This is a genomic window from Microcoleus vaginatus HSN003, from assembly GCF_022701255.1.
Taxonomy (GTDB): Bacteria; Cyanobacteriota; Cyanobacteriia; order Cyanobacteriales; family Microcoleaceae; genus Microcoleus; species Microcoleus vaginatus_B.
Genome location: NZ_CP031705.1, coordinates 2,528,535 through 2,643,877 on the forward strand (window position 1 = coordinate 2,528,535; position 115,343 = coordinate 2,643,877).

Sequence of the window (115,343 nt, forward strand, 5' to 3'; positions counted from 1 at the left end):
ACCCGAATGCCTCGTGCTTCCTGAAAGTGAGCCGGAAAAGTTTCAGGAAAGGAATCGAACAAATCAGCGAAAGGCTCCCCTGACCTAGGAAAACAATCAAATGAGCCATCTTCGCCAGCAATAAATCCGTCAACCGTGCCAGCAACGTAATATTTTAGTTTTCTCATATTTAACCTTTCTTTTGATAAACTGAAAAGACTACAAATGGAGAGGACGGGACTCGAACCCGCATCGATCGACAGCAACTTTCAGGAAACGCGCTTCCTTACTGCCTGCAAGCAGATGAGAACTACCCCCATCTCGGACTGTTAATTCCTTTCAGTGCCTCCGCCACCCGCTGCCAGTTTGCGTTTTCAGGGAACGTCGCGAAGCAACTTTTTACCCTACTCAACAAACCAGATCGTCTTTTTGAGAGCCGCTTTTCCAAATTTTTTACGGTGCCATTCCATTTAGGCGACCTCCCCGCACTTTTTATCACTATATGATAGCAAACCTAGGGAAAAACTTTAACCATAATCCTCCATTATTTATATATAAAATCCTAAGCAATCCACCGGAGAGGTACTGCCCCTCCTATCGCCGCGTTATCAGCACGGTGTCTCGCTTTTCGACTTCCGGTGGGTTAAAAGGAAGATGAAGGAATCGAACCCTTACAGTTACCTGTACCCCAGTTTTCAAGACTGGTTGCCAACCATTTAGCGGCATCTTCCAAAGGGTGTCTGACGGGAATTGAACCCGCTATTACTGGTTCCACAAACCAGCGCCGCTACCGCTTTGGCTTCAGACACCGTAAATGGAATCAAGGAGGATCGAACTCCTGGCCTCTTGCGTGCAAAGCAAGCGCTCTACCAATTGAGCTATGACCCCGCGTAAAAAATTCACCTGTCGAGTAAATCTAAAATCTAAAATTGGTGTGGTGGATTGCGATCGGATTTGAACCGATATCTTTCTAACAGCCAGTTAGATGCTTTACCAATTAAGCTACGAACCCATTCAGCAGGAGTGGTAGGACTTGAACCCACAACATTCGAGGTAGAAGCTCGACACTCTATCCAGTTGAGTTACACTCCCATGTTTTTTGTTAAGGCGCGATTCCCTACGGGATAGCTGCGCTTCACGCACTTTCCGTGCAATTTATCAGAGCATTGCGTTTTCTCAGTTACTAGAGGGACTCCGCCGATGAGTTTTTACACACTCTTTAAAGGATGGCTACCTTTAAGCCAACCTGCCGGGTTCATCGCACTCCCCGTTCTCAAACGCCCGCTGATTTTGACAGCGTTACCTTTCCTCTCGTACTAAAGTATGTAGGCTCCAAAGATTGGGACACGCAAAGGGCGATCGCTCTTAATATAAAAAATTATCCATTCAATGGAATTAACCTCCTTAAATTAAAGCAAAAACAACGAGAGTGGCAGGACTTGAACCCACAACATCCGCGTCCGAAGCGCGGCGCTCTATCCATTGAGCTACACTCCCATAAATTGGTAGTCCTGACAGGAGATTACCCCGCGTCTGCTTGTAAGGCAAACGCTCTACCATCGAAGCTCAGGACTACAAAAGCGGATGATGGGACTCGAACCCATGCGCTGAGAATGGCATACTCAGATGCTAGCCGCTACATGACATCCGCAAACCGATTTAAAATTTGAGATTTTGGATTTAACTGAGATGTTGCACCAGTGTCAATAAGCTTTTTATGAACAGGCAAGATGCCTGTTCCACAAGAAAATCTACTCTTTGTGGAACAGGCATCTTGCCTGTTCTGGAGAATGGTGCAAAATGTGAGATTTAACGAACTTCTCGTTTAGCCAAGCGGATAACGAGGCTCGAACTCGTGCCTAGAGTTTGGAAGACTCGAATGCTACCGTTACACCATATCCGCAATTGTGGGGCTGGTGATAGGAATTGAACCTACAACCGACTGATTACAAATTAGTTGCTCTGCCTAATTGAGCTACACCAGCACGCCAAGCAGATGGCGAGATTTGAACTCGCAAGAAAGCTTTACAAGAGCCTCATCTTGCCAGTTAAATCACACCTGCCTTTTTCAAAGCAGACGGCGGGAATTGAACTCACATCAAGAACTTACCACGTTTTTGTGTTGTCAGTTACACCGCATCTGCATTTATTGATATTTCAGGAATTTAGTTTAGTTATACTTCATGTCTAATCTCACAACTGACCATCTATTTTCCGTGTAAAGGAAGAGTCTAGATCCTCGACCAAAAGCTTGGAAAGATTTAATTACTTGACGACTTTGATCGATAGGTATTAACTCTTCAAATTCCATCTTGTCTAAGTTTACAAGAAACAATGAATCTCGCTTAGCGTAGTTACCAGCAAATAGGGCACTATCGCCATAGTCACCATCGAATAAAGCATGATAACCAAGATTGACTGCAAAGGCATAAGAACCTTTAATAGGAACAGGAGGCCATTGTTTCTGAACCTTAAAGTCTGCTATATGGGCTAAAGGAAAGTCCGTATAATAGTAAACCCAAATATCATCTGGCGAGGCGACGTTCATTGCGTAGCAGTCGAATATGTGCAAACCACGATCGTAGTCATTTTTGAAAATTACCTTCCCGTTTTCGTCTAGACAAACAAGTCCCGCTCCTGCACCAATATGTTCATCTCTATGACATTCATCGAAGAAGCTAATCCAAATGCACCCGTTTTCACTTACTTGTACATCTTCAATTGCATCACCTGCATGAAATGAACTTAGCTGTTCGCCTGTAGATGAATAGATGTGGGCATTCCGGTCTGAGTAGCTATTGGCACGAGAACGAACCAGAAGCCACCTATCTGTTCCTAAACGTTGAACAAAATGGTAGTTTTCGTATGTTGGTGTCAGTATAATTGTTTGGCAAACTCCTTGTGCCAAATAGTGAAGTCGGTAGCGATTAAGATGATTGGATCTATTTTTGGCCCAGGAAGAACCTTTTTGTTGACGTTGGTATCGATAATCGGGTCGTTCTTCTAGTGATAGGATGATAGGCATTCCTGAAGAATCGACGCTGACAGCGATTAAGTATTCTCCTAAAGCAGGAACATCCATTGGAAGACAAGGTGGAAAAGGAGAAAACAGTGACTTTGAATGTAACAAAGCCGATGTCTGGAGGTTCAAGGTAGATCCGTCCAGGGTGACTAAATGTTCGACTTGTAGTTCTCTGACCATACATTTACTCCCAAGCAGGTGGCGAGATTTGAACTCGCATCAGAAGGTTACGACGATCCTATGCTAGCCATTACATCACACCTGCTTTCTTGGTGGCGGGAGCAGGAGTTGAACCTGCTATGAAGAGGCTTATGAGACCTCCAAGCCTACCGTGGCTACTTCACCCGCGAAGTCACCAAATACCCCTGACTGGCCTCGAACCAGTAACCTTCTCGTTCTAAGCGAGGCACCTCTTCCAATTGGGCTACAGGGGCAAAATCGATCGCATTTTTGGGTTTTGATACCCAATACCCCTAGTTGGATTTGCACCAACATAACTCTTGCACTCAACAAGAGATGTCTACTAATTGCATCACAGGGGTAAATCGGGATGGTTGGATTTGAACCAACGACTCCATGCTCCCAAAGCATGGCTTCTGGCCGCTGAATTACATCCCGTTGATGCTCCTGGCTGGATTTGAACCCGCATCATCCGATTTTTAAGATCGGCGCCTCTTTCCAGTTGGGCTACAGGAGCATTATGATTACTGCTTTTTTTTTAAGCAGAACTGGGAAGGCAGGGATCGAACCTGCATTTTTCCGCTTTCAAAGAGCGGTGCCATACTGATTAGGCGACTTCCCAATTATTGGGTGCCGGGGTAGGCTTTGAACCTACAGAAACTCCTATTTCAGAGATAGGCGACTTTACCAATTTGTCTACCCGGCAATTAAAAAAATGGCTGCCCCAGTAGGACTCGAACCTACAACCTAGCGGTTAACAACCGCTTGCTCTACCATTGAGCTATAAGGCAACGCAATCCCCCAAGTCAGTATCGAACTGACGACCTCTTGTTCTTCACACAAGCACTCTACCAACTGAGCTATCGGGGGAAAACGGAGAAGGAGGGATTTGAACCCTCGACGGCTGTTAAACCGCTCTTTCTTAGCAGGAAAGCGCCTTAAGCCACTCGGCCACCTCTCCACAGCGAGCGAGAACGGAGGGATTTGAACCCTCAATCTTCAGTTTTATTAACTGAGATGTTATCCGGCTACACCACGTTCTCAAAATTGCAACTGCGGGTTAAATACAGTTACAAATGGGTCGGGCTGGAATTGAACCAGCAACGCTTTAAGCTACTGTTTTACAGACAGCTACCCACGCCAATAGGAGGGCCGACCCAAGATAGAAATTTTGGTAGGTCGTCGAGGAATTGAACCTCGATCCATCCGCTTAAAAGGCGGCTGCAAAACCATTCTGCCAACGACCCACGAGAAGTGCTGACGGGAGTTGAACCCGCAATCACTTGGGTGAAAACCAAGCGGCTTAAACCATTTGCCTACAGCACTATAAATTGGCACAGGAACTGAGATTTGAACTCAGAATGCTGGTTTTGGAGACCAGAGTGTTGCCAGTTACACCATCCCTGCTTGTGGTCGCAGCGGCGGGATTTGTAGCTTGCTTCCGCGAAGCGGTACCCGCATTGACCAAGGTATGAACTTGGCGCTTTACGATTAAGCTACGCTGCAATGTCACTTTCGCTTCGTTCCTTTTGAAAGTTAAAAATTTCAATTAAAAGACTGTTAGTTTAATCTTTTAATTTCTAATTTTTAATTTCTGATTGGGAACAGAGGTTAGGGCGGGATTTGAACCCGCGAAAATCGGTTTTGCAGACCGACGCCTTCAACCACTCGACCACCTAACCTGGGAGTCCCGACGAGGTTTGCACTCGCAATCTTCTCGCCAGAGGGGGAGACGGCTTGACTTTTGCCTACGGGACTTTGACGGGAGTAACGAGACTTGAACTCGCAACCTTTCGCTCGACAGGCGACTGCTCTGACCGGTTGAGCTATACCCCCGCGAAAATGAACAATATTCTGTCCTTGAATTACTCAAGTTGGGACGGGGTGGCGGTTGATTCCGCGTACTACAACCCGATCGGGCTTTTGTTGCCGGAGTCTACACCGCCAATGTCCACAATTATGTGACATGATTAACTTCATATTCAGTTTTCAAGGTTCATATTGCTCGTGGGGTAAGGCTTTGAAGCTCTTTCCCCTTCGCCATACATTTATACTACATTATGTATTACAAGACTGTCAAGGGGGTAATACAACTTTTTTTTTAAAGTTGCTGCGAAGCGGGAAAACTGAGGCGCTGCTTTTTGCTAAACCCCTTATAAATCAAAGGTTTGGCTGCTGAACTGGTAGTGTTGCGTTAGTTTAATCCGATGCTGAAGTTGTACTACACTCGAATTTCTCTAAATTCTCGCCGTCGCGCGAGGTGGCACTTCTGGAAAAGCAGATTGCGTTTGAGCCGATCGCACTTAACCTCGACGGCGACCACTTTGCACCGGATTTTCTGGTAATTAATCTGTTCCACCGCATACCAGTTTTAGTGAAGGAAGACTTGACTGTGGTGGAGTCGCTGGCAATTCTTGATGATCGGGAGGCGAAATACCGCACGCCTGCACTGTCCATCCCCGCTGAGACATATCTATAGAAGACTTCGATCGCAACGGCAAGAATTAACACTGACGAAAATGCCGTAGCTTGCGGGGCGGGACGCCATCGCCCAAACTCGCACAAAAGATTAATCGCCCTGCGATAATCAGCTTTTAGATATCCAATACTACAAATCAAACCTTGTCTGAATTGCCCTTAATTCCCGTGCCCGCATTGCCAGAAGCCGATCGCCCAAACCTCCCTCACTGGCTACACTCCTTAGATACCTGTCCGAGTACCAACAGTTGGGCGATCGCCCGCGCGGGCCAACTCCACCACGGAGATGCAGTATTTACCAAGCGACAAACCAGCGGGCGCGGCCAACACGGGCGCACCTGGCACGCCCCAACCGGTGTCTTGACTGTTAGTTATGTACTCGACAACCTCAACCCCAATCTGTTGCCCGGGCTCAGTTTAGCAGCGGGTTTAGCCGTGATTTACGCGATCGAAGATTTGGTTCCCGACTGTCGCGATATGCTGCGCCTGAAATGGCCAAACGATGTCTGGATCGATCGCCACAAATTAGCCGGAATTCTCTGCGAAGCCACCAACGGCAATGTTTCTGGCAAAACTCGCGCCGTTGTCGGAATTGGACTCAACCGCTGCGTAGATTTCGCGGCTGCGGGATTGGATGAAAGGGATCTCGGCAATGCGGTAAGCTTGCATTCTCTTGCTAGTACAGTACCAGATGAACTGTGTTTGGTCGATCGACTGCGGCACTATTTACTCGAACTAGCCGATATGTTTTCCACCACAGACAAGCCAGCCTCCAAGTCCGGTTTAGCGCTACTTTTGCCGGAATTGCGCCGCCGCGATGCGTTGATTGGCTGCCCGGTGGCGATCGAACTTGCGTCGGAAACCATCTGCGGAGAAGCAGCGGGCATGGATGGATGCGGCCGCTTGCTAATATGCTTGGCGGGCGATCGAATACAAGCCTTTACCTCTGGGCGAGTTCGATTAATTTAAGAGGAAGAAGGAAGTTCGGCAACGGATTCTGTAACGGATGTAACGGATGTAACGGATGTCAGGAAGTTCGGCAACGGATTCTGTAACGGATGTAACGGATGTAACGGATGTAACGGATGTCAGTCCGATGGAAGAAGGAAGAAGAAAGAAGGGAAATGCAGTCAGAGCAATATTTTTAGCCTTCAAAAATGTCCTAACCTTCTTGCCAGTTACTATAAATTAAGAGAAAGAAGTCATTAGTCATGAGTCATTAGGGAAAATTCCCAATTCCCTATGCCCAATTCCCGATGCCCGATTCCCTATCCCCAATTCCCGATTCCCTATTCCCTATTCCCTATTCCGAATTTTAATTTATCACCTCAAATACTACCAATCTGCTCAGCCACAGCGGTTGACTGGCCTCCACCCCTTCGGGACGACCCTTAGTAGAAGCAACTTGTATTCTGTTGCCATTTATCCCTTGCCTAACCAAAATATTTTTCACATTTGTCGCCCTTTCCAGTGCCAACTTTTGATTTTCTACCGGAGTGCTTTTAAAATCGCTGTAGCCAACTATCCTTAAATTCTTCGTGCGATTTTTATCCATATATTCCTTGACTTTGCTAAGCTTTTGTGCTACATCTTTCGCCTGCAAACTTGCCGAGCCTGCACCGAAATACACGCGAACAGGCATTATTATCTTTGGCGGCGGTGGAGTTCCTATTATCACTGTATTTGTTACTGACTTCACCCCCGGAATTTTCTCAAAAGCTTGAGTTATTTTCTGAGCATCTGGCACTTTGCTTACGCTGCCTGCAACGGCGACTTTTCCCTCTGCATAGCGAGCTGAGATATTAATGCTTTCTACTTTATTCAAAAGAGCTGCCGTCCGCTTGACATCGGCTTCGACTAAAACCGGATCAGGAGGTACTTCAACGGCTATAATTTTATTTGCAATTCTTGATTGTGGAGCCACTTGCTGAGCGATTTTTTCCGCTTTCAGTCGCAGATTTTGATTCGGCACTCGTCCCGAAATCTCCAATAATTTATCTTTAACATCTGCCGCGATACGATAAACCGATAACTCGGGAGCAGATTGTAAGGCTAAATTCGTATCTGCTTCTAAGCTCGCTTCAACTCCGCTGCGGTATTGATGAATTCCCCAAGGGATGCCAATTAAACCTAACGCTGCTAAACCGATAATTGGTAAAATGGGAAGTTTAGGAGATTTGACTTTTACCTCTGTATCGATTAATTTTTGCAAGTTCGAGTTTACTTCTGGTGGCACAGTGGCTGGATCGCCGTTAAATGACTGGATTTGCTCTCCGTATTCTTGAACAATATTGTTGAATATCGCTCGCATTTTGTACTTAAACCACTGGCGGGTTTCTCCTTGCATCACTACCGCTAGATAACACGAGCCCGCAACTTCCAGTACGATCGTAGATGTGCCGTATTCTATTGCATCAATCTCTGCACTATTTCCCGATTGAGATATGAAATCGTTGACACAAGCCCGAATAGCAGTCAGCATCCCCGCTACCATTTCTGATTCTAGCTGTTCGCGTTCAGAAGGCTGCACTGCTGAAATTACTAAGCCGGATTTTGCTTGAATTAAAAAAACAGCTTTAACACTCAGCGGTGTTGTTTCTTTCATCAGCAATTCTGCTTCAGAAACGCCCTGTAATTTGGCTTTAATTTTGCGACTAATTCTCTCTGGACTTAAAGATGCTTCGAGTTTTTCATTAATCTCCCGCATCCTCTCGGCGATGTATTTTAAAATCGTGCTGCCGATGATCGGGTAAAGTGCATCCGACATTGCTTCTCGCTTGAGATGAATTTGCTGTTTGATAGCGGTGGCCATTTCCGGCGCGATCGCCATTGCAATTTCATCGGGCGATTCACTGATTCTGTGGCTGATTCCTACAGAAAGAGCTGGGGATATGGCTACTCCCATCGATTGCCTGTTTTCTCGGGTTTTGGTATTAATTACGTCATCAATTATGGGAGCTATGGTTTCGGCAAATGATGTTCTCGACTCATTAATTGTTTGGATCATCATTTCGGGAAACATGATTTTAATTCGGGCGAGTAATTCTTCCCGATTGCCTCCCCATTCAGCATCAGTAATTTTGCGATCGAGTTCCCCTACTTTATCGTTGAGTCTGTAATTATAACTTACAACTTCATCTAACAATGGTAAAATAGATTCGATGACCGACTTTTCTAGTTGGGCGTGATGGCTAACCATCAGCTCGTCAATCAAAGGTTTCAGTAAATCGGTAAACAAGTCTGTCGATTCATAAATCCGGTGTTCGATCGCCACAATTTTTTGTTCGATCTTCCCGAGTCTTTGATCAATCCTTTTATTCTGAATGATGGCATCGACAGCAGGGGCGATCGCAGATTCTATCTCTAGCTTTGCTTCCCCGATGTTTCGAGACAGCATTTCTGCAATCACTGGCATTATTCTTGCCATCAACCCTTCTATCTCGGCTAAAACTTGCTGCTGAACTTCGACAATCTTACTTTCATTATTTAATATTTGTGCTGCAATACCGCTGTTTTGAATAGCTGTGTTGACACCAGGTGCGATCGCCTCTCTCACCTCTAACTTTGTTTCCTCGATTTTTCTGTTCAGCGACTCAATCATTAACGGCATTAACCTTGCCATTATATCTTCCGGCTGAGATTTTTGCTGTCGCTGAAGATTATTTAGTCTACTTTCTACGTCGCTCAATTTTCCTTGAACTTCTCTTTGAAGAATTGCTGATTCTATCAAAGGTTCAATCGTCGCTGCTACTTGTAATTTTGATTCATCGATTTTCTGATTCAGCAAATCAGTTATTGCGGGCATTAGCATCGCCATTATCTCTTCAGGCTTCTGAGTTGGCGACTGTTGCGTAGCCAGCCGACGCTCGATGATGCTCAATACTTTTTCTTCTATTTCTACCCAAGCTATTCTTACCTGTACTGAGGGGGTAACAGCTTCTACAATCTCTGATTTTACTTCACTAATTTTGCGGGTTAGCAATTCGCTAACTACTGGTACTAGCTGCTTGATTAAATCTTCCGGTTGCTGCTGGTAACGCTGCTGAATATTCGCAACTCTCTCTTCAATTCTTACTACGTGTTCTTCAAGTCCGTTGTGATTGTGAATTACTTGATTGACTTTTGGTGCGATCGCCGAAGCTACCTCTAACTTAGACTCCTCTACCTTACGCTTGAGCAGCTCGCCCACCACCAACATCACCCGTTGCATTAACTGTTCTGCATTCGGCAGTTGCTGCGGGTTGAAGTTAGCAATTTTATTTTCCAAATCCGCTATTTTTGTCTGCACTTCGAGCCGATTAATTTGATCACTGCTAGCGAGTTCGATCGCCTTTTTTAATTCCGACTTCAACCGCTCTAATTCATCTCTCACTAACTCAGGAATTAACGGTTTCAGTAAACTCATCAACTCTTGGGGTTCAGACATCAACTTCTCAAAATTTTCTAACCTTTGTTCCACGCTCAAAACATTACTGTAAAATTCCGGTAAGTCTCTTTCAAATAGCAATTGTTGCAACCGCTTAAACTCCTCTACTACTTGTTCTAATTCTTCCTCCGACGGCGGATTTTTTTTTGCTATCTTCCCGGCTATCGATAAATCGGGTTCCTCATTATTGTTTTCTCGTCTTTGAGATGGGATCTCTTCCTCGTTAGTTAATACTTCGGGTACAATACTCGGTGATTCGATCCGAAAAGACAATTGTTTGCGCCGATTTTCCTCATTCTCCAACCGCTGCACAGACTTTTCAGAAAGCGGTAACTTCAGCTCGCTTGGTTCTTTTTTTGATTTCTTTAATAACTGGAATTCAGTCAGTATGGTTAGCAATTCCTGAAGTTGCTCTCCAGCTTTAGAACTTGCCAGATTTGCCTCCGAAACCTCTTTTTCTGACTGATATATTTTGCCTGAATTATCATTAAATGCTGCCATACTGAGCTACCAAAAGTTGATTTTTATCGACCGAAGGAAATTACCAGCTTGCTTGCCGCCTCACCCCAGCGAAAATCAATAGGAATGACACAATTTTTTCAAGCGTCAGGCGTACTAAAGCTATCGCCTTATTTTAACTGCTGTTCTGCGACTAGCCAACTGAGCCGCTAACTGCAATGCTGCCTTCATGCTGGAGGCATCTGCAATCCCTTTACCTACAATATCAAAAGCTGTGCCGTGATCCGGAGAGGTGCGGACAAAAGGCAAGCCAATTGTAGTGTTGACTGCTTTATCGAAAGCCATCAATTTTACTGGAATCAACCCCTGGTCGTGGTACATTGCCAAGTAACCGTCGTGAGCTTCCTTGGCTAAACCGTACCAAACTTTAGCCGGTTTTACCCACAGGGTATCAGGGGGGACTGGCCCGTCTAACTGCACTTGAGGAAAGCGATCGCGCTGCGTTTCCAACCAAGGTATCATCCAGTCTTGCTCTTCATTTCCCAGTTTGCCATTTTCGCCGCTGTGAGGATTTAAGCCAGAAATCGCTATTTTCGGTCTTTCCAGCCCAAAATCTTCCCGCAAACAGTCTATCAGTAATTCTAGTTTTTCACTCAGTAATTCGGGACTCAAAGCATCGGGTACTTGACGGAGCGAAATATGTGTGGTAGCGAGTAAAGTTACCAGAGTCCAGCCACTGTGGGGAGATGTGGCGGCAAACAGCATTCCGAACCGCTGCGATTTCGCCCTTTCTGCGAGGAGTTCTGTTTGTCCGGGATAATTGTAACCCGCCGCCTGCCAGCAAGTTTTGGAAATCGGGCCGGTCACTATGGCGGAGAATTCGCCGGCGATGGTACGGGCGATCGCACTTTCCATGTAAGCAAAGCTAGCCGCCCCGCTAGCTGCACTCCCGACACCGGGGACAATTTCGCCCCACTTGCTGTCTGGTTCAATATCAATAATATTTAATGTTTCGGGATTTGCCGCTTCTGCTGCTGGATTGCTCGATCGCAACTTATCGTAAGTTTGCTGCAAGACTCTCCTAGAACCTATAACAGTTACCCTCAAACCAGCAGCGGAATCTGCCAAGGCCTTGAGAATCACTTCCGGGCCTATTCCCGCCGGATCTCCCAGAGTTACAGCTAGTTTTGATTCCCGATCGAGACTCAAGGCAGTTCTCTCCAACAAAATACAGCAATTTCGGCACTGAAATTTTAGCATTCATGTACCTGGTTGCCCCAAATTATATTATCTTTATTTAATGCGATCGCCCAATTGGACATATAAAATCATGAATCCTGAAATTTTCACTGCAGCCTTTTTGTCCTTTTCCCTAATTTTCGTGGGTATAGGTGGAGGCTTCCTCCTGCTCAAATTGCAAGGCGGCAAAGAATAAGTTTTTTTCGACAAATCCTTCACAAGCCTTCTACCTTCTGCCTTCTAGAGTCTACTTTCTGCCGGAAGCAAGCCTTCTGCCGAATATCTCAAGCCTAAAATGAGAAAAATTCAGGTTTTTGTTAAGTTTTTTATAAAAACTTAACAAAAACCTGATACCATCTTATTGAAAGTTTAAGATTCATAAATTAATCCCTAGATGACTTTATTGATTTTAGGTGCCACCGGCACTCTCGGTCGCCAAATAGCCCGTCGCGCCCTAGACGAGGGCTACCAGGTGCGCTGTTTAGTCAGAAGTTACAGAAAAGCTGCCTTTTTGAAAGAATGGGGCGCTGAACTCGTACCGGGGAACCTTTGCCAGCCAGACAGTCTGCCTCCGGCCCTAGAAGGCGTCAGTGCTATTATCGATGCAGCAACAGCCAGTGCAGCGGATTCTGTCAGCATCAAAAGAGTAGACTGGGACGGAAAAGTATCGCTGATCCAAGCAGCAGCAGCAGCAGGCATCAAGCGTTACATATTCTTTTCCTTTCTCGACGCCGAGAAATATCCCCAAGTCCCGTTGTTGGAAATCAAGCGCTGTACCGAACTGTTCTTAGCAGAATCCGGTCTAGACTACACAATCTTGAGACCTTGCGGCTTTTTGCAAGGACTGCTGAGCCTGTATGCAATGCCGATTTTGGACAATCAGGCAGTCTGGCTGCCCAACAAGCCATCCGCCCTTGCCTACATGAACACTCAGGACGTTGCTAAATTTGCCGTCCGGGCCCTTTCCGTTCCCGAAACCGAGAAAAAAAGCTTTCCGGTGGTGGGAAATCGTGCTTGGGATGGTGAAGAAATCGTGCGGTTGTGCGAACGGCTGTCAGGGAAGCAAGCCAAAATTACGCGCACCCCAGACGCCTTGTTGAAGGCTACTCGTCAATTTGCTAAGTTCTTTCAGTGGAGTTGGAACGTAGCTGACAGATTGGCTTTTTCAGAAGTTTTGGCAGCCGGAAAACCCTTGAAAGCTCCGATGGATGAGGTTTACAGTGTCTTCGGACTTGACCCCAAAGAAACTACTACTTTGGAGTCTTATCTCGAAGAATACTTTAATCTGATTATGAAGAAGCTCAAGGAAATAGAGTACGAGCAGCTTAAGACTAAAAAACGGAGTAAACAAAAAATGCCCTTTACATTTTAAAGTGCCGAAAGCTGGGATTATATACAACGACGTTAAACCTGTGGCTTGTCGCATCGCCGCAGAGTTGGAAGACAAGCTGACTGCCCGCGGCTGGGAGGTTTGCTCGGTTTCTGGTTCCGGAGGAATTCTGGGCTATTCTAGCCCCGATCGCCCCCTGTGCCACAATCCGATCGAACAACTCGTCCCCCCCGGTTTTGACAGCGACATGGAGTTTGCAGTGGTTTTGGGCGGCGACGGTACGGTGCTGTCGGCATTTCGCCAAGTCGCTCCGATTGGAGTGCCGCTGCTGACTGTCAATACCGGTCACATGGGCTTTTTAACAGAAACTTACCTTAACTTGCTGCCGCAAGCTTTGGAAAAGGTGATCGCCGGAGAATACGACATCGAAGAAAGGTCAATGCTGGCCGTGCGACTGTTTCGAGAAAACGACTGCCTCTGGGAAGCCCTTTGTCTCAATGAAATGGTGCTGCACCGGGAACCGCTGACTTGTATGTGTCATTTTGAAGTGGCGATCGGTCAGCACGCCTCTATTGACATTGCTGCGGATGGAGTTATCATCGCGACTCCTACAGGATCGACAGCTTACGCCCTGTCTGCCGGCGGCCCTGTCATCATTCCCGGAGTGCCGGTGCTGCAATTGCTGCCTATTTGCCCGCATTCAATGGCTTCGCGGGCTTTGGTGTTTTCCAACACTGAGCCGGTCAAGATTTTGCCAGCGAGTCCGAACCGCCTGGTAATGGTGGTAGACGGTAACGGCGGATGTTATGTTCTGCCCGAAGATTGGGTGCAAGTCGAGCGAGCTCCGTACCAAGCCCGGTTTATTCGGGTGCAATCTTTTGAGTTTTTCCACATTTTGCGGGAAAAATTGGGCTGGGGCTTGCCTCACATTGCTAAACCGAGTTCGGTTGAGTTGCCTTGATAGTTGTTGTTGACACTCCCCGACCTAAATGTACGGGGATTGTTGGCTCAACCAGTTGGCTTGCTCGTAGATGTCATATCAAGTCCTAGCTGTAGGAGACCACAATTCCCGTTCCCGTTTTTCACCGATTGAAGGGATTTTGATTTTTTTATCTGTTGATAAATCGTAGAATAAAGCAGCAATTAGTGTTGGTAATGTAGGGCGACATTTATCCACCGGAATCCTTAATTCTCGATCGAGCTTCCGAATCATCTCCAAAGTCAGGCAGCGTTTACGAGATAACGTTCCCAATCAGTGGCGGTAGGCAGACTCGAACTCAGAACCAGCGACTTTCAAACGTCCGCTGCAAGGGGGTTGTTAGACCGTTTATGGATGATTTTTGTCTAACAACCAAGATAATTAAACTCTGCTATTACAAATCTCGACGGAAAAACAATGCAATAAATACTTCTTTACTCCATATTCCACCCCAACCGAAAACCCAGCTTGCAGGTAAATGCCCTCTTGGAGCTTCCTTAGTAAACGTAAGTTCTGATCTTGTCTTCCAAGCAAGCGGTCCGAACCATAATCCTTCTCGATGCCATCCTAATAATTTTCCACAAATCATCCAGAGGGCATTTTCATTGATACCAGAATCCCTGTCCCATAACGACCATTTTTCATGAAGTCTTTGCTTCTGTATACTAAATCCAAAATGGTCAGAGCTATATTTTCTCCAAAAGTAGTCAATTCTCTGTAAGTCTTTTGAAGATAGGTTTTGAACAGTTTCTACCTCAAGATAATTTTTTGAACAGTTACTTAGCCTCAGCATAAGATCTGCTGTTAGCTGATCAGCCTCTTTCCATCGTTCTAACTTCAAAAGCTCTTCTAATTCTTGATAAAAAATATCGCTCGTAGCCTTTTGTGCTTTTGGTTCTAATCTTAGTTCTTCTATAAGGTCAAGTATCAGTTCTCTCCAACGAGTATCTTGAGAATGAAAATTACTATGTTTGCTTTCGATATCATGACACCAATCAAAGATAACTTGTGTTGGAATCGCCTGACCTCCCAGTGCTCTTAGTATATTTTGTGCAGGTGCTATATTCCGCTCGCTTTTGATTAACCCACATACTTTCCATGTACGTAAATTTAGGAGTGGTGCGCCACTCAAACCAGGTTGGATATTCTCATCTCTAATAGTGATTAGGCGACCCCTATCAGTAGGCCCAACGCAAAGAGGATTAACTGAGAAACCTCCTTCGTATTTGGGAGGATAGCCATAGCTATAGAGTGAATCATTCGGCTGTGACTCTTTGTCTAAGTAGACACAGGGATGCTCAACATGAGCGGTTCTTAAAATTGCGAGGTCTGGATTTTCTCCTTCACTTCGGATAACATCTTCAATATCAATCGCTACCTCTTTCCAAATCACCTCTATCTCATCGTCTTTGGCACTTTTTACCACATGATTGCAGGTAAGAATGTGACCTGGAGCCACAAAGAAGCCGGTGCCTATATTTTGGGGAGTCTTTATTCGGACAGTGCAATCACGAAATAAGTTCAAAATTGATTGATTAACCATGTCGGGATCTCTCCATCTACTACTCTTTGGTCCACTCCATCGTTATCTTGAGATTTGCTTTGGCAGTTCCTTTAACTATTAAGGCAGTTAATTGCCCAGATTCATATCCAAACTCAACTCCAAATTCAATCGTTGATTTACTAGGATTGAACTTTTTGAGGCTCTCAACTACTGACCCAGCAATCCCCTCAATTGCATCAGTTACTTCCTTAAGAGATTGAATTTTTGCTCCCACATCTGATTCTATTTCTTCGCCAGGAATTCCAGCATGGATGCTGGGGCTAATCCGAGTGGCTTCAACTCTAATTAGCACTCCGTTCTCTAGTTGAACGGGGATATTCTCAATTCGAGATTCTGTAGAATTCTCCATGTCTCTGAACTATCACTTAAGTATTAATTGAGCAAAACTGTAGGAAATTTGCCTAAATGCCTAAGCAGAATGGATGGCATAGGTGTTCAATAAGTGCTGTGAAGCGGTCTAACTTATAATTGTATCGCAGTTGCGGTACAATACTGGATATAATCGAATAATAACGCAGCTTGATGATGTATGTCAACCCGTTCTTACTCCCCATCGGAATCTCCTTTCCGCGATCGAGTTCGCCGCACGATTCGACTCAATCACTTAAGCCGTCGCACTGAAAAAAGCTATCTTTATTATATTTTAGATTAGAGAGCATTTAGAATCGATCGCACACCCTCGGCGATCGCCCGAACCAAAACATTTATCAGAACTTCTTCACGCACGAATAACTGTAACGGTTCGCCCCATTGGTGTCAGATGAATTTCAGTATTCAGTCGTTCTTCTAATTCGAGCGCATTCTCACGCCGATCGAATATCACCAACCACCCTTCATCTTGTCCCAATCGAGCCAAATACCCATCTAACTGTTCCAAACCTTTACTCAACGGATCGACTTTCCGAGTTCGCCAAACCTTCAGTTCAATTCCCAATGTTACCTCACCATAACGCAAACATAAATCCATTCTGTCGCGCCCGATCGCATATTCCCGTTCCAACGTTCCCCCACCATTAATCACCCGATGCAGAAACGCCATCAATACTAAATGCGGGGCAATTTCGGGATAAGAAGCACTTTTGAGTAACGGGTCACCATGTTGCAGCCAAAACGCGAGAAACGCTTGCAGGAGTGCATCTGGTAGTAGTTCGCCGCGATCGTTCAACCAACTCGGACGGATAATCGGTAAACTATCTTGCGGCCCTTGCGCCAAAACTCGCGGCAACACTTCTCGATAAATTGGATTGGCGATGACTAAACCCCCGGCTGGATCTCGTTTGAGCAAGCCCAAATCTACGAGGTATTGGCGATCGTCATTAGAAGATTCTGGCAATTCTCGTCCGGCTAGCATCGGCTCGATAATGGCTTTGACTCGGTTTTCTCGCAGTCGTTCTGCCAAACTATCTAAATGCGTATCTTGTCGTTTTATGATAATTTCTTTGGCTTCAAAAATATGTTGTGGTGTAATTTCTATAGATTCATCGGTAACTAATTCTTCTACAATTTCCTTAGCTAAAGCATTCACCAACCAAGGTTGTCCCTGAGTCAGTTCAAAAGCTAACGCTACGGCTTCAGGTGTAAAAACTTGTCCGGTATCTTGGGTATGTTGCGCGTAGAGTTCCGCGACTTCTGAGGCATTAAAATCTCTGAGAGTAATCGATCGCACTTTAATATTAAACGGACTGGATGTATTGAGTCGATCGCTTCCCCCCGCCGCCACTTTGTAATCGCGAACATCCCGCAAACCAATTAAACCCACCGATTGCGGAAACGCTTTCGGGCGATTGGGATAACCATCGCGTAACTGGCGCAGAATAGAAATCAAAGCTTGGTCTTGTAGTGCGTCAATTTCATCGATGAAAACCACCAAAGGACGAGATGAAACTTGTGCCCAAGCTTGTAAAGCAGCCCGAATTTTCTGTCCCGATTGCATCGCTGTCCAGTCAGGCGGTTGCAGTTCGAGTGGGAGACGGACGGAACTGTTATCTCGCCAAGCCCCCAAAATAGCCTCTTCTGCACCCGCAATGTCTTGACTGAAGGGTGCGCCCACTTCAACTGACAGCATCACGGCGGTGTATTGTCCGCTTTCAGTGAGTTGTTTGGCTAACGCCAGCATAGCGGTGGTTTTTCCCACTTGCCGGGGTGCATGGATGACGAAATAGTTGCGTTGAGCGATTAACCGTTCTAAGCTTGGTAAGCGTACCGTGGGCGACAGTGCGTAATGAATGTCTTCTTGGCAGGGGCCAGCAGTATTGAACCAACGCGGCATAGGTCAACTGGGGCGAATGGGGCTGCTCTCAGTTTAGTGTACTGTTGTTGGAAAGGCGTTCTAGTTGTTAAGCGGGGGTTTGTATCGACTCTCGGGCCCCGATGAAACTCTCTCAGAGCGAAAGTCGTGCTCGATTCTTGATTGCATAGAACGGAAGAACCCCAACTGCCAACTGCCAAAGTTTTACTCTTCTACCCGATAGCCCAATTCCGCCAAACGAGTGCGCGACTGCCGCCACTTCGGCTGCACCTTAACAAATAATTCCAAATACACTTTGCCTTCAATTAACTTTTGAATCTGTTCCCGGGCCGCACTGCCGATCGACTTGAGCATACTGCCACTTTTACCGATTAAAATGCCTTTTTGGGAATCTCGTTCGACGTGAATTGTCGCTAGAATCCTAGTAATTTTCGCTTCTTCTTGAACTATGTCGATCGCGATTGCTACGGAATGCGGCACTTCTTCCCGCGTCAGCAGCAAAATCTGTTCCCGAATCAACTCGCCCATAATAAAACGTTCCGGCTGGTCAGTCACCAAATCTGGCGGATAATAATAAGGCCCAACGTCCAAATGTTCGATTAACAATTGTTGCAGTGGCTCGACACCCTCGCCCGTGAGAGCCGAAAACTTCACTACAGGCCACTCAGGATTGACAATTTGCTCGTAAGTTCGATCGATCAACACGGAATCCTCCGGTTGTTCGTCCAACTTATTCATCCCCAAAATCACCGGAACTTTGCAATTGCTGAGAATTTCGACAATATATCGATCGCCCCCTCCCGATTCCACCGAACCATCCACCACAAACAGCACCACATCCACCGACTGAATCGCTGTGCGGGCATTCTGCACCAAAACCTTGCCCAATTGGTGATGTGGCTTGTGAATTCCGGGAGTATCTACAAAAATAATTTGTGCTTCAGGTGTCGTCAGGATGCCCCGTAGCCTGTTGCGCGTCGTCTGAGACACCGGCGAAGTAATTGCAATTTTCTGCCCCACCAACTGATTCATCAGCGTTGATTTTCCGACATTCGGGCGTCCGACAATACCCACAAAGCCCGATTTGTAACCCGCCGGAGCCACGGGAACACCCATGATGTCCGATACGTCGATAAATTTACTATCTTCCACTAAAATCACCTATTTTCAAGCCCCTTCTCTGTCTATTGTCGCCTGAAAATACTCAAACGCCCATTGGTGCACTCTAGCATCTTTCTCGCTTTGGTATACCTTGCAACAGTCAAAGCTCGATCGAGCCGCAAACCAGTGTTAAAACGTGATACGCGATCGGCAAAACTTGATATCTGAGACAAAATTTGATAAAGTTCCAATGACATCGCTCAAAAATGAATCATTCTGGTAAAACCGACTCCCAAATGCTGTAACAACTTCAGATGTGTAAATGTCTAACTCAACTGAAACTATTCTACAGTTTGTCAGGCAAACCAGTTATAACATTTTTGAGAATGTTTGGTAATAAATTAGGTAGGTTAAACTCAAACTCAAAAGCTCAATTTCATGAGGCGCTTTTTTCATAAAAGCTACTGTTTTTAGAGCCTACCTAATTAGTGCTAATCGTCATAAAGTTGAGGAGATGAATCAGATGAAATCGAAATTATTTTGGAGTTTTTGCACCGTTTTGGTAGCTAGCCTGCCTGTTCCTGCGTTGGCTCAAACAAGCCCTACTACAAGCCCTCAAGCAGAGTTTGACTACAAGGGTGGCTCCATGAACTACCAGTTGCTACCAGGCAGAATACAGGACAGAACCTTGCCCAGAGCCTTTGACCTTCCCATTATTACCAATGTTGGTACTGACACTAGCATCACCTCGGATTTCCTAATTACCGATCAGTTTACCGCCCCAGCGGGTCGTACAGAATACACCGGAGCTCTCACCGCCTGGGCAGCATCAATCAGAGAATGTCTCGCCAAACAGCCTCTCTTGATTCGAGCCAGCACTAAGAACCCGGTTCGGATTAATGGCAGAGTAGGCACGATTGTTAGAAACGTAAATAACCGTGCAGTTTGCAAATAAACCAGCAATATCATGACGGCTAAATTGACCGTAATTGCTGTAACGGCGGGTTCACCAATATCTCCAATGCAAGCATCGGTACAGTAAACCCCTCACCGCAGCGATATTGGGGTCAATCGACACCACTTGATATAAGTTCCGCTATCTACAGATAAAAACTAGAGAGTGTTTTTGAACAAAAAGAGCAATAGGTTTTCTATTGCTCTTTTTGTTGGCGAAATTTCAATTAATATCTATTAGGACTTATATGAGAGCGGCTGGAACAAGCTCATATAAGAGGTTTGTAGTGAGGAATGCAAGTCCTTATCAAAGTGTGAGGACTTGCATTCCTCACTGCAAACGACATAATTACGCAGAAACCAGCTTTTTTCCAAAAAATCTCGTGGAACCCGAGGGATATAGATTTTAACACCTGGTTTATGAAAGTTTGTCTGCGTAATTCACGATTTAGTAGCGCAAAATTCATGGGTATTCAGTAAAATTTCCCCGTAATCAGGAATCCAAGCTAGCCACTGTTCTTCCGAAAGTTCACACAACAACCACGCTTCGTCAAAGCTGAATGCGGTTGGCGGATTGAACAATTTAACCCACATAGAGGGAGCCAATTTTGGGGCAGGTACGGCGCAGCCAAATTTTTCCCAGTCGCAGACACTGGCGAAGCTTCCTGGCGTTGGTTGGGATGACCAACTACGAATATCTGTTTGCAGTTGCATAACTACTCCTGTCTAGCTAAGAGTCTGCACCAGGGCGCGGCTGAAACAACGCAGACCGAAGGCGCAGATAAACTTTGATTATGTAGTCTATGTTACGGAATTATCTAGGCGAATGTGTAAGGTTGTAGCAAAAATTTACAATCGAGAGGAAAAAACTGGCTCAAAGCTGAAAAGGTCGAGACTTTATTGTTGAGTTCGGCAACCATCGCCTACCATAGCAAACAACATCTGATTTATTTCAAAAATTCCGACATGAACCCAACTCCAAAATCCCACTGGAAAACTCTAGACCGCTTTGTAGAAATCAACTCTCATTGGGTAAAACTAATCGCCGAACATCTCGAAACAACCGAAGGAAAAACAGTAGAATATTGGCGAGTAGAAAGAGCAGATTCAGTTGTAATCTTGACCATTCAAGCTGACAAATTGCTGTTTCCCCCACCGATGTACCGCCCCGGCGTAGCAGAAGCAACCCTGGATTTTCCCGGCGGTCGTGTACCAGCCCAAGCCACGGCAGCAGCGGCAGTTCCAGCTATAATCAAGAGGGAACTAGGCGTGATAGAAAGTGCGATCGCCCGCATCGAACCGATCAACACCATTGGCTGGGCAATAAACAGCTCATTCTCCAATCAAAAACTCTACGGTTTTGTTGCAGAATTGCAGCCTACAGCAACAGTAAACCCCCAACTTATCGGTGCTGAATATCCTGTCACCCCCGATGGAATTCGCGACTTGCTTAAAAAATTAACTTGCCTCCAATGTCGAGCATTACTGCTAGAATGGCAAAATCAAGTCGATTTTAGAGTTTAGATTTGAGATTTTAGAATTGGGAATTGTCCCCCGATGCTCGCTGATTTGAATTTTAGGACTTACGCTCATCAACCTGGTTTCTATGACAAATCTTGGGTTAGGCAGCAAATTATATAGGAAAGAACCTGGTTTATAGCCCCTTGTGTGTAAGTTCTAAAATTTCTGAAAACCAACATCACCGACACTAATCATGCCTGTCAATAATGAAGTTGCTGTCGAATGCCTCGACGTTACATATCGCCTCAACCGCAGGCATTTAGTAGACAAACTCAATTTCAAAGTGCTGCAAGGAGAAGTTTTAGTATTGCTGGGACGCAGCGGTAGTGGCAAAACTACTACCATGAAACTGATTAACAATTTACTAACGCCAAGCAGCGGCGAAGTTCTGGTCATGGGAAAACCGACAACTCAGTGGAACCCAATTCAACTGCGCCGAAAAATTGGCTATGTGATTCAAGAAATCGGTTTGTTTCCCCATTTTACCGTCGAGCAAAACATCGGTTTAGTGCCGAAATTGGAAGGTTGGGAGGGCGATCGCATTCAATCTCGCGTCCGCCAACTGTTAGAATTAGTCAACCTCGACCCCCAGCACTTCGCCAAACGCTATCCCCATCAGTTATCCGGCGGACAGCGGCAGCGGGTAGGCGTCGCTAGAGCACTGGCGGCTGACCCTCCGATATTGTTAATGGACGAACCGTTTGGTGCTTTAGACCCCATTACTCGTCTGGAATTGCAGCGAGAATTCGGTCAATTGCAGCAGCAACTCGGCAAAACTGTGATTTTTGTGACTCACGGCATTCAAGAAGCTTTTTTGTTAGCTTCTAGAATAGGTTTGATGCAAGATGGACGGTTGATTGAATTGGCATCGCCCGATGATTTTATGAAATCTCAGCATCCAGAAGCTCGCGCATTTCTTGAATGTTTGCAAGTAGCTAAATTTGAATAATTTAGCAAAAATTTGATAATATAGTTTTAGTAACTAAGCTGATAATCAAACGATGCACAGTCTTTACGAGACCGACTTCTATGCTTGGACGCAAGAACAAGCCAAGTTACTTCGCAAGTGTGAGTGGAGCCAACTTGACTTGCCAAATTTAATTGAGGAGATTGAATCTTTGGGCAAACAGGAACGTCAAGAACTTAGAAATCGTTTGAGTATTTTGCTGGGACATTTGCTGAAGTGGCAATATCAGCCCCAGCAGCGCAGTCGTAGCTGGCTGTCTACAATTCGAGTGCAGCGACGGGACACTCAGAGACTCATACAGGAGAACCCAAGTCTGAAACCTTACTTGCAAGAAGCTTTCCAAGAAGCTTATCAAAACGGTAGAGATTTGGCAGTAGGAGAAACCGATTTACCTCTCAAAACATTTCCTCAAAATTGCCTTTATAGCTTTGAGGAAATTCTGGACTCTCGCTTCTATCCTGGTGAACCAAGTCCTGAAATAGAAAATGATTTATAAGGTTGACAGCAATCAGCAATAACCAATTACCCAATGATAATTTTTATCAACCGCTATGGCGCCCAGATAGTTCAGCGCGCAAGTGAACACTTATATTTAGTAACTGTTGCAATTTTTATCGCTATTAGTGTGGGGATTCCCCTCGGAATTTTAGTCACCAGAAAACCAAAATTGAAAATGCCAATTTTGGGATTTGCTAATATTATGCAAACAATTCCCAGTTTAGCTTTGTTTGGCTTGCTAATCCCGGTGCCGGTATTGGGTGGAATAGGCGATCGCACGGCAATTATCGCCCTCACTCTGTATTCTTTACTGCCAATTATCCGCAATACTTATACTGGTATTGTCGGGGTCGATCCAGCGATTACAGAAGCCGGAAGAGGTATGGGAATGACTGATATGCAACTGTTATGGCAAGTGGAAATTCCCCTGGCACTGGGCGTGATTCTGGCGGGCGTGCGAGTTGCCGCAGTAATTGCGATCGGACTTGCTACAATCGCCGCTGCAATTGGCGCGGGGGGCTTGGGGGTGTTTATTTTTCGTGGCGTTGCTACCGTCAACAATCAGTTACTTTTGGCTGGGGCAATTCCGGCGGCTTTAATGGCCTTAGCTGCGGATTTTGGGCTGGGTTGGGTAGAAGCGCGCCTCTCGAAAAGTACCTTAAAAACTCTTAATGAGGAGTAAAATCCTGGCTACTTTCCGTCAGCGTTGTCACTCTCTGCGAACCAGAAGCATTCGCAGGATGCGCTATCAGATTGCGGATTTCATTTGAGCGTTCAATGTACTCGCGATCGCTCAAAACAGCTTGGCTCCCCTCCAGCGAAATAGCATCCGCCAAATCGATCCAAGAACGGCAGCCACCGTATGCAGGAGTGTAGGGGATTTCGCGGATTTCTGCAAGGCGATAAGCCCGCAGCAATAAAATATAAATTGGCTGAGTTTGTTTCCATTTTAGGCGATCGCTGACAAAACTTTCATTCCAAATATGGTACGAAAATAGCGCAGTAATTGCCGGTTCCCAAGCTACCAAAAAAACATCAGTAATCTCCGCCCAACTGCTAATTCTAATAACTTCAGGATGCCAACCAGATTCGACAGTCTTGACGTGATGTGCAAACTCCGGCTTTAATAAACCCGGCTGTTGGTGTTCAAAAGTTGGATACAGCAAAACCTGTTTGTCAGTGACATTGAACTGTCCTGCTTGCTCGCGAATTCCCCCCTTCCGCAACAGCACAATCGTTTGACCTTGTTCCAAAGCCTTAACTGCTACATTCCATTCTTTCAGCGCCCTAGTAGTTGATTTCATCGGAAAATTGGGTTTGAAACCCCGTCCTTTTAGGACGGCTTTACATTAATTTGAATCCCCTTCCGGGGCGGAGAGGTATGGTTGCCCCTCCGTCGGGATATGGTTGTCCCGTTCTCCTTTCGGAGTAAAGTTAGCTTCGCCAATGTTTAGTGAGCTTGTTAGGCTGAAAGCACTATTTCAGTGACCTTAAGATTGTTTAACTCTAAGCGACAGAGCAGGGGACTAGCTACGCATCCCAAGGTGTCGTGACTCAAAAAACGTAGTCCGCGAAGGACTTAGGCTGGTCAGGATGGCTTTCTAGATTTCTCTTTCAAGCCTTATGCCTTTAGGCTAAGGTTCCTGACAGGAATTTAGTTGAGTTTTAACAAGAATAACAAAAATCGGTACTTTCAAGCAAGTACAGCCATTTTTTCATCTTAAAATAAGGTAGTCCTGTATAGTCAGGAGTACCTTCTTTTGATAAAGAAAATAATTGCTTGAACTACATCGTGGGCAAACTGCTGTGTTCTTTATTACTATAACTATAAAATAATCCTCTCTTCTGTGTCCCAGCTATCTTCTACTATCACACCGATATATTCAGCAATTTTGCCGTTAATTTTTTCAAGAGTTTACTTAAATACTTAATAAAATTTAAAGATTCTCGCCTATTAAGTACCAAACAAGCATATTTAGATTTGTTAAAATTTAAATATTCTTCAAAAAGCTTAAATTATACTTATTTATAGTGCATTGAAAATTGTTTTTTAATTCGGTTCTGTCACAAATATCAGTATCCCTACTGAAATACCGCCTGCTCTTCAATTTCTTATTAGTGAAATTACGCACATGAGCATTACTATTTTCGGTTACAACCTGAGCGAAGCTATTTACGAAAGTGTCAATACTATTATTTATCGCGGCACCAAAGATATTGATAGAACCTCAGCAATTATCAAAACCTTCAAAGCTGAGCATCCCACAATAGAAGAAATTTCCAGATTAAGACACGAACATAAAATACTCCGATATTTAGACAGTCAAGGAATAGTCAAACCCATAGCTTTAGAAAACTATCATAACGGCTTAGCGCTGATAGTAGAAAATTTTAGCGGTCAATCTTTGAAAGATTTTCTTAAGAATCAACCCTTGGCCATAAACGCCTTTCTAAAAATCGGAATTCAGTTGGCAAAAACTCTAGGAGAAATTCATCACAGTAAGGTTATCCATAAAGACATTAAACCCCAAAATATCCTAATTGACCCAGAGACAAAGGAAGTAAAAATTATTGACTTTAGCATTGCTTCTCTCTTAGAGCGAGAAAATCAAACTGTCACAAATCCCAACTTGTTAGAAGGAACTCTTGCTTATATCTCGCCGGAACAAACCGGCCGAATGAACCGCTCCGTGGACTACCGCACCGACTTTTACTCACTCGGTATTACCTTTTATGAAATGCTGACGGGTAAGCTACCTTTTTCCGCAAAAGACCCCCTGGAGTTTGTTCATTGCCATATAGCTAAAGCACCAATACCACCTAAAAAGCTGAATCCAGAAATCCCGGATACAGTTTCGGAAATTGTAATGAAATTATTATCTAAAACCGCTGAAGAGAGATATCAAAGTGCTTTCGGACTAAAAGCTGACCTGGAAACCTGCCAGGAGATGCTTTCTTCCGGAGAGATTTCCCACTTTATTATCGGTCAACTAGATTCCTACAGCCAATTTCTGATTCCGCAAAAACTCTATGGACGGGAAATAGAAGTTGCTAGTTTGCTAGAAGCCTTCACTCGCGTCAGTGGTGGGACAACGGAAATGATGCTAGTTTCTGGTTATTCAGGTATCGGCAAATCTTCCTTAGTTAACGAGGTTGATAAACCTATAGTCGGAGCACGAGGGTATTTTATTTCCGGTAAATTTGACCAATTTAAGCGGAATATTCCTTATGCTGCTTTAATTCAAGCATTTCAAGGATTGATGCGGCAACTGCTCACTGAAAATTCGGCTCAAATAGCAATTTGGAAAGCTAAAATTCTCGAAGCACTTGGTGCCAATGGGTCAATTATTATTGAGGTTATTCCCGAAGTAGAAAAGATTATTGATCCACAGCCGGCGGTTCCGACTTTGGGGCCCACTGAATCTCAAAACCGATTTAATCGAGTGTTTCAAAAATTTATACAGGTGTTTAGTAAACCCGAACACCCCCTAGTGATATTTTTGGATGACTTGCAGTGGGCAGATTCGGCTTCCCTCAAGCTTATCCAGCTAATTATGACTGATCCAGATAGTAAATATCTGCTATTAATTGGGGCTTATCGAGATAATGAAGTCAGTGCCACTCATCCCTTAATTTATACCTTAGAGCAAATTCAAAATACCAGGGCAACAGTAAATAATATTATCCTCCAATCTTTAGAGCTCTCTCATGTTAACCAATTAGTGAGCGAAACTCTTCGTAGTCACATTTCCGAAGTTTTACCCCTAGCTGAGTTAGTTTTTAATAAAACCCAGGGAAATCCCTTCTTCTTAACTCAACTGCTCAAATCCCTTTATCACGACCAACTTTTATCCTTTGATTTCAATCAAGTTTGTTGGCAGTGGGATATCCAACTGCTTGAAGGCATAGATATCAGCGATAATGTCGTCGAATTGATGGTCAGCCAAATTCAAAAGCTATCGTCCCAGACGCAGAATGTCTTAAAATTAGCTGCCTGTATAGGAGATAAATTTAGTTTAGACGTTTTGGCAATTGCTAATAAAAAATCTCAGTCAGAGACGGCAAGGGATTTATGGGAAGCGCTACAAGCTGGTTTCGTTCTGCCACTAAATAATTCCTACAAAATCCCCCTGCTATTTGACTCGGAAATATCTACAGAAAACTCAACGGAGCAGTTTAATGTCACCTACAAGTTTTTGCATGACCGAGTGCAACAGGCGTCTTATTCTCTGATACCCGACGATCAGAAAAAAGAAACTCACCGAAAAATTGGTCAACTACTGCTGAATTCCACCACCCCTGAAGAACGAAAAGAAAATATATTTGCACTGGTTAACCAACTAAATTATGGAACGGATTTAATCACTTTGGAGTGGGAAAGATATGAGTTGGCAGAACTGAATCTGATCGCCGGACAGAAAGCCAAAGCTGCCACAGCTTATGAGTCGGCTGTCAAATATTTGAATGTGGGTTTAGGACTACTGCCGGAGGATTGTTGGGAGAGTCAATATGATTTGACATTAAACCTCCATCTGGAAGCAGCAGAAACTGAATATATAAACACTAACTTTGAGCGATCGCAACAGTTGTCTGAGACGAGCTTGAAACAAGCGAAAACTCTTCTGGAAAAAGGCAAGGTTTACGAACTTAGAATTCAATTAGAGATGTCTCAAAATCGGAGAATATCAGCTATAGATAATGGACTCGCCGTTCTGGAAATGTTCGGAATTAGCTTAGAGCAAGAACCACCTCAAGAACTGATAGTGGATGATTTAGCTAACTTGCCGACAATGACAGCTCCCGATAAACTCGCAGCTATGCGAATATTAAATCTTATTATAACACCAGCTTTTATTGTAAATCCTGCGATGTTTCCGCGAATTCTTTATACAAAAATAGCCTTGTCTATTAAGTATGGGAATTCGCCTGAATCTGCTTTTGCTTATGTTTGGTATGGAGTGTTACTCTGTGGAGGATTAGGAGACATAGATTCTGGATATCGATTTGGCAAGTTAGCTATTGATTTACTAGAAAAATTCAACGCAGTTACCCTTAAATCAAAAATAATTTGTATATTTAATTGTCTGGCAAGGTTTTGGAAAGATCCGCTTAAGGCAACCCTAGAATCTTTGGTTGAGGCCATTCAAAGTGGTATAGAAACTGGAGATATAGAATATGCTTGTCACAGTATAGCAAATTATTGCAATCACTTATTTTTTAGCGGAGGAGATCTACAAAAACTTGAACAAGAACAGGCAAAATATGTTGCTATGACCATTCAGCTCAAACAAGAATATGATACTTTATTTGTGAAAGTTCACCAGCAAATAGTTGACAATTTACTGGACAAAAACTCAGACAAATCCCATTTACTAGGTGCAAGCTTTAATGAAGAAGAACTACTGCCAGGAATTATAGCTTCTAACAATGGGACTTTGCTCTATGCCTATTATGCCGGCAAAATGATGCTATCTTATTTATTTAAAGAGTTTAATCAAACACTGATGATTGCTGATTTAGCATTAAAATACGCCAGCATGGGTGCAGGATTAATCCACATGAGTATCGACAACTTCTACCATTCTCTTTCCCTCCTAGCACTGTATCCAAAAGCCTCGCCCAAAAAGAAAGAAAAATATCTAAGTGTAGTAGCAGCTAACCAAGAAAGAATGAAGACTTGGGCGTTCCATGCGCCGTGCAATTTTCAGCACAAGTATGAGTTAGTAGAAGCAGAAAAAGCGCGGATTTTGGGACAACCTTTAGAAGCGAGCGATTATTACGATCGCGCTATAGCGGGAGCCAAAGAACAGGGATATATCCAAGAAGAAGCATTAGCCAACGAATTAGCAGGAGAATTTTATTTTTCGTTTGGGAAACATAAAATTGCTCGGATTTATTTAACAGATGCTCACTACGGATATATTCGCTGGGGAGCTAAAGCTATAGTCAAAGATTTGGAAGCCAGATATCCTCAAATATTTTCCCGGATAGCCAAGCCAGAAAGTCAAGGTAGCCCGGTTCCGATGCTCACTACCTCGACGAGTGGAGGAAGTGCAGGATCTCTAGATTTAGCTACTGTGATCAAAGCATCCCAAGCTCTTTCTGGTGAAATTGTACTGAGTAAGCTGTTGGCGAAATTGATGAAAATTGCGATCGAGAATGCGGGCGCTCAAAGTGGCATTTTCATTTTAGAGAAAGCTGGAAATCTACTAATAGAAGCCTATGGAACCGTAGATAGCGATGTAGAAGTGCTGCAAACAATACCAGTTGAAAACAGTCAGCAACTACCCATATCTTTGATTAACTATGTTGCCAGAACTCAGGAAAATGTTGTATTAAACGATGCGAGTTGTGAGGGAACCTTCACGGCGGATACTTATATCGTCAACCAAAAACCGAAGTCAGTATTATGTACTCCCATCGTCCATCAAGGAAAACTTACTGGGATTCTTTACTTAGAAAATAATCTCACAACTGGTGCTTTTACTCCCGATCGTTTAGCAGTTTTACAAGTTTTATCTTCTCAAGCAGCTATTTCGATTGAAAATGCCCGTCTTTATAACGATTTGGAAGCAGCAAACGCTACTTTAGAAGCGAAGGTGGTAGAAAGAACGCAACAGTTACAAGAAAAAAATATCCATTTACAAAAAGCAGAAGAATTAGCGAAAGCTGCCAACTCTGCCAAGAGTGAGTTTCTTGCTAATATGAGCCACGAGCTCCGAACGCCACTCAATGGCATTTTGGGTTACACGCAAATCCTCAAACGACAAAAAAACTTGGCTGAGCAGCAAAAAGATAGTCTGAACGTCATTAGTCAGTGCGGCGATCACCTCTTAACCCTGATTAACGATATTTTAGACCTCTCTAAAATCGAAGCCAGAAAAATGGAAATCCACCGGAGTAATTTCCATTTTTCTGAATTTTTGGAAGGTATCGCTGAAATTTGCAATATTCGGGCAGAACAAAAGGGAATCTCCCTCATTTACGAGCCAATTACCCAACTACCTATTGCCGTCCAGGGTGATGAAAAACGGTTGAGGCAAGTTTTAATCAACTTACTAGGCAATGCGATTAAGTTTACCGAAAAAGGCGGAGTGGCATTCAAAGTAGGATATCAGGATGGCAAGATTCGGTTTCAAGTGGAAGATACCGGAGTTGGGATGGCACCAGAGCAATTGCAAGATATATTTTTGCCTTTTCACCAAGTAGGGGATGCCAACCGCAAGGTTGAAGGAACCGGGTTGGGACTGGCAATTAGCCGCCAATTAGTCCAGATGATGGGCGGTGAAATAAAGGTGAAGAGTACATTAGGACAAGGGAGCATTTTCTTCTTCGATTTAGATTTGCCAGAGGTATCGGAATGGGCGACTAATGCAGCCAAAGCGAATGCCCACACAATCGTTGGTTTCAAAGGCGAAAAGCGAAAAGTTCTCATAGCTGACGATAAGTGGCAGAATCGCTCGATCATCGTAGGAATACTTCAGCCGTTAGGATTTGAAATTCTGGAAGCAACGGAGGGTCAGGACTGTTTAAACAAGGTGGTCGAGTTTAAACCAGACTGTATTTTAATGGACTTGATGATGCCAGTAATGAGTGGCTTAGAAGCAACGCGCCGGCTTCGCAAATCATTAGGTCAGACTAAGTTAGTGGTGATTGCTACTTCTGCTAGCGTTTTTGATTTTGATCGACAACAAAGTGCCGAGGCAGGTTGCAATGATTTTATTCCGAAACCCATACGAATCGAGGAGCTTTTAGAAAAATTACGTACTCATTTAGGGTTAGAATGGATTTATGAAGAAAATTTGGAAGACGTTAGGAAAGGAGAAGGAGAAAAAAAATCTCTAAGTTCGGAAATGGTAGCTCCCCCCGCTCACGAAATCGCGGTTCTATTCGATCTAGCGCTGATGGGCGATCTCCGAGGTATTGCGGAGCAAGCTGCAAAACTTGAACAACTTAATGAGCAATGGGTACCCTTTGCTACCCATCTGCGCCAGTTAGCGAAAGGATTTGAAGAACAACAAATCCTAGAGTTTATTAAACAATATAGGACGACAACAAATGAAGAGTGAACTTCCCGAACAAAGCACCATTTTAATTGTAGATGACACCCCCACTAATTTAGGTGTCCTGTTCGATTTCTTGGCGGATTTTGGCTTTAAAGTATTGGTAGCTAGAGATGGGCAAAGTGCTATCCAGAAGGTCGAATATGCTGCGCCCGATCTGATCCTGTTGGATGTGCTTATGCCGGGAATAGATGGGTTTGAAACTTGCCGTCGTTTGAAAGCAAATGATTTAACGAGAGACCTTCCGGTAATTTTTATGACGGCTCTGGCTGATACCGTGGATAAGGTTAAAGGTTTGAGTCTTGGTGCAGTGGATTATATCACTAAGCCTCTTCAGCATGAAGAAGTTTTAGCTCGCGTTAATGTCCACATGAAGCTCCGCAACCTGTCGAAGAAACTCTTAGAAAAAAATGTGTGCTTGGAAGCAGAAATTGAACAGCGTGTCAATGCTGAATCCTTGCTCTTGAAGCTGGCATCGGAGTTGGAAAGGCGAGTTGAGGAAAGGACGGCTGAACTTTTCAAATCCAATCAATTGCTCAAACAGGAGATTCAAGAGCGTCTGCAAGCAGAGGCGGGATTGCAACAATCGGAAGCTCTCTTGCGAGCCCAAGCTCAATCTTTAGAAAAGGCTTTTCGAGAACTGCAAATCACGCAGACTAAACTTGTGCAGAGCGAAAAAATGTCTTCTCTAGGTCAGCTTGTGGCAGGTGTAGCCCATGAAATCAATAATCCCGTTAATTTCATTTATGGGAATCTTTCTTATGCCCATGATTATACCAAAAATCTGATTGAGCTAGTCAATATTTATCACCAAGAATTCCCTGCTGCTGGGCAAAAAATTGAAAATAAAATAGACGAAATAGAACTAGATTTTTTGGTTGAAGACTTACCTAAATTGCTGAGTTCAATGAAGGTAGGTGTAGACCGGATTCGGGAAATTGTTCAGTCGCTGCGAATCTTCTCGCGATTGGATGAATCTGAGATGAAACCAGTGGATATTCACCAGGGTATTGATAGCACTCTGTTAATTTTGCATAACCGTGTTAAAGGAAGGGGCGATCGACTTGCGATTGAGGTGGTCAAAGAATTCGGCAATCTGCCTCTAGTAGAGTGTTATGCGGGTCAGCTTAACCAGGTGTTTATGAATCTTGTTGCTAATGCTATTGATGCCCTAGATGATTATAATACGACGCGATCGTTAAGTGAAATGAAAGCTAATCCTTCTAAAATTTTCATTCGCACGGAAGTCACGGAATCTAATCGGGTGTTAATCCAGATTAAGGATAATGGGCCTGGGATGACGGAAGACATTAGCCAACGCCTATTTGAGCCATTTTTTACTACTAAACCTATCGGGAAGGGCACTGGTATTGGGCTGTCAATTTCCCATCAGATTGTAGTGGATAAACACGGGGGCCAGCTCAATTGTATTTCAGCTCCTAATCAGGGGGCAATCTTTATTATTGATATTCCCATTCACCAGAAAAATTTTGCTAATAATTTAATTACGAGGTCGGAAACAGCTTTGGGTATTTCTTAGTTGATTTTAACTTAACGAGACTTAAACAAATTTTAAGCCCAAATAAATCCCAAACGGGCTTGATACCCAATAAATACGTCCATATTTTCTTGCAGCCCGTGCACAAATCTATAAAATATCGCTATTCTCAAAGCTGACCAAGCAGAGGGTAGGTGTGCGTAAATTTAGGAGACTGCAATCCTAATCACTTAAGACCGTCATCAGGATTTTTTAGCTACCCAATTAAATACAACTGAACCAAAACTTCAGATCTGTCAAATTATTTAATTGGGGAACTAAAACGTCGAGATGTTCCGATGTTTATCGTCTCGTGGGTGGATACTCCTGTGCGGTGTAGCCACACAGGAGAGCTTATGACCAGGGGTTTAGTGCTTACCAACTTTATTGCTAAATTCTCACTGCAAAAGATGCTGCTAATTCCCGTTCTGGTTCCATACCAACTGTAGGGGGCATGGAACGATTTGCTACTTGCTCGATCAGTTGTAAATGTTGTGGCAGCATTTTAGCTAAACTGTAGCGTTCTAGGGCAGTTTGACGGGCTTTGATGCGAATTTCTGCCATGCGGGTAGGATGGTCTAAAACTTCATCAATGCGATCGGCTACTTGTTTCGGTGAGAAGTAATCGACTAGCAAACCGTTTTCTCCGTCGCGGATAACTTCTCTGACTGGCCCGGTGTCGGAACCGATTACTAAACATCCGGTTGAGAGAGATTCAATCATCGACCAAGATAACACGAAAGGTCTGGTCAAATAAACGTGTACGTCGGATGCTTGAATTACTTTTAAATACAGTCCGTAAGGTAGGGGCCCGACAAAGTGAACTCGCGACAAATCTAGGGGGACTTTTTTGAGCATATAGTCTTTGTAAGACTCGCCGTTGGGTAAAGAACGCCCGTAACAAACTCTTTCGGAACCAACGATTACGACGTGACAGTTGGGGCGGCGTTCTTGCACATAGGCGATCGACTCAATGAATTCGGGAAAACCTCGGTAAGGTTCCATTCCCCGCGATACGTAGGTGACAATTTCATCAACGCCAGACAAGTCTAAGTTAGGCAAAACCAGCTTAGCACCGGGGTCGGGTTTGAAGTAATCGGTATCTACGCCGTCGTGGAGTGTTGATAATTTTTGTTGTAATTCTGGCGGAAATTGCGATCGCTGCCAATAAGTGGGCGACAAACCCCAATCGCAAGAGTATAAATCAATCAAAATCGGCGCATTTTTAACTCTAATTCGAGCCATGTCATCCACTGTTAAAGGTTCCGCTGGGTCAAAATCTGCGTCGGAACCAACAGCATGATAAAACCACTCGAAATAACACAAAAGCGGCGTATTTGGAAAAGCTTCTTTGACAAATAATGTTGGCCCCCAACCGGAATGTCCGCAGATAATATCGGGTACGAAACCGTCTGCTTTGAGTTGTTCTGCCATTCTAAATACGGCTTGTCCGTAGATAACGGCACTTTCTAAAGGGCGGACGTATTGGTGAGTCTGCGCGTGGGGTTCTCGGCTGGGGGTAAATGCTGCTTTGCGAACGCCGGGAATGTTCCACTCTGGGCGCTCGTTTTTAGTGCCGAAAACAATTTGATTTTTGGGATCTGCGCCTAAAGCCGTGATAATGTGGCGGTATTGGGCGGGGAAGTTGGGATGGAGAAATAATGCTTTCATTGTCTGTTGTCTGTTGTCTGTTGACTGTTGACTGTTGACTGTTGACTGTTGTTAGTTGGATAAAATATTTAGGTTCGGCTAAAAAGCTTTGGTTTTATTCATTGGGGGTTGGTGCTTTGCATATCCACACGCAATCTCGCGGTACTGAAGATGTATTTTTCAGGAGGATTTCATAGTTTAAATGAGTGAGAAATTTTTCCATAATTGTATCAGTCATAACTGAAAATGCTGTGCCGTCTCTGCGTCCCAGCAGGTTTTTGTCCCACTCGCTGGCGAATTTTTGCCACCCTAATTCGCTGAGAATATTGCCGTGGTGAAAGACGCAAATTCGATCGCCGCGCAGTAGTTTGGGGATTTGAGTTAGGTAGTTGAATATGTCTACCGGCTCTATGTGTACCATTGTATCGTAACAAAAGCAGGCATCGGCTGAGGACGGGGCGATGCTGTCTAATGTTAAACCGTCGAGTTTGACGTAAGAAACGCGATCGCTCCCCAAGCGCGATCGGGCGGCTTGCAGCATTTGACTGGAAATGTCGGCACAAATTAGTTGATCGCAATATTTCAGCAACAGCGAACCTGTTTTTCCGCCGCCGATACCAATTTCTAAAACCCTATGTTCTTTTTTGATGTACGGTGCAATAAATTGCTGTTCTATCAAGGATTCATATTCTGATAGCGAGTTAGCCGCACCGGCACCTTTCCCTATCCATTCATCCCCCAAATAAGCGAGTTCAGGATTATTGTCTTTCCATTCTTGGGCGTAGCTATCCCAAGCTTCTTCGTAGTCTATTTTAGGCGGTATTATTTCCATTGTTTTTGGTTTTTTTTGTCTCAGAATACACAAACAAAAATCGCTTGATAGTCCTCCGGGTACAGCCATTAAGATTTTTTCAATCTCAAGCAATAACTTGACGATCGTTTCACTCTTGGGCTCTCCGTCTGAAAGTTGATAGTGATCTAACAAAGGGTAAAGTTCGTGAAGCAACCCCCCACCGGCTGGATTCAAGACTTCCACATCAAAGTAGAATTCTAAAAACGGAAGTATCAGCTTTGACCGGACTGCTTCTGAAGGGTCTTTCGCCAATACTCTCTCAATACTTGGACTCGTAAATATTTCACTTGTTCCCGATCTTAGCGTGTAGTGAAAACATTTGTAAATGCCATTAATCAAATTCATTTGATTTTGATTGTATATATTGTAGCAATCTCCTATGTATTCATTTACAATAAAATATCCATCTGGTTTTAAACATTTCCGAACACTTGATAAACATCGTTCTAGTTCTCTGACGTGGTGCAGCGAACCCGAGCAAAAAACGAGATCGTATTTTTTATTATCATCAATCGTAAACAAATTAAAGTCATCTTGATAAAAATTAATCTCTACTCCCGCTGCTGCGGCATCTTTTCTAGCAATTTCTAAAGAACTTTCAGAAAAGTCAAACGCATCAATCTGAGTGACTAATCCTAATTTAGCCATCGCGATCTCGTGATTCCCCACACCGCAACCAATAGACAAAAGACGATCGAACCGTCGATCTTTGAAATAATTTTTGACTAACCACTGTAGCCAGTAATCATGAGCCTGACCACCTGACAACCGCTGGTTTATAGCTTTTTCAATAATTGGATTAGACAACCAGTAACCTTGCTTCCCAATGGCGGCTGTTGGGTTAGTCTCCCAGTAATTTTTAGCTGTTAATTCATTGGAGCTGTTCTCTTCCCTAGGCTCAGAATTGGACTCCATACTTTTCCCCATTGAATCTTGAAAGGTTACTTTTTAGTAAAATAAGCTTCTCGAAAAATTTGACCGTAAGTTTGAGTCATTTCTGCAAAAGTATTCAACGACTCTAACACATATTTAGCATTTTCTGCTAACCGCTGGCGCAAAGATTTATCGTCCAATAAAGTATGCAGTGATGCCGCTAGTTCTTCGGGACGATCGGGCGTATAAAATAAACCATTAATTCCTGGGCGCACTTGTTCTCTAATTCCAAAAACAGGCGTTGTAATAATTGGCAAATCGCAAGCCATCGCCTCCAAAATCACTCTCGGAAAACTTTCGACGCGAGAAGTGCAAACAAAAACATCAGCCGCTTTGTAATATTTCCCTGTCTCCCCAGTTTCCGGGACTACTGTCACCCTTTGCCGCAACTCTTCGGGCAATTCTTCCACCAACTCGGCTAATTTATTGCTGTAAATACTCGGGCGATCGCCCACAATAAAACACCTAATTTTATTGTGCCATTTGTCAGGCAAAACTGAAAGTGCTTTAACTAAATCCTGCTGTCCTTTGCGTTCGCATACCGTTCCCAGCAGCAAAATTACCACATCTTCCGCTGCAACACCTAAACTTTTTCTAGCCAATTCAGAATCCTCCGAATTTTCCAGTTTGCTCAAATCTAAGCCGTTGTGAATCACGGTAAAATTGTGGTGGCTGTTGAGAGACAAATACCTATCCCGCGTTGCGTCCGCTACAAAAATTACCTTGTAAGGAAAGCGAAAACACTCTAAAGCTCTCGACGCAATCTCAGAACCAAACCTGTTAAAATAAGTTTGCCAAGGTTCGCTTTCGTGCACGTTCCACACCACAGGAATTCCGATTTCGCGCGCCGCATCAACTACAAAAAAGTTTTCTAAAGTATTGGCATAAATGGTATCTACTTTTAAACTTGCAATTTCTGTGCTAAAACTGCGAATGGCTTGATCATAAGCATCGCGCTGATAGATGTGTTCGAGAGGATTATCGCGCACAATTACTTCAATTCCCTGCTGTTCGTAAGCTTGACGCAGAGGCCCCTCTGTTGTGCAAAGTACGATCGGCTTAATCACACCCTCAGCCGCCAATTTCACCGCGATTTCGTACTGATGCAGCGGCGCCCCAGTGAAATCCAGCGAATTGCTGCACATCAAAACTTTGATAGGATGGATAGAACTGTTTGCTACTGATAACAAACCACACTCAGCCAATTCTAATTCTTCCTTATTCCTGACATCCGTTACATCTATATCAGTTACATCTTGTACAGTGTTCGTTGCCGAACTTCCTTCTTCCTTCATAAAAACCCGTCGAGGTTGAATATGAAAATACTCATCTTCTAAAGACAAGTGAGGACTGTAAAAACTGTCATTTTTCCCCGCATACTTGCGTCTAAAAGCCGCCACTTCTTGAGGATTGTCGGTAAAACCCCTAGAAGTTCCCTCTTTGTGCAACAACTCCGCATCAGGACAATATACGCACCGATAACCCCGTTCTAACAGTCGGTATCCGTAATCTGCATCATTGTAAGCAACCGCAAAATTCTCTTCATCAAAACCGCCTAATTCTAAGAACAATTGACGCGGAGTAATCGTGCAAGCGGCTGTTACCGCAGAGTAATTTCGCGTTACCATCGCTTGAGAAAGATAGCCTCGATTGTCGCTGTTCATCAGCTTAAAAGCGTGACCCGCCAAACCATGATGCAGCCCGTGAATTACGCCCGCGTGCTGAATTCGGCCGTCGGGATATAACAGCCTCGCACCGACGGCACCCACGCCAGGGATTTGAGCGTATCCCACCATCTGACTCAGCCAGCGCGGGTTAATTACTTCAGTATCGTTGTTCAAAAACAACACATATTCGCTATCAACTTGTTCGGCAGCGCGGTTGTTAATTGCTGCAAAACTAAATTTGCCACCAGGATTTTTTATATGCAAAACTTGGCAAGTTAATTGCTTTAAATATTCCAGAGTTTTAGGGTCGTCGCTTTCGTTGTCGATGACGGCAACTTGATAATTTTTATATGTTGTAGTTTCTAGAGAATCCAGACAGGCTTTCAGCAATTGAAGCTGATTTTTAGTAGGAATAATTACCGTTACTGATGGGCCATTATCCGGGAAATCCTGGGAAAATATGCCCAAATTTTCTTTAGTTGCCCATGCGTGCTGAGCGACATTGCCGTTAATTTGGCGGCGGTTGAGTGCGTCTTGAATGGCTTTTTGACCTGCGGCAAAACTGGCGGGTTTCGCGGCCCCAGATATGGCTGTAGAACCGGGTGCGGTTCGCCAGTGATACAGCACTAATGGCAGGTGCGCGACGTGGCGAGAAATTTCGGTAGCTCTCAATGCAAAATCGTAATCTTGCGAACCTTCAAGACCTATCCGCAAACCGCCTATTTGTTCAAAAATGTGTCTTCTCACGGCGCACAAATGACCGAGATACATATAGGAAAGCAGCAGTTCCGGCGACCATTCCGGTTTGAATTGCGGGGCGAAGCGGCGACCTTTAGTGTCGATTTTGTCGTCGTCGGAATAGAGAAAATCGGTGTCGGGATGCGAGGCAAAATATAGGGCGACTTCGCCTAATGCGTCGGGAGTGAGTTCGTCGTCGTTGTCTAAAAACAGGATGATGTCGCCTGTTGCGAGGGCGGCGGCGCTGTTAGTTGCTGCGCTGATGTTGCCGTTTTCTGTACGAAATGTGATGCGGATACGATCGTCCTTTTGAACCCAGTTTTTCAAAGTGTCAGCAACAGTGACATCGGTGCTACAATCGTCGGCAATGCAGAGTTCCCAGTTGAAATAAACTTGATTGATTACGCTGTCGATCGCACTTTTGAGAAAATCTATCTGCGGATTGTAAACTGGCATCACCACCGAAATTTTTGGTAGCGGTTCCCCGCAGGACTTTAAGCGAGAAATCAAGTAATCGCGCGCGCGATCGTTCCATTGATTCACCTCCAGCCAAGCGTCATATCTATCAATAGGTTTAGGCACGACAAAACCCGCAGGTGGCAGCAAATCTCCCGGCGCAGTAAACTGTTTTTGCTGCCGGTAAATCTTCCCCAACTGGCGGAGCACTTTCACAATTTCCCAAGGCATCGGCACAATCCTGCCCAGACGCTGTTTTCTTTCCCTCGCCCGCTGCTGGATTGCGACTGTAAACCTTGATAACTCCTCAAATTTATCAGCACTTCGCTGCCAAATATGGTAGCGCCGCACAGTCAATTTTTTCGGCGCTTGAAAAGACAAAATTTCCCCGGTTTCTAACTCAGCTTGCAGAGAAACGTGCCATTCGCCCGGAGGCAAATCGACAAGGGCCTCAAAACCGCTTTCCGAACTGTTAACCCAGTCGGGAAACACTTCGCCGACATCTTTTCGCCGCAAACCGTAGGCGCATTCTACAGAAGTATCGCCACACAACAAGCTTAATTTAGCAATTTTGCGATCGTGGTGGCAGCACCAACCTGCAAACAAAATTTGACCCTGACGCTGTTCCCACAGCACCGGTACATCTAACGATGCTTGAATCGTTGAAACTAACAACGGATAAGCTGCCAAAAGATGCCATTTACCTTGATCATCTTGCGCTTCCAGTAGCACTTCGTGCCGTCCGGCAGGCGCTTCCAATTGAATTGTAAAACCTGATTTCTTCGCAGCCGGAATATTAGAGTGTGCTAGCGCTATATCACTTCTATCTATGCCGTAAACGCCTGCGAAACTCTGGTCTTTAATTCTGGCCCGGACTGCTGTAGTCTCTCTTTTTTTGTGAAAAACCCAGCCCACAATTAGCAGGTGGGAATCGGAAACTTGCCAAGTAGTGGGTTGGTCTAACGAAAAAATAAATTTAGGGAACAAGTCGCGGATTTTGCGCTGAACTTCCCACAATTTTTCTCTCACTTGCCACCATCTAGAAGACTTGATTGTAGCAAGTTCTGCCCGAAAAATTTCATTTTCCTGGCGGGCTTGTTCTAAATTTTCCTGAGTATCCTTTAATTTTTCCTGAGTTTGACTTTGGGCTGTTTCTAACTGAAGTAACTCAGCTAACTTTTGCTGCAATACAAATTCTGTTTCTTCAAATTGTACCTGAGTTTGCCCTAATTCGGCTTCTAATTCTAATACTTTCGCTAAAGCTTCTTGAAATTGCGATTCTTTGCCTGCAAGCTGTACCTGAGTTTGTCCTAATTCTGTTTCTAATCCCAGGAGTTTCGCTAACGCTTCTTGAAAATTTGATTCTTTACCTGCAAGCTGTACCTGAGTTTGCCCTAATTCTGCTTCTAATTCTAATACTTTTTTTAAAGCTTCTTGAAATTGTGATTCTTTGCCTGCAAGCTGTACCTGAGTTTGTCCTAATTCTGTTTCTAATCCGAGGAGTTTTGCTAAAGCTTCTTGAAAATTTGATTCTTTACCTGCAAGCTGTACTTGAGTTGCTCCTAATTCTGTTTCCAAGCCCAACACTTTCGCCTGGGCCTCGTGAAATTGTTCTTGCCACTGTTTGAGTTCGGAAGACCTAGTTTTTTGCTGTTTTTCCAGCAAGCGGATTTTTAGCCAATCTTCAAATGGCCAGACTGGAGAGGCTGGGAAATGAATAGCTTGATCGATCGCATCTTTCGATTCGCTGCTCAGATTGCCAGCTTGGGTTTCCAAAAGTTCATATAGTTCTAATGCTTCGGGAAAATATTTTTCTATTAAACTTGGTCTGTGACTTTTGACACTATCATTGACTAATAAAGATTCTTCAAAATTGTCGCCCGGTATCGCACCTAAGTTAACGTTAAATTTTTCGTTGACTCGATCGAGGAAAAGTTCAGGAGTGTTCCCGATGGGGTAAACGTTGGCTAGCAGACAGCGATGAGGAAAACGTTCGTAAAGTTCTAAAACTTTTTGATTGTAGTGAATCCACATTTTTACTGCCATTTCGGGATTTTGCAGCAAGCTGACATCGGTTCCCCGGCGGTAAAGGGAATCGACTACTTCCCAGGGCGATCGATAAACACAGATAAAATTAGCTTCGGGGAGTAAATTCAGCCAAAAATCCCAAAAAAGAGCTGTTCGGGGGTCTTTCCAACCCCAATGCTTGTGAGTTTGTTGATTTTGCTCGATCGCGCGTTTGGCGATTTCCACGTATTCCGCTGCTACCGGAATCGTTTTTTCAAACGTACATCCGAGTTCATCAATACCCTGCGATCGCAAAACACTTTTGTGCAACTCCACAAAATCAACATTCTCGAAATGACCTTTCACATTTCCGTCAGCCGGGCCCACTAACTTTTTGCCAATATCAACCCCGACTTTCTGAAACAAAGAAGCTGTTAAAGACGTACCGGAACGGTGCATTCCGGTAACAATAAAAACCGACGGTTTGCTGTCATTTGTACTCACAATTTATCTCCCTCACCCTAATTCCCACACCAAATTTACTCGCTACTCTCCCGCTAAGCCCAGGGAGCGCCTGACTTGAAACCACGCGCTTCTGATCTTCCAGAACTTGCTGCTTTCCATTGCTAAAACTCGGCACTTCGCTTGCTCTACTTCTTCCTTGAGATTAATTAGTTGATTTTCCGTTTTCTCCAACTGCATTTGCACCGATAATAAGTGATTTTGAGTTTGCTCCAATTGTGTTTGAGCTAAAACTAATTCAGTTTGAGTTTCTTCCAACTTTGTTTCAGTAATCATTAACTTACTTTGCTTTTGCTCGCTTTCTATCCTAGCCGACTCTAACTGAGTCTCTAGTAATTTAAGTTTTGTCTGGGTAGACCCCAACAAAGACTGCGATTGCCTTTGGTTAACCAGCGATTTAACAGTGCAAGTTTCCAGAATCCATTCCAAACCATAGTTATTGATTGCTTTGACTATTAACACCTCCTGCAGCCCCACCGTGTTTTTTGGTAAATAACACCTCCAACCCGACTGCAAAGCCCCATCATTGTCAAAATATCCAGCCACATCAGGGCGATTGTAAAAAGGCTCGCACTTCTCTACAACCTCGCCGTTTACCAGCACTTGCAGCTCGTTAACTCGACCCTCGAAATTCACATCAGCCACCCATCCTTCCAGATACAAATTCTCCTTATTCGTAAAAGCAGCAACATCAATATATCCTTCGGGATGATGATGGAATTTCAACTCCGAAAAATCTCTAACTAACTCATTTGTTACAACATACAAATCCTGAAATCTGCATATACCTTTTTTGATGCGGTGAACAAAAGCTTTGCCTCCGCTAATTTTCTCGACACATTCTCTCACAAACTTTTCACTTACATAAGTTGTGCCGTATTCCTCCTTATCTAAAGATTGACTTTCGCTTTGAGGGCTAAACAAAATACCATTAGCCGGCATTTCTGTATTGGCTGCCCGCAAACACTCATCGTGAACGCTGAACATCAAAATGCCGTTAGGAGTCAACAAATCGTACAAATTGTGCAACCAGCTTGTAAAAGTTTTTTCCGGCATATGGCTGAAAAAGGAATTAGCCAGAATGCAGTCAAACTTGCGGTCAATTAAATAATTTTCTGGGTTTCCAGTTGAGACAATACCGTTGACGCCCAGGTATTCAGTTTGAAACTTAATCGCGTTAGCATAAATATCAGAAACCCAAATTTGTTCCGGCGACATTTCCTGAATCAAAAACCGGGTAAATCGACCGTAACCGCAGGCAAAATCTAGAAAAGAGGGGACCTTTTCAAAACTGCCAAAATGCCATTCCACAACTTGTTTAACCGTATCCAAGATGCGACGCCCGATCGAATAATAGCGCACCAAAGCCCGATCGCGATCGTCTTTGACGTTCTTCAAGCTGAACAAATACATTTCATCGTCTTCGCAGATATTCAGTTTAAAATTTTCAGGAAACTTAGCTTGATCTTGAATAAATGCTTTAATTACAGGATTTTCGACTAAATCTAAATTGATATCACTCATTGTTTTTACAGAATTTTAGATAACCTCTGTTGACTGCTCTTTCACTAGAGGATCAGCATTAACAACAGTTAAACACGGTTCGATCAGCAAGTCAACGATGCCGTTACCGCAGGACTCTGTACAAGACTGAACTCTAAACATCGCCACATCAACGCAGCGATCCAGATAAGTTAAATCTCCATCAACCGTTCCCACAACCCCAGCATTCAGAAAATAAACCCCGGGATTCAGCAAACATTTAAACTGAAACTTAACTACAATTGTCGTTCCTGCTTCCACATACCTAACTGACTGACTAGAAGCCTTCAAAGAAGCACCCGCCAACTCAAAACCGCTAATCGTTTTAATCAACATTCCAAACCTAACCTTGGAAGTTGACCTCGAAAAAGTGACAGAGTAAGTATAAATATAATCTTGACGGCCGAGCAAGTGATTTACCACATTTCCCTTCAGCGTCTCGATGTGGGGGTTGATAATTTCCGCTCCGCGAGACGGATACCTTACCGTATTCGAGGGTATCATCCCCGGATCGTAAAATTCATCGTAATATTCCTTGGGTTTAGAGAGATGTTGCTCCGGTTTAACTTCCCTCTTTGTGCTTTCTAAATTAGCATCCTGAAGGTGGTCTTGACTTTCCTGTTTTGTCAGTTGGTTCAGAGCTCGAATATCTGACTTCAACCCCAGAACCTGATCCGGATCGGCATAAATCAGCTTTTGATACTTAGAAATTACCACCTTCGGCGTGTGAGCGAGCAGCAATTCACCGCTATCCATTAAAATCGCCGAGGTACAAAGTTGCACCACAGAAGTAGCAGCGTGAGAAACAAATAAAATCGTTCCGCCACCTTCCTGAATGCTTTGCAAGCGGGCAAAACACTTGCGTTGAAAAGCTTCGTCGCCCACCGAAAGCGCCTCGTCAACCACCAAAATATCTGGCTCGACGCTAGTCGCAACGGCAAAAGCTAGCCTGACAAACATACCGCTAGAATAAGTTTTGACTGGCTGTTCGATGAAATCGCCAATATCAGCAAAAGCAGCTATATCGTCAAATTTTTCTTCAGTTTGTTTTTGATTGAATCCCAGTAACTGAGCGTTAAAAAACACATTTTGTCGCCCGGTAAATTCCGGGTTAAACCCGCTTCCGAGTTCCAACAAAGCGGAGACTCGCCCTTTAACATCCACGCTTCCTGCGGTTGGAGTCAGCGTCCCTACAATTATTTGCAGGAGAGTGCTTTTTCCCGAACCGTTGCGACCGACGATTCCCAGAGTTTGTCCTTGAGGAATTTCCAGATTGATGTCGTGTAGGGCCCAAAATTCGTCAGCCAGTTTTTTGCTGGGGTAAATAATTTCCTTTAAGCGGTCTCCAGGATGATCGTACCGCTTAAAGCATTTGGAAACATTTTTTAGTGAAATTACATTTTCTGTCATTGGCGGCAGTCAATCGATTTTAGATTTTAGATTTTAGATTTTAGATTGACTTGAAATCTCAAACATATTTACAGCACAATCGATTTTAGATTTTAGATTTTAGATTTTAGATTGACTGTATATCTCAAACAAATTTACAGCACGTCAGCAAAAGCGGGACGCAAACGCCGGTAAACCGCCAAACCTCCACAAAATATAGCTGCAGAGATTAGTGTGGCGACACCCCATTCGCCCCAATGCTTAACTTCTCCAACCAGTATGAGGTCTCGATAAACCTCCGAGATGGCAGCCATTGGATTTAGCCAAAATACCCACCCTCGCCACTCTTGGGGGATGATTGATGCTGGGTAGACGATCGGCGTCAAATAAAACCAAAAATTTAGAATAACACCTAATGTCTGAGGAATGTCTCGCAAAAATACAGTCAAGCCGGCTGTCAAATATCCCAAACCAGCAGTTATCAGCAACTGAGGCACCCACACCAACGGCAGTAAGCATAAAGTAGCGTTGAGCTTTTGCGACGATACTGCTACTATCACAATCAAAGCTGCTAAACCCAGAGAACTTTCAAGAAAAGCTGTAAAAATCGGCACTAAGGGCAGCAAACCGAGAGGAAATACCACTTTTTTCACTAAATTCGGCTGCCCCACCACCGATACTCCCGACTTGATCAAACCGCTGGTGAAGGCAGTCCAAGGCAGCAAACCTGCAAACAACCAGACTCCAAATGTAATGTCGCTGTTTTCTGGGAAGCCTGCAAGGCTGAGCTTTACCTTGAGGACGATCGAAAATACGTATGTGTAAATCACCAATTGCGATAGCTGATTCAGCAGCGGCCACAAATTGCCCAGAATCGAGCCTTTGTATTGAGCTTCCAAGTCCCGGCGCACCAATGTTGCCAGCAGATTCAGCTTCGCCCACCGTTGGCTACTTGCCTGCCGCCGCCGGCCCAGCCTTCGGGCCTTTTGGGCAAATTCTTTCACAGTTCTCTGCAATTTTTTCGCCCTCGTTCACTACCTTCACACCTAAATCAACTCAAGCTACAATTGTGCAGCTTTTGTTAAACCGCAATTATTCCACAGCCCCGCCGCTTTGATCAAGGATCTGCCACCCTAGCTTCGGCTTCTTCTTTCTTTGTTCTGTCGTCTTCCTTAGGAGGTTATTTTAGCCGATCGCCGATCGAACTGCCGAATCGATCGCTAGTTTTTGCTCGTCGTCGTAGCCCCACCGCTGGAAAAATTTTTCATACTTGCCGTTGGCACTCTGCAAACTTTCTAGCATTTGCAACGCTATAGTTTGACAGGCTGGCATTTGCAGCATTTGAATTAAATTGCGCGATCGCTCCTGCACTCTAGCAGAATCGGCCGCCATTTCCTGCTTTTGCTGGCGCGAATGATGCACAACCATTGCCGCCGACATCGCCAAATTTTTCACCAGCAGTTCTGCTACGATCTCAGGAGCCGAGCGCAGCGCCTCGACTACTCCGGGTGACGGGTGATCTGCCTCCTGTCGATCGTCCGTTAGATAGGTGACAAAAAACCCCCTAGCACCATTTTGTGTTTTCACCAAAGATGTAACAGCTTGCTGGATGTCGGCTTGTAAAAGCCGATCAGCCTCAATGAACGACAGTAAAGATTGAGTCAGCTCGATCGCCCCCTCAAAAGTTATGCTTTCCGATGCTAATAAAGAAGAGGGAATACTCATAACGAACTCAATAATTTTAAAGATTCTGCTAACAACAATTGTAAACACTTCCCGCTGCCAGATCGCAAATAAATATGGCTATTATCTCCTCCAAACAACAGCCCCCCGACCCAAATCTACCCGAAGACATAGCCCCGGCCCGTCGCAAAAAAGTGGCAAAACCCGCGGCGGAATCGCTGCTAGAATCGCAAGAACTACCCGACGAAATCAACAGCAAACAAGACGACAAAATCCGACCCCAGCGGTTAGCTGAATACATCGGGCAAAAAGACTTGAGAGAAGTTTTGGCGATCGCAATTGCAGCCGCCAAATCTCGCGGCGAACCTATGGATCACCTGTTACTCTACGGGCCGCCAGGGTTGGGCAAAACCACAATGTCGCTAATTTTAGCAGCAGAAATGGAAGTTGAATGCAAAATCACCACCGCCCCTGCTTTAGAAAAACCGCGAGATATTGTCGGATTGCTGATCAACCTCAAAGCAGGCGACGTGCTGTTTATCGACGAAATTCACCGCTTATCTAAAGTTACAGAAGAAATTCTCTATCCGGCGATGGAAGACTGCCGCTTAGATATTACGATCGGTCAAGGCAAAAGCGCCAAAATCCGCAGCATTCCCCTCAAACCCTTTACCTTAGTAGGAGCAACCACAAAAGTCGGGTCGCTGACATCTCCATTGCGCGATCGCTTCGGCTTGATCCAAAGATTGCGCTACTACGAAATAGACGAACTCAGTCTAATTGTCCAAAGAACCGCCCAAGTTCTCGACACTCAAATCACCCCAGAAGGAGCAGTAGAAATTGCCCGCCGAGCGCGTGGAACACCCCGGATAGCTAACCGCTTGCTGCGACGAGTTAGAGACTACAGCGAAGTCAAAAACTTAAAGCCAATTGATGCTGAAGTTGCCTCACTAGCCCTGGAATTATTCAACGTCGATCCGCTAGGTTTAGATTGGACAGATCGGCGAATTTTGACAGCAATGATTGAGAATTTTAACGGCGGTCCAGTGGGATTAGAAACCCTCGCAGCTTCTACAGGAGAAGACACTCAAACTATTGAGGATGTATACGAACCTTATTTAATGCAGATCGGATTTTTGCAGCGGACAAATCGCGGGAGAATGGTAACGGTTGCTGCTAGAAAACACTTGGGTTTTATCGAAGAGAAGGAGTAGAAAATGGTACAAATACAAACAAAAACACTAACTTGGTCAGAGTTTCTCAAACTGCCAGAAACAGAACCAGCTAGCGAATATATCAACGGTGAAATCATCCAAAAACCACTGCCACAAGGAAAACATAGCAGGATTCAAGGTGAATTAGTCCCAGCCATCAATGTCGTAGTTAAAAAGCCGAAAATTGCCTTAGCTTTTCCCGAATTGCGGTGTACTTTTGACGGCAGATCGATCGTGCCAGATGTCACAGTATTTACTTGGGACAGAATACCTGTTGATGAAAATGGGGATGTTGCTAATGTATTTGAAACTTACCCTGATTGGACAATTGAAATTATGTCTCCTGGTCAGAGTCAAACTAAAGTAACTGGGAATATTTTACACTGTCTGAAAAACGGCACTAAAATGGGTTGGCTGATCGATCCGATGGTGCGCTCGATTTTAATTTATCCCCCGGGAAAGCAACCGGAAATTTTAGCAAAACCAGAAGAATTGTTGCCGGTTCCAGATTGGGCAGCAGAATTGCGGCTGACGGTAGGAGATTTGTTTGGATGGTTGAAACTATAGCAGAAGTCAGTTGAAAGTTGAAAGTTGACAGTTGAAAGTTGTTACCAATAATTTTCCCGGCTCTGCCTCCAATTAGCAATTAGCAATTATAGCGGTTCTCAAGAAAGTGAGGTATGCTTTTCGGCCCAATGCCCAATGCCCAATGCCCAATACCCAATGCCCAATGCCCAATAGTACCTCATGTTACTGAGAAAGGCTATACCAATTACCAATTCCCAATTCCAAATTTCAAATTCCCCATGTTAATATCCCTTAGAATAGAAAACTTTGCCTTAATTGACTGCCTCGACTTAGAATTTGGCCCGAGTTTGAACGTATTTACAGGGGAAACCGGCGCTGGGAAATCGATTATCCTAGATGCGATCGATGCAGTTTTGGGCGGGAAAGTCGATCGCCGATCAATTCGCACCGGAGCAGCGCGGGCAATATTGGAAGCTACCTTTGAATTAGACAAAGCCGCAGCTTTGTGGCTGGGCGAACAAGAAATCGAACCCATAGACGGAAATTTAGCCGTTTGCAGCCGGGAAATTAACGCATCGAGCGGTGCTCTACGCACCAGATCCCGCTTGAACGGAATTCTCGTCAACCGCCAGTTAATGGACCAACTGCGCGATCGGCTGGTCGAAATTACCGCCCAAGGCCAAACCGTCCACCTCGGACAAGAAACCCTCCAGCGAGAATGGCTCGATTTATACGGCGGCAAAAAGCTCACTGAAGCGCGATCGATCATCGCCTCCGCGTGGCTGGGAGTCAACAACGCCAAAACAGCCCTCAAACGCAGGCGTCAGTCGGAACAGCAGCGACTGCAAAGACTTGATTTGTTAGAATACCAAGTCCGAGAACTCGGCGAAGCCCACATCGAAGACCCCGACGAACTCGAACAGCTAGAACAAGAATCAATCCGGCTCGGCCACGTCGTCGAATTGCAGCAGCAGAGTTACCAAGTCCACCAAGCCCTTTACCAAAACGAGGGCGACAGCGCATCAGCCGCCGACTTGTTGAGCAAAGCCGAAGTAATTTTAAGCGACATGGCGGTTTACGATGTGCAGTTGCAACCAATCCTAGAAATGGTCAGCGATGCTTTAGCTCAAGCCACAGAAGCCAGCCTGCAAATTAGCAGCTACGGCGAACAATTAGAAGCAGATCCCGAAAGACTCGAAGAAGTAGAAGATCGGATTCGGGAGCTCAAACAAATTTGCCGCAAATACGGGCCGCTCAAAGAAGCGATCGCCTACTACCAAAGCATCCAAAACGAACTAAATGAACTTTTAGAAGGAGGCGAGTCAATGGAAGCCTTAGAACTCGCATATCAGACCGCTTTAGAGCAATTAAAAGACGCTTGCAGCCACCTCACTACCCTGCGGCGCGAAGCAGCCCTCAAACTAGAAACGCACCTCGTAGGAGAACTTAAGCCGTTAGCAATGGAAAAAGTGCAGTTTCAAGTCGAAATCTCGCCTTGTACCCCAACCGCCACCGGCGCTGACCAAATCGCCTTTTGTTTCAGCCCCAACCCGGGCGAACCTTTGCAACCCCTAGGCGCGATCGCCTCCGGGGGAGAAATGAGCCGCTTTCTACTCGCCATCAAAGCCTGTTTTTCCCAAATAGAAAGTGCCGGTACGCTGATTTTTGACGAAATCGACGCCGGAGTCTCCGGGAGAGTCGCCGGCGCGATCGCCAAAAAACTCTACCAACTCTCCGACAAACACCAAGTTCTCTGCGTCACGCACCAGCCGCTGATCGCCGCGATGGCTGATTTTCATTTTCGCGTCAACAAACAGACGATCGAAGCAGAACCAAGTATCGGCGAACCTGCAGCCGACTCCGAACCAGTCGAACGCACAGTAGTCAGAGTTGCCGCCCTCAACAGTGAGCAGCGGCGCGAAGAACTCGCCCAACTCGCTAGTGGTCGCTCAGCAACAGAAGCCATCGCCTTCGCCGAATCCCTGCTTGTCGAAGCCGCCGGATTGCGCCAAACTCAGTCGGCCAAACTCTGATCAGACCCTCAAGCCGATAGTGGGGTCAAAACGCGGAGTTTTTTCAGAGTCGGAGGTTACACTAAAAATATCAACCGCAAATTTTACCAAAAAAGTTGAAAACCCTGTGAATTTAGTCGGATGAAAGCTAAGAGCAGCAAAATACAGAGAAATTCTACTTAAAAACCACAATTGTGTAGAGAAGGGCACACATCACTAGCAACTGGTAGTGTCACAATTGCCGCTAGTCCCACCATGCCATCCCTCTTTCAACAGTCCTCTTCCCACTACCATTCATGTTCCGGCGGGCGATCGGCTCAAAGATCGGCAGAACCTACTTAAACCAGGCACGCACAATGTCAAAATCACCTAATAAACCATTTAAACAAGATTCGCGATTTCTAAAAAGATTGCAGCACTCCCATCGCCTCGTTACTCTCCCACCCTCCGTTCAGCAGCAAGGTCAACTGAATTTCCCTTGCCTGGTGGCCGGAGTTCTGTAAACTGAGAAATACTTTCACACATACTTGAGTCTTGTGCGACAGGTGACTCACTAATCAACTTCCCCCCTCTCTTCGCTTAGAGACTAACCCTTACACTTAAGCTTCTGTAAAGGTCTATGAAATCTGCATCTTCCACCAATTACTCTTCTCTGGACAACGTGATTGATGTCGCTGTTGTCGGCGGTGAAAATCATCATCAGGAAAATTATTCTCCCCCGGAAATTAGGAGCAGCGCAATTATCCCGGGCCAAGGAAACCTCTCCGGCATTCTCGACCTTCTAAATAAGCAAAGTTTCACAGTAGTAGTTAAGGAAGTAGAAGACAAACTTAAGGTTGTCAATCAAACCCTGGGAATGCTCGACAATATCCTGGAGAGCGAGGGATTTGATGCCATCCTTAACGAGATGTTGCAGTCGATTACCCTCAAAACAGGGGAATTGCTGAATGCCGATCGCAGCACAATATTTTTATTAGACGACGAAAAAAATGAACTATGGGCGATCGTCGCTAAAGACGAAAATGGCAAAAACTTAGAACTCCGATTTCCTGCCCATGTGGGCATTGCGGGAGAAGTAGCCACGCACAAAAAAGTGGTGAACATTCCTTATGATTTTTATAACGACCCCCGCTCGACTAACGCAAAAAAAACTGACGAAAGAACAGGATATCGCACTTATACAATGCTGGCGATGCCCCTGATAAACGAAGAAACAGGAGAGTTAGTCGCAGTCGTTCAACTGATTAATAAACTCAAGCCTAACCACGAACATTATGGTACTTTAGAATCACAGATTGACAATGCAGGATTTACTCAAGAAGATGAACAAGTTTTTCGAGAATTTGCCCCGTCGATTCGCCTAATTCTAGAGTCTTCTAAATCTTTCTACGCAGCAACTCAAAGACAACGGGCCGCCACGGCGCTGATGAACGCCGTCAACGCTCTTTCTCAGAGCAGTTTAGACTTAGAAGATACCCTAAAAAGGGTGATGGATCAGGCCCAAGAACTGATGAACGCCGATCGCAGCACCCTGTGGCTGATCGATGAAGATAAAGACGAACTATGGACGAAAATCCCGATCGCCGACAGCCTGAAAGAAATTCGCATACCCAGAACAGCAGGTTTTGCAGGCATCGTCGCCCAGTCCGGCGAACCGCTGTTGATTCCCTTTGACGTGTACGATGATCCCCGCGCTGAAATTTCCAAAGAAACCGACAAAAAAACAGACTACCGTACTTGCAGTATGCTCTGTATGCCAATTTTTAATGCAGACCACAAATTGATCGGAGTTACTCAATTAGTCAACAAAAAAAAACAAGGAGAATACCCTCCCTATAACCCCGAAGATTGGCCGCACGCCCCCGAACAGTGGAAAGCGAGTTTCAATCGCAACGACCTGGAATTTATGAAGGCGTTTAACATCCAAGCAGGAGTCGCCCTACAAAACGCCAAACTGTTTGCCGAAGTCAAACAGCAAGAACAAAGACAAAAAGATATGCTGCACGCCCTGACTAACGGCGTGATTTCTACAGATAAAAAAGGCAATATAGTAGCGACCAATCCCAGTGCCCAAAAATTACTGGGTGTCAGCGAGGCAGAATTAGCCGAAGGTCAATCTTTGCGCGAGTTAATTAAGTTAGAAAAAGGCGATTTTGCCAAATGGTTTGATGCGTCTTTGTCTCCAGAAGACGATAAGGACCGCCAGCAGTATTACCCGGATCAAATTTTGCTGTCCTGTGAAGCAAAATCGCAGAGTATCAATCTCTCGATTAATTCAATGACCGACGCTACCGACCCCAGCAAGGTCAACGGCGCGTTAGTCGTCATGGAAGATATTAGCGAGGCAAAGCAAGTCAAAAACTTGATGTACCGTTACATGACCCCCGAAGTAGCCGAAGCGCTTTTAGCTTCAGGGGATCATGGATTGGGCGGCAAGCGCAAAAACGTTTCGGTGCTGTTCTCAGACATTCGCAGCTATACCACACTTACGGAAAAATTGCAAGCCGAAGAAGTGGTAGTGATGCTCAATAAATATTTTGAAGTGATGGTAGATGTCGTGTTCGAGTACGGAGGGACTCTCGACAAATACATCGGCGACGCTCTGATGGCAGTTTTTGGCTCTCCAGCGCCCCTAGAGGATCATGCCTGGTGCGCCATGCAAACCGCAGTGAAAATGCGGGAAAAACTGGCCCTGTTCAATCAAGAGCGTATGGCGAATGGGGAATTGCCGATCGGCATCGGTATGGGCGTACATTCCGATGAAGTTGTCAGCGGCAACATCGGTAGTAGCAAACGCATGGAATTGACTTCTATAGGAGACGGCGTAAACCTCGCCTCTCGCTTAGAAAGCGCTAGCAAGCAATACGGCACCGACTTGATCATCAGCGACAATACTTACAGAGATTATGCCGATCGGCTGTACGTGCGAGAACTCGACTTTATTACTGTCAAAGGCAAAAGCGAACCTGTAATCGTTTACGAACTCATGAGCATCCGCGAGGGATACTCGCCAGTTGGCAAGCCACTAACCGAAACACAGCAAAAAATTGTAGAACATTACACCAAGGGCCGCGAACATTACAAAACTCCCGTCAGCCAAAGACTCTCAGAAAGTGAGGTGAAAAACATCTTAAAGGATGTCGCTGAAATGCCAGAGGCAGAGATTAAGAAACTGTCCTACAATCTAGAGCAACAGTTGGAACACGAACTAAAGAACCTGTTATATCAACTGAAAAAGCTGTCAGAATACGACCCGAAAAACCTGTCAGAAGCAGACCAACTCATCGTACTGTTGCAGACAGAAATCCAACTGCTGAAATTGGAAGGCATCAAAAACCTGTCGGAAGACGAAGCCAAAATGCTGCTGCAAGCAAAAGTCAAGCCTTTATCAGCAGACGAGATTAAATACTTGCAAGAAGGCGAAGTCAAAAAACTGTTGGAAGCCGACATCTTAGAACCATCAAATCCCAAAATCAAGAGGCTGAAACCCTCAGAGATCAGGCGGCTATTGCAGGCGAAAATTAAAAGTCGTGCCTGCGAGACAGTTGCAGAAATGTTAGATGAGGAATTTGAAAATCTGGCACTCGATCAAGTTAAAAAACTGCTGAACGAGTTTAAGAAAGCCTTAGAACCAAAAGCCAAGCAAGCCTTTACAGACGCTAAACGCGAATTTAACGCCGTTCTGGAAGTTGACCCGAAAAACAAGGCAGCTAAATTGCACGTCGATCGCTGTATGTTATTTCAGCATCAGTTTTCAGATGTACTTAACTGGGATGGTGTGTGGAATCTCACAGAAAAATAGCAGTAGCCCACAGCAAATGCTCGCGGTGGCGCCAGGGTTCTGGGTGGGGAGGATCGCCATCGGGGGTGCGGCTCCCATTCCACCACCAATTAACCTTAATATCCGATTGAGGTAATTGTAAATAAGCTCCAACAGGTATTATGGTTATATAACCGGATTTGAATTTGCAAGTGAGATGCCGGGGTTTCGCCCTACGTGTTTCCTTCGCACTACCTACCTACCGCAACAAACTTAGCACTTCTATATATTTGAAGCGCTTAAAAATAGTTATGACTGGCGGCAGCGTTACCCGGTTTCTGAGAAACATCTTGGAGAAAGGCGACGAAACATCCGCTCAAAAACCGGGTTTCTCACCCCGCCCGCGTAAGTCTTAATAGCGTTAGCGGCTCCTAAAAAGAGCTTCCTTCGCAGATAGTCAATGTTCTAGTCTTAGATATAGAAAACCACTAGCGTCAGTTATGGATAATTGGAATTCGCAATCGGGAGATGTTGAGTGGGTAGATCAGGTTTACCAACTATTGCTGGAGATTGCTCGGAGCTCCCTGTCAGATATCCCCAGAATCCCGGAAAACATCACTGTTAAGGCTATCCCTCTGATCCAGAAGGTACAAAGCATTCAGCAAAGACCTGACGGGCAAGTGTTCAAATCCGGTTCTTTTTCAGTCAACGATCACGAATGGGTCGATCGAGTCTGCCAACTATTGGTAGAACTAACCAGCGCGTCTTTGTCCGAACAGCCCAAACTGCCGGAAAACCTTGCAGGCAGATCTTTAGCCCTCGCTGATCGAGCACAAAAAATTAAAGAAGATATCGAAGAAAATGCAGCCCAAGCCCCAGCAGATGAAGAGGACAATTCCGTACAGTCTCCAGACGCGCTGCTTTCCCTCTTGCACCACAGTTTGAAAACTCAGCGCGCCAAAAGCTACAACCCCGATGCCCCCGAATGGCAGCAAGTCTTGAGCCTGCTCGACGTAGTGCAGTCGATTTACAAGCAAATCCAAAATTAAATTCAAGCTTAACTCAGGGGCATCTTTATGGTGCGCGATCGCTGGCTCTTAAAGGCAGTTGCTCTTTGACATAAAAATTTTTTTGCCGTAGCCCGAACATTTCCGATTATTGCACTTTTGTCAACTACACTAGGTTTAATCGGTTCTAGGGCAAGAGAACATGAGCGGACAAAACCTCGGCGATTTGTCAAAAGAAATATTAGCCGATCGCTATCAGTGCGATCGGCGGCTCGGCAAGCAAGCAGGACGGCAAACCTTACTCGCCCGCGACTTAAAAACGCAACAGCAAGTAGTAGTCAAACTTCTCTCATTCAGCAGCGACTTTAACTGGGAAGACTTAAAACTGTTCGAGCGAGAAGTCGAAACCTTAAAATCCCTATCCCATCCCGCAATTCCCCGATATCTAGACTCCTTTGAAATCGACACCCCCAACCGCAAAGGATTCGCCCTAGTCCAGAGTTACATCGAAGCCAAATCCCTACAAGAATATCTCTCAGACGGCCGCACCTTCAGCGAAAGCGAAGTCAAACAATTAGCCACAGCATTATTAGACATCCTCGCCTACCTGCACCAGCGACAGCCCCCGGTGATTCACCGCGACATTAAACCCAGCAATATTTTACTCAAGAATCGATCGGGTAACAGCGTCGGCGAAGTTTACCTAGTCGATTTCGGTGCAGTTCAAACCCTAGCAACGCAACAGGGAAAAACAGTCACAGTTGTCGGAACCTACGGCTATATGCCGCCCGAACAATTTGGCGGGAGGGCAGTTCCCGCTTCCGACTTGTACGGTTTGGGAGCAACCTTAATCGCCTTAATCACCAAGCAGCATCCTGCCGATTTACCGCAACAAGATTTGCAGATTGAATTCGAGCAATTCAGCCAACTGAGTCCAGGTTTTACCAATTGGCTGAAGTGGATGACACATCCGAGTTTAGAACGCCGTCCCACCTCAGCCCAGATCGCAAAAGAAGTTTTAGAAAAACCACAGGAAATAAATAAATATTCCCAGACATTGAGACCGGGAAAAACCGTGACTACCTTTAGCTTGTTCGACAATGCGATCGACCGCAGCACTGAGATGGGAACCCTAGCTGTAGGAGCTTGTGCAGCAATTTACAGCACCTTTATTATTCCGGTACTGGGGACAATTGTCGGAGGATTTATCGGTCTTTCTCTCGGCTTGCTGCTGGGGTTGGGGAACGGAATAATCGTAGGAATCGTCACGCGCTTGTGGTTTTTTCCCCTAACTAATCCCAAACTTCACCGACAGGTTTTAACCGCGATTAGTATCTTATTCTGTACCTCCACAAGCCTCGTCTTCTTTTGGATCATGAATGTGATTATAGAGGTGATAATGGGGGGTTCGATGATCTTCCACAATATTGATATGGATATTATCTTCCTGCTTGCACCGTCGCTGATTGCAGGACTGTCAATGGGGGCAAGTAGCAAGTCTATTGCCCGGTGGTATCAAATAGAAAGCGGACTGTAATCTACATTTTACAGTCCGGGACGCACTCCGACTCCTAGAAATCTGGTTTTTACGAAAAGACGCGTTGCCACCGGCAGACTCGCTAAAAAACCAGGTTGATGGACTCCGACGATAACCTTAAATTAAAATTAATGTAAAAAAAAATGACCAGCAAAATATTAGCAGAACGCTATGAAGTGCACCGACAACTGGGAAAACAAACTGGTCGGCAAACTTTGCTGGCTCGTGACTTACAAACTCAAGAATTAGTTGTCATCAAACAGCTATTCCTCGGCAGCGATTGTGAATGGCAAGATCTTAAGCTATTTGAACGGGAAGCGGAAACTTTAAAAGCACTTTCTCACCCATCAATTCCGCGCTACCTCGACTACCTGGAAATTGACGAACCAGACAGCAAAGGATTTGCCCTGGTACAGACTTATGTAGAGGGTAAAACTTTGGAAGAGCATTTGCGTTCGGGGCGTACTTTTAGCGAAAGCGAGGTGAAAGAATTAGCTAAATCGCTGTTAGAAATTTTGATTTATTTGCACGAGCAAGATCCGCCTGTTATTCACCGCGATATTAAACCCAGCAATATTTTACTGCACAGCAGATCTGCCCACTCCGTGGGACAAGTTTATTTAGTTGATTTCGGTTCGGTGCAGAACCAAGCTGCAAAATTTGGCGGCACAATTACAGTAGTGGGAACTTACGGATATATGGCACCAGAACAATTTGGCGGGCGCTCCGTTCCAGCTTCTGACCTCTACGGTTTAGGTGCAACTTTAATTTATTTGGTAACGGGTTTGCATCCTACTGAACTGTCACAGCAGGATTTGAGAATTCAATTTGCCGATCGGGTAACGCAGCTCAATTCTAATTTACAGCACTTCCGGATGTTATGAGGTACAGTAGCAGCAATTAGTAAACCAGTTTTTGAGATGTTTCGGATTAATTAAGTCAAGAGCCACAGCAATTATCGTGTCAACCATTTTAGTGCTGGTTGGTGAAAACTGTCGCAATAAAGATTTAAGTTGCGACCACCATAATTCAATCGGATTAAAATCAGGAGAGTATGGGGATAAACATAAAATAGAAGCACCCACCACGGCAATCATCGATGTAATTGAATCTACTTTATGCGCTGGTAACTTATCCATCACTACTACGGCTCCGGGCCACAATTGTGGCACTAAACATTTCTCGATAAACACCTCAAATGCTTTGCTATCCATCGAGTTGTCCAGGGTCATTAATGCCACTACTTTCGTGAGGCTAATTGCACCAATTACTGTGACTTTCTTGCCTCGATAAAAAGGTTTGACCGCATAGGCTCTAGTTCCTCGTTGCGAACGTGCATGAGTTCTGGTTAAACCTAGCAATACTCCAGTCTCATCTAAAAATACTAGATTTTTTGGCTCGATATCCTTGACTTTTTCCCAATAGTCTAACCTTAACTTCATCACTCTTTCTGTGCCTGCTTGGCTACTCCTGACTGTTTTTTTTTACGATTTAATCCCAACTTCTGTAAGGCGCTACACATGGCTGTTCTGCCTACCCAATTTCCTGTCTTTTGGGCGAACAACTCACACAATTCTACCAAAGTTGCATCGGGATGTGTGACCACTATTTCTCTTAACTCTTGTGACGCATTATTCAAATGACTGAATCTGGGTTTACCCCTCGGTTTAGGCTGTAAATTCCCCTCTATTTTTTGTTGCTTGACAAGTTTTTGAACTAAGCTTTTACTGCAGGCAAATATTTCTGCTGTTTTTCTGATCGACAGCTTCTGCTCGACATGGGCTGCTACTATTTTGGATCGCAAATCTACTGAGTATGCTTTCATTGGTATATTATTTTTAGTCGATTCTATTGTACCTCATAACATCCGGAAGTGCTGTAATTGATTGGCTGGAGTGGATGACAGAACCTAGTTTGGAAAAACGGTTATCTTCTGCTGGGGAAGCATTGCGATCGCTCAAAAATCCCTGCCCTATCCACAAAAGTCCTATGGTGGTGCAGCGGCCACCAAGCAGCGATATTAAACTAACAAAAAATTCGGAGTATATAGAAATTGTAATTCCGCCACAAGGAATCGGTTTTGGTTTAATTGCTCTGCTTTCTGCAGCGGTACCTGCGAGTATTTTTTCATTAAAGTGGAATTCGTTTTTTACCAATAACTTAGGGATAAATCCCCAATTTATTATGCTAATATCAGGAAGTATTTTAGGTGCGGTAGGAGTCATGTTTCTGTTTGCACTATTTCGGAAATTGCGTCTCAGAATCGATCGCCACAAAATCTCCTTTTTCAGTCATCTATTGGGGGGGAAATGGAATTATTGCAAGCCAGCCCCCAGACAGGAGATTTGCCAGTTGGAAATTGAACAAATTGAATATACTATTCCCGTCACGGAAGAGAAATTATGCCGATATTGTGTAGTAATTGTTATTGCCGGAAACCAAAAATATCGACTCGGAGAAAAGCAGAGACTAAGTGAATCAGAAATCGAATGGTTAGCAACAGAACTCAGCCAGTGGTTGGGATTGAAAATTAAAAGAACTTTGAAAGACGGTGAAATGATTATATGGTAGATATGAAAATATCTCCCCACGACAAAAACAAAGCATTGCGCCCTCAACCTGTGGGATGGGCGTCCCGCCCATCCGGTGTATTTTCCGCCCAGGCGAGACACTCCACAAGCATCCTCTTCAAATTGTGCAACGCCGATCGCACTCGCCCGCTTTCGGTCAATCTCATGCAGCCGAAAGGCCCGATCACCCGTAAAATGCTATCAAAGGGATTTGGCAAGTAGCACTCATCCCAATCATCTGTTAACTTGGAGATATTGTTGTGGACTTATCGCTAATTCCGGCACAGCCGAAACCAGGACTGCTCAACGTCCTCATCGAAATTACCGCCGGTAGCAAAAACAAGTACGAATTTGATAAAGACTTACAAGCCTTTGCTCTCGATCGGGTGCTTTCTTCCTCAGTCCAATATCCGTGCGACTACGGCTTCATACCCAATACCTTAGCCGATGATGGCGACCCCCTCGACGGCATGGTGATGATGGATGAGCCCACATTTCCAGGGTGCATAATCGCAGCCCGTCCGATCGGAATGCTGGAAATGATCGATGGAGGCGACAGGGACGAAAAACTGTTGTGCGTTCCCGACAAAGACCCGCGCTACGCTCACTATAAGTCCCTCAAAGACGTAGCCCCCCACCGCTTGGACGAAATAGCCGAATTTTTTAGAACCTACAAAAATTTGGAGAAAAAAGTCACGGAAATTCTGGGTTGGCAAGATGTTGATCAAGTAATGCCCTTAGTGGAAAAGTGCATCGCAGCCGATCGCAAATAAGCCCCTAGCCCGCACTCCTCGACTGCAACCCGACTAAAAACTCAGAAGGCCGAACTTAAGGCGACCGCTGCAGGTCTAGGGATGCAGTCGAGGAACGGGTGGCGGCTAGAATGTCAAATCAGTCGTGAATGTCGAGTCACCGGAACGGCATTCCTCAAAACCCCGCCCCGGCCCCAATCTTGAAAAAAATACTACTCCTAGAGTAAGATGAAGCGCAAATTCTACCCCTGGGGAATGTCTTCTACGTTTGAGGAAATTTTACCTGAACACTCTGGTTCGGCCCTATCTTAATCTCAGAACACAGAACAAGCCGGGCAGCCCGCAGGGTACAAAAAATAATCTCTCAAGCGTGACATCTCCTACACCAACCCGTAAGCTTGAAAATTCTAATAGCCCAAGTATTCCGCATTCGGATGGTTTCCTGCTCAAGCGCTTGATTATAGTACAGATTGCTAAAAAGTAAAAACTAAAAACTTTAAGATTTCAACTCCCCAATTCCTGCCCTCAAAGCTAAAAAAAATGCCAGATTCCGCACCCTCTGTAGCCAATCCACAGCCTTCCGATCACAAAGCCACTATGGAAAATAGTCCTTTGACCGAGTTTGTCGTTCAGTTTTGGGGTGTGCGGGGCAGCATCGCCACCCCCGGCACCAAAACACTTCGCTACGGAGGGAACACCTCCTGTGTAGAAATGCGATTGGGCAAAAAACGCCTGATCTTTGACGGTGGCACAGGCCTGCGAGTTCTGGGTCTAAACTTGCTGCGGCAAATGCCTGTCGAAGCCCATATGTTTTTTAGTCATACTCACTGGGATCACATTCAAGGGTTTCCGTTTTTTACTCCCGCCTTTATCCCAGGGAACTGCTTTCACATTTACGGTGCGATCGCCCCCAACGGCACTACCATCAAACACCGTCTTGCCGACCAAATGCTACACCCCAATTTTCCCGTCCCCATCCAGGTAATGCAGTCAGACCTCAAATTCAACGATTTGACGCCTGGGGATATTCTCGAACTCGACGATGTGAAAATAGAAACCGCACTGCTCAACCATCCTAATACGGCGATCGGATATCGAGTCACCTGGGAAGGACATACAGCCGTCTACTGCACCGATACAGAACATTTTCCCGATCGCCTCGACGACAACGTGTTACACCTAGCTCGCAACGCCGACGTGCTGATTTACGATGCCAACTACACCAACGAAGAGTATTACAACTTCAAAACCCCGAAAGTCGGTTGGGGACACTCGACTTGGCAAGCAGGAGTAGAAATAGCGAAAGCTGCTGGAGTCAAAAAGATCGTGATGTTTCACCACGATCCAGGCCATGACGACAACTTTCTCGATCAGGTAGAAGCAGACGTGCAGACAGTCTTCGCCAACGCCTGCTTGGCCCGCGAAGGCATGAGCATACCAGTGATTTAGGAAACAAATCGATGCAGGCTCAAAAAAACCGCCGACCCAAGGCAGAAATTAGCACCGAGAAGGCAGAAACACCATGAACCACAAAACCCCCCCCAAGCGTCGCTCTCGTGGCTTGCGGGGGCTTTACTCAGCTTTGCTGGTGTTGATAATTGTCTGCTGTACCGGAGGCGGATGGGTAGCCGCCCAGACTTCCGGCTCTAACATTCCGGCGCGAATTGCTCAAGTGTCTGCAATTGAGGATAATGGCACTGTCGATCGTATCCCCGAACCCTACCAACTCGGACAGCAACTGTACCTAGAAAACTGCGCCACCTGTCACATCGGTTTACCGCCACAAGTATTACCTACAGAAACTTGGCGCAGATTGCTGCAAGATCCCCAACATTACGGACAAACCATCAAACTGCTAGTAGACCCGCCTCGTCTGCTAGTGTGGAACTACCTGCAAACTTTTTCTCGTCCCCAAGCAAAAGACGAAGAACTCGCGTACCGAGTCGCCAGTTCTCGCTATTTCAAAGCACTGCACCCCAAAGTCAAAATGTCACAACCCGCAAATATCAGCAGTTGTGTTACTTGTCACCCTGGTGCATCTAAATACAATTTCCGCAAGCTTACCACCGAGTGGGAAAACTCTCCGTAACGAAGATTAAGTTCGTAATTATATCCGAGTGCGAGCGACAAGATCGCACTAACCAGAAAAGGGCGATCGCATTCTGAACTAGAGACTTACCCAAAGTGTGGGTGCGATTTTTCAATTCATGCTTACTGGGCATCGCACCTTACAAATAACCTCTCGCTTTACCCTCATCAATAACTCTGACGGCTAACGGTGAAGTTGTGCGACTGCCGATAAAGTCTGTTGCAAAACCGACCAAACTTGCAAGTCCGTTCCAAGCGAGTGGTTAGCTGCAGCCTGAGTGGCATACAAGTAAAAAATCTGTGCGTTTAGCTACTTTTTGACAAATTGTTATGATATCTTAACTTTACCCGAGGCTTGTTCAGACAATTTAAGAAGCCTGGTTAGCAAGTAACGTGATTTATGATTGACAGTAAAAAAATTCAACTAAAATGGGAAAGTTATTGGTTTAAAACCTTTGGGAGATGGCGATCGTGTCCATTGACCTGCCCCGTAGACAGAACTCACCCTCGGCATATTTTTTGGAGTTTGATTGGCAGTTTTTTGGCAATTACTGCAACGTCCTATCTTGCTCTAAAAACTAATACTCCTTTACTAATGGCTCCGTTTGGCGCTACAAGCGTTCTGATATTTGGTGTCCCTGACAGCCCTTTGGCTCAACCCCGGAATGTCATTGGGGGCAATTTCTTAGCTGCTCTCACCAGTTTAATGATTGTGCATTTTCTCGGTTCTTCTCCCTGGACGATGGGAATGGCTGTGTCTAGTGCGATCGGAATTATGCAGATTACCAGAACTCTACATCCGCCTTCGGGAGCAGTTGCCTTAGTCGTCATGATGACCAAACCCGACTGGAAATTTTTGCTAACACCTGCTGTTGAGGGGTCAATAATCTTGGTCTTGTGCGCCGTCATCTTTAATAACTTAGCGGCAGAAAGGACGTATCCCCAGCACTGGTTATAGCATTGTCTCTAATGCTCTCATCCTTCCCTCGGGAGCACTACCCAAAATCGGGATGCTCCCTCGATTCCGACTTCCATCGCACTTCTTTCTTCCATCCGTTACATCCCGTACAGTGCTTCGTTGCCGAACTTCCTTCTGCTAGATCAATCAAAAAAAACGGACGGATCAGGCGTTGGTCGAGATCCCTTTTGAAAGCGTTCCCAAGACTGTTTTAACTCAGCCGGCGCCGGGTATTCGCGATCGTAAACCACCAGCACATTCGTCAAATTCCGACCCGCTGGCAATAAAATCTGCCCTTGATGAGCCAAACCCACCGAAGCGCCCCCGTCCAAATTCATGGCTTCAAAACAGCCGATCGCCTGCATAACTTTAGCTTCTGCTTCCAAAGACAAACTGTCAAAAAAAGTTACCAAAAATAACTTATCTCTCGAAGCCGGAAAGCCGATCGCCGTTCTCGAACCCACACCCAAAACATGAGAATCTTTAAAACCTTCCGATAAAGGAGACAGCCAAACTTTCCCCCCTTTAACCAATCTCGGCCCGCAAGTCAGAGAAAACCAATGTTGACTCCAATCCGGCTTACCTTCGGTTCTAGCCGTCACCATTTCCAATTGATTTCCCGCTTTAATCCCCAAAGTCGTGCCGTAATTTTCCCATCGGCTGTATTTGAGAAACTTACCCGCCGCCACCATATTTCCCAGCACAGATTTCTGCTTATCTTTACCAAAAAAAGTCCCGTTAGCAACAACAGCAGCCCGGTAACGCGCCACCATATTTTCAAAAGGTTCGTCACCCCGCGTTACTTTAGAAGTATTTGCAAAATCTGCATTATTAGCTAACCCAATCGTGAGATAAGTTTCTGGGTCGGCGAGGTCAATAGTTGTGAGATAAAAACTTGCGCCCGCTACATTTTGGCGGCTGACTTGTAGGGGTTTTGCTTGCTTAGCAGAACGTCTGATAATTTGAGGTTGAGACTGCACAAAAGGAGAATTGGCAGCATTTGGTTGAGGAGTTTCCGGCGATTTTACTATGGGATTTCTGGACAGAGTTTGAGGAGTTTTCGCGGATTTTACAACGGGATTGCTGGGCAGAGGTTGAGGAGTTTGATTTGATGGTATACTTGATAAAAAAGCGAGTGACTTTTGCCACAGTTGACCTGCGATAGTCAAGAAACTGTCTCGATTTTGGGCGATCGCAAAATAGTCAGCCGCCACCCGCGCCAAAGCTATGCCCGTTAAAAATAAAAAAGTGCGCCGCAGCATCGGGCGACAACCTTCAGACTGTTTACGTTTAGACATAAAAAAATCTCAGCTAGTAGGATAGCGAACAGTTTCCTATGGCTGTGACTACAATGGGCGATCGCGCGAATTCTGAAACTACCAGTAGCAAGGTGCGTAAGCGCGCACCTCACCACTAATTCAAAACTCAAAACTCTTTCCCTAGCCGGTATTCCGCATCCCCGCAGCAATTCCATTAATCGTTAGCAGAGCTCCCCGCAATAATTCACCCTTGCTGTAACGCGAGTGAATCACCCCCGGAACCCCGCCACTACCGTGCTGCCGCAAGCGTTTCAGCAGCGAAACCTGCAACAAACCCAAAGGCACAATCGTGGCATTTCGCAACTGCACCGATCGCTGCAATGCCGGATCTTCGTCCAACAAACGTTGGTGTCCGGTAATAGTTAAAACCAAATCGCGAATTAAGTGAAATTCGGTCGCAATTTGATCGAATAAAGCCTTAAAACGCTCCTTATCAGCCGGCAAAGCTAACTCCTGCACGTAGTGTTCTGCAATCTGCAAATCCACCTTAGATAAAGTCATTTCCACCTTAGAAATTACCATTCTAAAAAATGGCCATTTCAAGTAGAAATACTGCAAAAGTTTCATGTGTTCTTCCGGTTCCTCCACCAAAAACTCTTGCAAAGCTGTGCCGACACCGTACCAAGAAGGCAGCAAAAAGCGGCTTTGAGTCCAGCTAAACACCCACGGAATTGCTCGCAAACCGCTGATGTCTTTTTTGCCACCGCGACGGGCCGGACGAGAACTAATTTGCAACTGGCTGATTTCTTGAATCGGGGTAACTTGGTGGAAGAAATCGACTAAATCCGGCTGTTCGTAGATTAAATTGCGGTAGTGCGATCGCGATCTCGCCGACAACTCCTCCATAATCTCATTCCAAGGGTCGATGCCATCAAAACCAGTGTGCAGCAAACTAGCTTGAATTACCGCCGCCGCTACAGTTTCCAAATTGTAAAGCGCCAACTCCGGCAAAGAATATTTAGAAGCCAAAACCTCGCCTTGTTCAGTAATCTTAATTCGCCCGCTGATACTCTTTCCGGGCTGAGCCAAAATCGCCTTGTAAGCAGGCCCGCCGCCGCGCCCTACAGAACCGCCTCGGCCGTGAAAAATCCGCAACTCTACACCATGTTTTTCCGCAACCACTTGCAAAGCCTTTTGAGCTTTCTGAATTTCCCAATTGCTGCTGAGGAAACCAGAATCTTTATTGCTGTCCGAATAGCCCAGCATCACCTCTTGCAATTTGAGAGTTTCGATTGGACATTGGATATTTTCTTCGCTTTTTTCCGCTATTTCCTGCGCGTATCCTCCTGTTAGTAAAGCCCTATAAAGCGGTAGATCTAATACCTGCTGCATTACTTCCGGCGCTTTTTTCAAATCTTCCACCGTTTCAAACAGGGGAACTACTTGAATACTGCTAATTCCTGTACCCGGATCGTAAAGTCCTGATTCTTTTGCTAACAGCAAAACCGCCAGCAAATCGCTGACCTCGTGACTCATGCTGATTACGTAAGTTTGGCAGATTTCCGGACCAAACTCCTGCTGCATTTGCCGCAATATTCGGAAGGTATTAATCGTCTCGCAAGTTTTGGGAGAAAATGGCAATTCTGCTGGAATTAAAGGGCGGCGAGTTTGCAGTTCAGTTGCGAGCCAAATAATTCGATCGCTTTCCGACATTTGATTGTAAGACTTCGGCAAAATTTGCAAGTATTCAGCAATTTCGCTCAAAGCGTCGGAGTGTACGGTTGACTCTTGGCGGATATCGAGGTAAGCCAAATTAAACCCGTAAATTTCTACTTGGCAGAGCAGATTTTCCAAGTCTCGACAGCTCAAACCTGTTTCCACTAAATTGTGCTCGATGAGCTGCAGCTCGGTCAAAAACTCAGCGCCCGATCGATAAAGGCCGGTCATTCCGGGATTTTCTGACAAAGCTTCGCGCTCGCGCTGCAACTCGTCTCCTTTGTAGAGCCGCCAATTGCGATCGCGCGTATTTTCGAGTCGCTGCTGCACGTAGGCCAGCTTCAACCGATAAGGTTCTTGGCGGTAGCGGATCGCCCACTGCTCGTAAACCTCCGGAAATTCCGATCTGTCGCGATCGAGAGATTCCAGCAATTCCGGCAGCACGTCGCTCCAGTGCAGCGACAAACTCAAAAGTTCGTTCAGCCGCTTCACCGCGCCGATGTACTTCTCTAGCACCAAGTGGCGCTGATAGCAAGCCGTTTGCCAAGTAACTTTCGGAGTCACAGAAGGGTTGCCATCCCTGTCCGATCCCACCCAAGAACCGAACTTGCAAAAATTGTAACTCGGCGGTTTCAGATAAGGATAAGAAGCGTGGAGCGCTTGCTTTAAGCGGTGGTAGAGTTCGGGAATAGCATCAAACAGAACTTCCTCGAAGTAGTGGAGAGTGTATTCCACCTCGTCAAGCACAGTCGGCTTGAATTGGTGCAGTTCGTCAGTGCGCCACCAGAGGCGAATTTCTTCCATCAGTTGCTCTTGGAGAGCGGCCGCTTCCCAGCAAGACACCGGGTAGGGGCTTTGAGAGTCGGTTCCGATCGCCTGAAATTTCTCGTCAACTTGGTCTAGCTGTTGGAGAATCTTCGCCATTCGCCGCTGCTTGGTGCGGATCGTGTGGCGGACAATTTCCGTCGGGTGAGCGGTGAATACCAAGCGGATGTCCAACTGATCGATCAACCGCTGGATTTGCTGGCTCGGCACGTTCAAGCGCTGCAGCATCGGGAACAGTTGGTGAAAAGTTCCGGCATCTCGGGCGATTGTCTCGCTGCTGTCTGCCTTGCTCAGAGCCGTTTGGGCGGAACCTGGGCCTTCCCTGTGCCGCGGGCGATCGGGGGCATCCGTTGCTTGTCCGGGCAGCTTAGAAAACATCCGCCCACCAGCGTCGTTGCTGCTAGCGTAAGCTAGCTGTTGGTCTCGCTGTTCGTAGTGCTGTTCGACAAGGTTGATCAACTGGAAATACAGTGCAAAAGCCCGAGCCGCGCGGATGGCGGCGTTGAGGTCGAGCTTTTCGATTAGCTGTACGACATTCGACTCGCGAAAGTGAGTGGCCTGTCCCTCGGCGGAATTGATCGATCGCATTTGTTGGAGCAAATCCACCAATTCCTGCCCGCACTCCTGTCGCAGCACCGATTCCCACAAGTCCTCTACTACTTTGAGGCGATTTCGCAGAAACAGGTCTGATTTTGAGTAAGCGGGAGAATGGGAAATAGATGTTGCATCAATAGCCTGTTCTGAAGACTGGAGGACTGAACTCATCGGGCTGTTCCTCAATAGCTGCGGGTGTCAAGAAAATTGTATGGTTTAGTTTCGCCTAAAACACTTTTGTTTGCAGTCAAATTTGAGACAACTTATTGCAACGTAGAAAGTAGAAGGCACTTATGTACAAAGTATAAGGAAAGATTAATTCTTAGACCACAGATTGTACCTATTGTCAAGCTTTTATATCAGTTGACTGGCGATTTTAGACTTTTAGACGATCGACGTGAGACGTTCGGCGATCGCGAGCGTCGAGTCGCGCTCAGTCGAACAATTTTAGATTTACTCCCAAGATAAATCTGGGAAGTTGAACTCGGGTCGAAAATTTTTCTCTCTCCCCGACAGGAGTCGGGGGCTAGTATCCATTTTTGGGCGGGGTCAAAAAAATTAACTTCTAGCTGCAGCATCCGGACTTGGGCCTTCTATTCCTGTGATTGAGGAAAGTTGAGTACGGGAAGGCGCGAACCCCGAAAGACTTCTTCGCTTTCAACGCCGATCGACGCAACAAACTCAGCAGCAGCTTTAGCCACCACCAACCCGCCCAGCATAGGTAAAGCGACCAAGCTCAACAAAATATCTGAGGGAACTGGCAACTTTGGACTGTTAGGTGTTTGATTTTTGGGCAAGTCTTGGTTTTCCGACGGCATAAATTTCTCCTGTGTCAATCCGTAATCCTCAGTTTACAAGGCAAACAATCATCTTGACCGCTGCTTTCTGACTAATGACTTCTGAGATTAAATCCGGTGACATCCGAATGATATCTTGCAAGCGATCGTCCCCGCGTAGCCAAATCTATAAATATCTTCTCGCCAGATATTAAGCTCCCACTCGGAAAAAACGGTTTGTATAAAATCGGGATGCTCCCCGAAGGAGAGCGATCGTGCGACTGTCTCCGCGTAGCTCAGCGAAACCACAGCACTACAGTCAGAAAATAATAGACATTTCCCGAAAAGCCAGTCTTGAACAGGCAAAATGCCTGTTCCACAAGAATTATGAGAGAAATCTAATTATTATTCGGATGCAAACAGAAACGATATGACTAATTACGAATAACTTGTTGCTTGGCTTAATTTGGACTTATCTGTGCCAAAATGTCGAGGTATTATCAAAAAAATATTCCCCAACGGCTCGAAGCTGAGGGGATACAAAGCCAGACACTAAGTCCAGCATGGCTTAAACCAGACAAAACGGTTAGGCTCGGCAAATAAAATAATTGTCGGTAAAATTTGTAACTGTGCTATTTCTAGAAAACAAAACCAGCTTTGGCAAAATTTAGAGTTTCATGTTGAATGCGAACGGGAGCATATTGGCAGACAATCGATCGAGCGCGTCGCAGTGGGCACAAGAAGCTTTAGGGCTTCCCGAAGTTCAAGTACAAGCGCGTTTGCGGGGAAATCACCTGCACATTTTGTGTGAAGCAGCGCAGTGTCCGTCTCAAGAATTGGTGACGGCGAGATTTACCAATGCCCTCGAACACACTGATTTAACGCGACTGCTGCCCGATCGACCTAAAATTTACCAGTTGTTTCTGTGTGGCCGAAAACTCGGTTCCCGACAAAATGACTGGACAGTCCGGCTCGATTGCAGCAGTCCCAAGCGACAGCAACAGCAACAGCCACAGCCACCGGAACCAGAAGTTGCCCAAGCGCCGCTGCCAGCGAGTTCCCCCGACGAACCGCCAGCAAGCCCTAAAAGAGGCGGATTTTTCGGCAAATTTAAGAATGACAACCACAAACTCCAACAGACACCCAAACAGGTAGAAACATCCGCCCACCCGCCACAAGTACGGGAAGAACTGGATTTTGACGCCGAAAGTCTACCCATCGCCTCCCGCATTGAATACCCAGAAGTTTTTGAAACTTCCCCCGTGACGATCGACACTTCGGCTGCTGCGACGCGGGAAGTTGTCGGTTCCGCCGTTCCCCCGCAGCAGAAAGCGAACCGTGGCGCGGTGGCTTTGATTCAATCCCCGCAAGCTGACTCAGGCGAGGGCGATCGCGATGGAACATTGAGGGTTTCGCCGGAAACGTTGGCGCGCCGAGGCTATCCAGATGCGATCGCCAGCTATCTCAGCGAAATCCTCGGGCCGATGGGAGTTTCGGTGAAAGTCAGCATTCGGGAAAAAGAACTCAAAACCAGCCCAGAAACCCTGCCGATCAATGGGTCGGAAAATATCAAGCCCAAGGAACGCCGACTGCTGGTGCTGTGCGAGTCAGCTTACAGCCCCGACCCCTCATTGCTGGCAGAACCCATCGCCGGCAGGCTGCGGAAACTGCAACTAGAGGATTTGCGGGAAGCCGTGATCGCCAGCCAAGTGAGCGGCGAAGCGAAGCCGGACTGGCTGCTGCGAGTGGATTTGACTTCGCCGGACAAAATTCTCAAGGAATGGGCCAGGTGGGGAGACGTACAGTCGATCGCCAAACTGCTAAACCAACACTTGGCGGCATCGAGAGTCGAAGTGCGGGCTACCCTCAAAGAAGCAACCCTCCACCTGTTTTGCAGCAAAACTGCCAAAAAAGGACAAAAGCCTAAACGGCAAGAATACCCCGACAAGCAGCAAACCACCGACGCGATCGCCCCTTTGTTAGCCTCCTTTGCGCCCCAAGGCATCCGCGCAGCTACTATCTACGGCGTAGAACCAGCCAAGGACTCTCAGGCCGCGCCGGAGTCCCCCGTGTGGATAGACTGGGTGGACTTGCCTGCCGCCCACCACCCCGACTTGGCTGCAAACGCTAGAACGCTGGCAGTCGAGGGCGACCAATTGGCTCTGACTTTTTTATTGAACAGGTTGCTCAACCCCAATCTCAGACGCAAGCTGGAAACAGGAGGGATTCGGGCTGTCGTGCTGCAAAAAGCCAACGTGCTGCACGTCATGACAGAAGCTCTGACTTGCCCTTCTCAGTCGAAGGTAGGCCCGCCGGTGGCGAAATTTTTGCGGCACTTACAAATTCCGGGAGTGGCAGGGGTGCGAGTCTACGGACGCCGCGCCGGCCAGAAACTGCCCCTGTGGCGCTACGCAATCGACCTCAGAACGGTTGTTGACGAGGAATCAGCGGTGGCACCCGCACCGGTTCCCTCGCAAGTGGCTGTGTTGGAAAAGGAACCGGTGCCGGAGTTTGCGCCGGCGGAGGATGGGAGTTTTTCGGGTTTGGGCGACAATTTGGTGTTCGATGCTCCGACGCCCAACTCCTGGCGGCCCCGCTTCCAAATCCGACTCCCCGGATACAATCTGGGCGAGAAGTTAGTTCAAGCTGCGGTGCAACCGCTTGTCGCTTCGGGTTTGTTTGTTCCCAACGATGGTTTGTCAACGAATGCTGCTGCGCCCGGTGGCGTGAGAGCCGATCGCGCGGCGCGAATGGCTTTGATTTGGGCGATCGCTGGCTGTCTGGTGACTTTCAATACCGATTGGCTCCTCGGTCTATTTATGCAATCTGTGGCGGTCACTCAAGCTCCTAGCGCCTCGGAAGTTTGCAGTGGCCCAAATTGTCAAAATCCCTCTCCCAAGGCTGTGGACGACGTTACAGCCCGACTGCCGAAGGAAACCCCGAACCCCGTTCCCCCTGCTGATGAGGTGAATTTGCCTCAAACTCCGTTGTCGCCGTCGCCAGAAGCCAACCGGGAAGAAGCTTTTAATGGCTCTGGGTTTACGAAACCGGGAAATACTAGCGTTCCTGTAGTTGATGTTTCTGCTCCTCCGGTGTTCCCAACTTTGAGGAGCGAGCAGCTTGACGATCAGATAGCACGCTATCAAGAGTACATTCACCTTCACAAAAAACCGCCGGATATTTTAATTGTCGGTAGTTCGAGGGCGCTGCGGGGAATTGACCCGGCGGTGTTGGAAAGCGCTTTGGCAGCTTCGGGCTACCCGGGGCTGAGGGCTTACAATTTTGGGGTGAATGGAGCTACTCTCCAGGTTGTAGATTCGATTATCCGCCGGATTTTGCCTCCGCAACAACTGCCGAAATTGCTGGTGTTGGCTGACGGGGCGAGGGCTCTCAACAGCGGGCGGCCGGATTTGACTTTTAGTGCGATCGCTTCTTCGGAAGGTTACAGGCAATTGAGTCGGGGTAGTTTTCTGATCCGCACCAATCAATTAGAATCCGAAACATCGAAGGAAAGCGCCAACAATCCGGTGGCGACTGCCACTGAATTGGTGAACAATTTGGGACAAACTCAAGCTAACGTTCAGCAATTGGTGAGTCAAAAGTTGGTTGAGGGTTCTGCAATTTACAAAAAGCGCGATCAACTCAAAGGGTTTTTGCGATCGATCGTTAATCCTTCAGCCCCTGTGGCAACCGACAGCCCCCAAACCGCAGCCCTGGGTGAACAAACAACTGACAACGTTCAGCCCACTGCTATGAGTAAACCAGTCAGCGAGTATCAACCAAATGGCTTTTTGCCGATCGATATACGCTTCAATCCCGAGACTTACTTTCAGAAGCACCCGAAAGTATCTGGTTATTACGACTCCGACTATCAAAATTTTAAATTGATAGGCGAACAAGCTCTAGCACTGAAAAATCTGATCGAATTTACCAAAGTTCGCAACATCAATCTCGTGTTTGTGAATATGCCTCTGACTGAAGATTATTTAGACCCGGTGCGGACAGGTTACGAACAAGAATTCCGGCAATATATGCAAGAATTAGCAGCTCAAAGCGGACTAATTTTCCTAGATAATAGTTTATTGTGGCCCCAGGCGCGGGAATCTTTTTCCGACCCCAGCCACCTCAACCGTTACGGTGCTGTTGAAGTTTCTAAGCGGTTGGCTCAAGATCCCATGATTCCCTGGCCGGCGAAACAATAGTTCTAATTTTTGAGTTTTGAGTTATTTTAGAAGTTAAATGCTCCCAACGTTGCGAGTGCGGCGCGACTATCTCAAAACTATTCTTTCCGGCGGCTAAATACTGAAAATGAAAAGATTGATATTTCCTGAAAATAGCAAAAATACACAGATAAAAAATCCTAGAAAAAATCTGCCTTTGATATTTTTTATATTATCTTTAGCATTTTTCTGTTGGAGTTTGTATAAAGGTTTATTTTTACCTTTGGCTTTATCATCTCCGCCGCCCAGAAACGAACAAAGTAGCGAACAGCAAACTATGGCACCCTTTGAAGAGGTTGTCAAAGACGCGCAAAAGTTAGAGGGACTATTTACCCTTTACCGCAATCAAGCAACTAATAAAGTATATCTGGAAATTAAGCCGCAACAACTCAACAAAAAGTTCCTGTGCTTTGTGACATTGGCATCGGGTTTGGGGGAAGCCGGCATTTTGAGCGGAATGCCGATCGGTGATTTCTTGTTTCAACTGCGGCGCGTCCAAAATAACGTGCAGTTTGTGATACCAAATATAAATTTTCGCACAAGTCCGGGCGACCCGCAAGCAGGTTCGGTAGAACGGGGATTTAGCGAGTCGATTCTCTATTCTTTGCCTCTCAAAAGCATTCATCCGCAAAGACAAACTCTGCTAATCGATTTAGGAGATTTGCTGATGAGCGAAAAACGCGATTTACCAGGGGTAAAAGCGATTTTGCCGATGCTTTTGGGTTCTTCTTACTCGATCGATGCAGATACGTCTTCTTTTAAAGATGTTAAAGCGTTTCCACTGAATGTGGAGATTGCTTCTGTCTATGGTTTTTCTAGCGATAACGACAGTGCGGTTAACTATTTGCCTTCGGTTCCTGACAGTCGGGCTTTTAACCTCCGCATTCACTACAGTTTCTCGGAAGTGCCGCTAAATAACGGCTACCGCCCCAGACTGGCGGACGAGCGAGTGGGCTATTTTCTCACAGCCTATAAGGACTTTTCTGACAAGAGCAGCCGGGAGCCTTTTGTGCGCTATATCAATCGCTGGCATTTGCAAAAGCAAATCCCGACAGCGCCGATGTCGCCTCCGGTACAGCCGATCGTCTTTTGGATTGAAAATAATGTGCCTCCCGAATACCGAAACGCAATTCGCGAGGGCGTTTTGGAGTGGAACAAAGCTTTTGAAAAGGCAGGTTTTACTGAGGCAATTCAGGTAAAACAAATGCCGGACAATGCTAAATGGGACCCGGCTGACGTTCGCTACAATACTATCCGGTGGTCGAGTTCTTTTGAGCCTCAGTTTGCCGGCATCGGGCCCTCTCGCACTAACCCGCTGACGGGGGAAATTTTGGATGCTGACATTCTCTTGGATGCTAATGTTGTCCGGGAAATCAAACAGGGTTATGGGTCTTTGGCAGAACAAAATAAATCGCTATCTAAGAGTTTTCAAGGGCGAAACGGTTCTAATACCAATCCCTGTCAGTTTGGGATGTATTCTCGCTATTTGAATGTGCTAGAAAATGGGGATTTAGGAAAAAGCAGCGGCGAAAATGCTCAAGGTGGAATTGCTGATGATTTGCCGACTTTGGTAGAAAGATATCAAGAGCAAAAGCGCTCGCCTTTATCGCGCTTGATGTTGAGTTCGGATATGTGTTTTGGGTTGGAATCGAGCCGCCAGTTTGCGATGGGGGCAATGTCGATGGATCTGTTGGAAAAGGCAGCGCCTAGCAGTCCGGCAATTGACAATTATGTCAATCAATATATCCGATATTTGACAGCCCACGAAGTCGGTCACACTCTCGGTTTAAGGCACAATTTTCACGGGAGTACGATGCTGCAACCTGAGGAGTTGAACAATACTCAGGTAACTCGCACCCAAGGTTTGGTAGCGTCGGTTATGGATTATGTGCCGATTAATTTGGCACCGCAGGGAACTGTGCAGGGCGACTATTATCCAACGATTGTAGGGCCTTATGACGATTGGGCGATCGAGTATGGTTACAAGGTGATTGGCGGGGTAAACCCCAACAGCGACTTACCAGCGCTGCAACAAATTGCCAGTCGCGGTGCCCAACAGCAATTAGCTTACGCGCCGGATGAGGATTCTGTGGATATTCTCGATCCGGCTGCGAATACTTTCGATCTCAGCGCCAATATGCTGAAGTATTCGCAATGGCAATTGGATAATGCTAGGGCGATGTGGAAGCGTTTGGAAAAGCGGATTCCGGTTGGGGAAGACGGTTATAACGAACTGCGGGTGATGTTTGATTCGGTGTTCGGGTATTATGTCAACCAGGTGATGAATGCGACTTTGTATGTGGGGGGACAGTCGTTTAATCGGGTTCGCCCTGGCGATACTAATGCGAAGTTGCCGTTTGTGCCGATCGAACTTTCTCAGCAGCGAGAAGCTTTAGCAACATTAGAAAAGTACGTTTTTGCGCCGGATGCGTTTAGTTTTGCACCGGAGTTGCTCAACAAATTGGCGCCTTCGCGCTGGGAGCACTGGGGAAGTCCGGCTTTGGTGTTTCCTCTAGATTACCCGATCGGCGATCGAATTACTTTTTTGCAGCGGTTTGTGTTGCGGGTTTTGCTATCTCCGATGCGCTTGGCGAGGCTGCGGGATGCCGAGTTAAAATCAGCGCCGGAAACTGCTTTGAGGTTGCCGGAAGTGTTGGATACTGTACAAAAGGATATCTGGGAAGAGGTTTTGCAGCCGGAAAAGAAGATGCAAATTTCAAACTTTCGCCGTTCTTTGCAACGGGAACATTTAGCGATTTTGATTGGAATGGTGCTGCGAAAAACGAGTGTTCCAGAGGATGCGCGAAGTTTGGCTTGGTACGAGTTGCGGCAGTTGCGGGAGGGTTTGAGCAAGAGTATTCGGAATTTGGATCGGAATGCGGATGCTTATACGCGGGCTCATTTGGAGGAAACGCGCGATCGAATTTCTAAGGTTTTGAATTCGCAAATTCAGTCGAATTAATCTTGGCTTTTGTACCTCATAACAGCGGGAACCGCTGTAAGTCCGGTTAGTTGTAGGTGCATGGTAAAAAAAAACGATTTCTGCGTCACTGGAACGCAAAAATTAAAATTAGGGGTGAGTGCTTTTCACTTACCCCTGCCATTCATTTTTTGGGCGCTTTTTAGCTTACTACAAATTGTAGCAATAATAAATCACCCCAAAAGCGACGCAATTTATCCTAAAAATACTTGTCGATGTGGAGGCTCAAAATCATGAATGTTCCCAGCAAATGACCTGCGCTCATGCAAGCCAGAAATGCCGGTACGCTTACATTATTGAACAGAGAGGGGAAGGGCAAAGGCATTTTCGGTCCGACGTGGGGATACCAAATTCTGCGGCTGAGAACTAGCAATGCTAAGATATTGCAAACAAACATCACCAAAGGCTTTTGCCAATTTCCTGATGCTGTGTCAGTCACAGTCGATGCTACTACTGCCAGTAAATTTGAGTTAATCATTGTTGATGCTCCTACTTTTTCATAAACTATCAGAAATGCTCGATGAGATTTCTTTCCACCAATATAATAGCAGGAGCGAGCGCCTTTACGTAATAAATATCTATCCGTAGGAATATTCACCACGCCAGCGACATCGCCCCCACCCATAATCATGGAATCACAGCAAGAAGTCTTTTAATGCCATTCAAAAGTAACGAAAGATACAAAGGGACAAAACCATACTCGCTGCCATTTGTAACTTTTAGCCTGTCTGGCAGTGGCGGCATTTAGTCACGCTGCCAGACAGGAAAGAGTGCTACTCATTAGTGAGCAATGTAGGTAGGCAGAAAGTGAAGTATGTCACGTAGAACGCTATATCCAGCGGCATCCCAAAGCAAATAAGCTAAGAAACCGATCATCGCTAAGCGACCGTTCCAAAGTTCTGCTTGCGGGTTGAAGCCAAACAAAAAGGCATTCCGATCTTTGCCGTTGTAAGCATTAGCTGTAGGAGGCAAGTTAGTAGGACGAGTTTCCATGTTTTTACATTCCTTAACAATGTTCGCTTCTCATGGTAGCGACCTAATTTCTGCTTTGCTATCTGTCTCTAGGCTCAAGATACACACAAGTCTAAAGGAGGATTTTGAAACAAAAAATAAAGTGTTAAGTTTTGTTGCGCGAGATTTTTCCGCGATCGCCTGTATCTGTAGATACTAAATACAACTGCAAGTTGAGATGGCCGCTGTGAAAGGCTCGATCGCCCCGTAGCCACAAACAACGGCGCTGGTGACTCGACAATACTGAAGCCGCGCTCTGCTAGAGGCAAGAAAATTTAGTAAATTTGAACTTAAAACCCGAACACGATCGCCCTTGAGTTAACTAAAATAGGAGATAAACAGAGCGATCGGGAGAAACAGTTATCGAAACCATCTACGGCCATCTTCAAGGTTTAAAGTCCAGCCAGCTCAAGCAACTCGAAAAGCTTTACCATCAGCGACTACCGGGCGATCGCATCACCACTGCAGACTTCGCCCAGCGCGTCGCGGCCATCAGCACGGAAATAGACAAACCAATCTGCACCTACATCAACCGTCGCGGACAAGTAATTCGCGTCGGGGTGGGTTCACCCCGCCAAACGCAGATTGCGCCCCTAGAATTGCCCCGCTACGGGGGAGGTCGCCTCAGCGGCATTCGCTGCATCGCCACCCACCTGAAGCCAGAAACCCCAAGCGAAGCAGCCCTCACAGCAATGGCAATTCAGCGCCTGGATGCCCTGGTTTGGCTGACACTGACCGGCGGAGGATTTCAGCGCCGCGGCGGCGGCGGGACTGGTTACATCCAAGAAACTTATCTCGCTCACCTGATACCCCAGGGAGACCAGCCAAATTTTGAGTTCTCTGTTTTGAGCGCTCAGTTAGAACCAGATTCAACTGATGAAATAGAAGAGCCTTCAATTGAAAAGTCACTAATCAAAACTCCACACTTTCCCTGGAAAATATCAGAACCGCTGAATTTGGACGAACTCGCCAACCAAGACTTTCTGGATTTGGTGGAAGGACTCGAAGCAGAGTTTGAAGCAGAGTTTGTTGCTAAGCAAGTCGATGCAGACCAAGACAAAGTGCTGCTGGTGGGTGTAATGACTCAGCACATGACTCAGTTGGAGTTTGAGGACGGGCTGGCAGAAATCACGCGGCTGGTTGAAAGCGCTGGCGGTCAGGTGCTGCAAACAGTGCGCCAAAAACGATCGCGCCCCCATCCGCAGACAGTCGTCGGCGAAGGCAAAGTTCAGGAAATTTCCCTCGCCGCTCAGACGGTTAGCGCTAACCTCGTGGTATTCGATCGCGACCTGGGCTCCGCACAAATACGGAACTTGGAAACTCAGATAGGTATCCGGGTCGTCGATCGAACAGAGGTAATTCTCGACATCTTTGCCCAAAGAGCTCGAACGAGCGAGGGTAAATTGCAAGTCGAACTCGCTCAGCTAGAGTACGCCCTGCCCCGGCTCAGAGGGATCGGTCAGGCAATGTCGAGACAGGGTGCTGGTATTGGTACCAGAGGTCCTGGGGAAACCAAACTCGAAACCGAACGGCGGACGATCGCCAAACGCATTTCTCGATTGCAGCAAGAAGTAAATCAACTGCTGGCGCACCGCTTCCGGCTACGGCAGAATCGGCATCATCACGAGGTACCCTCAGTGGCGATCGTCGGCTACACCAACGCCGGTAAATCGACTCTGCTCAACCTGCTCACCAATTCCGAGGTCTACGCCGCCGACCAGTTATTTGCCACCCTCGACCCCACAACCCGACGGTTGACCATTCCTGGCAGTGTGACCGGAGAGCCTCTGTCGATCGTCCTCACAGATACAGTGGGTTTTATTCGCGAACTGCCCCCCGCCTTGATCGACGCTTTTCGGGCTACCCTCGAAGAAGTCACTGACGCCGATGCTTTGCTGCACCTGGTCGATCTCTCCCATCCTGCGTGGCAGAGCCAAATTCGATCGGTCATGAATATTTTGACCGATATGCCCGTAACTCCCGGACCAGCCCTTGTAGTTTTTAACAAAATCGATGCCGTAGATGGAGAGACTCTCGCCCTCGCCCGAGAAGAATTTCCTCAAGCAGTATTTATTTCGGCCGCCAAAGGTCTGGGGATGGAAACTCTCCGGGACAGACTAGCTCAGCTCATTGAATACGCCCTCTACCCTCGGTAAATACTTAAATATTCCCTTTGAAGAGTTGACATTAGGGAATATACGTACATATACTGAGGACAGATCTAGTCGAACTATGAGATTATAAAAGAGTAGTCAGATTGTGCATTCCACAGTAAAATACACCATCTCTATTCTGCGCTCGGTTAAATAATTAATTTCCCGATGCCGCTGTGAAGGTAAAAGCACTCTTTGTTAATGGCTGTAATAATGGCTGTAACGGCTGTTGGTTCAGAGGTGGCAAACAGATGTTGCTTCACTCTGGGCCAACCACGGTACGCGACGTAAATGTGAAAGAGAATAATATTATTATTAAAGTGTTTGGGCAATCACCTCAAGCGCTATACTATCTTTTACAGACGTTCGCGAGAGAATACATCCATTTACGGTAAGAGCTCTAAAATCCTTGCCCGTCGTGCAGCGCTAATCTCTAAGACTATTTCTATTTTTCGATTTTACCACTGTTTAACTAAATAGTTATGTGTACGCCACTGGCAAAACTAGCAATTGGACTCTCTGCCACAATGGCAACAGCGTTTTACTATCTAGCTGCCGCCCCTCCGGCTTCAGCGCAAGTAGATGTGTGTGGGCCTGGAAATTATTCTAGTGCCTGTGTCCCCAGCGAGGCACCAACCCCAACGGAACCCGACCCACAAGTGGGGACCCAGCCGAGTTTGCCCCCAATATACACAAGCCCACCTTCGAGAACGCCAACTGCTATTCCTGAACCGGGTACTGCGCTCGCAGTCCTACTGACAGGTGCAGGAATGATCTGTTCGTGCAGAAAACGAAACAAGCAGGTTGGTCCGCAGCGCTAGGCAGGCGGAGGACCAACCGGTTTGCCTTCCAAATGTCTCCGTTTATTTAAGCGTGGGTATTTGTTTCCTTAATATATAAAATAATAAAAAATTGTATAAAAAATAACTTCACACCTAGCTTGTACGCTGCAAATAGAGCCGGATGTTGAAGGAAGAAAGCTATAGCGACTTCAGTCAGGGTAAAAACAAGGAAGAAGGCAAATGCACTTCCCGGTAAGGGTTTCAGCCATGAATAACCTCCGGTGCAACAGATAAGGTTGCTAGATGTAATAAAAATTAAAATATAAAAATTAAAATAAGATTGGTTAAGATCAATCCTTCGGACAGTTTTTGATAGCCAACCGTATAATAAGGGTTTCAAGGCTCCAAGGCAAGTTCCCTACCAACGAAAAATCAAGGGTTTCAGCCTAGGAACTAAAAACCGTCCGCACTAGGGTTAAGATTACAATTAAAAAATATTGTTATTGCTTGAGCGTCCATGACCCCTAAAGTAGAAATTTACACTTGGAGAACGTGCCCGTTTTGCATTCGTGCCAAAGCACTGCTAAAGCGAAAAGGGATTGATTTTACAGAGTACGCGATCGACGGAGATGAAGCAGCACGGGATCAAATGAGCGATCGAGCCAACGGAGGGCGCAGCCTGCCCCAGATATTCATTAACGACCAACACATAGGCGGCTGCGACGACATCCACAGACTCGATACTCAAGGCCTGCTAGATCCGCTGCTAGCAGCAAAATAAGGCCTTCCCTGTGGGATTTTTAGTGAGCCCAAATTTTCCGGCGACCAATTCTTAATTTTAACTGACAATGAAATTTGCATTCATCATCGATCCCCTCGCGCGACTAATTCCAGGACACGATACCAGCGTAGCGCTGATGGAAGCCGCTCAAGAGTTGGGTCACGAAGTCTGGGCGACTCAAGCCAACGAATTAAGCGTCATCGGCGGCAAAACCTGGGCAATGCTGAGTCGGGTAGCCCTCACCCCAGTAAAAGTGGTAGAGGGACGCTGGGAGGCTGCTGAGGCTTGGTACCAGGTAGAACAGCCTACTTTGCAGCCTCTGGAAGCAATGGACGCAGTATTTATGCGGACAGACCCCCCAGTCAACATTCCTTACCTCTACGCTACTTACCTTTTAGATGGCATCGATCCCACGAAAACTTTGGTAGTTAACAGTCCCAAAGGATTGCGGGCGGCGAATGAAAAGATGTATGCTTTGCAATTTGAGGGAGCGATCCCCGAGACAATTGTTTCTCAAAACAAACAGGTAATTCGGCAATTTGTTGAGAAAAAAGGAGCGGCAGTTCTTAAACCATTGGGTGGCAAAGCTGGCGAGGGGATTTTGTTCTTGGAAGCCGACGATCGCAATCTCAACTCCCTGGTCGAAATTAGCACTCAACAAGGGCAAATTCCAGTGATGGTTCAGACTTATCTGCCGGAAGCAAAAGAGGGAGATAAACGGATTATATTGTTGAACGGCAAGCCCATCGGTGCTATCAACCGCATTCCCACTGGCAATGAATTTCGCGGCAACATGGCCGTCGGCGGCCGAGTCGCAAAAACAGAAATTACCGATCGCGAACTGCAAATTTGTGCTCAGTTAGAACCAGTGCTGCAACGAGACGGACTGTACTTTGTCGGCATTGATATCATTGGCGGTTATCTCACAGAAGTTAATGTCACCAGCCCTACAGGGATCAGAGAAATTGACTTGTTTGACGGCGTTAATTTGGGCAAACAAGTAATGGAATGGGTAGTTAGTCAGTAGTCAGTGGTGAGGGGTCAATAGTCAGTGGTCAGTAGTTATGAGTTATTAGTCATTGATTAGTCGTTATTAGTTATTGGTCATTAGTTATTGGTCGCAGCTAACAAATAACAACAGTCAACAGTCAACCGACAACAGTCAACAGTCAACAGTCAACCGACAACAGTCAACCGACAACAGTCAACAGTCAACCGACAACAGTCAACAGTCAACAGTCAACAGTTAACAGTCAACAGTCAACAGTTAACAATTATTAAATTATGTCAAAAATTGGCGTTGCAGTAGTCGGTACAGGTTTCGGTCAAAAAGTGCACCTTCCCGGATTCCAGGCCCATCACCGGACAGAGGTTGTGGCTGTTTACCACCGGAATTTAGACAAAGCAAAGGCGATCGCCTCTACCCACAATATCCCCTACGCTTGCGACTCGATCGCCGATATAGTAGCCATCCCAGAAGTAGCGGGCGTCAGCATTTCCACGCCGCCATTTTTGCATTTTGAAATGGCAAAAACCGTCTTGGAAGCAGGCAAGCATTTATTATTAGAAAAACCCACAGCCCTGACAGCAAATGAAGCCCGGGAACTTTACCGATTGGCCAACAACGAATCTCAAAGCGATTTTAAAAATGGTGGTTCCAGAGCAATTGCCACAATGGACTTTGAGTTTCGCTTCATCCCCGCATGGCAAATGCTAGCAGAATTATTGGCAGCAGAATATGTGGGAGAAAAGCGTTTAATTAAGATTGATTGGCTGGTGTCGAGCCGCGCTGATGCGAGTCGCCCCTGGAATTGGTACGCGCAAAAAGAGCGAGGCGGCGGAGTTTTGGGCGCGACCGGTTCTCACGTTTTTGATTATATTAGCTGGCTGTTCGGTCAGCCCCAGAGGCTTTCGGGGCAATTGATTACAGGAATTTCGGCGCGGCCTGATCCGAATGATGGGGGAAATTTAAAATTAGTTGATGCAGATGATTCTTGCACGTTGATGTTGGAATTAGCCGGGGGAACTCCTTGTCAAGTTTGTTTGAGTTCTGTTACTTATCAAGGGCGGGGACACTGGGTGGAAATATACGGGAGTAAGGGTACGTTGGTGTTAGGAAGCGACAACCAGCAAGATTACGTCCACGGATTTCGCTTGTGGGGTTCCCAAGGTGGAGAACCTTTAGCTGAAATCAAAATTCCTCAAAGATTGGAGTTTCCTCAAGTTTATCCAGACGGGAGAATTGCACCGTTTATTCGAGTAGTAGATAGGTGGGTAGAAGCGATAGATGCAGGTAAATCGTTGATACCGTCCCTCAGAGAAGGGGTTTACTCGCAGTTGTTGATGGATTTGACCCAGGAGTCGAATGCTACGGGAACTTGGGTAGATTTACCGAATATAGATAAATTTTTGGGCACTAAGTAAAAGTGAAACATCCCACAGCAATCTCACGCACTCGATCGCACCCCAAACCCGATAAACTACAAATAGAGAAACTCAATCCAACCCTATATCCAGAGTCGGTAGTTGTGAATGGCGCGCCCTGAAAGTCCTTGCCTCAGTATAGCGATCGCTCGCCTGAGAACCGCTGGGGCAAACCATTTTGCCACTTGGGTTCTACAAGCTCCCTATCCCAGCGGGTACGTTCACCACGACTGTATGTGGCCCGATACCCTATCCCAATCTTGGAAAGCTTGGCAGGAAATGTTTTCGCCCTCCGGGACAATTCACGAATTGCCCCTAAATCCTGATGGCAGTTTCGTCTCGCCGGAAAACAACCAGAATATACTGGCAGAAACTGAACAACGAAGTCCTCAGTCGCTAGACCTCGCTCCAGCGACGCCCTCTGTGCCGCTCCACCTCGGTCAACGGGGGTGGGGCGACAAAGGGGATCAGCATCCGCCTCGGCCACCGGCAAGCTACAGCAGCCGCCTGATGCAGCATTTGGGGATGAATCTTTGGCAGTGGCTGTTTGAAGGGCCGATTCAGGGTAGTCTCCAGGAAAGTAAAGGTATCGCGATCGGGCAAAATCTACCCCTGCGAGTGCGCGTAGACTTGCGCGAACCGTATTTAATTGCTTTACCTTGGGAAATTATGCAGCCTCAAGCCGGTCAACCGGCAATTTCTCTGTCGCAGCAACTGCTTTTTAGCCGCACTACCAGCAATGTTGAACCTTTGCCACCCCTGCAGCCTGCGGAGTCGCTCAACATTTTGCTAGTTTTGGGACAAGCAGAACCCGGCCGCGGTGCTAATTCTCAATTTTCCAACAGCAATAACGGTCATTTGCAGTTGGGAGAGGAAGCACTCGCCTTAGCTGGCATTCTCGAAAGTGCTTTTCAAACCGACGACAGCGGCAAATATTTTGACATCAGCGTTCCGACTCGCGTCGATACTCTGATCGAACCTACTCCGGCGGAACTCATTTCTCGGCTGGAAACGCAAGCTTACAACATTCTGTTTTACGCGGGCCACGGAATCCCCGGCCCCGACGGCGGTTTGCTGTTTTTGGGGCCGGAAACGGCGATTAATGGCACTGAACTAGCTCAGGTATTAGTTCGGTGCCGCGTGACTCTGGCGGTGTTTAATGCCTGCTGGGGAGCTCAGCCGGCGGTGGAGAGGTTGCACTCAACTAACGGCCAGCAACAGGCGATCGCCCGCAGCAGTTTGGCTGAGGTACTGATCCATCACGGGGTGCCTGCGGTGTTGGGGATGCGGGACTCGATCGCCGATCGCGAGGCCCTGAGTTTTATCCAAACTTTTGCTCAAGCTTTGGCCGGACGGATGTCGATCGATCGGGCAGTCGCTGTCGCCAGACAGCAGCTATTAACGCTCTACAAGTTCAATCAACCGGCTTGGACGCTGCCTGTGCTGTATATGCACCCTGAGTTTGACGGTCAGCTAACTGAGCCGGTAGATGACCTAAAAACTGAATTGCCTTTAAATTCTTCTACTTGGCTGGGACGGTTGCCGTCTTGTGCTTATTTGCGGGGGCGCCATCGACCAAATGCCAAATCTACCGAATCGACCAATCAGGTTTGGCCGATTCGCGCAGGTATGGTTAGAGTCGGACGCTGGGAAGAAAACGACGTAGTGATTCGAGAACAGTGGGTTTCTCAAAAACACGCCGAGATTTTCTGCCGAAACACTATCGGAGATAGCCGGGAAGAACCTAGCTATTTCTTGCGCGATTTTTCTCGCTACGGGACTCTAGTTTTGGGATCTCAGGGATGGCAGAGAGTTCACCACCAAGAATTGCTGCTACGCAGCGGGACTCAGCTAAAATTTGGCAGTTCTCAAGGTCAGATTTTTGAGTTCACTATTGAGGTTCCTAAAACTTCGGGCTACAGTGAGACTGATTGCGGAACGAATTAAGGTGCGCGTGTAGCTAATGAAGGCAAGCGGCGAGTGGCACAGCAAAGTTCTGGGCGTTGAGTCTCCAATCTGAATTTAAAAGAGTTACTTACCACTGATAGCTCCCAACTAGCTCTTGGCACAGTCCCCCTTCTATATTTTCCTTTTCCCCCTGAGGTATTACATCATGGCTACCCAATCTCCTGATTCTGAATATTTTCGCGACTCACAAACTCAGGCCCAGATGGAACTTCTCGCCACAATAGTTCAGACTGATGTTGCTTATCCCTGGAATCCTGCACAGCTTGAATCAGAATCTTATTTGGCTGCCCTAGAGCAGGAATTTGCGCTATCTGATTCCTTCAGCGACAGCGATATTGCCCTGAAGTCGCAAGTTTTATTCTCGCAATTAGAACAAGTTTGGCTGGCGACTGCTCTGCAAAAATCTTTGCGCGAAAAATTTGCTCGCGTTCCTCAAGATTTTCTGGCCAGCATCGCTCAAAGCGTGCAAAACGCAACTGTTAAGTATCAATCTTTAGCTGACCAAATGGTGGAGTGCGTCTTAGATATTTTGCCTCAGTGGGCTGAGGAAGATTTGCAGGTGTTGGCACGTCCTTTGGCTTATGCCATGCGAGATGTTGATTCGGAAGGGGGGGAATTGGTCATGGCTACTAAAAGACCTTGGGCCCAATTGTCGGAAATAGAACAAGCCAGAGTTAGTTTGGCTGTCGCCCGCTATGCAATCTCGCAATTAGAAATTGCTGATTAGTTTTTGGATGGCTAAATTTTTGTGCTGCGATAGCGGTAATTTTTTTAAATTAATATAAAATTTATCTACCTTTAGTTAGATGTAAAATTCGTCTAATTGCTAAATTCTCTGGATTGCTATAGTTTGATATAGCAATCCTATTTAGTTTGTAGACAAGATAATTTTTTTTGGACTGTAGCAAGCGCACCCGACGTTTATGACTCAGATGTGGCAGCATTTTCAATAAGCTTTTTAGGGGCGGCGTCCGAGAAACGGCCCGCAATAAAAAATTTTTATTGTGGAACAGGCTTGAAAGCCTTTTGCAGGAATGTCAGCAAAAGGTAAGTTAGGAGGTTCTTAATTGCTGAAATCCTTGCCGAAGATTGCTTCTGACTTTTCTCCTAGATAACTAAAGCCTTTTTCCTTCTTCCTTCTGCTATCTTGTGCCAGGTTTGGACTCGCTAAGAAGTTTGGCAACACCCAGCCAGATGAATTATCATACAATGGGCAGAATGTTAAAAAATGTAAATATGGTAATTGGGGTGTGTCGGAATTTTCAACTGAATTAAAAAGTGGACAGCAGGAAACCGTTACTGTTGCATACACGATCGGGACTTTAAAATTATTTTATGACAACTTCAAGATTTGATCTTCAAGACTTGAAACGCCGCTTTTGGCGGATTTCGCGGGTGCCGAGGGCAACGCTAGTCGTGTTGGGGGCAGTTGCTTTCGCAGGTGCGATCGCCGGGGCCTGGTTTTCAGGTGAAGGTACTGTCAGCGATATTTTTGCCACAATCAACACTTGGCAGCAAAACCCGCCTGTGTGGCTGCAAGTGCCTGCTACGAGCAAAATGTATTTGTTAGTGCCGACTATCGCGCTTGTCTCCGTTGCTTTAGCTGCAATTAAAATTTCCCCTCAACCGCAGAAATGGTCGCGCGCTGTAGTAGTTGCAATAGTTCTGGCTTTAACCATTCGCTACGTTTTATGGCGATCGCTCGCTACTCTAAATTTAACCGATCCCTTCAACGGTATCTTTAGTTTGGGGCTGTTTTTCCTAGAAATGCTACTGGTTTTCAACACCAGTATTCAACTGTATTTAATGCTGAGAATGAAAGACCGGCGTCGAGAAGCCGATCGCATGGCAGTTGCAGTTGAAGCTGGAAACTTCACCCCGTCCGTAGATATTTTTATCCCAACTTACAACGAGCCGGCTTTTATTTTACGGCGCACAGTCATCGGCTGTCAAGCTGTAGATTATGCCAACAAAAAAGTATATTTGCTCGACGATACCAAGCGCCATGAAATCAAGTTGCTGGCAAAAGAACTGGGATGCGAGTATATAACCAGACCCGATAATATTCACGCCAAAGCGGGAAACATTAATCATGCCACAGCCCTAACTAATGGAGAACTAATTGTAGTTTTCGATGCAGATTTTATTCCTACTAAAAACTTTTTAACTCGAACAGTTGGATTTTTTCAAAATCCCGAAATCGCCCTCGTTCAAACACCGCAAAGCTTTTACAACCACGACCCCATATCCCGTAATTTAGGTTTAGAAAATGTGCTAGCGCCGGAAGAAGAAATCTTTTATCGGCAAATTGAAATCATTAAAGACAGCGCCGACAGCGTGGTTTGTTGCGGTACATCTTTTGTAGTTAGGCGGAGCGCTTTAGAAGCAGCGGGAGGCTTGGTTACAGATTCAATCTGCGAAGATTATTTTACCGGAATTCGGCTGTCAGCAACCGGATATCGCTTAGTTTATTTAGATGAAAAATTGAGTGCTGGTCTGGCGGCTGAAAATATAGAGGCTCATCTAAATCAAAGGCTACGCTGGGCCCGAGGCACGCTTCAGGCATTTTTTATTGATTCCAATCCTTTAACAATTCGCGGTCTCAGATTTGTACAAAGGCTGTCTCATTTGGAAGGATTGCTGCACTGGTTTACCAGTTTAACCAAGGTTTTATATCTGTTGATACCTTTAGCTTATTCGTTTTTCGGCATCATTCCTTTGCGGGCAAGTGCGCGGGAATTGCTGTACTTTTTCCTGCCTTACTATTTGGTGCAACTTACTGTATTTTCTTGGCTGAACCGCAGATCGGGTTCGGCTTTGCTTTCCGATGTTTATTCGTTCGTTCAGTGTATTCCTTTAGCTGTGACGGTGGTGAGTTCCATGCTGAATCCCTTTGGGAAAGGGTTTCAGGTGACGCCAAAAGGAATGGCGAGCGATCGCTTTCGTTTTAACTGGAATTTGGGATGGCCTTTGATTGTTTTGTTTGCAGCTACAGCAATAAGTTTGTGGCACAATTTAAACATTAATTTAGTTAAAAATTTTGGCACCGTACAGTCAATATCAGAAAGTGCACATTGGTCAAAAGGAATGAGTTTGGGATGGATTTGGAGCGCTTACAACCTGCTGATGCTGGGGATTGCATTACTAATTTTGGTGGATATTCCTAAACCGGACATTTACGAATGGTTCAATTTACGCAGGGTTGTACAATTAAATATTGGCGGTCAAAGTTTTTGGGGTGTAACCACTGTAATTTCGGAAAGTGGCGCTGAAGTTGCTTTGACGCAGTGGCCAAGTTTTGCGGTGAAAAATAAAGGCAGTAAAGAGAGTTTTACAGCAGCAGAAATTTTGCCAAAATATGCCTTTGAGACAAGTTTATCGCAGGGTAAAATAAAAGCGAGCCCTCGCAGTGCGGCAGTCAAGCCAAGGAACTCGGTAGCGCCGTCTGTTGTGGAGTTGGGTACTAAGGGGAGTTTTGCCAAAGGTTTGATTGATTGCGATTCGGCGACTCTGAAAATTATGGAAGAGAATTGTTTTATTCCTGTGGCTAAAATTGAGTTGGTGAGCGATAAATCTCAGTTGGAGTCTAGTTTTCGGGATGGGAAAGAGTGCAGTTTTGGGGAATTTCCCACTGTGCGAATTGCGTTCGATCGCCTGAACATTAGCCAGCACCGCTGTTTGATCGAAATGCTGTATTGTCGCCCGGGCCAGTGGCAGCGGCAGGAAACTCCCGGAGAATGGCGATCGCTGTGGCTGTTGCTGAGAATTGCTTTGAAACCGAGGGCTGTTTTTGAGAGGAATAGGTCAGTTAGACCGATCGGAGTTTCGCAAATTTAGAGCGAGTTTCCATCGCGGGCGGGTTTCACCAAACCTTTATCGCGCCAAGAAACAATCCCATCAAGCTGCCCCCGCCAAGGAACAATGGTAAATTTTACATAGACAAATGACCCGAACTTGTTTTTTAATTAATCGGCACAAACTCGTAACCGTAACTCGTGCGATTTCCCGGTTTAACAGTTACTAATTGAACTGCTCGATTGCGATCGCCCGAAGGTAAAAACCGAATCGGGCCGGATGCTCCATTTGCCGAAAAATCGGACGCCGATAAAGTTTGTTGAATGCCTGTACGAGTCGGATTGCGCCCTAAACCGACAATTAAGGCGATCGTCGCGTCGTAGGCTAAAGCTGTGCGCCAACTTACTTCCGCATTCCAAAGTTGTTTGGATGTTTCGCGAAAGTTTGACTGTGGATCTGCGAGAATGTGCCAAGGAACAGCCAGCACCATATCGGTTGCTCCTGCGCCACCGATTTGCAGTGTTTTAGCACTATAAGCATCGTCTCCTGCTAGTAATGGCAGGCGTTTGGCGTTTACTTGCACTACTTGCAAAGCTTGGTCGAGCGTGGCTGAATCGGATGCTAACAGAATCACTTCGGCTCCTTGGGCGATCGCACTTTTAACGCTCTCGGCAGCATTAAAAGCGCCATTAGCAAAGTCAAATTCGCCTACTATTTGTCCTCCATCTCCGTAAATAGCAGTAGTAAATTCATCTTTTAAAGATTTGCTGTAACTGCTGGCAGAATTGAAAAATACAGCAGCTTTTTGCTTTTGCAATTTTCCCACCATATAGCGGGAAAGAGCATTAGCCGCAAACCGATCGCTCGGCACTGTCCGAAATATATTGTTGCCAACTCCTGAGATCTGCACAGACGTACTTGTCGGAGAAATTGCTACTAATTGTTTTTGCTGATAAATCTTGCTGGCTGCTAGCGTTGTATCTGAAGCAAAATGCCCGATTACTCCTAAAATTTCCGAGTTATTTGCTAAAGCACTGGCAATTTGTGCAGCCATTTCTGGGTTGTTGTCATCGTTAGCAATTAGCACTTTTAATGGAGTGCCGCTAATGCCTCCACTTTGGTTGATTTCATTTTGAGCTTGAGCTACGCCCCGCATAATTTCTAGAGCAGCATTGAGATCGCCGCCAATGGGAACCGCAGTGGCAATTGTGTAGGATTTTTGATTGCCGATGCGGGCGTTGTTGAGGTAAATTAGTGCTTCTGGATCGTTGCGATTGGTTTTCAGCGAAGCTTCTAAGTCGGAAATAGCTGCGTTATAGTTGCCAGATGCGATCGCCTGTACTGCTGCTTGTTTGGTTGTTGTGGCTTGCTCTGGAAGTAACAGTTTTTGGCCAGCACTCAGACGCTGCCCAATTGCCTGGTCTGATTGCGGCGAATTCCCTGTCGAAGATTTGGGAAATGTCTGATTTTGGGGCGATGAACCTCCGAGATTGATGCCGCCTTGGCTTACTAGCCACCAAATACCTGCACCGGCTAGCCCGAGCGTAATTAGGAGCGATAATAGCAGAATAGCGGTTTCATTTTTTTGGGACATGGCTGCTGAATTTTAGATTTTAGGTTTTAGATTCAAAGAAGGAAGGAAGTTCGGCAACGAGCAATGTATGGGATGTAAAGCATTTAATAACAAGTTCTCTTTCATTTAATAATTTATGTAGAATTATGCTAATTTTCATACTTTAGATAGATGATTGGGGGCTGACATATACCTATATTTTAGCAGTTGTTAATTTATTTGATCTTGATATTATAGAATCTAGCTGTGTAGCAGCTTAGATCCCACTGAGGTTGACTGTGATACCTGCGGATTGTCCCGTCTCTGAGAGTTTGGCTTCTTTGCCGTATTTGGCGCTGCTGGGGGTGGGAGCCATTTCTGGGGTGATTGCTGGTGCTGTTTCAGGAACCGCGTCTCCTGAGTCTGCAATCGGTGGGGGTGCGATCGCTACGCAGCCTACTAGGGCCTGCAGGGAAGCTGGCATTTCTCTTGTTTTTTTCCATCCTTTAACTCCTTGCTCGCGGCTACGAAGCCTGGAGTTAAGAGTCGCTGGCTTCTAGCTTGCTTAACTTGTTGACTGCCATTTTATGTGCCGTCATACTTCCTACTAGGGTAGAACAATCAGCTCAATATAGTTTGTTGGAAATCATAGTTTATAGGTTTTTTGATGTTGTTTAGTTTTTTGTACACACTTTTGAGCAGCTCATATCACAATCATCATCTAAATTCTTTTTCTTAATTATCTCTTTATTATTCCGTGAAATCTCGACAGTGGGGGAGTTCTTAATTATCCCGGAGCGGGGAAAGATTAAAGTTTTTTTAAGTTTCACAAAATAAATGACATCTTTTGTAATATAAAGAAGAAAGTTGAAAAAAATATAAAGACAAACTAATTGGATAAAAGTGTCGCTAAGGTAGTAAAAATGACGGTTTGTCAGAGAAAAAGAGTGTTAAGCTAGGCTAAGCTCAGTCACAGCAAAACCTCAATATTTAATTAAGTTCGATCGATAACAAAGGCTAAGGTAAATTCCATGGCAAACTCAGTTTTAAATCAGCCAAACGCAGCAGCAGGAGTGCAGTGGCAGCCAAAAGATATTATCCGCGGCCTAGTGTGGAAAATTGCGATCGCAACCTGGCTGTTAATGGCTGTAGGCAGCGCCACACGAGTCATGAATGCGGGGCTCGCTTGCCCCGACTGGCCGCTGTGCTACGGTCAATTAATACCCGCAGCGCAAATGAATTTGCAGGTATTTCTCGAATGGTTTCACCGGTTGGACGCAGCAGCGATCGGCTTAAGTGCGATCGCACTTTTAGGACTATCTTTGTTTTACCGCAGCCGCCTGCCAAAATGGCTGCCTTGGGCGAGCGCCGGAGCACTATTTTTAATCGTTTTTCAGGGCGTATTGGGCGGCTTGACAGTAACACAACTGCTGAGATTTGACATCGTTACCGCTCACTTGGGAACAGCTTTACTATTTTTTGGCGCCCTGCTAGTCATCGGTTTCATGCTGACTCCCTACGAAGCTACAGGAAATGTCGGCAAATTGGCTTGGGTAAGTTCGATCGCAGCATTGTTAGTTTACCTGCAAAGTTTGCTAGGAGCATTAGTAGGCTCTAGATGGGCGCTGCACCAATGTTTGGATTCCTCAGAATTGTGCTCGGTAATGAACAGCCACATCGCCGGTATCGTACCAGCTACAGCAGCGACTTTAGCCTTAGCAGTCCTGGCTTGGCGACAGCCTGCACTGAGTCCAAAATTGCGAAAACTGGCTAATTGGGCGAGTGTTTGCCTCATTGCTCAATTAGTTCTGGGATTAGCAACTTTCCGGTTGCACCTTCAGGTAGAACCGCTGACAGTCGCCCACCAAGCAGTCGGTGCTGCTTTGCTGGGAACCCTGATAGCTTTTAGTGTTTTAGCTTGGCGCGATCGAGTTTTATCAGCTTGAGAGATAAGACTAAAGCCAAGTAGGGTGCGTCAGACATTGATTATTTCGACTTCAACAGGTTTTACTGTTCTGACGCACCCTACCTCTTGAGAGTAAGATGGGGCGGGTTTATTAATCCTTGTAGCTACAGCAAATATTTATCGGAAAACCCGCCCATACAACCTAATGACGAATTCGCAAATAATTACTAACAGCTTACAACCGATGCAAGAAATCCTTACCAACGACAGCCCCCGCCTCCACGAAAACTTTTCGCAAGTGGTGAAAAGTTACTATCAACTAACAAAACCCAGAATTATTTTACTGCTGCTAATCACTACCTCAGCAGGAATGTGGATGGCCGCCAAAGGAGAAGTCGATCCGCTATTGCTGGTATCAACTATTACCGGAGGCGCTTTAGCTTCTGCGTCGGCGAATACGATTAATTGTGTTTACGACAGCGACATCGATTATATTATGGAGCGCACCCGGTGGCGGCCGATTCCTTCCGGGCGTGTCAAGAAGCGCGATGCTTTGATATTTGCGATCGCCCTAGCTACAATATCCTTTACATTGCTGACAGTTGTTGCCAACTTATTAGCCGCATTGCTAGCAATGTCAGGCATCGTTTTCTACGTCCTAATTTACACCCACTGGCTGAAGCGTCACAGCGTGCAAAACATCGTCATCGGCGGTGCAGCAGGGGCGATTCCCCCGCTAGTTGGGTGGGCTGCGGTGACGGGAGATTTGAGTTGGGGTGCGTGGCTGCTGTTTGGGATTATATTCCTGTGGACACCGCCGCATTTTTGGGCATTAGCAATGATGATTCGCGACGAATACAAGGAAGTAGGCGTCCCGATGTTACCCGTAATTGAGGGCGACGAAGAGACAGCCCGCCAAATTTGGATTTACACGCTATTAATGATTCCTGCAACTTTGCTGCTAGTTTATCCCCTGCATTTAGCGGGCGCGGTGTATGCGGGAACAGCTATTTTCCTCGGTGCTATTTTTGCCCAAAAAGCTTGGTTGCTGTTGCAGACTCCCGAGGATAAGAAGGTTGCGCGATCGCTCTTTAAATACTCTATTCTGTACCTGATGCTATTGTGCGCCGGAATAGTGGTTGATAGTTTGCCTGTGACTCATAATTTTACTACTGCTGTTGTACAAAATGTGCAAACTTTGATTAGTGCAGTTGTGATGTAGTAATTAGTTAAATAGCAATTATTAAAACAAAACCCGCATCTAGCGGGTTTTGTTTGTTTAGGGTAAAATAGCGAACGCCATTCTCCTATCTGCGTTAATCTGCGTTAATCTGCGGTTAAAAAAGAGCGAATACCTATCCTGTCAATAACTGAGGATATTGTGATGACGTTACACGAGTATGATGTTGTTGCCTTGACCGAAGAAATTCAGGCAATCCATAAAGACACCTCTGAGCCAATTTTGCTCCGGCCCGGACAAGTTGGCACTATTCTGATGAGCTTTGACGATCGCGCTTATCTAGTAGATTTCGCCGATGCTCAAGGTAATACCTATGCAATGGAAACCGTTCCTTCAGAAAAACTCATGCAACTCGTTTATGAGCCACTTCCTGCCTACGCCTAATGCACAAATAATACTTTACAGAGTATTGAGCTGAAAATTGCGATCGAGGAATTATCTCGCGGTGTGAGTTTAGGGCGATAAATGAAGTAAGCTAAGGAAGTATCGCCAGCTTTTGAGCCTTCAATTTTTTGAGTTTTTCTACCACTGGATTTGGGTTTGGCTTATAGCTTGTATATGGGTCATAGATTTTCTAGTAATTAAAAAACGGAATAAAATATGAATAATGAGTCGGGATTTTCAATCAAAAAGCCCGTTCCGGTATTGAAAAAATCGATCCAAGTCAACTTTAAGGATTTTTCTAAGGCACTAGGCAAAGTAGGTGTAGACATTGCTTTTGGGAAGTGGGACAGCCTTGCAGCGGATGGAGTTGATGCTCTGGGTGCATTAGGTTTAGCAGCAGGTGCTGAAGAAATTGCCTGGTTGTTCGTTTACCGCTCGTTGTTCCAGGCAATGAAGAACCTGGTTGACGAAAAAACAGAGCTGGAATCGGAGAAGTTTAATTTCAAATTATTGCAGACTCAAATTAATGACGCTTTAGCTAATAGTAGTTTATTAATCAATAAAAAGTTTTTTGAACACCCTGAGAAAGATAAGATCCTTGGGGTGATTCAACCAGCTTTTACCCAGTGGCTAATACATTCTGGCTTGAGTGAGGTAGAAGCAAAGGCAATCAGCCAGCGGCTACCCATTTACAGCACTTCCGGATGTTATGAGGTACAGTAGCAGCAATTAGTAAACCAGTTTTTGAGATGTTTCGGATTAATTAAGTCAAGAGCCACAGCAATTATCGTGTCAACCATTTTAGTGCTGGTTGGTGAAAACTGTCGCAATAAAGATTTAAGTTGCGACCACCATAATTCAATCGGATTAAAATCAGGAGAGTATGGGGATAAACATAAAATAGAAGCACCCACCACGGCAATCATCGATGTAATTGAATCTACTTTATGCGCTGGTAAGTTATCCATCACTACTACGGCTCCGGGCCACAATTGTGGCACTAAACATTTCTCGATAAACACCTCAAATGCTTTGCTATCCATCGAGTTGTCCAGGGTCATTAATGCCACTACTTTCGTGAGGCTAATTGCACCAATTACTGTGACTTTCTTGCCTCGATAAAAAGGTTTGACCGCATAGGCTCTAGTTCCTCGTTGCGAACGTGCATGAGTTCTGGTTAAACCTAGCAATACTCCAGTCTCATCTAAAAATACTAGATTTTTTGGCTCGATATCCTTGACTTTTTCCCAATAGTCTAACCTTAACTTCATCACTCTTTCTGTGCCTGCTTGGCTACTCCTGACTGTTTTTTTTTACGATTTAATCCCAACTTCTGTAAGGCGCTACACATGGCTGTTCTGCCTACCCAATTTCCTGTCTTTTGGGCGAACAACTCACACAATTCTACCAAAGTTGCATCGGGATGTGTGACCACTATTTCTCTTAACTCTTGTGACGCATTATTCAAATGACTGAATCTGGGTTTACCCCTCGGTTTAGGCTGTAAATTCCCCTCTATTTTTTGTTGCTTGACAAGTTTTTGAACTAAGCTTTTACTGCAGGCAAATATTTCTGCTGTTTTTCTGATCGACAGCTTCTGCTCGACATGGGCTGCTACTATTTTGGATCGCAAATCTACTGAGTATGCTTTCATTGGTATATTATTTTTAGTCGATTCTATTGTACCTCATAACATCCGGAAGTGCTGTATTTCGCGGCGGCACTTCATGAGGAATGGGGTAGCCGCCCAAAAGACTATGCGGTACTTCAAGAAAAGCTGGATACTCCGTTTACTCAAGCCAATGAACGGTTACAAGCATGGTTGCGCTATTCAACGTGGCTGCAAAAACAGGTAGAAGAACCTATGTTTGGGGAAGCTTTCAGTTTGAAGCAAGTATTTGTGCCGCTTCGGGCTTACTATAACCGCAAAGTAGAAAAGCAGAAAGATGAAGACCTAGAAGAGAGGATTGGAAGCAGCAGACAATTTGAACGAGTTGTGGTTGAGTTGGAAGCAGAATTAGAAGACTGGTTAAGTAAAGCAAAACGAGATGATGCTATTCGACTGATTAGCGGTGGCCCCGGTAGTGGCAAATCTTCTTTAACCAAAATGTTTGCTGCAAAGGTGGCCGAGAAAGGAAATATTCGAGTTTTGTTTATTCCCTTACATCACTTTGAGCCATCAGACGATCTGATTGATGCGGTTGGAAAATTCGTCAAGTTCGATCGTATTTTGCCCGACAATCCTTTGGATGCAGAGCATCGGGAAGAGCGCCTGCTGATTATTTTTGATGGCTTGGATGAACTAGCCATGCAGGGCAAGATTGCTGAGAAAACGGCTCAAGACTTTGTGGGAGAGGTACAGCGCAAGGTAGAGCGATTTAACCAGCACAAAACTTGTGTGCAGGTGTTGATCAGTGGTCGGGAAGTTGTTGTACAGGCAAATGAACCTGCCTTCCGTAAAGAAGGGCAAATTTTCTATGTTCTTCCTTACTTTTTACCCGAACATGACCGCAAGCAGCACTATGTCGATACCAAAAAGTTACTACAGCAAGACCAACGACAGCTTTGGTGGCAGCGCTACGGTAAACCAAGTGGAAGTGGCTATACTGGTTTACCGCCAGAGCTAAACCAAGGAAATCTGACCGAGATTACGGCTCAACCCCTGCTTAATTACCTAGTTGCCCTTAGCCTGAAACGAGGTGCACTGAAGTTTTCGGAGGAAACGAACCTAAATGCGGTCTATGCTGATTTACTCAAAGCTATTTATGAACGCGGTTGGGCTGCCGATCAACACGTTGCGATTAAAGGAATTGAGGAGAAAGATTTTGTTCGGCTTCTCGAAGAAATTGCTTTAGCTTCCTGGCATGGTAATGGACGAACTACTACTGTCAAAGAGATTGAAAGCCACTGTGATAAGAGTCGGATGAAAGATTTGTTAACACGTTTTCAAACAGGCTTCCAAGAGGATTATAAAGCTAGCGTAACGCGCTTATTTACTGCTTTCTACTTCCGTCAAAGTGGGAACGATAACTCTGGGGAAAAGACTTTTGAATTTACCCACAAAAGCTTTGGTGAATATCTGACGGCAAAACGGATTGTGCGAGAGGTGCGGCTGATTCACAAAAAGTTAGAAGACCGCCAGACAGATCCGGATGAAGGCTGGGACGAACGCGAGGCGCTACAACGTTGGGCAATTCTCTGTGGCTCATCTGCAATGGATGAATATCTATTCAAATTTGTTCTAGATGAAGTGGGGTTGGAGTATCTGCAAGATTCCTCTGATGTTGCTAAATGGCAGCAGACCTTCTGTCATCTAATTGGGTTCATGCTGCGGCATGGAATGCCAATGGAACGCCTAGACCCCAGACCTAACTTTCAGGAAGAGAATCGACAAGCCCGCAATTCAGAAGATAGTTTATTGGCTATTTTAGGTGTTTTCAATCGTTTAACTAAAGAGGTATCAGAAATTAATTTTCCTTCTCATGACGCTTTTGGAATATTACTAGCAAGACTCCAAGGGCAAAGAACAGGACCCTCAAATCCCATGTCTTTTTATTGCCTGAGCTATTTAGATATATCAGAATGTAGTTTGTATATGAGAGATTTTTATCAGGCGGATTTTAGGGGGTCAAATCTTCAAGGCTCACAACTTTTATATGCGAATTTTATTCGTGCAAATCTTCAAGATGTGAATCTTCAACGGGCGAATCTTCAAGGGGCGAATCTTCAACGGGCGAATCTTCAAGGGGCGGATCTTCAATGGGCGAATCTTGAAGGGGCGAATCTTGAAGGGGCGAATCTTCAAGGGGCGAATCTTGAAGGGGCGAATCTTCAAGGGGCGAATCTTCAAGGGGCGAATCTTGAAGGGGCGAATCTTCAAGGGGCGAATCTTATAGAGGCGAAGCTTATAGAGGCGAATCTTCAAGGGGCGAATCTTCAACGGGCGGAGCTTCAACGGGCGAATCTTGAAGGGGCGAATCTTGAAGAGACAATTCTTGAGGGTGAAATACCTGGTGAAACACCGATTAGATAAAGCGCACAGATTGAAATAGTCGAGAATCAAATCGAGCAATTGGCAAGGCTCAAATTCGATCGCACTCAATGCCTCACGATCTATCATTAAAATCAATGGCTGCAAAAGCGAGCTTAGACCATGCTTGCCCTCATCTCACTATAAAAAATTCAATGGGCTGCGGGTTCTGTAATACGCTTACCTGCGACTTGGCAAGATTATCAGAGTTTGTACGATCGCCCAAAAACCAGGTTCTGACCGCAGCAATTGCCCAGCTTCTTCTTTTTTGTTTAGGCTCCCTCTATATCTCTCCTATACGATGCAAGTTGCGATCGCTCGATCGGCAGCGAATTCTACACACCCTAGGAAAATGTTTCGCTCCAAATTATTACTTATTTTCCCTGGCTGGTTGCCGTATTAGTTCAGCAAAATCTGCAAATTTTGGGCAAAGTTGCGATGTCACTCAAACGAGTGACACTCATTTGAGGTAACTAGAAAAAGTGACTAGGCAATTGCCTCAAACTTTAGTGAGAATGAGCGCACTGAGGAAAACTCGTCAGCTAGATTTACTAACTGAAGGTAAGGGTGAACTCAAGCTGAAATTAGCGACCACTAAAATTAGCAAAATCCCCCTTATTATAGCCCAACACATTACCGTTTGGGCGTTTGTAAGCAGCCATACTTAACTATTACTAGGAGAAACAATGGACCCAATTCTGTATTGGAATGAAGTCGCACTCGAAGCCAATCGCGTTAGTTTTACTAACGGAAAGAAAGAGCAACCAGGCCCCACTCTAAGTTCTCGCGCTTTGGCGATCGTTCACTTAGCTATGTATGACGCTTATGCACGGGTACAGGGTAATCCAGTCGTTCCAGTTAACTTATCTCCTTATCTTCCTAACTTACCTAGTCCGAAACCCAATGCCTCAGCCAATGCTGCGGTAGCCGCCGCTGCCCACGCTACATTGTCTAGCTTGTATCCCAGTCAAAAATCCTTTTTTAATCTGAAACATACTCAAGCAGGTTTAGAAGGAGACGGCCTACAAGAAGGTCATGAATTTGGTCTTTTGGTAGCTCAAAAAATCTTAGAGAAGCGGCAGGACGATCCTAGCGCTAGCGATAATGGCTATGCTGCATCAGTGGCTCGTGGCGCACACCGTCCCGATCCAGATAATAGCAATCAAGGTTTTCATGCGCCCTTCTATGGCGCACAATCAAGAGGTTTTGCTATCACTAACCGTCATGAGTTAGATGCTCCACCTCAGCTAGAAAGTCCTGAGTATATCAACGCCCTGAGACAGGTGCGCGGGAAAGGGATTGCACCTGAATTGATGGGAACTTTGCCTGCAGATATTTCTCCTCGAACTGCAAATGAAACACTCATCGGCATCTACTGGGGCTATGATGGCGCTGTTGAGTTAGGGACACCCCCTCGGTTGTACAACCAGATTGTCCGTGCCGTGGCGATCGCTCAGAATAATACTGTCGATCAAAATGCTCGTCTTTTTGCGCTAGTGAATGCTGCAATGGGAGATGCGGGTATTTTAGCCTGGGATCAGAAATACATTCACGATTTATGGCGACCTGTCGTCGGCATTCGGGAAGACGAGCCCTCATTAGGCCCAGCGGCTACTGGCAATAACGTCCTCTCTGAGGATGCTGACCCCTTTTGGTTACCACTAGGGGCACCGAATACGAATTCCACCGGGAAAAACTTTACGCCACCTTTTCCAGCCTATCCTTCTGGACACGCTACGTTCGGTGCAGCCGCGTTGCATATTACCCGACGGTTTTATGGCGTAACTAGCCACAGCGATGACTGCTTGTTTGATGGGATTACCTTCGTCTCTGATGAGTTAAATGGCATTAGCCGAGACAATAAGGGAACTGTCCGACCCAAACACGTTCGCAGTTTCCCTGGTGGGCTGTGGCAAATGATTATCGAAAATGGCATCAGTCGTGTCTTTTTAGGAGTGCATTGGGTATTTGATGCTTTTGCTACAGATTGTGCAGGCAATCCCGACCTCGGTCAGCATATTGGTGGTATTCCGCTTGGACTTCAGATTGCTGACGACATCTATGATAGCGGGTTGAATCTATCGACTGTCGGGCCTCGGCATTAAAACTCTTTGCCCTATTAATCCTATCCCTGGCGCGAGTTAGAGGGGTTAAGCTTTATATAACAAAGCTTGCCCCTTTACTCGTTTTCTGAGTAAATGGCGATCGCCAGCGATTGTCTAAAATCTTGGTCAAGAGGAGAAGCTATGCGAGCGCATATCCAGTAGGCTGTCGGACTTCGGGTGGATGGAAAGCAAGAACAATGTGGTCTTTAGGTACGCCAGAGGCGACGAGTTCACCCGTATAAGCCTCCGCATTCCGCTCCAAATTCCGAATACTCTTGCTCAAACCCTCCCGCAACTGCCGCAACTCGTACCGAGCAAAACTCCGCTAAATCGCTGTTTACCGTTGTGGATGCGACCATTTTTGACGGTTCGGGAAGAGGCACAGGTTGGAAAGGCAGGCATGAGGAGACGAGAAGGAAATAAACTTTACTCCTATATCATCACATCTTGAACACTAGCAAACTTTTCAATGTTTCAATTTCTGGCTGTCAGTGGGAAAGTGGCGATTTCAGTTGCAGATTCTGGCAGAGGGGGGCGTAGACAAAGATAAGTTAGCGGCCCTAACAGCGGAACTAGAGACACTGCCCAAAAAATGCGATCGTCCGCGAGTCCACGGCGTGCCATGTCGTCTCCCAAAAGTGAGGGAAATATTACAGCCATCAAGCAACAATCCCAAGTTATTAAATGCACAAAAGGAATTGACTGCCACTGCTTGACATAATCTCCCCAATCTCCATTTAACCAAGCCCAAGCTAACAGCCAGATAGTAGTTAGTAAAAGTAGAATGCCTGTCCAGCGGGAGTCTGATATTTTGATCAACATATCTTTGCGATCGGAAAATTGTGGCTGAGGCTGGCGGAGGAGTAAATAGGGAATTAAGCCGATGATGCCCGCGCCATTGGAAGCGATGAAAGCAGGCCAAGCGGATATATTTTGGGTTTTCTCATCAATGAATAAGAGGCAAGCGTAGACCATCGGCCACACTCCCATGAGAGCGAATATGGTGACAAGGTAGGGGTTAATTCCTTCTAGCTGCAACTTGAGCATTTTTTCCATAACTGTTAGCGTTCCGGGCTGATCGAGAGGAGCTAGCAGTAAGGTGTAGGCAATAAATGTTGCCCAGAGCAACCCCAGAAAAATTTTTGTTTTCATTATTATATATAACGAGTATTTGAACCCGGCTAAATTAAATTATGGTAAAGTAACGCCCGAGTTAGGCGCGTCTATCTTAGGTCATAAGCACTTCGATTGGAACAGCGGCTGCAAACCCCGTTTTAGTTTGGGGATGAAAGGCTCTACAGCAGGCGATCATTACTTTAGGCAGACGCAGGGGCCATGTCAGGAGAGATACATTTTAAACAATCGATTGTTTTTATTACAAAACCCCTTAGCAAAGGAGTTTCAGCGGTGAACTTAATATCTGTAGAGGAACTCAAAGCGCTGGTACAACAATCTTCTGGATTGTGCGTCTCTATTTATATGCCAGTCGCTCAAGGAACAGAAATTCAACAAAACCCGATTCGGTTCAAAAATTTAATCAGAGAGGCTGAAGACAAAATAGTAGAGTACGGATTTGACAAAAAAGAAGCTGGGGAATTGCTAGATCCAGTCCGAGCAGAAATTGACCAGGAAAACTTTTGGGAAAATCAAAGCAACCTGCTGGCGATTTTTGTGGGTTCAGGATTTTTCCGGTACTATAGCTGTCCGGTGAATTTTGAGGAATTAGTGGTTGTAAGCGACAATTTTCACGTCAAACCGCTGATGCCTATGCTGACAGGAAATAATTTATTTTATGTTTTAGCTCTCAGTCAGAAGGAAGTGAGGCTGATTGAGTGTACGGCTTACAGTGCTCGGGAAGTTGAAGTTGAAAACTTGCCGAAAAGCCTTGAGGAGGCTCTGCAATATGACCCGACAGCTAAAGATGGTCAGTTTCGGATTGCTACTTCAAAAGGAGGCACTAATAATTCTTTTCAGCAGCCGGGAAGTTTTCACGGCCAAGGAAGTCCGGATCGAGATGAGCCCCAGCAGGAAATATTGCAGTATTTCCACATAATCGATGCGGCGCTGCACAAATATTTGCGTAATAAAAAAGCTCCTTTAGTGTTAGCTGGAGTTGAATATTTGCTCCCGCTTTACCGAGAAGCCAATACCTACCCGCATTTATTTGAAGAGGGAATTACAGGCAATCAGAAACTTCTCAAGCCGGAAGAGTTGCGGGCCGAAGCTTTGCCGCTGGTGGAACCTTTATTTTTGCAGGCTCAGTCAGAGGCGATCGCACAATACCACGATCTGACAGGAAGCGATAAAATTTCTGCTGACTTGAAAGAAGCTGTTTCGGCTGCTTATTTTGGACGGGTCGATCGACTATTTGTTGCTCTTGGCGTTCAGAAGTGGGGTAGTTTTAATCCCGATACGAACTCGGTGCAAATCCACCCAGATGCAGAATTGGGCGACGAAGATTTGTTGAATGCGGCAGCAATTCAAACTATTCTCAACGGTGGAACTGTTTACGCGATGCCGCCGGAACAAGTACCGGACGAGGCGCCTTTAGCCGCTATTTTTCGCTATTAATTTACCAAGTTTAAACCAATGGAATCTAGTTCAATGACAAATTCCGACAAACAAAACCAAAGTAGCAGCGGCGATACCGAACGCTGGGCATCTTTAATTGGCGGCGGGGCGCTGGTGCTTTTTGGTTTGTCGCAGCGTTCTTTGAGAGGTGCTTTGCTGGCGGCTGCGGGCGGCGGTTTAGCGGCTCGCGGACTGGGGGTTGTGGAGAGTTTGCAGTCGGCTACCGACCCTAATCAAAGCATTAAAGTTGAAAAGACAGTGACGATCGACAAACCGGCTGATGAATTGTACCGTTTATGGCGCAATTTTGAAAATTTGCCTCGGTTTATGAAGCATCTGAAACACGTTACTGTCATCGATGAAAACCGTTCTCACTGGATTGCCAGCGCGCCGATGGGCAATAGTGTGGAATGGGATGCAGAGATTGTCCGCGAAGAAGAAAATCGCTTAATTGCTTGGGCGTCTGTTGAAGGATCTGATATTGACAATTCGGGTTTTGTGCGCTTTCAACCGGCATCTGCAGGGCGCGGTACAGAGGTAAAAGTTGTCATCGAATACAATCCTCCGGGCGGTGCAATTGGTGCTGGTGCTGCTAAACTCTTTGGCGAAGCTCCCGAACAGCAAATTGCCAATGATTTGCGTCGCTTTAAGCAGTTGATGGAAGCTGGGGAAATAGCGAGTACGGAAGGTCAACCTTCGGGCCGCAAGTAATAAGTTAGATTACTCCCCCCGATTTAACTCACGCCCAGAGCACTATTCTCCAGAACAGGCAAGATGCCTATTCCACAAAGAGTGAATTTCTTGTGGGGTGGGCATCCTGCCCGCCCATAAAAAGGTTATTGAAAATGGGGCAAGGTGTCAGCTCTAACTGAGATATTGCACCAATATCAATTAGTTGTTTAGGAACAGGCAAGATGCCTGTTCCACAAGAGATCAATCTTATTGTGGAACAGGCATCTTGCTTGTTCTTGAGAATGGTGCAAGATGTCAGATCTAACCATCTTTGTTGTTTACCTGATTAGCTGATGTCATCTCAAGTGATTTTCGGAAATGCCGGCGCTGAAGATGCAAGTCGGGGCGGTTGGTTTGCGGGTCATTTTATGACGCCTGAAGATGACCCGCGATCGACTTCTGTTTTAGAGGTAAAATGGGGCACTCACCCCGCCGGAGATTGTAGGACTCAGTGGGCGGTAAATGCGGAAGCCACGACGCTTTCTATCCTGGTAAAAGGGCGGTTTCGCCTGCAATTTCCAGAGCAAGAAATCTTGCTTTCTCGCGAAGGAGATTATGCTCTGTGGCTGCCGGGAGTGCCTCATTATTGGTCTGCCGAGGAGGATTCGGTAATCGTGACTGTGCGGTGGCCTTCCCTGTCGGGAGATAGTTCTGGAGTTAAGAAGTAACATTAACTTCTGGAACCAAAACGCGGCCGGTATAACCCGTGCGCTGGTAGCGATCCATCGCCTCGGATGCGATCGCACCCGCTTTCCCACTCTCCACAAGCGCTACGCAAGCACCGCCAAAACCTCCGCCCGTCAGCCTTGCGCCGAAGACTCCGGGAATTGACTGCAAGATGGCCGCCAGCGCATCTACTGCCGGCACCGAAACTTCGTAGTCGTCGCGCTGACTGGCATGGGAAGCATTCATTAACTCGCCAAAACGCTCTGCTGGCAAAGATTTTATCGCTTCGAGTACCCGGTTGTTTTCAGTAACCACGTGCCGCGCTCGTCTTCTGAGGGGTTCCGGCAATACTTCGACAGCTTGGGGATCGGCGATATCCCTGAGAGCTTTAACTCCCAATATGCGCGCGGATTCCTCGCACTCGGCGCGTCGCTGGTTGTAGCCGCTTCCTGCTGCGAGTTCGTGGCTTTCGCCACTGTCAATTATTAAAATTTCTGTGTTTGTGGGAAAAGATATTGGGCGGCATTCGAGGCTGCGGGTGTCGATCAATAGCATGGTGTTGGTGTCTGCTAAACTCGACGCCATTTGATCCATGATGCCACAGTTCAAGCCGGCATATCGGATTTCGACTTGCTGTCCGATTTGAGCTAGCCGCACGTCGTCTAGGGGGATGTTCAGCAGCGCGCGCAGGCCTCGGAGGGTTGCTATTTCTAAAGCGGCGCTGCTGGACAAACCGGCTCCGATCGGCACAGTCGAGGTAATGTAGAGATTTATTGGCGGTACTTTGTATCCTTCTTTTTCTAAAAGTCTCAAGCAGCCACAGATATAACTGACGAATTTTTGCGGTATGGTATCGTCGTCTGAATAATTTATGAGTTCGTCATATTCTGCTGAATAAAAATGGTGTCGATCGTCGCTGCTGAATCCGATTTGTACTGTTGTGCGCTGGGGAATCGCAGTTGGAAGTACAAATCCATCGTTGTAGTCTGTGTGTTCGCCCAGCAGGTTTACTCTGCCGGGGGCGCTGGCTGTGGTTTTGGGTAATGTACCAAATACTCGTTGGAATTTCATTTGTGGGGAATTGGTAATTGGGAATAAATTAATTTATTTTTTATCGTTTATTTTTTATAGTGCCCATGTTTTTTGGTTAATTCAACCCTTGTTAACAAAAATAAACATGACCCTAGGTTAGGAAAAAATATTGAGCTGTGATAGAATGACAGGCTAAGATTTCTCCAAAAATTCAAAAAATGCGATCGACCAGACCCCGGAAACAGTTTGCTCAACATTGGCTCAAAAGCGAGAAAGCCTTAGATAAGATTGTGAAAGCGGCTTCTTTGGATCGCGATCGCGTCCTGGAAATTGGGCCGGGTACGGGGATTTTGACTCGGCGTTTGCTGCCTGCGGCTGAGTCTGTTGTTGCTGTGGAGATCGATCGAGATTTGTGTCTCAAGCTAGCCAAACAACTCGGCAAAACCGACAATTTTTTACTGCTGCAAGGCGACATCTTGGAAATGGACTTAGAGGCTGAATTAACGGCCTTTCCCAAATTCCAAAATCCGAATAAAGTTGTTGCCAACATTCCCTATAATATCACCGGCCCGATTCTGCAAAAACTGCTGGGAACAATATCTGTTCCTGCTGCTAAACCCTTCGATTCGATCGTGCTCTTAGTGCAGAAAGAAGTGGCCCAAAGGCTTTACGCTAAACCTGGTTCGACAGCTTTTGGCGCTTTGTCGGTGCGGGTGCAGTATTTAGCAGAATGCGAGTTAATTTGCGATGTGCCGTCTAAAGACTTTTTTCCGCCGCCAAAAGTCGATTCCGCCGTGGTGCGGCTGCTTCCCAGACAGATAGAAACTGCGGCGGTTAATCCGCGCTATTTGGAGAATTTAGTTAAGTTGGGATTTGGTAGCAAGCGCAAAATGCTGCGAAATAATTTGAAAGGAGCTGTGGATTTAGATAAACTGGTTCAACTGCTAGAAGAGTTACAGGTAAATCCTCAATCTCGCGCAGAAGATTTAAGCGTGGCTCAATGGGTAAGTTTGAGTAATAATATTATGTCCAGTCAGCTAAATCTTAATAATTTTTAGTTACGTATTCAGTCCTGTAGCTATTGAATAAAGACTCTGAGTCCTGAATATAAGCAGCTTGTTTACCGAGCATCCACAGGACTCGATATAGTTTTTTATCTCAAAGTATGTCGGTGCAAAACGAAGTTTGATACAGCCATAAATTTACATTAAATAATGTTGAATCGGGAGTAATTATCCGATGTCTAGTGCCACGGAACCGGGAATTTTGGGCAGTTAAATTTAGGTTTTTTGTGCATTTTTCAAGGTGTATTTCAGCCTCATGGGAATTTTAATAATAAATTCCGTACCTTTCCCCGGTGCAGAAATACACTGCAATTCGCCTAGATGTCTTACGGTGATAATTTGATAGCCGATGGATAAACCCAACCCTATGCCTTTCCCTACTGGTTTAGTGGTAAAAAAGGGATTAAATAAGTGCTTTATCACCGATTCTGTTATTTCGGGGCCGTTGTTGCTAATTCTGATTTCTACCATTTCACTGTCTAAAAGTTTGGTAGAAATTTTGATAAGGCGGGGATTAGCTTGATTGGCTGCAATCGACTCGCTGTGACTGTCTTCTTCTAAAGCATCAATAGCATTAGCCAGGATATTCATAAACACTTGATTTAGCTGTCCGGGATAGCACTCTATTTTCGGTATATTGCCATATTCTTTGATAACTTGAATGCTCGACAAACCTGGCTGAGCATTCAATCGACTTTGCAAAATCATCAGTGTACTGTCAATTCCTTCATGAATATCGGCTAATTTCATTTCTGCTTCGTCATGGCGAGCAAAAATTCGCAGCGACTTGACAATACCGAGAATGCGCTCGGCGCCGTTTTTCAGAGAAAGTAATATTTCTGGCAGGTCAGATATGAGAAAATCTAAATCTACAGAGTTGAGTTTTTCTTTGACTGGGGGTAAGGGATTTGGATACTGCTCTTGATAAATATTGAGCACGTCTAGCAAACTCTCGGTATACTCGCGAACGTAAGTAACATTGCCGTAAATAAAGTTAATGGGATTGTTGATTTCATGAGCAACCCCAGCGACCAATTGCCCCAAAGATGACATTTTTTCGCTATGAATTAGCTTGGATTGAGCCTGCTTCAATTCAGACAAGGCTTGTTCGAGCTGTTGAGTTTGAGACTTTAACTCGGCGGTGCGTTTTTCAACTCGAATTTCTAATTCTTCTTTAGCTTTTTGTAGTGCAGCTTCGGCTAATTGGCGCTCGACAATTTCCGATGCTAGGAGTCGGTTGGCAAATTCTAAATGTTGAGTTTGAGACTTTAACTCGGCGGTGCGTTCTTCAACTCGAATTTCTAATTCTTCTTTAGCTTTTTGTAGTGCAGCTTCGGCTAATTGGCGCTCGACAATTTCAGCTTCTAGGAGTCGGTTGGCGGATTCTAACTGGGCGGGACTGGGAAGTGCTAGGGCTTGAGGCATTAAGTCTACCAAAAGTATGGCTGTAGCAAATGAAATAAGGGCGGTAATTGCTTTCATTGTTCCTGAAAGCCAATAGGTGGGATGCCAAAGCGTCCAGACTTCAAATATGTGAGTGATGCCACAGGCGACGATAAAGGCTCCAAACATGGTAAAGATCCAGTCAAAGGGCAAATCTTCGCGTTTGGAAATAAAATAAATCAGTGTAATCGGGATAGAGAAATATGCTAGTGCAATGATCGAATCTGAGGCCAGGTGAAGCCAGACTAACGGGGTCTGCCAGAGATAGCAGTGACCGTGAGGAATAAATGACCCTGAACTAAAAAAACTTTTCCACATTTCCTGCATAATATTTCCTTTGAGTTGTGAGAAAATGGACTCGGACTGGTGTCAATTAATTGCAACCAGGGGTTTCTTTCACCTGCGGCTTAATCATTTATGCGTTCATATTCTCTGTTAGCTTCAGCAAAAATCAATCTGTATTTGGAAATCATAGGCGATCGCCCCGACGGATATCACGAACTGGCGATGGTACTTCAAAGCATAGATTTAGCCGATCGAATTGACTTGCGCGCGATCGGTACGGACACGATTCGCGTGCGCTGCGATCACCCGCAAGTCCCTCCTGATAAGAATAACCTGGCCTACCGGGCGGCGGATTTGTTGGCGAAGCAATTCCCCGATGCTTTGGCGAAATATGGCGGAGTCGAGATTGCGATTCACAAGCAGATTCCGGTGGCGGCGGGACTCGCAGGCGGTTCTGCAAATGCGGCTGCGGTTTTAGTCGGGATGGATTTGCTGTGGCAATTGGGACTTACTCAGTCGGAGTTGCAAGAGTTGGGGGGAACTTTGGGTTCGGATGTGCCCTTTTGCATTGCGGGAGGTACGGCCTTGGCAACTGGTCGCGGAGATAAACTGTCGCCTCTGCCTGATTTGGCGGGCTTTTCTGTGGTGTTGGCGAAGTATCGCAATCTCAGTATTTCTACGGCATGGTCGTATCAAACTTATCGCCAGCAGTTCAGTAGTTCCTATTGTGCAGCGGAAGATTTGGGGTGTCGCCGGGAACGGTTGCATTCGGGCCCGATGGTGGGGGCGATCGCCCAAAAAGATCGATCGAAAATTGGTCAATTGCTACACAACGATTTAGAAAAAGTTGCTTTGCCCGTGTACCCGCAGGTGTTGCAGTTGCGGCAGGCTTTTGAGTCGGCGGGGGCTTTGGGAACGATGATGTCGGGTTCCGGGCCGACGGTGTTTGCGCTGGCCGAGTCTTCAGAGCAGGCTCAGCAAGTTATGGAACGGGTTAAAATTGCGATCGCTTCTCCAGATTTGGATTTTTGGGTAGCACAGTTTAGCAATACTGGAATTCAGATTTTTTCGGGGGGAAACGAGACGAAACCGCCGATTTCGAGGGTGTAACTCCAAGAGGGTGCGATCGCCCGTTAAACCTGTGTAACAGGCTATGGGTCAAGATGAATCTAACTTTTCGCAGAGTGTATGGAGATCGAAGAACTGATAAAATGTCATTCAACAGAGATTTTAGTTTTGGTAAATTAACCAAAAATCTAAAATCTAAAATCTAAAATCTAAAATCGCAATGACTGATTTAACTAATCCAAATTCTACTTCTAAGCCTCTGAGTTCGGCTGGAGATGCAACCTCTGCATCTTCCACGCAGCCGACGATTTTGCGGTGCGTGATTGGTTCGCTGATCGCCGGCGGGTTTGCGGCGGCTTTGTACGCACTAACTTTGTCGATCGTCCAAACTTTTGCAAATTCGCCCATTCATTCTGACAATGTGACTGCGATTAATATTGGCGCGGCTGTGCGAACTTTAGTCATGGGGATTGTGGCTTTGGGCGCGGGTGTTTTTGCTTTTGCATCTTTGGGTTTGATGCTGCTGGCTGTCCAACTTGTGATTCAAAAGTTGGTGAAAAAACCCACAGGTTGAAGTCTACAGGTTGAAACCATCGGGCCGCAAAAACTCTCCTTCGCGCAGGCGAACTGAATAGTAAGATCGAAGCAATGGAATTATTTACGATCGGACACTCCAATCTGAGTATGGAAGCGTTTGTTTTGCTGCTGCGCCAACACGGAATTACGGCGGTTGCGGACGTGCGATCGCATCCTTTTAGCCGCTATTTACCTCATTTTAATAAATCCGAAATTAAAGCTTCTCTGTCAAGTGTCGGCATTCAATATGTTTTTTTAGGCAAAGAGTTGGGCGCGAGGCCAGAGGATTTAAGCTGTTACGATACTAGCGGTAAAGCGTTATACGATCGCATAGCAGCAACTCCTCTATTTTCAGCAGGAATTCAGCGCTTGCTCAAAGGCGCAGCCAATTATAAAATCAGTTTAATGTGTGCGGAAAAAGACCCGATCACTTGTCATCGGACTATTTTAGTCTGCCACAAGTTGAAAGATTTTAACTTGCAGATTAATCATATTCTGTCAGACGGTAATTTAGAATCGCACCAGCATTTAGAAGAAAGACTTTTGAGCAAGTTTAACAAAAGCAAAAAAAGTGATGAACCCATTCAATTAAGCTTGTTTGAATTAGAGCCTCAAGTTAAACAGGAAATAGTTGATTTAGAAACAGCTTATTATCGTCACGGATGGGAAATTGCTTATGTCAGCAAAGAAAGCAATTAATTTATTTACAATTGGTTTTACTCAAAAAAGTGCGGAGGAGTTTTTTGGGATTTTGATGCAAGCGGGAGTCCGCAGGGTGATCGATACACGGCTAAATAATGTATCACAGTTAGCAGGTTTTGCTAAGCGGAAAGATTTAGAATATTTTCTGCGAACCATTGGTAATATTGAGTATGTTCATGTGCTGGATTTAGCGCCGACTCAAGATATTTTGGATGATTATAAAAAGAAAAAGGAAGATTGGGATGTTTATGAACAGAAGTTTTTGGGCTTAATGGGCGATCGACAAATTGAACACAAGGTTTCATCAGATCTTTTAGACGGCGGGTGTCTGCTTTGTAGCGAACCAAAACCTCATAATTGTCACCGCCGCTTAGTTGCTGAATATCTCAGCGAGAAGTGGAAAAATGTCACAATTAATCATCTTTGATTTAGTGAAAATACTATATTATTGTGGGATGAATCTAAAATCTAAAATCTAAAATCTAAAATCGAATGGCTCAAATAATTTGTCTCGCTAATTCCTGGAAAAACGGCGACAGGTGCATCGCCGGAATTAATGAACTTCAAGGTAAGTGGGTGCGTCCTGTTTCCGACTTACCAGATGGCCGAATTCCTAAAGAAATGCTGCAGATAAATAGACTTGAACCCGCGTTGTTAGATGTTCTAGAAATCCCTCTGGCCAAGACGGGGCCGGACTTTGGCTTTGCGTGTGAAAATCTTTCGGTTTTACCGGGAGAATGGCGGCAAGTAGCGAAAGTTCAGCCAGCATATTTACTGAAATATTGCAATAGTCAAGAATATATTTTGCACAACGATTTGCGATATGTTACGGTGGAATATATGCAGTCTTTGCTAATGTCCGATCGCCTAACTTTGCAATTAGTCAAAGCAGTAAGATTTACGGTAAACGAGCCAATTAAAAGAAAGGAAGGTGGTAATAAATGGAAAGGATCTATTATCACGCAGCATGGTCAAAAACTGAGCGCAACAATTACCGATCCGGTGTGTATTAGAAAGTTAGAGTTGGGCTATCGACCGCAAAAAGCTTGTTTGGTAACAGTGAGTTTAAGTATGCCTTGGCGGCCCGATGATTGGCAGGGAGATGACCCTTGTTGGAAGTTGATTGCGGGTGTGGTAGAGTTGCCGGAAGATGTTGTGGATGATGAAATTTAGTTTTGACCAAAATGGGCTATCGATTATTTATTTCTTTTTATTTACCGCAAAAACTCTGTTCGTGCTATAATTCTGCGGGACTGTAGCAGAAAGGGGTGCTTTTTGATGAAAGCAGAATTTTATTTTGACTGTCACAAATATATTTGCAGTTTAGTTCAAGTGGATTTTGTCAAAGAATTAAAAATAAAAAATCATCAAGGTTTTGTCTTGGCTGTTAAGCAAGGTGAGAAGATGGGACTTTTGGGGAAAAGTCGCCATAATGCTAAACAAGTTGATGTATCTAAGCCGCATTTTTATAATGTAATTAAAGCAGCTATGAGCGCTTTGGAATTAGAAACTAAAAATGAGGTGATATTAGAGAGAAATCGAACTATTGCTGATGCCGAAGAAATGATTCAGCAGCAAAACCGAGAAATTCGCGTTCTCAACGAACAGCTTAGAATGCTTGCGACTAAGGTTGAGGAATTGTCCAGGGAAAACCAGCAGTTATCTATGCAGCTAGTAGAGAAAGAAATAATAGAAAATAAAATTAATCAAGAAATTGATAACTTTCCTGCTACGGAGGAAGATTTAACGGCGGCGGAAATTGAGCAGGAGATTGGAGAAGCTGAAATTATTCACGAAATCGCACAATTGCCGAGTCAAAATGGTGGGTTGGACGTGCAGTTAATAGAAAATTTACCGGATTATGAGGGAAGCGATGAAGAGGAAGAAAGTACCGGAAGCGATGTTAAAAGTGTAGAGCTAGAAATTAGAGAAGAAGTAGAATTTCCCGGAGGCGAAACTGAAATTAAGCGACTGCCTAAAAGAGCTTCCAACAAAAGGATGAGAAAGAAATCTTAATGCTTTAATTATATAGCAATCCTCGCATCATTTGTGAATTTCTTACGGACTCAGAGCGGGTTCGGGGTGGGTTGGGGTGGGGTAAAAATTTACGACTCCTGCAAGGATTGCTATATGACTCGTTTAATTATGTTGATCGCATTTTCGCCCAATTTTTCACCAGTTAAGCGAAAAAATCCCTTGCAATTCGCCCGTTTTCCCCCCGAAGCCTCGCCCGCAACAGAATTTTGACAAAAACCCAGGGCGATCGGTAAAATTACAGGTACGACCAAACTATTGTCAGCAGCATTAAATCCTTCAGTAATTAGTCGTTTGCCAACAGTCACATAATTGTTGACAATATTGCACAATAGATAAAATTGTAAATATATAGCACCTGCGTTTTTTTTGACCGCTTATGAATAGCAGATTCCTCGATCGACTCCACCACCCCTCACGCCCCGTCATCGTCTTCGACGGCGCAATGGGAACCAACCTGCAAGTCCAAAACCTCACCGCAGAAGACTTTGGCGGCAAAGAATACGAAGGCTGCAACGAATATCTCGTCCACACGAAACCGGAAGCCGTCGCCAACGTGCACCGGGGATTCCTCGAAGCAGGGGCCGATGTCATCGAAACAGACACCTTTGGCGCCGCTTCCATCGTGCTCGCCGAATACGATTTAGCAGACAAAGCATATTATCTCAACAAAACTGCCGCCGAACTCGCCAAGGGTATCGCCGCCGAATTTTCCACAGCGGAAAAACCGAGATTTGTCGCAGGATCGATCGGGCCAGGCACCAAATTGCCAACATTAGGACACATCGATTTCGACACACTCACCGCCGCTTTTGCCGAACAAGCAGAAGGACTTTATGACGGCGGCGTTGACTTATTTATTGTCGAAACTTGTCAAGATGTGCTGCAAATTAAATCAGCATTAAATGCCATTGAAGAAGTATTTAAGAAAAAAGGCGCGCGAATTCCGTTAATGGTATCAGTCACAATGGAAGCCACCGGCACAATGTTAGTCGGTTCCGATATCAGCGCCGCCCTGGCAATTTTGCAGCCGTATCCCATAGATATCTTAGGCCTCAACTGCGCCACCGGGCCCGATCGCATGGCCGAACACGTCAAATACCTTTCGGAACATTCGCCCTTCGTCGTTTCCTGCGTTCCCAACGCTGGTTTACCCGAAAACATCGGTGGCCACGCGCACTACAAACTCACGCCAATAGAATTAAAAATGGCCTTGATGCGCTTTGTCGAAGACTTAGGCGTGCAAGTGATCGGTGGCTGCTGCGGCACCCGCTACGATCACATCCGCGAACTATCAGAAATTGGCAAAACTCTTAAGCCCAAAATCCGCGAAATTACTTGGGAACCTTCCGCCGCTTCAATTTATAGCGCCCAACCCTACGAACAAGAGAATTCCTTCTTAATTGTCGGCGAAAGACTCAACGCCAGCGGTTCCAAAAAATGCCGCGATTTGCTAAACGCCGAAGACTGGGATGGTTTAGTAGCAATGGCGAGGGAACAAGTGCGAGAAGGCGCGCACATTCTCGATGTCAACGTGGATTATGTCGGCCGCGATGGCGTGCGAGACATGAAAGAATTAGTTTCCCGCGTGGTGACTAATGCAACTCTCCCTTTAATGCTGGATTCCACCGAATGGGAAAAGATGGAAGCAGGCTTAAAAGTTGCGGGCGGCAAATGTTTGCTGAATTCCACTAACTACGAAGACGGAGAACCGCGTTTTTATCAAGTTTTAGAGTTGGCGAAAAAATACGGCGCGGGCATAGTTATCGGTACAATTGACGAAGACGGGATGGCCAGAACTGCTGACCAAAAATTTGCGATCGCCCAACGCGCCTATAACGCAGCCGTCGCTTACGGAATTCCAGCCGAGGAAATCTTTTTTGACACCCTAGCTTTGCCCATTTCCACCGGGATTGAAGAAGACAGAAAAAACGGCAAAGCCACCATCGAATCCATCCGCCGCATCCGTCAAGAATTGCCCGGTTGTCACGTCATCTTAGGAGTTTCTAACATCTCCTTCGGCTTGAATCCGGCGGCGCGGCAAGTTTTGAATTCCATGTTTTTGCACGAAGCAATGCAGGCGGGGATGGACTCAGCCATTGTCAGCCCGAATAAGATTTTGCCCATCGCCAAAATCGACCCCAAACACCAAGAAATCTGCCGTAAACTGATCTACGACGAACGCGAGTTTGACGGCGATATTTGCGTTTACGACCCATTGGGCGAGCTGACAACGGTGTTTGCGGGCAAAACTACAAAGCGCGATCGTACAGAAGACGCAAGCCTTCCGGTAGAAGAACGCCTCAAGCAGCACATCATCGACGGCGAACGCATTGGGCTCGACATCCAACTCGCCAAAGCATTAGAAACCTATCCGCCTCTCCACATTATCAATACTTTCCTGTTAGACGGGATGAAAGTAGTCGGAGAATTGTTCGGTTCGGGACAAATGCAACTGCCCTTTGTATTGCAGTCAGCAGAAACCATGAAAGCGGCAGTTGCCTATTTAGAACCGTACATGGAAAAGTCTGAATCGGGGGACAATGCCAAAGGCACATTCATCATCGCTACTGTCAAAGGTGACGTTCACGATATCGGCAAAAACTTAGTTGATATTATCCTATCAAACAACGGCTACCGAGTGATAAACTTGGGAATTAAACAGTCGGTTGACAATATCATCGAAGCTTACGAAAAGCACAAAGCCGACTGTATCGCCATGAGTGGCTTGCTGGTAAAATCCACCGCGTTCATGAAAGAAAATCTGGAAGTATTTAACCAGAAAGGAATCACGGTTCCGGTAATTTTGGGCGGCGCGGCTTTGACTCCCAAGTTTGTGCATGAAGACTGCCAAAATACCTACAAAGGTAAAGTTGTTTACGGCAAAGATGCGTTTTCTGATTTGCACTTTATGGACAAACTCATGCCAGCAAAATCTGCTGGTAAATGGGAAGACTTGCAAGGATTTTTAGATGAAAGAGACGATGATAATGGCGCGGTTAAAGAAGCTAAAGCGGCGCCAGAAAGCTCTGTAGAAGATGCCAAGAAAGCAGACACTCCTGTGGTGATAGATACCAGGCGATCCGAAGCAGTTGCAGCAGATATCGATCGCCCGACTCCTCCTTTCTGGGGAACGAAACTGTTGCAGGGAGAAGACATCCCCTTTGAGGAGATTTTCTGGCACTTAGATTTGCAAGCTTTAGTTGCCGGTCAGTGGCAGTTCCGCAAGCCCAAAGACCAATCGCGGGAAGAATACGATGCTTTCTTAGCTGAGAAAGTTTATCCCATATTGGAAGAATGGAAACACAAAGTCCTCAGCGAAAAACTACTGCATCCGCAAGCAATTTACGGATATTTTCCTTGTCAAGCTGAGGAAAATTCTCTGCATTTGTACGATCCGGAAATCATGGATGGCGGGCAAACAATAATCAGTGGCGGGCAAGATGCCCGCCCCACAAAAGAGAGTGGCACAGGCATCTTGCCTGTGGCTGCAACATTCACATTTCCCCGGCAAAAATCGGCGCGCAGGCTGTGCATTGCTGACTTCTTCGCCCCCAAAGAATCGGGTAAAATCGATGTATTTCCCATGCAAGTAGCGACAGTGGGAGAAATTGCTACAGAGTACGCGCAAAAGCTGTTTGCTAACCATCAATATACCGACTATCTCTACTTTCACGGGTTAGCGGTACAGACAGCGGAAGCAATCGCCGAATGGACTCACGCGCGAATTCGGCGCGAATTGGGCTTTGGTAGCGAGGAACCGGAAAACATTCGCGATATGCTGGCGCAAAGATATCGCGGTTCGCGGTACAGTTTCGGCTATCCGGCTTGTCCGAATATGGCGGATCAGTACAAGCAATTGGAATTGTTAAAGTGCGATCGTATCAACCTGTATATGGATGAAAGCGAACAACTGTATCCGGAACAATCAACAACCGCAATTATCACCTATCACCCAGCCGCCAAATACTTCAGCGCTTAATTTATAGGGTGCGCCTCGCACTTCTTTCTGTCCTTTTTCTCGTTCTTATACTCGTTCCCCGGTAGAACCTGGGAACGAGAAACCAAATTAAACCAACAAAAAAGCACCTTCAACAAAGTGCTTTCCTGAATATAAACTTTCCGTCTCTGACGAAACTTTTATGAGTAATTCCGGGGAGTGCGCGCGCCGGCAGATGCTCCTACCATCGAAGCAACTAAACCCAATAGTGAGCCGAACAAAAACGACCAACCAGCTTTCGCAGCATTACCAGCAATA

The 115,343-nt window shown here is 45.7% G+C and carries 93 protein-coding genes and 28 tRNA genes (2 of these 121 cut by a window edge); 54 read left to right on the plus strand and 67 right to left on the minus strand.

Annotated features, from left to right (window positions below; genetic code table 11):
- From D0A37_RS10850 to D0A37_RS10995, 30 genes are all read right to left on the minus strand, one after another.
- Positions 1 to 167, minus strand: partial view of a dihydrofolate reductase family protein gene (locus D0A37_RS10850; protein ID WP_242724038.1) — the start only. It extends 232 nt beyond the left edge of the window; only the first 167 of its 399 coding nucleotides appear in the window; the start codon lies at positions 165 to 167; the stop codon falls past the left edge of the window.
- Positions 168 to 627: 460 nt separating this feature from the next.
- A tRNA-Ser gene (locus D0A37_RS10855) sits at positions 628 to 710 on the minus strand.
- A gap of 4 nt (positions 711 to 714) precedes the next feature.
- Positions 715 to 788 (minus strand) — tRNA-His (locus tag D0A37_RS10860).
- Positions 789 to 794: 6 nt separating this feature from the next.
- Positions 795 to 867: transfer RNA gene (locus D0A37_RS10865), tRNA-Ala, on the minus strand.
- A gap of 47 nt (positions 868 to 914) precedes the next feature.
- A tRNA-Ala gene (locus D0A37_RS10870) sits at positions 915 to 991 on the minus strand.
- A 6-nt stretch (positions 992 to 997) separates the two neighbouring features.
- Positions 998 to 1,071 (minus strand) — tRNA-Arg (locus D0A37_RS10875).
- 332 nt (positions 1,072 to 1,403) lie between these two features.
- Positions 1,404 to 1,476 (minus strand) — tRNA-Arg (locus D0A37_RS10880).
- 6 nt (positions 1,477 to 1,482) lie between these two features.
- A tRNA-Val gene (locus D0A37_RS10885) sits at positions 1,483 to 1,553 on the minus strand.
- A gap of 5 nt (positions 1,554 to 1,558) precedes the next feature.
- Positions 1,559 to 1,630 (minus strand) — tRNA-Gly (locus D0A37_RS10890).
- A gap of 181 nt (positions 1,631 to 1,811) precedes the next feature.
- Positions 1,812 to 1,882: transfer RNA gene (locus D0A37_RS10895), tRNA-Gly, on the minus strand.
- A 5-nt stretch (positions 1,883 to 1,887) separates the two neighbouring features.
- Positions 1,888 to 1,964: transfer RNA gene (locus tag D0A37_RS10900), tRNA-Thr, on the minus strand.
- A 6-nt stretch (positions 1,965 to 1,970) separates the two neighbouring features.
- Positions 1,971 to 2,042: transfer RNA gene (locus D0A37_RS10905), tRNA-Thr, on the minus strand.
- A 107-nt stretch (positions 2,043 to 2,149) separates the two neighbouring features.
- Positions 2,150 to 3,061 (minus strand): YxiH-YxzG fusion protein, encoded by a 912-nt coding sequence (locus D0A37_RS10910; protein ID WP_242724040.1) that lies wholly within the window; start codon positions 3,059 to 3,061, stop codon positions 2,150 to 2,152.
- 133 nt (positions 3,062 to 3,194) lie between these two features.
- Positions 3,195 to 3,266 (minus strand) — tRNA-OTHER (locus tag D0A37_RS10915).
- A gap of 95 nt (positions 3,267 to 3,361) precedes the next feature.
- A tRNA-Leu gene (locus D0A37_RS10920) sits at positions 3,362 to 3,435 on the minus strand.
- Between the two features lie 111 nt (positions 3,436 to 3,546).
- Positions 3,547 to 3,619: transfer RNA gene (locus D0A37_RS10925), tRNA-Pro, on the minus strand.
- A gap of 4 nt (positions 3,620 to 3,623) precedes the next feature.
- Positions 3,624 to 3,698, minus strand: a tRNA-Leu gene (locus tag D0A37_RS10930).
- A 31-nt stretch (positions 3,699 to 3,729) separates the two neighbouring features.
- Positions 3,730 to 3,803 (minus strand) — tRNA-Gln (locus D0A37_RS10935).
- A gap of 5 nt (positions 3,804 to 3,808) precedes the next feature.
- Positions 3,809 to 3,887 (minus strand) — tRNA-Gln (locus D0A37_RS10940).
- 10 nt (positions 3,888 to 3,897) lie between these two features.
- Positions 3,898 to 3,972, minus strand: a tRNA-Asn gene (locus D0A37_RS10945).
- A gap of 6 nt (positions 3,973 to 3,978) precedes the next feature.
- Positions 3,979 to 4,051 (minus strand) — tRNA-Phe (locus D0A37_RS10950).
- Positions 4,052 to 4,055: 4 nt separating this feature from the next.
- Positions 4,056 to 4,142, minus strand: a tRNA-Ser gene (locus tag D0A37_RS10955).
- Between the two features lie 8 nt (positions 4,143 to 4,150).
- Positions 4,151 to 4,224: transfer RNA gene (locus D0A37_RS10960), tRNA-Tyr, on the minus strand.
- Positions 4,225 to 4,258: 34 nt separating this feature from the next.
- A tRNA-Tyr gene (locus tag D0A37_RS10965) sits at positions 4,259 to 4,340 on the minus strand.
- 13 nt (positions 4,341 to 4,353) lie between these two features.
- Positions 4,354 to 4,428: transfer RNA gene (locus D0A37_RS10970), tRNA-Lys, on the minus strand.
- A 5-nt stretch (positions 4,429 to 4,433) separates the two neighbouring features.
- Positions 4,434 to 4,507, minus strand: a tRNA-Glu gene (locus tag D0A37_RS10975).
- 6 nt (positions 4,508 to 4,513) lie between these two features.
- Positions 4,514 to 4,588, minus strand: a tRNA-Trp gene (locus D0A37_RS10980).
- Positions 4,589 to 4,591: 3 nt separating this feature from the next.
- A tRNA-Ile gene (locus D0A37_RS10985) sits at positions 4,592 to 4,687 on the minus strand.
- Positions 4,688 to 4,789: 102 nt separating this feature from the next.
- Positions 4,790 to 4,863: transfer RNA gene (locus D0A37_RS10990), tRNA-Cys, on the minus strand.
- A gap of 80 nt (positions 4,864 to 4,943) precedes the next feature.
- Positions 4,944 to 5,017 (minus strand) — tRNA-Asp (locus tag D0A37_RS10995).
- Positions 5,018 to 5,023: 6 nt separating this feature from the next.
- Here D0A37_RS10995 and D0A37_RS28970 point away from each other — a divergent pair.
- The 4 genes from D0A37_RS28970 to D0A37_RS11010 all read left to right on the plus strand — a co-directional run bounded on the left by D0A37_RS28970 (position 5,024) and on the right by D0A37_RS11010 (position 6,851).
- The gene (locus D0A37_RS28970) at positions 5,024 to 5,146 is read left to right on the plus strand and encodes a hypothetical protein (protein WP_278187183.1); all 123 of its coding nucleotides are present in this window, start codon (positions 5,024 to 5,026) and stop codon (positions 5,144 to 5,146) included.
- A gap of 295 nt (positions 5,147 to 5,441) precedes the next feature.
- Positions 5,442 to 5,660: a glutathione S-transferase family protein gene (locus D0A37_RS11000; protein WP_445242517.1), complete on the plus strand. Its 219-nt coding sequence runs from the start codon at positions 5,442 to 5,444 to the stop codon at positions 5,658 to 5,660.
- Positions 5,661 to 5,803: 143 nt separating this feature from the next.
- A complete protein-coding gene (locus D0A37_RS11005; protein ID WP_242724042.1) occupies positions 5,804 to 6,628 on the plus strand; it encodes a biotin--[acetyl-CoA-carboxylase] ligase in 825 nt (274 codons plus the stop codon).
- Positions 6,629 to 6,683: 55 nt separating this feature from the next.
- Positions 6,684 to 6,851, plus strand: a complete 168-nt coding sequence (locus D0A37_RS11010; protein WP_242724044.1) for a hypothetical protein — start codon at positions 6,684 to 6,686, stop codon at positions 6,849 to 6,851.
- Positions 6,852 to 6,974: 123 nt separating this feature from the next.
- Here D0A37_RS11010 and D0A37_RS11015 read toward each other — a convergent pair whose 3' ends face one another.
- Positions 6,975 to 10,586, minus strand: coding sequence for an OmpA family protein (locus D0A37_RS11015; protein ID WP_242724046.1), 3,612 nt, complete (start codon positions 10,584 to 10,586; stop codon positions 6,975 to 6,977).
- Between the two features lie 120 nt (positions 10,587 to 10,706).
- Positions 10,707 to 11,804 carry a 4-hydroxythreonine-4-phosphate dehydrogenase PdxA gene (pdxA, locus tag D0A37_RS11020; RefSeq protein ID WP_242724048.1) on the minus strand — a complete coding sequence of 366 codons (1,098 nt, stop codon included), beginning with the start codon at positions 11,802 to 11,804 and terminating at the stop codon, positions 10,707 to 10,709.
- Positions 11,805 to 11,874: 70 nt separating this feature from the next.
- Between pdxA and petM the strand changes: the two genes are divergently transcribed.
- The 3 genes from petM (at position 11,875) to D0A37_RS11035 (ending at position 14,074) form a co-directional block, all read left to right on the plus strand.
- Positions 11,875 to 11,979, plus strand: coding sequence for a cytochrome b6-f complex subunit PetM (petM, locus tag D0A37_RS11025; RefSeq protein WP_242724049.1), 105 nt, complete (start codon positions 11,875 to 11,877; stop codon positions 11,977 to 11,979).
- 198 nt (positions 11,980 to 12,177) lie between these two features.
- Complete coding sequence (locus D0A37_RS11030; RefSeq protein WP_242724051.1) at positions 12,178 to 13,155, plus strand: NmrA family NAD(P)-binding protein; 978 nt, start codon at positions 12,178 to 12,180, stop codon at positions 13,153 to 13,155.
- Position 13,156: 1 nt separating this feature from the next.
- Positions 13,157 to 14,074: an NAD(+) kinase gene (locus tag D0A37_RS11035; RefSeq protein WP_242724056.1), complete on the plus strand. Its 918-nt coding sequence runs from the start codon at positions 13,157 to 13,159 to the stop codon at positions 14,072 to 14,074.
- Between the two features lie 78 nt (positions 14,075 to 14,152).
- On the opposite strand, the gene D0A37_RS11040 is transcribed toward D0A37_RS11035, so the two are convergent.
- The 3 genes from D0A37_RS11040 to D0A37_RS11050 form a co-directional block, all read right to left on the minus strand.
- Positions 14,153 to 14,365, minus strand: coding sequence for a hypothetical protein (locus D0A37_RS11040; RefSeq protein WP_242724058.1), 213 nt, complete (start codon positions 14,363 to 14,365; stop codon positions 14,153 to 14,155).
- Positions 14,366 to 14,486: 121 nt separating this feature from the next.
- Positions 14,487 to 15,635 carry a GUN4 domain-containing protein gene (locus tag D0A37_RS11045; RefSeq protein WP_242724060.1) on the minus strand — a complete coding sequence of 383 codons (1,149 nt, stop codon included), beginning with the start codon at positions 15,633 to 15,635 and terminating at the stop codon, positions 14,487 to 14,489.
- A gap of 19 nt (positions 15,636 to 15,654) precedes the next feature.
- The gene (locus D0A37_RS11050) at positions 15,655 to 16,005 is read right to left on the minus strand and encodes a CU044_2847 family protein (protein ID WP_242724062.1); all 351 of its coding nucleotides are present in this window, start codon (positions 16,003 to 16,005) and stop codon (positions 15,655 to 15,657) included.
- Positions 16,006 to 16,185: 180 nt separating this feature from the next.
- Between D0A37_RS11050 and D0A37_RS28975 the strand changes: the two genes are divergently transcribed.
- On the plus strand, positions 16,186 to 16,308 hold the full coding sequence (locus tag D0A37_RS28975) for a hypothetical protein (RefSeq protein ID WP_278187185.1): 123 nt from the start codon (positions 16,186 to 16,188) through the stop codon (positions 16,306 to 16,308).
- Positions 16,309 to 16,374: 66 nt separating this feature from the next.
- On the opposite strand, the gene D0A37_RS11055 is transcribed toward D0A37_RS28975, so the two are convergent.
- A complete protein-coding gene (locus D0A37_RS11055) occupies positions 16,375 to 17,925 on the minus strand; it encodes an ATP-binding protein (protein WP_242724064.1) in 1,551 nt (516 codons plus the stop codon).
- A gap of 183 nt (positions 17,926 to 18,108) precedes the next feature.
- Positions 18,109 to 19,020, minus strand: coding sequence for a GTPase Era (era, locus tag D0A37_RS11060; protein WP_242725475.1), 912 nt, complete (start codon positions 19,018 to 19,020; stop codon positions 18,109 to 18,111).
- Positions 19,021 to 19,528: 508 nt separating this feature from the next.
- On the opposite strand from era, the gene D0A37_RS11065 reads away from it, so the two are divergent.
- Positions 19,529 to 19,960: a hypothetical protein gene (locus D0A37_RS11065; RefSeq protein WP_242724066.1), complete on the plus strand. Its 432-nt coding sequence runs from the start codon at positions 19,529 to 19,531 to the stop codon at positions 19,958 to 19,960.
- Between the two features lie 440 nt (positions 19,961 to 20,400).
- On the opposite strand, the gene D0A37_RS11070 is transcribed toward D0A37_RS11065, so the two are convergent.
- The gene (locus tag D0A37_RS11070) at positions 20,401 to 20,673 is read right to left on the minus strand and encodes a hypothetical protein (RefSeq protein ID WP_242724068.1); all 273 of its coding nucleotides are present in this window, start codon (positions 20,671 to 20,673) and stop codon (positions 20,401 to 20,403) included.
- 252 nt (positions 20,674 to 20,925) lie between these two features.
- On the opposite strand from D0A37_RS11070, the gene D0A37_RS11075 reads away from it, so the two are divergent.
- The 4 genes from D0A37_RS11075 to D0A37_RS11090 all read left to right on the plus strand — a co-directional run bounded on the left by D0A37_RS11075 (position 20,926) and on the right by D0A37_RS11090 (position 23,627).
- On the plus strand, positions 20,926 to 21,483 hold the full coding sequence (locus D0A37_RS11075; RefSeq protein ID WP_242724070.1) for an NUDIX hydrolase: 558 nt from the start codon (positions 20,926 to 20,928) through the stop codon (positions 21,481 to 21,483).
- A gap of 190 nt (positions 21,484 to 21,673) precedes the next feature.
- Complete coding sequence (locus tag D0A37_RS11080) at positions 21,674 to 22,429, plus strand: ATP-binding cassette domain-containing protein (protein WP_242724071.1); 756 nt, start codon at positions 21,674 to 21,676, stop codon at positions 22,427 to 22,429.
- Between the two features lie 52 nt (positions 22,430 to 22,481).
- A complete protein-coding gene (locus tag D0A37_RS11085) occupies positions 22,482 to 22,943 on the plus strand; it encodes a DUF29 domain-containing protein (protein WP_242724076.1) in 462 nt (153 codons plus the stop codon).
- Between the two features lie 33 nt (positions 22,944 to 22,976).
- Positions 22,977 to 23,627: an ABC transporter permease gene (locus D0A37_RS11090; RefSeq protein WP_242724078.1), complete on the plus strand. Its 651-nt coding sequence runs from the start codon at positions 22,977 to 22,979 to the stop codon at positions 23,625 to 23,627.
- Here D0A37_RS11090 and D0A37_RS11095 read toward each other — a convergent pair.
- On the minus strand, positions 23,614 to 24,249 hold the full coding sequence (locus tag D0A37_RS11095) for a DUF1802 family protein (protein ID WP_242724079.1): 636 nt from the start codon (positions 24,247 to 24,249) through the stop codon (positions 23,614 to 23,616). The two genes, D0A37_RS11090 and D0A37_RS11095, sit on opposite strands and share 14 nt — an antisense overlap.
- Before the next feature lie 828 nt (positions 24,250 to 25,077).
- Between D0A37_RS11095 and D0A37_RS11100 the strand changes: the two genes are divergently transcribed.
- A complete protein-coding gene (locus D0A37_RS11100) occupies positions 25,078 to 31,014 on the plus strand; it encodes a hybrid sensor histidine kinase/response regulator (RefSeq protein WP_242724080.1) in 5,937 nt (1,978 codons plus the stop codon).
- Positions 31,004 to 32,548 (plus strand): hybrid sensor histidine kinase/response regulator, encoded by a 1,545-nt coding sequence (locus D0A37_RS11105; RefSeq protein WP_242724082.1) that lies wholly within the window; start codon positions 31,004 to 31,006, stop codon positions 32,546 to 32,548. Before D0A37_RS11100 ends, D0A37_RS11105 begins: the two co-directional genes overlap by 11 nt.
- A 387-nt stretch (positions 32,549 to 32,935) precedes the next feature.
- Here D0A37_RS11105 and D0A37_RS11110 read toward each other — a convergent pair whose 3' ends face one another.
- From D0A37_RS11110 to D0A37_RS11140, 7 genes are all read right to left on the minus strand, one after another.
- Positions 32,936 to 34,216, minus strand: coding sequence for a glycosyltransferase family 4 protein (locus D0A37_RS11110; protein WP_242724084.1), 1,281 nt, complete (start codon positions 34,214 to 34,216; stop codon positions 32,936 to 32,938).
- 94 nt (positions 34,217 to 34,310) lie between these two features.
- The gene (locus D0A37_RS11115) at positions 34,311 to 35,963 is read right to left on the minus strand and encodes a class I SAM-dependent methyltransferase (protein WP_242724086.1); all 1,653 of its coding nucleotides are present in this window, start codon (positions 35,961 to 35,963) and stop codon (positions 34,311 to 34,313) included.
- A 26-nt stretch (positions 35,964 to 35,989) separates the two neighbouring features.
- Positions 35,990 to 41,353, minus strand: coding sequence for a glycosyltransferase (locus D0A37_RS11120; RefSeq protein ID WP_242724087.1), 5,364 nt, complete (start codon positions 41,351 to 41,353; stop codon positions 35,990 to 35,992).
- A 42-nt stretch (positions 41,354 to 41,395) separates the two neighbouring features.
- Complete coding sequence (locus D0A37_RS11125) at positions 41,396 to 42,895, minus strand: methyltransferase (protein WP_242724089.1); 1,500 nt, start codon at positions 42,893 to 42,895, stop codon at positions 41,396 to 41,398.
- Positions 42,896 to 42,910: 15 nt separating this feature from the next.
- Positions 42,911 to 44,323, minus strand: a complete 1,413-nt coding sequence (locus D0A37_RS11130; RefSeq protein WP_242724091.1) for an ABC transporter ATP-binding protein — start codon at positions 44,321 to 44,323, stop codon at positions 42,911 to 42,913.
- 134 nt (positions 44,324 to 44,457) lie between these two features.
- Positions 44,458 to 45,306 (minus strand): ABC transporter permease, encoded by an 849-nt coding sequence (locus D0A37_RS11135; RefSeq protein ID WP_242724092.1) that lies wholly within the window; start codon positions 45,304 to 45,306, stop codon positions 44,458 to 44,460.
- Positions 45,307 to 45,487: 181 nt separating this feature from the next.
- Positions 45,488 to 46,027 carry a sll1618 family protein gene (locus D0A37_RS11140; RefSeq protein ID WP_242724094.1) on the minus strand — a complete coding sequence of 180 codons (540 nt, stop codon included), beginning with the start codon at positions 46,025 to 46,027 and terminating at the stop codon, positions 45,488 to 45,490.
- A 74-nt stretch (positions 46,028 to 46,101) separates the two neighbouring features.
- On the opposite strand from D0A37_RS11140, the gene ruvB reads away from it, so the two are divergent.
- The 7 genes from ruvB to D0A37_RS11175 all read left to right on the plus strand — a co-directional run bounded on the left by ruvB (position 46,102) and on the right by D0A37_RS11175 (position 56,927).
- Complete coding sequence (gene ruvB, locus D0A37_RS11145) at positions 46,102 to 47,199, plus strand: Holliday junction branch migration DNA helicase RuvB (RefSeq protein WP_242724097.1); 1,098 nt, start codon at positions 46,102 to 46,104, stop codon at positions 47,197 to 47,199.
- A gap of 3 nt (positions 47,200 to 47,202) precedes the next feature.
- Positions 47,203 to 47,766: a Uma2 family endonuclease gene (locus D0A37_RS11150; RefSeq protein ID WP_242724099.1), complete on the plus strand. Its 564-nt coding sequence runs from the start codon at positions 47,203 to 47,205 to the stop codon at positions 47,764 to 47,766.
- 239 nt (positions 47,767 to 48,005) lie between these two features.
- Entirely contained in the window at positions 48,006 to 49,760 is a 1,755-nt protein-coding gene (gene recN / locus D0A37_RS11155; protein ID WP_242724100.1) for a DNA repair protein RecN, read from the plus strand.
- 598 nt (positions 49,761 to 50,358) lie between these two features.
- Positions 50,359 to 53,541 (plus strand): GAF domain-containing protein, encoded by a 3,183-nt coding sequence (locus D0A37_RS11160; protein WP_242724102.1) that lies wholly within the window; start codon positions 50,359 to 50,361, stop codon positions 53,539 to 53,541.
- A gap of 458 nt (positions 53,542 to 53,999) precedes the next feature.
- Positions 54,000 to 54,548 (plus strand): inorganic pyrophosphatase, encoded by a 549-nt coding sequence (locus tag D0A37_RS11165; RefSeq protein ID WP_242724104.1) that lies wholly within the window; start codon positions 54,000 to 54,002, stop codon positions 54,546 to 54,548.
- Between the two features lie 160 nt (positions 54,549 to 54,708).
- Positions 54,709 to 56,043, plus strand: a complete 1,335-nt coding sequence (locus D0A37_RS11170; protein WP_242724106.1) for a serine/threonine protein kinase — start codon at positions 54,709 to 54,711, stop codon at positions 56,041 to 56,043.
- A gap of 143 nt (positions 56,044 to 56,186) precedes the next feature.
- Positions 56,187 to 56,927 (plus strand): serine/threonine protein kinase, encoded by a 741-nt coding sequence (locus D0A37_RS11175; protein ID WP_445242518.1) that lies wholly within the window; start codon positions 56,187 to 56,189, stop codon positions 56,925 to 56,927.
- Here D0A37_RS11175 and D0A37_RS11180 read toward each other — a convergent pair.
- Both D0A37_RS11180 and D0A37_RS11185 read right to left on the minus strand, forming a co-directional pair.
- Positions 56,922 to 57,485, minus strand: coding sequence for an IS630 family transposase (locus D0A37_RS11180; RefSeq protein WP_242724109.1), 564 nt, complete (start codon positions 57,483 to 57,485; stop codon positions 56,922 to 56,924). The genes D0A37_RS11175 and D0A37_RS11180 overlap by 6 nt on opposite strands.
- Entirely contained in the window at positions 57,485 to 57,868 is a 384-nt protein-coding gene (locus tag D0A37_RS11185; protein ID WP_242715925.1) for a helix-turn-helix domain-containing protein, read from the minus strand. Before D0A37_RS11185 ends, D0A37_RS11180 begins: the two co-directional genes overlap by 1 nt.
- A 74-nt stretch (positions 57,869 to 57,942) precedes the next feature.
- Between D0A37_RS11185 and D0A37_RS11190 the strand changes: the two genes are divergently transcribed.
- From D0A37_RS11190 to D0A37_RS11215, 6 genes are all read left to right on the plus strand, one after another.
- Complete coding sequence (locus D0A37_RS11190) at positions 57,943 to 58,614, plus strand: hypothetical protein (protein ID WP_242724111.1); 672 nt, start codon at positions 57,943 to 57,945, stop codon at positions 58,612 to 58,614.
- Positions 58,608 to 58,835: a hypothetical protein gene (locus D0A37_RS11195; protein ID WP_242724112.1), complete on the plus strand. Its 228-nt coding sequence runs from the start codon at positions 58,608 to 58,610 to the stop codon at positions 58,833 to 58,835. Before D0A37_RS11190 ends, D0A37_RS11195 begins: the two co-directional genes overlap by 7 nt.
- Positions 58,836 to 58,873: 38 nt before the next feature.
- Entirely contained in the window at positions 58,874 to 59,386 is a 513-nt protein-coding gene (locus D0A37_RS11200) for an inorganic diphosphatase (RefSeq protein ID WP_006634582.1), read from the plus strand.
- 519 nt (positions 59,387 to 59,905) lie between these two features.
- Entirely contained in the window at positions 59,906 to 60,814 is a 909-nt protein-coding gene (locus D0A37_RS11205; RefSeq protein ID WP_242724114.1) for an MBL fold metallo-hydrolase, read from the plus strand.
- A gap of 73 nt (positions 60,815 to 60,887) precedes the next feature.
- Positions 60,888 to 61,454 carry a diheme cytochrome c gene (locus D0A37_RS11210; RefSeq protein ID WP_242724117.1) on the plus strand — a complete coding sequence of 189 codons (567 nt, stop codon included), beginning with the start codon at positions 60,888 to 60,890 and terminating at the stop codon, positions 61,452 to 61,454.
- A 399-nt stretch (positions 61,455 to 61,853) separates the two neighbouring features.
- Positions 61,854 to 62,411: an HPP family protein gene (locus D0A37_RS11215; RefSeq protein WP_242724119.1), complete on the plus strand. Its 558-nt coding sequence runs from the start codon at positions 61,854 to 61,856 to the stop codon at positions 62,409 to 62,411.
- Between the two features lie 143 nt (positions 62,412 to 62,554).
- On the opposite strand, the gene D0A37_RS11220 is transcribed toward D0A37_RS11215, so the two are convergent.
- The 4 genes from D0A37_RS11220 to D0A37_RS11235 all read right to left on the minus strand — a co-directional run bounded on the left by D0A37_RS11220 (position 62,555) and on the right by D0A37_RS11235 (position 67,947).
- Positions 62,555 to 63,709, minus strand: coding sequence for a phosphodiester glycosidase family protein (locus D0A37_RS11220; protein WP_242724121.1), 1,155 nt, complete (start codon positions 63,707 to 63,709; stop codon positions 62,555 to 62,557).
- 141 nt (positions 63,710 to 63,850) lie between these two features.
- Entirely contained in the window at positions 63,851 to 66,976 is a 3,126-nt protein-coding gene (gene ppc, locus D0A37_RS11225) for a phosphoenolpyruvate carboxylase (RefSeq protein ID WP_242724126.1), read from the minus strand.
- 422 nt (positions 66,977 to 67,398) lie between these two features.
- A complete protein-coding gene (locus D0A37_RS11230) occupies positions 67,399 to 67,623 on the minus strand; it encodes a hypothetical protein (protein ID WP_242724127.1) in 225 nt (74 codons plus the stop codon).
- Positions 67,624 to 67,710: 87 nt separating this feature from the next.
- Positions 67,711 to 67,947: a hypothetical protein gene (locus tag D0A37_RS11235; RefSeq protein ID WP_242724129.1), complete on the minus strand. Its 237-nt coding sequence runs from the start codon at positions 67,945 to 67,947 to the stop codon at positions 67,711 to 67,713.
- A gap of 311 nt (positions 67,948 to 68,258) precedes the next feature.
- On the opposite strand from D0A37_RS11235, the gene D0A37_RS11240 reads away from it, so the two are divergent.
- Together D0A37_RS11240 and D0A37_RS11245 are read left to right on the plus strand one after the other, a co-directional pair.
- The gene (locus tag D0A37_RS11240; RefSeq protein WP_242724132.1) at positions 68,259 to 71,783 is read left to right on the plus strand and encodes a hypothetical protein; all 3,525 of its coding nucleotides are present in this window, start codon (positions 68,259 to 68,261) and stop codon (positions 71,781 to 71,783) included.
- A 106-nt stretch (positions 71,784 to 71,889) separates the two neighbouring features.
- Positions 71,890 to 74,763 (plus strand): zinc-dependent metalloprotease, encoded by a 2,874-nt coding sequence (locus tag D0A37_RS11245; protein ID WP_445242519.1) that lies wholly within the window; start codon positions 71,890 to 71,892, stop codon positions 74,761 to 74,763.
- Between the two features lie 217 nt (positions 74,764 to 74,980).
- Here the strand turns inward: D0A37_RS11245 and D0A37_RS11250 are convergent, their stop codons facing one another.
- From D0A37_RS11250 to D0A37_RS11260, 3 genes are all read right to left on the minus strand, one after another.
- Complete coding sequence (locus D0A37_RS11250; RefSeq protein ID WP_242724138.1) at positions 74,981 to 75,259, minus strand: photosystem I reaction center subunit PsaK; 279 nt, start codon at positions 75,257 to 75,259, stop codon at positions 74,981 to 74,983.
- 302 nt (positions 75,260 to 75,561) lie between these two features.
- Complete coding sequence (locus D0A37_RS11255; protein ID WP_006634547.1) at positions 75,562 to 75,774, minus strand: chlorophyll a/b-binding protein; 213 nt, start codon at positions 75,772 to 75,774, stop codon at positions 75,562 to 75,564.
- Between the two features lie 74 nt (positions 75,775 to 75,848).
- Positions 75,849 to 76,061, minus strand: a complete 213-nt coding sequence (locus tag D0A37_RS11260) for a hypothetical protein (protein ID WP_242724140.1) — start codon at positions 76,059 to 76,061, stop codon at positions 75,849 to 75,851.
- Positions 76,062 to 76,352: 291 nt separating this feature from the next.
- On the opposite strand from D0A37_RS11260, the gene hflX reads away from it, so the two are divergent.
- The 6 genes from hflX to D0A37_RS11290 all read left to right on the plus strand — a co-directional run bounded on the left by hflX (position 76,353) and on the right by D0A37_RS11290 (position 84,627).
- On the plus strand, positions 76,353 to 77,948 hold the full coding sequence (gene hflX, locus D0A37_RS11265) for a GTPase HflX (RefSeq protein WP_242724147.1): 1,596 nt from the start codon (positions 76,353 to 76,355) through the stop codon (positions 77,946 to 77,948).
- Positions 77,949 to 79,244: 1,296 nt separating this feature from the next.
- Complete coding sequence (gene grxC / locus D0A37_RS11270; RefSeq protein ID WP_242724151.1) at positions 79,245 to 79,508, plus strand: glutaredoxin 3; 264 nt, start codon at positions 79,245 to 79,247, stop codon at positions 79,506 to 79,508.
- A gap of 67 nt (positions 79,509 to 79,575) precedes the next feature.
- Positions 79,576 to 80,535: a glutathione synthase gene (gshB, locus tag D0A37_RS11275; RefSeq protein WP_242724154.1), complete on the plus strand. Its 960-nt coding sequence runs from the start codon at positions 79,576 to 79,578 to the stop codon at positions 80,533 to 80,535.
- Positions 80,536 to 80,792: 257 nt separating this feature from the next.
- Complete coding sequence (locus D0A37_RS11280; RefSeq protein ID WP_242724161.1) at positions 80,793 to 81,932, plus strand: Gfo/Idh/MocA family protein; 1,140 nt, start codon at positions 80,793 to 80,795, stop codon at positions 81,930 to 81,932.
- Positions 81,933 to 82,040: 108 nt separating this feature from the next.
- Entirely contained in the window at positions 82,041 to 83,879 is a 1,839-nt protein-coding gene (locus tag D0A37_RS11285; RefSeq protein WP_242724163.1) for a CHAT domain-containing protein, read from the plus strand.
- A gap of 166 nt (positions 83,880 to 84,045) precedes the next feature.
- Complete coding sequence (locus D0A37_RS11290) at positions 84,046 to 84,627, plus strand: hypothetical protein (protein WP_242724166.1); 582 nt, start codon at positions 84,046 to 84,048, stop codon at positions 84,625 to 84,627.
- A 336-nt stretch (positions 84,628 to 84,963) separates the two neighbouring features.
- Here D0A37_RS11290 and D0A37_RS11295 read toward each other — a convergent pair whose 3' ends face one another.
- A complete protein-coding gene (locus tag D0A37_RS11295) occupies positions 84,964 to 85,110 on the minus strand; it encodes a hypothetical protein (protein ID WP_242724167.1) in 147 nt (48 codons plus the stop codon).
- Between the two features lie 125 nt (positions 85,111 to 85,235).
- Here D0A37_RS11295 and D0A37_RS11300 point away from each other — a divergent pair, with 125 nt between their 5' ends.
- Positions 85,236 to 87,737: a glycosyltransferase family 2 protein gene (locus D0A37_RS11300; RefSeq protein WP_242724172.1), complete on the plus strand. Its 2,502-nt coding sequence runs from the start codon at positions 85,236 to 85,238 to the stop codon at positions 87,735 to 87,737.
- Between the two features lie 124 nt (positions 87,738 to 87,861).
- Here the strand turns inward: D0A37_RS11300 and D0A37_RS11305 are convergent, their stop codons facing one another.
- A complete protein-coding gene (locus D0A37_RS11305) occupies positions 87,862 to 89,289 on the minus strand; it encodes an ABC transporter substrate-binding protein (protein WP_242724177.1) in 1,428 nt (475 codons plus the stop codon).
- A 235-nt stretch (positions 89,290 to 89,524) separates the two neighbouring features.
- Positions 89,525 to 89,731, minus strand: coding sequence for a hypothetical protein (locus D0A37_RS11310; RefSeq protein WP_242724180.1), 207 nt, complete (start codon positions 89,729 to 89,731; stop codon positions 89,525 to 89,527).
- A 547-nt stretch (positions 89,732 to 90,278) separates the two neighbouring features.
- Between D0A37_RS11310 and D0A37_RS11315 the strand changes: the two genes are divergently transcribed.
- From D0A37_RS11315 to D0A37_RS11330, 4 genes are all read left to right on the plus strand, one after another.
- Positions 90,279 to 91,193 carry a COX15/CtaA family protein gene (locus D0A37_RS11315; protein ID WP_242724186.1) on the plus strand — a complete coding sequence of 305 codons (915 nt, stop codon included), beginning with the start codon at positions 90,279 to 90,281 and terminating at the stop codon, positions 91,191 to 91,193.
- A 204-nt stretch (positions 91,194 to 91,397) separates the two neighbouring features.
- Complete coding sequence (locus D0A37_RS11320) at positions 91,398 to 92,375, plus strand: heme o synthase (RefSeq protein ID WP_242725478.1); 978 nt, start codon at positions 91,398 to 91,400, stop codon at positions 92,373 to 92,375.
- Between the two features lie 162 nt (positions 92,376 to 92,537).
- The gene (locus D0A37_RS11325; protein ID WP_242724193.1) at positions 92,538 to 92,777 is read left to right on the plus strand and encodes a DUF4926 domain-containing protein; all 240 of its coding nucleotides are present in this window, start codon (positions 92,538 to 92,540) and stop codon (positions 92,775 to 92,777) included.
- Positions 92,778 to 92,993: 216 nt separating this feature from the next.
- Entirely contained in the window at positions 92,994 to 93,500 is a 507-nt protein-coding gene (locus D0A37_RS11330) for a hypothetical protein (protein ID WP_242724195.1), read from the plus strand.
- Here the strand turns inward: D0A37_RS11330 and D0A37_RS11335 are convergent.
- Positions 93,485 to 94,048, minus strand: a complete 564-nt coding sequence (locus D0A37_RS11335; RefSeq protein ID WP_242715923.1) for an IS630 family transposase — start codon at positions 94,046 to 94,048, stop codon at positions 93,485 to 93,487. The genes D0A37_RS11330 and D0A37_RS11335 overlap by 16 nt on opposite strands.
- Complete coding sequence (locus D0A37_RS11340) at positions 94,048 to 94,431, minus strand: helix-turn-helix domain-containing protein (RefSeq protein WP_242715925.1); 384 nt, start codon at positions 94,429 to 94,431, stop codon at positions 94,048 to 94,050. The genes D0A37_RS11335 and D0A37_RS11340 overlap by 1 nt, the downstream gene beginning before the upstream one ends.
- Positions 94,432 to 94,479: 48 nt before the next feature.
- Between D0A37_RS11340 and D0A37_RS11345 the strand changes: the two genes are divergently transcribed.
- Together D0A37_RS11345 and D0A37_RS11350 are read left to right on the plus strand one after the other, a co-directional pair.
- Positions 94,480 to 96,810, plus strand: coding sequence for a pentapeptide repeat-containing protein (locus D0A37_RS11345; protein ID WP_242724200.1), 2,331 nt, complete (start codon positions 94,480 to 94,482; stop codon positions 96,808 to 96,810).
- 683 nt (positions 96,811 to 97,493) lie between these two features.
- Entirely contained in the window at positions 97,494 to 98,912 is a 1,419-nt protein-coding gene (locus D0A37_RS11350) for a vanadium-dependent haloperoxidase (protein WP_242724217.1), read from the plus strand.
- A 139-nt stretch (positions 98,913 to 99,051) separates the two neighbouring features.
- Here the strand turns inward: D0A37_RS11350 and D0A37_RS11355 are convergent, their stop codons facing one another.
- Together D0A37_RS11355 and D0A37_RS11360 are read right to left on the minus strand one after the other, a co-directional pair.
- Positions 99,052 to 99,195, minus strand: a complete 144-nt coding sequence (locus D0A37_RS11355; protein WP_445242520.1) for an element excision factor XisI family protein — start codon at positions 99,193 to 99,195, stop codon at positions 99,052 to 99,054.
- Between the two features lie 191 nt (positions 99,196 to 99,386).
- The gene (locus tag D0A37_RS11360) at positions 99,387 to 100,064 is read right to left on the minus strand and encodes a DUF2834 domain-containing protein (RefSeq protein WP_242724219.1); all 678 of its coding nucleotides are present in this window, start codon (positions 100,062 to 100,064) and stop codon (positions 99,387 to 99,389) included.
- Positions 100,065 to 100,319: 255 nt separating this feature from the next.
- Between D0A37_RS11360 and D0A37_RS11365 the strand changes: the two genes are divergently transcribed.
- Both D0A37_RS11365 and D0A37_RS11370 read left to right on the plus strand, forming a co-directional pair.
- Positions 100,320 to 101,483 carry a baeRF3 domain-containing protein gene (locus D0A37_RS11365; protein WP_242724223.1) on the plus strand — a complete coding sequence of 388 codons (1,164 nt, stop codon included), beginning with the start codon at positions 100,320 to 100,322 and terminating at the stop codon, positions 101,481 to 101,483.
- Positions 101,484 to 101,501: 18 nt separating this feature from the next.
- A complete protein-coding gene (locus tag D0A37_RS11370) occupies positions 101,502 to 102,194 on the plus strand; it encodes an SRPBCC family protein (RefSeq protein WP_242724225.1) in 693 nt (230 codons plus the stop codon).
- A 67-nt stretch (positions 102,195 to 102,261) separates the two neighbouring features.
- Here D0A37_RS11370 and D0A37_RS28980 read toward each other — a convergent pair whose 3' ends face one another.
- A complete protein-coding gene (locus tag D0A37_RS28980; RefSeq protein ID WP_278187186.1) occupies positions 102,262 to 102,396 on the minus strand; it encodes a hypothetical protein in 135 nt (44 codons plus the stop codon).
- Between the two features lie 112 nt (positions 102,397 to 102,508).
- On the opposite strand from D0A37_RS28980, the gene D0A37_RS11375 reads away from it, so the two are divergent.
- Positions 102,509 to 102,883 carry a signal peptidase I gene (locus D0A37_RS11375; RefSeq protein WP_242724228.1) on the plus strand — a complete coding sequence of 125 codons (375 nt, stop codon included), beginning with the start codon at positions 102,509 to 102,511 and terminating at the stop codon, positions 102,881 to 102,883.
- Here the strand turns inward: D0A37_RS11375 and galK are convergent.
- On the minus strand, positions 102,873 to 103,952 hold the full coding sequence (gene galK, locus D0A37_RS11380; RefSeq protein ID WP_242724236.1) for a galactokinase: 1,080 nt from the start codon (positions 103,950 to 103,952) through the stop codon (positions 102,873 to 102,875). The two genes, D0A37_RS11375 and galK, sit on opposite strands and share 11 nt — an antisense overlap.
- Before the next feature lie 179 nt (positions 103,953 to 104,131).
- Between galK and rsmA the strand changes: the two genes are divergently transcribed.
- Complete coding sequence (rsmA, locus tag D0A37_RS11385) at positions 104,132 to 104,971, plus strand: 16S rRNA (adenine(1518)-N(6)/adenine(1519)-N(6))-dimethyltransferase RsmA (RefSeq protein WP_242724251.1); 840 nt, start codon at positions 104,132 to 104,134, stop codon at positions 104,969 to 104,971.
- A 222-nt stretch (positions 104,972 to 105,193) separates the two neighbouring features.
- On the opposite strand, the gene D0A37_RS11390 is transcribed toward rsmA, so the two are convergent.
- On the minus strand, positions 105,194 to 106,747 hold the full coding sequence (locus D0A37_RS11390; protein WP_242724254.1) for a sensor histidine kinase: 1,554 nt from the start codon (positions 106,745 to 106,747) through the stop codon (positions 105,194 to 105,196).
- A 90-nt stretch (positions 106,748 to 106,837) separates the two neighbouring features.
- Here D0A37_RS11390 and ispE point away from each other — a divergent pair, with 90 nt between their 5' ends.
- From ispE to D0A37_RS11420, 6 genes are all read left to right on the plus strand, one after another.
- Positions 106,838 to 107,815, plus strand: coding sequence for a 4-(cytidine 5'-diphospho)-2-C-methyl-D-erythritol kinase (gene ispE / locus D0A37_RS11395; protein WP_242724269.1), 978 nt, complete (start codon positions 106,838 to 106,840; stop codon positions 107,813 to 107,815).
- 178 nt (positions 107,816 to 107,993) lie between these two features.
- A complete protein-coding gene (locus D0A37_RS11400; protein ID WP_242724271.1) occupies positions 107,994 to 108,347 on the plus strand; it encodes a DUF3082 domain-containing protein in 354 nt (117 codons plus the stop codon).
- A 74-nt stretch (positions 108,348 to 108,421) separates the two neighbouring features.
- Positions 108,422 to 109,048, plus strand: coding sequence for a DUF488 domain-containing protein (locus D0A37_RS11405; RefSeq protein WP_242724274.1), 627 nt, complete (start codon positions 108,422 to 108,424; stop codon positions 109,046 to 109,048).
- Entirely contained in the window at positions 109,026 to 109,478 is a 453-nt protein-coding gene (locus D0A37_RS11410; protein WP_242724276.1) for a DUF488 domain-containing protein, read from the plus strand. Before D0A37_RS11405 ends, D0A37_RS11410 begins: the two co-directional genes overlap by 23 nt.
- A 65-nt stretch (positions 109,479 to 109,543) precedes the next feature.
- The gene (locus tag D0A37_RS11415) at positions 109,544 to 110,224 is read left to right on the plus strand and encodes a dual OB domain-containing protein (RefSeq protein ID WP_242724277.1); all 681 of its coding nucleotides are present in this window, start codon (positions 109,544 to 109,546) and stop codon (positions 110,222 to 110,224) included.
- A 105-nt stretch (positions 110,225 to 110,329) separates the two neighbouring features.
- Entirely contained in the window at positions 110,330 to 111,067 is a 738-nt protein-coding gene (locus tag D0A37_RS11420) for a hypothetical protein (RefSeq protein WP_242724279.1), read from the plus strand.
- A 110-nt stretch (positions 111,068 to 111,177) separates the two neighbouring features.
- On the opposite strand, the gene D0A37_RS11425 is transcribed toward D0A37_RS11420, so the two are convergent.
- A complete protein-coding gene (locus tag D0A37_RS11425; protein WP_242724286.1) occupies positions 111,178 to 111,393 on the minus strand; it encodes a hypothetical protein in 216 nt (71 codons plus the stop codon).
- 71 nt (positions 111,394 to 111,464) lie between these two features.
- Between D0A37_RS11425 and metH the strand changes: the two genes are divergently transcribed.
- A complete protein-coding gene (metH, locus tag D0A37_RS11430; protein ID WP_242724289.1) occupies positions 111,465 to 115,067 on the plus strand; it encodes a methionine synthase in 3,603 nt (1,200 codons plus the stop codon).
- 158 nt (positions 115,068 to 115,225) lie between these two features.
- Here metH and D0A37_RS11435 read toward each other — a convergent pair whose 3' ends face one another.
- On the minus strand, positions 115,226 to 115,343 hold the 3' portion of the coding sequence (locus tag D0A37_RS11435; RefSeq protein ID WP_242724290.1) for a hypothetical protein. It continues 506 nt past the right edge of the window; only the last 118 of its 624 coding nucleotides appear in the window; its start codon lies off the right edge, out of view; its stop codon occupies positions 115,226 to 115,228.

Bases quoted from the DNA above. Each gene is read 5' to 3' on its own strand.
- D0A37_RS10910 (WP_242724040.1), bottom strand. From the start codon at position 3,061: ATGGATGTTCCTGCTTTAGGAGAATACTTAATCGCTGTCAGCGTCGAT.
- D0A37_RS28970 (WP_278187183.1), top strand. From the start codon at position 5,024: ATGAACAATATTCTGTCCTTGAATTACTCAAGTTGGGACGGGGTGGCG.
- D0A37_RS11010 (WP_242724044.1), top strand. From the start codon at position 6,684: ATGTCAGGAAGTTCGGCAACGGATTCTGTAACGGATGTAACGGATGTA.
- D0A37_RS11015 (WP_242724046.1), bottom strand. From the start codon at position 10,586: ATGGCAGCATTTAATGATAATTCAGGCAAAATATATCAGTCAGAAAAA.
- pdxA (WP_242724048.1), bottom strand. From the start codon at position 11,804: ATGCTAAAATTTCAGTGCCGAAATTGCTGTATTTTGTTGGAGAGAACT.
- petM (WP_242724049.1), top strand. From the start codon at position 11,875: ATGAATCCTGAAATTTTCACTGCAGCCTTTTTGTCCTTTTCCCTAATT.
- D0A37_RS11030 (WP_242724051.1), top strand. From the start codon at position 12,178: ATGACTTTATTGATTTTAGGTGCCACCGGCACTCTCGGTCGCCAAATA.
- D0A37_RS11045 (WP_242724060.1), bottom strand. From the start codon at position 15,635: ATGGTTAATCAATCAATTTTGAACTTATTTCGTGATTGCACTGTCCGA.
- D0A37_RS11050 (WP_242724062.1), bottom strand. From the start codon at position 16,005: ATGGAGAATTCTACAGAATCTCGAATTGAGAATATCCCCGTTCAACTA.
- D0A37_RS28975 (WP_278187185.1), top strand. From the start codon at position 16,186: ATGTCAACCCGTTCTTACTCCCCATCGGAATCTCCTTTCCGCGATCGA.
- D0A37_RS11055 (WP_242724064.1), bottom strand. From the start codon at position 17,925: ATGCCGCGTTGGTTCAATACTGCTGGCCCCTGCCAAGAAGACATTCAT.
- era (WP_242725475.1), bottom strand. From the start codon at position 19,020: ATGGGTGTTCCCGTGGCTCCGGCGGGTTACAAATCGGGCTTTGTGGGT.
- D0A37_RS11065 (WP_242724066.1), top strand. From the start codon at position 19,529: ATGAAATCGAAATTATTTTGGAGTTTTTGCACCGTTTTGGTAGCTAGC.
- D0A37_RS11070 (WP_242724068.1), bottom strand. From the start codon at position 20,673: ATGCAACTGCAAACAGATATTCGTAGTTGGTCATCCCAACCAACGCCA.
- D0A37_RS11075 (WP_242724070.1), top strand. From the start codon at position 20,926: ATGAACCCAACTCCAAAATCCCACTGGAAAACTCTAGACCGCTTTGTA.
- D0A37_RS11080 (WP_242724071.1), top strand. From the start codon at position 21,674: ATGCCTGTCAATAATGAAGTTGCTGTCGAATGCCTCGACGTTACATAT.
- D0A37_RS11085 (WP_242724076.1), top strand. From the start codon at position 22,482: ATGCACAGTCTTTACGAGACCGACTTCTATGCTTGGACGCAAGAACAA.
- D0A37_RS11090 (WP_242724078.1), top strand. From the start codon at position 22,977: ATGATAATTTTTATCAACCGCTATGGCGCCCAGATAGTTCAGCGCGCA.
- D0A37_RS11095 (WP_242724079.1), bottom strand. From the start codon at position 24,249: ATGAAATCAACTACTAGGGCGCTGAAAGAATGGAATGTAGCAGTTAAG.
- D0A37_RS11100 (WP_242724080.1), top strand. From the start codon at position 25,078: ATGAGCATTACTATTTTCGGTTACAACCTGAGCGAAGCTATTTACGAA.
- D0A37_RS11105 (WP_242724082.1), top strand. From the start codon at position 31,004: ATGAAGAGTGAACTTCCCGAACAAAGCACCATTTTAATTGTAGATGAC.
- D0A37_RS11110 (WP_242724084.1), bottom strand. From the start codon at position 34,216: ATGAAAGCATTATTTCTCCATCCCAACTTCCCCGCCCAATACCGCCAC.
- D0A37_RS11115 (WP_242724086.1), bottom strand. From the start codon at position 35,963: ATGGAGTCCAATTCTGAGCCTAGGGAAGAGAACAGCTCCAATGAATTA.
- D0A37_RS11125 (WP_242724089.1), bottom strand. From the start codon at position 42,895: ATGAGTGATATCAATTTAGATTTAGTCGAAAATCCTGTAATTAAAGCA.
- D0A37_RS11130 (WP_242724091.1), bottom strand. From the start codon at position 44,323: ATGACAGAAAATGTAATTTCACTAAAAAATGTTTCCAAATGCTTTAAG.
- D0A37_RS11140 (WP_242724094.1), bottom strand. From the start codon at position 46,027: ATGAGTATTCCCTCTTCTTTATTAGCATCGGAAAGCATAACTTTTGAG.
- ruvB (WP_242724097.1), top strand. From the start codon at position 46,102: ATGGCTATTATCTCCTCCAAACAACAGCCCCCCGACCCAAATCTACCC.
- D0A37_RS11150 (WP_242724099.1), top strand. From the start codon at position 47,203: ATGGTACAAATACAAACAAAAACACTAACTTGGTCAGAGTTTCTCAAA.
- recN (WP_242724100.1), top strand. From the start codon at position 48,006: ATGTTAATATCCCTTAGAATAGAAAACTTTGCCTTAATTGACTGCCTC.
- D0A37_RS11160 (WP_242724102.1), top strand. From the start codon at position 50,359: ATGAAATCTGCATCTTCCACCAATTACTCTTCTCTGGACAACGTGATT.
- D0A37_RS11165 (WP_242724104.1), top strand. From the start codon at position 54,000: ATGGATAATTGGAATTCGCAATCGGGAGATGTTGAGTGGGTAGATCAG.
- D0A37_RS11170 (WP_242724106.1), top strand. From the start codon at position 54,709: ATGAGCGGACAAAACCTCGGCGATTTGTCAAAAGAAATATTAGCCGAT.
- D0A37_RS11175 (WP_445242518.1), top strand. From the start codon at position 56,187: ATGACCAGCAAAATATTAGCAGAACGCTATGAAGTGCACCGACAACTG.
- D0A37_RS11180 (WP_242724109.1), bottom strand. From the start codon at position 57,485: ATGAAGTTAAGGTTAGACTATTGGGAAAAAGTCAAGGATATCGAGCCA.
- D0A37_RS11185 (WP_242715925.1), bottom strand. From the start codon at position 57,868: ATGAAAGCATACTCAGTAGATTTGCGATCCAAAATAGTAGCAGCCCAT.
- D0A37_RS11190 (WP_242724111.1), top strand. From the start codon at position 57,943: ATGACAGAACCTAGTTTGGAAAAACGGTTATCTTCTGCTGGGGAAGCA.
- D0A37_RS11195 (WP_242724112.1), top strand. From the start codon at position 58,608: ATGGTAGATATGAAAATATCTCCCCACGACAAAAACAAAGCATTGCGC.
- D0A37_RS11205 (WP_242724114.1), top strand. From the start codon at position 59,906: ATGCCAGATTCCGCACCCTCTGTAGCCAATCCACAGCCTTCCGATCAC.
- D0A37_RS11210 (WP_242724117.1), top strand. From the start codon at position 60,888: ATGAACCACAAAACCCCCCCCAAGCGTCGCTCTCGTGGCTTGCGGGGG.
- D0A37_RS11215 (WP_242724119.1), top strand. From the start codon at position 61,854: ATGATTGACAGTAAAAAAATTCAACTAAAATGGGAAAGTTATTGGTTT.
- D0A37_RS11220 (WP_242724121.1), bottom strand. From the start codon at position 63,709: ATGTCTAAACGTAAACAGTCTGAAGGTTGTCGCCCGATGCTGCGGCGC.
- ppc (WP_242724126.1), bottom strand. From the start codon at position 66,976: ATGAGTTCAGTCCTCCAGTCTTCAGAACAGGCTATTGATGCAACATCT.
- D0A37_RS11230 (WP_242724127.1), bottom strand. From the start codon at position 67,623: ATGCCGTCGGAAAACCAAGACTTGCCCAAAAATCAAACACCTAACAGT.
- D0A37_RS11240 (WP_242724132.1), top strand. From the start codon at position 68,259: ATGTTGAATGCGAACGGGAGCATATTGGCAGACAATCGATCGAGCGCG.
- D0A37_RS11245 (WP_445242519.1), top strand. From the start codon at position 71,890: ATGAAAAGATTGATATTTCCTGAAAATAGCAAAAATACACAGATAAAA.
- D0A37_RS11250 (WP_242724138.1), bottom strand. From the start codon at position 75,259: ATGATTAACTCAAATTTACTGGCAGTAGTAGCATCGACTGTGACTGAC.
- D0A37_RS11255 (WP_006634547.1), bottom strand. From the start codon at position 75,774: ATGGAAACTCGTCCTACTAACTTGCCTCCTACAGCTAATGCTTACAAC.
- grxC (WP_242724151.1), top strand. From the start codon at position 79,245: ATGACCCCTAAAGTAGAAATTTACACTTGGAGAACGTGCCCGTTTTGC.
- gshB (WP_242724154.1), top strand. From the start codon at position 79,576: ATGAAATTTGCATTCATCATCGATCCCCTCGCGCGACTAATTCCAGGA.
- D0A37_RS11280 (WP_242724161.1), top strand. From the start codon at position 80,793: ATGTCAAAAATTGGCGTTGCAGTAGTCGGTACAGGTTTCGGTCAAAAA.
- D0A37_RS11285 (WP_242724163.1), top strand. From the start codon at position 82,041: ATGGCGCGCCCTGAAAGTCCTTGCCTCAGTATAGCGATCGCTCGCCTG.
- D0A37_RS11290 (WP_242724166.1), top strand. From the start codon at position 84,046: ATGGCTACCCAATCTCCTGATTCTGAATATTTTCGCGACTCACAAACT.
- D0A37_RS11300 (WP_242724172.1), top strand. From the start codon at position 85,236: ATGACAACTTCAAGATTTGATCTTCAAGACTTGAAACGCCGCTTTTGG.
- D0A37_RS11305 (WP_242724177.1), bottom strand. From the start codon at position 89,289: ATGTCCCAAAAAAATGAAACCGCTATTCTGCTATTATCGCTCCTAATT.
- D0A37_RS11310 (WP_242724180.1), bottom strand. From the start codon at position 89,731: ATGCCAGCTTCCCTGCAGGCCCTAGTAGGCTGCGTAGCGATCGCACCC.
- D0A37_RS11315 (WP_242724186.1), top strand. From the start codon at position 90,279: ATGGCAAACTCAGTTTTAAATCAGCCAAACGCAGCAGCAGGAGTGCAG.
- D0A37_RS11320 (WP_242725478.1), top strand. From the start codon at position 91,398: ATGCAAGAAATCCTTACCAACGACAGCCCCCGCCTCCACGAAAACTTT.
- D0A37_RS11325 (WP_242724193.1), top strand. From the start codon at position 92,538: ATGACGTTACACGAGTATGATGTTGTTGCCTTGACCGAAGAAATTCAG.
- D0A37_RS11330 (WP_242724195.1), top strand. From the start codon at position 92,994: ATGAATAATGAGTCGGGATTTTCAATCAAAAAGCCCGTTCCGGTATTG.
- D0A37_RS11335 (WP_242715923.1), bottom strand. From the start codon at position 94,048: ATGAAGTTAAGGTTAGACTATTGGGAAAAAGTCAAGGATATCGAGCCA.
- D0A37_RS11340 (WP_242715925.1), bottom strand. From the start codon at position 94,431: ATGAAAGCATACTCAGTAGATTTGCGATCCAAAATAGTAGCAGCCCAT.
- D0A37_RS11350 (WP_242724217.1), top strand. From the start codon at position 97,494: ATGGACCCAATTCTGTATTGGAATGAAGTCGCACTCGAAGCCAATCGC.
- D0A37_RS11360 (WP_242724219.1), bottom strand. From the start codon at position 100,064: ATGAAAACAAAAATTTTTCTGGGGTTGCTCTGGGCAACATTTATTGCC.
- D0A37_RS11370 (WP_242724225.1), top strand. From the start codon at position 101,502: ATGGAATCTAGTTCAATGACAAATTCCGACAAACAAAACCAAAGTAGC.
- D0A37_RS11375 (WP_242724228.1), top strand. From the start codon at position 102,509: ATGTCATCTCAAGTGATTTTCGGAAATGCCGGCGCTGAAGATGCAAGT.
- galK (WP_242724236.1), bottom strand. From the start codon at position 103,952: ATGAAATTCCAACGAGTATTTGGTACATTACCCAAAACCACAGCCAGC.
- rsmA (WP_242724251.1), top strand. From the start codon at position 104,132: ATGCGATCGACCAGACCCCGGAAACAGTTTGCTCAACATTGGCTCAAA.
- D0A37_RS11390 (WP_242724254.1), bottom strand. From the start codon at position 106,747: ATGCAGGAAATGTGGAAAAGTTTTTTTAGTTCAGGGTCATTTATTCCT.
- ispE (WP_242724269.1), top strand. From the start codon at position 106,838: ATGCGTTCATATTCTCTGTTAGCTTCAGCAAAAATCAATCTGTATTTG.
- D0A37_RS11400 (WP_242724271.1), top strand. From the start codon at position 107,994: ATGACTGATTTAACTAATCCAAATTCTACTTCTAAGCCTCTGAGTTCG.
- D0A37_RS11405 (WP_242724274.1), top strand. From the start codon at position 108,422: ATGGAATTATTTACGATCGGACACTCCAATCTGAGTATGGAAGCGTTT.
- D0A37_RS11410 (WP_242724276.1), top strand. From the start codon at position 109,026: ATGTCAGCAAAGAAAGCAATTAATTTATTTACAATTGGTTTTACTCAA.
- D0A37_RS11415 (WP_242724277.1), top strand. From the start codon at position 109,544: ATGGCTCAAATAATTTGTCTCGCTAATTCCTGGAAAAACGGCGACAGG.
- D0A37_RS11420 (WP_242724279.1), top strand. From the start codon at position 110,330: ATGAAAGCAGAATTTTATTTTGACTGTCACAAATATATTTGCAGTTTA.
- metH (WP_242724289.1), top strand. From the start codon at position 111,465: ATGAATAGCAGATTCCTCGATCGACTCCACCACCCCTCACGCCCCGTC.